Annotated in this window: 93 protein-coding genes (2 of these 93 running past the window's edge); 50 read left to right on the top strand and 43 right to left on the bottom strand. The window is 70.9% G+C overall.

Features of this window, described 5'->3' with window-relative positions:
- The 4 genes in view from ACR3IO_RS02095 to ACR3IO_RS02080 are tightly spaced (at most 38 nt apart) and all read right to left on the bottom strand, a layout consistent with a single transcriptional unit that may run on beyond the window.
- Positions 1–167, bottom strand: the 5' portion of a protein-coding gene (locus ACR3IO_RS02095; RefSeq protein WP_434069501.1) for a DUF1905 domain-containing protein. 127 nt of this gene lie to the left of the window's left edge; the window shows 167 of its 294 coding nt (coding positions 1–167); its start codon is at positions 165–167; its stop codon lies off the left edge, out of view.
- A 9-nt stretch (positions 168–176) separates the two neighbouring features.
- Positions 177–749 (bottom strand): DUF2510 domain-containing protein, encoded by a 573-nt coding sequence (locus ACR3IO_RS02090; RefSeq protein WP_434069500.1) that lies wholly within the window; start codon positions 747–749, stop codon positions 177–179.
- Positions 746–1,576 (bottom strand): sulfite exporter TauE/SafE family protein, encoded by an 831-nt coding sequence (locus ACR3IO_RS02085; RefSeq protein ID WP_434069499.1) that lies wholly within the window; start codon positions 1,574–1,576, stop codon positions 746–748. The genes ACR3IO_RS02090 and ACR3IO_RS02085 overlap by 4 nt, the downstream gene beginning before the upstream one ends.
- A gap of 38 nt (positions 1,577–1,614) precedes the next feature.
- Entirely contained in the window at positions 1,615–2,154 is a 540-nt protein-coding gene (locus ACR3IO_RS02080; RefSeq protein ID WP_434069498.1) for a VanZ family protein, read from the bottom strand.
- 347 nt (positions 2,155–2,501) lie between these two features.
- On the opposite strand from ACR3IO_RS02080, the gene ACR3IO_RS02075 reads away from it, so the two are divergent.
- On the top strand, positions 2,502–2,705 hold the full coding sequence (locus tag ACR3IO_RS02075) for a cold-shock protein (protein WP_129520071.1): 204 nt from the start codon (positions 2,502–2,504) through the stop codon (positions 2,703–2,705).
- A 115-nt stretch (positions 2,706–2,820) separates the two neighbouring features.
- Here the strand turns inward: ACR3IO_RS02075 and ACR3IO_RS02070 are convergent, their stop codons facing one another.
- Positions 2,821–3,687 (bottom strand): NAD-dependent epimerase/dehydratase family protein, encoded by an 867-nt coding sequence (locus ACR3IO_RS02070; protein ID WP_434069497.1) that lies wholly within the window; start codon positions 3,685–3,687, stop codon positions 2,821–2,823.
- Positions 3,688–3,929: 242 nt separating this feature from the next.
- Between ACR3IO_RS02070 and ACR3IO_RS02065 the strand changes: the two genes are divergently transcribed.
- The 3 genes from ACR3IO_RS02065 to ACR3IO_RS02055 all read left to right on the top strand — a co-directional run bounded on the left by ACR3IO_RS02065 (position 3,930) and on the right by ACR3IO_RS02055 (position 5,909).
- Positions 3,930–4,997 (top strand): fatty acid desaturase family protein, encoded by a 1,068-nt coding sequence (locus ACR3IO_RS02065; protein WP_434069829.1) that lies wholly within the window; start codon positions 3,930–3,932, stop codon positions 4,995–4,997.
- A 100-nt stretch (positions 4,998–5,097) separates the two neighbouring features.
- A complete protein-coding gene (locus tag ACR3IO_RS02060) occupies positions 5,098–5,304 on the top strand; it encodes a cold-shock protein (RefSeq protein WP_434069496.1) in 207 nt (68 codons plus the stop codon).
- Positions 5,305–5,561: 257 nt separating this feature from the next.
- Positions 5,562–5,909: a zf-TFIIB domain-containing protein gene (locus ACR3IO_RS02055; RefSeq protein WP_434069495.1), complete on the top strand. Its 348-nt coding sequence runs from the start codon at positions 5,562–5,564 to the stop codon at positions 5,907–5,909.
- A 311-nt stretch (positions 5,910–6,220) separates the two neighbouring features.
- On the opposite strand, the gene ACR3IO_RS02050 is transcribed toward ACR3IO_RS02055, so the two are convergent.
- The 3 genes from ACR3IO_RS02050 to ACR3IO_RS02040 form a co-directional block, all read right to left on the bottom strand.
- A complete protein-coding gene (locus ACR3IO_RS02050; RefSeq protein WP_434069494.1) occupies positions 6,221–6,928 on the bottom strand; it encodes a type 1 glutamine amidotransferase domain-containing protein in 708 nt (235 codons plus the stop codon).
- A 153-nt stretch (positions 6,929–7,081) separates the two neighbouring features.
- Positions 7,082–7,912, bottom strand: coding sequence for an aldo/keto reductase (locus ACR3IO_RS02045; protein ID WP_434069493.1), 831 nt, complete (start codon positions 7,910–7,912; stop codon positions 7,082–7,084).
- Between the two features lie 56 nt (positions 7,913–7,968).
- A complete protein-coding gene (locus ACR3IO_RS02040) occupies positions 7,969–9,207 on the bottom strand; it encodes an MFS transporter (RefSeq protein ID WP_434069492.1) in 1,239 nt (412 codons plus the stop codon).
- Between the two features lie 139 nt (positions 9,208–9,346).
- Between ACR3IO_RS02040 and ACR3IO_RS02035 the strand changes: the two genes are divergently transcribed.
- Positions 9,347–9,805, top strand: a complete 459-nt coding sequence (locus tag ACR3IO_RS02035) for a MarR family winged helix-turn-helix transcriptional regulator (RefSeq protein WP_434069491.1) — start codon at positions 9,347–9,349, stop codon at positions 9,803–9,805.
- A 190-nt stretch (positions 9,806–9,995) separates the two neighbouring features.
- On the opposite strand, the gene ACR3IO_RS02030 is transcribed toward ACR3IO_RS02035, so the two are convergent.
- Positions 9,996–10,412, bottom strand: coding sequence for a VOC family protein (locus ACR3IO_RS02030; protein ID WP_434069490.1), 417 nt, complete (start codon positions 10,410–10,412; stop codon positions 9,996–9,998).
- Between the two features lie 161 nt (positions 10,413–10,573).
- Between ACR3IO_RS02030 and ACR3IO_RS02025 the strand changes: the two genes are divergently transcribed.
- From ACR3IO_RS02025 to ACR3IO_RS02000, 6 genes are all read left to right on the top strand, one after another.
- Positions 10,574–10,975, top strand: a complete 402-nt coding sequence (locus ACR3IO_RS02025) for an ArsR/SmtB family transcription factor (RefSeq protein ID WP_434069489.1) — start codon at positions 10,574–10,576, stop codon at positions 10,973–10,975.
- Entirely contained in the window at positions 10,972–11,457 is a 486-nt protein-coding gene (locus ACR3IO_RS02020) for an SRPBCC family protein (protein ID WP_434069488.1), read from the top strand. Before ACR3IO_RS02025 ends, ACR3IO_RS02020 begins: the two co-directional genes overlap by 4 nt.
- A gap of 28 nt (positions 11,458–11,485) precedes the next feature.
- On the top strand, positions 11,486–11,926 hold the full coding sequence (locus ACR3IO_RS02015; protein WP_434069487.1) for a VOC family protein: 441 nt from the start codon (positions 11,486–11,488) through the stop codon (positions 11,924–11,926).
- Between the two features lie 90 nt (positions 11,927–12,016).
- Complete coding sequence (locus tag ACR3IO_RS02010; protein WP_434069486.1) at positions 12,017–12,895, top strand: PhzF family phenazine biosynthesis protein; 879 nt, start codon at positions 12,017–12,019, stop codon at positions 12,893–12,895.
- A gap of 67 nt (positions 12,896–12,962) precedes the next feature.
- Positions 12,963–13,568: a hypothetical protein gene (locus ACR3IO_RS02005; protein ID WP_434069485.1), complete on the top strand. Its 606-nt coding sequence runs from the start codon at positions 12,963–12,965 to the stop codon at positions 13,566–13,568.
- A gap of 149 nt (positions 13,569–13,717) precedes the next feature.
- Positions 13,718–14,707, top strand: coding sequence for an aldo/keto reductase (locus tag ACR3IO_RS02000; protein ID WP_434069484.1), 990 nt, complete (start codon positions 13,718–13,720; stop codon positions 14,705–14,707).
- Between the two features lie 39 nt (positions 14,708–14,746).
- Here the strand turns inward: ACR3IO_RS02000 and ACR3IO_RS01995 are convergent, their stop codons facing one another.
- Positions 14,747–17,185 (bottom strand): phosphoketolase family protein, encoded by a 2,439-nt coding sequence (locus ACR3IO_RS01995; protein ID WP_434069483.1) that lies wholly within the window; start codon positions 17,183–17,185, stop codon positions 14,747–14,749.
- A gap of 160 nt (positions 17,186–17,345) precedes the next feature.
- Here ACR3IO_RS01995 and ACR3IO_RS01990 point away from each other — a divergent pair, with 160 nt between their 5' ends.
- A complete protein-coding gene (locus tag ACR3IO_RS01990; protein WP_434069482.1) occupies positions 17,346–18,266 on the top strand; it encodes an AEC family transporter in 921 nt (306 codons plus the stop codon).
- A 52-nt stretch (positions 18,267–18,318) separates the two neighbouring features.
- Positions 18,319–19,122, top strand: coding sequence for a DUF1353 domain-containing protein (locus ACR3IO_RS01985; RefSeq protein ID WP_434069481.1), 804 nt, complete (start codon positions 18,319–18,321; stop codon positions 19,120–19,122).
- On the opposite strand, the gene ACR3IO_RS01980 is transcribed toward ACR3IO_RS01985, so the two are convergent.
- The 3 genes from ACR3IO_RS01980 to ACR3IO_RS01970 form a co-directional block, all read right to left on the bottom strand.
- Positions 19,112–20,350 carry an MFS transporter gene (locus tag ACR3IO_RS01980; RefSeq protein ID WP_434069480.1) on the bottom strand — a complete coding sequence of 413 codons (1,239 nt, stop codon included), beginning with the start codon at positions 20,348–20,350 and terminating at the stop codon, positions 19,112–19,114. The genes ACR3IO_RS01985 and ACR3IO_RS01980 overlap by 11 nt on opposite strands.
- Before the next feature lie 77 nt (positions 20,351–20,427).
- Complete coding sequence (locus ACR3IO_RS01975) at positions 20,428–22,515, bottom strand: hypothetical protein (protein WP_434069479.1); 2,088 nt, start codon at positions 22,513–22,515, stop codon at positions 20,428–20,430.
- A gap of 142 nt (positions 22,516–22,657) precedes the next feature.
- On the bottom strand, positions 22,658–22,993 hold the full coding sequence (locus tag ACR3IO_RS01970; RefSeq protein WP_434069478.1) for a hypothetical protein: 336 nt from the start codon (positions 22,991–22,993) through the stop codon (positions 22,658–22,660).
- A 109-nt stretch (positions 22,994–23,102) separates the two neighbouring features.
- Here ACR3IO_RS01970 and ACR3IO_RS01965 point away from each other — a divergent pair, with 109 nt between their 5' ends.
- Positions 23,103–23,711, top strand: coding sequence for a TetR/AcrR family transcriptional regulator (locus ACR3IO_RS01965; protein WP_434069477.1), 609 nt, complete (start codon positions 23,103–23,105; stop codon positions 23,709–23,711).
- A 300-nt stretch (positions 23,712–24,011) separates the two neighbouring features.
- Positions 24,012–26,501 (top strand): DEAD/DEAH box helicase, encoded by a 2,490-nt coding sequence (locus ACR3IO_RS01960; RefSeq protein ID WP_434069828.1) that lies wholly within the window; start codon positions 24,012–24,014, stop codon positions 26,499–26,501.
- Between the two features lie 37 nt (positions 26,502–26,538).
- Here the strand turns inward: ACR3IO_RS01960 and ACR3IO_RS01955 are convergent, their stop codons facing one another.
- Positions 26,539–27,462 (bottom strand): EamA family transporter, encoded by a 924-nt coding sequence (locus ACR3IO_RS01955; protein ID WP_434069476.1) that lies wholly within the window; start codon positions 27,460–27,462, stop codon positions 26,539–26,541.
- Between the two features lie 372 nt (positions 27,463–27,834).
- On the opposite strand from ACR3IO_RS01955, the gene ACR3IO_RS01950 reads away from it, so the two are divergent.
- The 9 genes from ACR3IO_RS01950 to ACR3IO_RS01910 all read left to right on the top strand — a co-directional run bounded on the left by ACR3IO_RS01950 (position 27,835) and on the right by ACR3IO_RS01910 (position 41,675).
- Entirely contained in the window at positions 27,835–32,343 is a 4,509-nt protein-coding gene (locus tag ACR3IO_RS01950; protein WP_434069475.1) for an ExeM/NucH family extracellular endonuclease, read from the top strand.
- A 70-nt stretch (positions 32,344–32,413) separates the two neighbouring features.
- Positions 32,414–33,022, top strand: coding sequence for a hypothetical protein (locus tag ACR3IO_RS01945; protein WP_434069474.1), 609 nt, complete (start codon positions 32,414–32,416; stop codon positions 33,020–33,022).
- A gap of 122 nt (positions 33,023–33,144) precedes the next feature.
- On the top strand, positions 33,145–33,837 hold the full coding sequence (locus ACR3IO_RS01940) for a YcnI family copper-binding membrane protein (protein ID WP_434069473.1): 693 nt from the start codon (positions 33,145–33,147) through the stop codon (positions 33,835–33,837).
- A complete protein-coding gene (locus tag ACR3IO_RS01935; RefSeq protein ID WP_434069472.1) occupies positions 33,837–34,472 on the top strand; it encodes a copper resistance CopC family protein in 636 nt (211 codons plus the stop codon). The genes ACR3IO_RS01940 and ACR3IO_RS01935 overlap by 1 nt, the downstream gene beginning before the upstream one ends.
- A gap of 45 nt (positions 34,473–34,517) precedes the next feature.
- A complete protein-coding gene (gene recQ / locus ACR3IO_RS01930; RefSeq protein WP_434069471.1) occupies positions 34,518–36,548 on the top strand; it encodes a DNA helicase RecQ in 2,031 nt (676 codons plus the stop codon).
- A 361-nt stretch (positions 36,549–36,909) separates the two neighbouring features.
- Positions 36,910–37,929 carry an ATP-binding cassette domain-containing protein gene (locus tag ACR3IO_RS01925; RefSeq protein ID WP_434069470.1) on the top strand — a complete coding sequence of 340 codons (1,020 nt, stop codon included), beginning with the start codon at positions 36,910–36,912 and terminating at the stop codon, positions 37,927–37,929.
- Positions 37,926–38,759 (top strand): ABC transporter permease, encoded by an 834-nt coding sequence (locus tag ACR3IO_RS01920; RefSeq protein WP_434069469.1) that lies wholly within the window; start codon positions 37,926–37,928, stop codon positions 38,757–38,759. The genes ACR3IO_RS01925 and ACR3IO_RS01920 overlap by 4 nt, the downstream gene beginning before the upstream one ends.
- A gap of 142 nt (positions 38,760–38,901) precedes the next feature.
- Positions 38,902–39,303: a DUF7144 family membrane protein gene (locus ACR3IO_RS01915; RefSeq protein WP_434069468.1), complete on the top strand. Its 402-nt coding sequence runs from the start codon at positions 38,902–38,904 to the stop codon at positions 39,301–39,303.
- A 242-nt stretch (positions 39,304–39,545) separates the two neighbouring features.
- Positions 39,546–41,675, top strand: coding sequence for an acyl-CoA dehydrogenase family protein (locus ACR3IO_RS01910; protein ID WP_434069467.1), 2,130 nt, complete (start codon positions 39,546–39,548; stop codon positions 41,673–41,675).
- A 60-nt stretch (positions 41,676–41,735) separates the two neighbouring features.
- On the opposite strand, the gene ACR3IO_RS01905 is transcribed toward ACR3IO_RS01910, so the two are convergent.
- Complete coding sequence (locus ACR3IO_RS01905; protein WP_434069466.1) at positions 41,736–42,788, bottom strand: LacI family DNA-binding transcriptional regulator; 1,053 nt, start codon at positions 42,786–42,788, stop codon at positions 41,736–41,738.
- Positions 42,789–42,978: 190 nt separating this feature from the next.
- Between ACR3IO_RS01905 and ACR3IO_RS01900 the strand changes: the two genes are divergently transcribed.
- The 5 genes from ACR3IO_RS01900 to ACR3IO_RS01880 all read left to right on the top strand — a co-directional run bounded on the left by ACR3IO_RS01900 (position 42,979) and on the right by ACR3IO_RS01880 (position 50,525).
- Positions 42,979–45,084: a beta-galactosidase gene (locus ACR3IO_RS01900; protein ID WP_434069465.1), complete on the top strand. Its 2,106-nt coding sequence runs from the start codon at positions 42,979–42,981 to the stop codon at positions 45,082–45,084.
- 46 nt (positions 45,085–45,130) lie between these two features.
- Complete coding sequence (locus tag ACR3IO_RS01895) at positions 45,131–46,483, top strand: ABC transporter substrate-binding protein (RefSeq protein WP_434069464.1); 1,353 nt, start codon at positions 45,131–45,133, stop codon at positions 46,481–46,483.
- Between the two features lie 76 nt (positions 46,484–46,559).
- Positions 46,560–47,519, top strand: coding sequence for a carbohydrate ABC transporter permease (locus ACR3IO_RS01890; RefSeq protein ID WP_434069463.1), 960 nt, complete (start codon positions 46,560–46,562; stop codon positions 47,517–47,519).
- Positions 47,516–48,442, top strand: a complete 927-nt coding sequence (locus ACR3IO_RS01885) for a carbohydrate ABC transporter permease (RefSeq protein WP_434069462.1) — start codon at positions 47,516–47,518, stop codon at positions 48,440–48,442. Before ACR3IO_RS01890 ends, ACR3IO_RS01885 begins: the two co-directional genes overlap by 4 nt.
- 61 nt (positions 48,443–48,503) lie before the next feature.
- Entirely contained in the window at positions 48,504–50,525 is a 2,022-nt protein-coding gene (locus ACR3IO_RS01880; RefSeq protein WP_434069461.1) for a beta-galactosidase, read from the top strand.
- A gap of 54 nt (positions 50,526–50,579) precedes the next feature.
- Here the strand turns inward: ACR3IO_RS01880 and ACR3IO_RS01875 are convergent, their stop codons facing one another.
- Together ACR3IO_RS01875 and ACR3IO_RS01870 are read right to left on the bottom strand one after the other, a co-directional pair.
- A complete protein-coding gene (locus tag ACR3IO_RS01875; protein WP_434069460.1) occupies positions 50,580–51,413 on the bottom strand; it encodes an ABC transporter permease in 834 nt (277 codons plus the stop codon).
- Positions 51,410–52,432 (bottom strand): ATP-binding cassette domain-containing protein, encoded by a 1,023-nt coding sequence (locus tag ACR3IO_RS01870; RefSeq protein WP_434069459.1) that lies wholly within the window; start codon positions 52,430–52,432, stop codon positions 51,410–51,412. Before ACR3IO_RS01870 ends, ACR3IO_RS01875 begins: the two co-directional genes overlap by 4 nt.
- A 76-nt stretch (positions 52,433–52,508) precedes the next feature.
- Here ACR3IO_RS01870 and ACR3IO_RS01865 point away from each other — a divergent pair, with 76 nt between their 5' ends.
- On the top strand, positions 52,509–53,282 hold the full coding sequence (locus ACR3IO_RS01865; protein WP_434069458.1) for a TetR/AcrR family transcriptional regulator: 774 nt from the start codon (positions 52,509–52,511) through the stop codon (positions 53,280–53,282).
- Here ACR3IO_RS01865 and ACR3IO_RS01860 read toward each other — a convergent pair.
- A complete protein-coding gene (locus tag ACR3IO_RS01860) occupies positions 53,272–53,442 on the bottom strand; it encodes an HPP family protein (RefSeq protein ID WP_434069457.1) in 171 nt (56 codons plus the stop codon). The genes ACR3IO_RS01865 and ACR3IO_RS01860 overlap by 11 nt on opposite strands.
- Before the next feature lie 50 nt (positions 53,443–53,492).
- The gene (locus tag ACR3IO_RS01855; RefSeq protein WP_434069456.1) at positions 53,493–54,503 is read right to left on the bottom strand and encodes a malate dehydrogenase; all 1,011 of its coding nucleotides are present in this window, start codon (positions 54,501–54,503) and stop codon (positions 53,493–53,495) included.
- A gap of 105 nt (positions 54,504–54,608) precedes the next feature.
- Between ACR3IO_RS01855 and pip the strand changes: the two genes are divergently transcribed.
- Both pip and ACR3IO_RS01845 read left to right on the top strand, forming a co-directional pair.
- Complete coding sequence (gene pip, locus ACR3IO_RS01850; RefSeq protein WP_434069455.1) at positions 54,609–55,643, top strand: prolyl aminopeptidase; 1,035 nt, start codon at positions 54,609–54,611, stop codon at positions 55,641–55,643.
- 123 nt (positions 55,644–55,766) lie between these two features.
- Entirely contained in the window at positions 55,767–57,023 is a 1,257-nt protein-coding gene (locus ACR3IO_RS01845; RefSeq protein ID WP_434069454.1) for a CDP-glycerol glycerophosphotransferase family protein, read from the top strand.
- Positions 57,024–57,051: 28 nt separating this feature from the next.
- On the opposite strand, the gene ACR3IO_RS01840 is transcribed toward ACR3IO_RS01845, so the two are convergent.
- Positions 57,052–58,311 (bottom strand): O-antigen ligase family protein, encoded by a 1,260-nt coding sequence (locus ACR3IO_RS01840; RefSeq protein ID WP_434069453.1) that lies wholly within the window; start codon positions 58,309–58,311, stop codon positions 57,052–57,054.
- Positions 58,311–59,777, bottom strand: a complete 1,467-nt coding sequence (locus tag ACR3IO_RS01835) for a hypothetical protein (RefSeq protein WP_434069452.1) — start codon at positions 59,775–59,777, stop codon at positions 58,311–58,313. The genes ACR3IO_RS01840 and ACR3IO_RS01835 overlap by 1 nt, the downstream gene beginning before the upstream one ends.
- A 223-nt stretch (positions 59,778–60,000) precedes the next feature.
- Here ACR3IO_RS01835 and ACR3IO_RS01830 point away from each other — a divergent pair, with 223 nt between their 5' ends.
- Entirely contained in the window at positions 60,001–61,761 is a 1,761-nt protein-coding gene (locus ACR3IO_RS01830) for a right-handed parallel beta-helix repeat-containing protein (RefSeq protein WP_434069451.1), read from the top strand.
- Here the strand turns inward: ACR3IO_RS01830 and ACR3IO_RS01825 are convergent.
- From ACR3IO_RS01825 to ACR3IO_RS01800, 6 genes are all read right to left on the bottom strand, one after another.
- Positions 61,758–63,149 carry a hypothetical protein gene (locus ACR3IO_RS01825; RefSeq protein WP_434069450.1) on the bottom strand — a complete coding sequence of 464 codons (1,392 nt, stop codon included), beginning with the start codon at positions 63,147–63,149 and terminating at the stop codon, positions 61,758–61,760. The genes ACR3IO_RS01830 and ACR3IO_RS01825 overlap by 4 nt on opposite strands.
- A gap of 7 nt (positions 63,150–63,156) precedes the next feature.
- Positions 63,157–67,104 (bottom strand): LamG-like jellyroll fold domain-containing protein, encoded by a 3,948-nt coding sequence (locus tag ACR3IO_RS01820; protein WP_434069449.1) that lies wholly within the window; start codon positions 67,102–67,104, stop codon positions 63,157–63,159.
- A 215-nt stretch (positions 67,105–67,319) separates the two neighbouring features.
- Positions 67,320–72,419, bottom strand: coding sequence for a PKD domain-containing protein (locus tag ACR3IO_RS01815; protein WP_434069448.1), 5,100 nt, complete (start codon positions 72,417–72,419; stop codon positions 67,320–67,322).
- Positions 72,420–72,660: 241 nt separating this feature from the next.
- Positions 72,661–75,918: a LamG-like jellyroll fold domain-containing protein gene (locus ACR3IO_RS01810; protein WP_434069447.1), complete on the bottom strand. Its 3,258-nt coding sequence runs from the start codon at positions 75,916–75,918 to the stop codon at positions 72,661–72,663.
- A 117-nt stretch (positions 75,919–76,035) separates the two neighbouring features.
- Positions 76,036–76,752: a hypothetical protein gene (locus tag ACR3IO_RS01805; RefSeq protein ID WP_434069446.1), complete on the bottom strand. Its 717-nt coding sequence runs from the start codon at positions 76,750–76,752 to the stop codon at positions 76,036–76,038.
- 80 nt (positions 76,753–76,832) lie between these two features.
- Positions 76,833–77,288: an adenylyltransferase/cytidyltransferase family protein gene (locus ACR3IO_RS01800; RefSeq protein WP_434069445.1), complete on the bottom strand. Its 456-nt coding sequence runs from the start codon at positions 77,286–77,288 to the stop codon at positions 76,833–76,835.
- A 240-nt stretch (positions 77,289–77,528) separates the two neighbouring features.
- On the opposite strand from ACR3IO_RS01800, the gene ACR3IO_RS01795 reads away from it, so the two are divergent.
- From ACR3IO_RS01795 to ACR3IO_RS01780, 4 genes are read left to right on the top strand one after another with little or no spacing between them, the layout of a single operon-like run.
- Complete coding sequence (locus tag ACR3IO_RS01795) at positions 77,529–78,695, top strand: DUF1972 domain-containing protein (RefSeq protein WP_434069444.1); 1,167 nt, start codon at positions 77,529–77,531, stop codon at positions 78,693–78,695.
- Entirely contained in the window at positions 78,692–79,789 is a 1,098-nt protein-coding gene (locus ACR3IO_RS01790) for a Gfo/Idh/MocA family protein (protein ID WP_434069443.1), read from the top strand. The genes ACR3IO_RS01795 and ACR3IO_RS01790 overlap by 4 nt, the downstream gene beginning before the upstream one ends.
- Complete coding sequence (locus ACR3IO_RS01785) at positions 79,786–80,688, top strand: hypothetical protein (protein WP_434069442.1); 903 nt, start codon at positions 79,786–79,788, stop codon at positions 80,686–80,688. The genes ACR3IO_RS01790 and ACR3IO_RS01785 overlap by 4 nt, the downstream gene beginning before the upstream one ends.
- 7 nt (positions 80,689–80,695) lie before the next feature.
- Positions 80,696–81,781, top strand: coding sequence for a glycosyltransferase family 4 protein (locus ACR3IO_RS01780; RefSeq protein ID WP_434069441.1), 1,086 nt, complete (start codon positions 80,696–80,698; stop codon positions 81,779–81,781).
- A 60-nt stretch (positions 81,782–81,841) separates the two neighbouring features.
- On the opposite strand, the gene ACR3IO_RS01775 is transcribed toward ACR3IO_RS01780, so the two are convergent.
- The 3 genes from ACR3IO_RS01775 to ACR3IO_RS01765 all read right to left on the bottom strand — a co-directional run bounded on the left by ACR3IO_RS01775 (position 81,842) and on the right by ACR3IO_RS01765 (position 85,535).
- On the bottom strand, positions 81,842–83,380 hold the full coding sequence (locus ACR3IO_RS01775) for a sugar transferase (RefSeq protein ID WP_434069440.1): 1,539 nt from the start codon (positions 83,378–83,380) through the stop codon (positions 81,842–81,844).
- A gap of 521 nt (positions 83,381–83,901) precedes the next feature.
- A complete protein-coding gene (locus ACR3IO_RS01770) occupies positions 83,902–84,597 on the bottom strand; it encodes an alpha/beta fold hydrolase (RefSeq protein WP_434069439.1) in 696 nt (231 codons plus the stop codon).
- A complete protein-coding gene (locus tag ACR3IO_RS01765; protein WP_434069438.1) occupies positions 84,498–85,535 on the bottom strand; it encodes an EamA family transporter in 1,038 nt (345 codons plus the stop codon). The genes ACR3IO_RS01770 and ACR3IO_RS01765 overlap by 100 nt, the downstream gene beginning before the upstream one ends.
- A 234-nt stretch (positions 85,536–85,769) precedes the next feature.
- On the opposite strand from ACR3IO_RS01765, the gene ACR3IO_RS01760 reads away from it, so the two are divergent.
- A complete protein-coding gene (locus ACR3IO_RS01760) occupies positions 85,770–86,813 on the top strand; it encodes a zinc-dependent alcohol dehydrogenase family protein (RefSeq protein WP_434069437.1) in 1,044 nt (347 codons plus the stop codon).
- Between the two features lie 135 nt (positions 86,814–86,948).
- Here ACR3IO_RS01760 and ypfJ read toward each other — a convergent pair whose 3' ends face one another.
- Entirely contained in the window at positions 86,949–87,833 is an 885-nt protein-coding gene (gene ypfJ / locus ACR3IO_RS01755; protein WP_434069436.1) for a KPN_02809 family neutral zinc metallopeptidase, read from the bottom strand.
- Positions 87,834–87,919: 86 nt separating this feature from the next.
- On the opposite strand from ypfJ, the gene ACR3IO_RS01750 reads away from it, so the two are divergent.
- A complete protein-coding gene (locus ACR3IO_RS01750) occupies positions 87,920–88,933 on the top strand; it encodes a PHP domain-containing protein (RefSeq protein ID WP_434069435.1) in 1,014 nt (337 codons plus the stop codon).
- A 167-nt stretch (positions 88,934–89,100) separates the two neighbouring features.
- Here the strand turns inward: ACR3IO_RS01750 and ACR3IO_RS01745 are convergent, their stop codons facing one another.
- Together ACR3IO_RS01745 and ACR3IO_RS01740 are read right to left on the bottom strand one after the other, a co-directional pair.
- On the bottom strand, positions 89,101–89,361 hold the full coding sequence (locus ACR3IO_RS01745) for a hypothetical protein (protein ID WP_434069434.1): 261 nt from the start codon (positions 89,359–89,361) through the stop codon (positions 89,101–89,103).
- 104 nt (positions 89,362–89,465) lie between these two features.
- Positions 89,466–90,299 (bottom strand): alpha/beta fold hydrolase, encoded by an 834-nt coding sequence (locus ACR3IO_RS01740; RefSeq protein ID WP_434069433.1) that lies wholly within the window; start codon positions 90,297–90,299, stop codon positions 89,466–89,468.
- A 368-nt stretch (positions 90,300–90,667) separates the two neighbouring features.
- On the opposite strand from ACR3IO_RS01740, the gene ACR3IO_RS01735 reads away from it, so the two are divergent.
- From ACR3IO_RS01735 to ACR3IO_RS01700, 8 genes are all read left to right on the top strand, one after another.
- On the top strand, positions 90,668–91,675 hold the full coding sequence (locus ACR3IO_RS01735) for an LLM class flavin-dependent oxidoreductase (RefSeq protein WP_434069827.1): 1,008 nt from the start codon (positions 90,668–90,670) through the stop codon (positions 91,673–91,675).
- A gap of 304 nt (positions 91,676–91,979) precedes the next feature.
- A complete protein-coding gene (locus tag ACR3IO_RS01730; RefSeq protein ID WP_434069432.1) occupies positions 91,980–93,620 on the top strand; it encodes an ABC transporter substrate-binding protein in 1,641 nt (546 codons plus the stop codon).
- Positions 93,598–94,614, top strand: coding sequence for an ABC transporter permease (locus tag ACR3IO_RS01725; RefSeq protein ID WP_434069431.1), 1,017 nt, complete (start codon positions 93,598–93,600; stop codon positions 94,612–94,614). Before ACR3IO_RS01730 ends, ACR3IO_RS01725 begins: the two co-directional genes overlap by 23 nt.
- Positions 94,611–95,480, top strand: coding sequence for an ABC transporter permease (locus ACR3IO_RS01720; RefSeq protein WP_434069430.1), 870 nt, complete (start codon positions 94,611–94,613; stop codon positions 95,478–95,480). Before ACR3IO_RS01725 ends, ACR3IO_RS01720 begins: the two co-directional genes overlap by 4 nt.
- Positions 95,480–97,198, top strand: coding sequence for a dipeptide ABC transporter ATP-binding protein (locus tag ACR3IO_RS01715; protein ID WP_434069429.1), 1,719 nt, complete (start codon positions 95,480–95,482; stop codon positions 97,196–97,198). The genes ACR3IO_RS01720 and ACR3IO_RS01715 overlap by 1 nt, the downstream gene beginning before the upstream one ends.
- Complete coding sequence (locus tag ACR3IO_RS01710) at positions 97,195–98,625, top strand: NtaA/DmoA family FMN-dependent monooxygenase (protein ID WP_434069428.1); 1,431 nt, start codon at positions 97,195–97,197, stop codon at positions 98,623–98,625. The genes ACR3IO_RS01715 and ACR3IO_RS01710 overlap by 4 nt, the downstream gene beginning before the upstream one ends.
- Entirely contained in the window at positions 98,622–99,866 is a 1,245-nt protein-coding gene (locus tag ACR3IO_RS01705) for an acyl-CoA dehydrogenase family protein (RefSeq protein ID WP_434069427.1), read from the top strand. The genes ACR3IO_RS01710 and ACR3IO_RS01705 overlap by 4 nt, the downstream gene beginning before the upstream one ends.
- A complete protein-coding gene (locus ACR3IO_RS01700) occupies positions 99,863–101,275 on the top strand; it encodes an NtaA/DmoA family FMN-dependent monooxygenase (protein WP_434069426.1) in 1,413 nt (470 codons plus the stop codon). The genes ACR3IO_RS01705 and ACR3IO_RS01700 overlap by 4 nt, the downstream gene beginning before the upstream one ends.
- 73 nt (positions 101,276–101,348) lie before the next feature.
- On the opposite strand, the gene ACR3IO_RS01695 is transcribed toward ACR3IO_RS01700, so the two are convergent.
- Positions 101,349–101,681: a DUF3467 domain-containing protein gene (locus ACR3IO_RS01695; RefSeq protein ID WP_434069425.1), complete on the bottom strand. Its 333-nt coding sequence runs from the start codon at positions 101,679–101,681 to the stop codon at positions 101,349–101,351.
- A gap of 167 nt (positions 101,682–101,848) precedes the next feature.
- On the opposite strand from ACR3IO_RS01695, the gene ACR3IO_RS01690 reads away from it, so the two are divergent.
- Positions 101,849–102,712, top strand: a complete 864-nt coding sequence (locus ACR3IO_RS01690) for a lysostaphin resistance A-like protein (protein ID WP_434069424.1) — start codon at positions 101,849–101,851, stop codon at positions 102,710–102,712.
- Between the two features lie 35 nt (positions 102,713–102,747).
- On the opposite strand, the gene nhaA is transcribed toward ACR3IO_RS01690, so the two are convergent.
- The 6 genes from nhaA to ACR3IO_RS01660 all read right to left on the bottom strand — a co-directional run bounded on the left by nhaA (position 102,748) and on the right by ACR3IO_RS01660 (position 107,901).
- Positions 102,748–104,628, bottom strand: a complete 1,881-nt coding sequence (gene nhaA / locus ACR3IO_RS01685) for a Na+/H+ antiporter NhaA (protein WP_434069423.1) — start codon at positions 104,626–104,628, stop codon at positions 102,748–102,750.
- 73 nt (positions 104,629–104,701) lie between these two features.
- On the bottom strand, positions 104,702–105,193 hold the full coding sequence (locus ACR3IO_RS01680; protein WP_434069422.1) for an SRPBCC domain-containing protein: 492 nt from the start codon (positions 105,191–105,193) through the stop codon (positions 104,702–104,704).
- Between the two features lie 43 nt (positions 105,194–105,236).
- Positions 105,237–105,917 carry a hypothetical protein gene (locus tag ACR3IO_RS01675; protein WP_434069421.1) on the bottom strand — a complete coding sequence of 227 codons (681 nt, stop codon included), beginning with the start codon at positions 105,915–105,917 and terminating at the stop codon, positions 105,237–105,239.
- Positions 105,910–106,626 (bottom strand): hypothetical protein, encoded by a 717-nt coding sequence (locus ACR3IO_RS01670; RefSeq protein ID WP_434069420.1) that lies wholly within the window; start codon positions 106,624–106,626, stop codon positions 105,910–105,912. The genes ACR3IO_RS01675 and ACR3IO_RS01670 overlap by 8 nt, the downstream gene beginning before the upstream one ends.
- Positions 106,623–106,964, bottom strand: a complete 342-nt coding sequence (locus tag ACR3IO_RS01665; RefSeq protein ID WP_434069419.1) for a PadR family transcriptional regulator — start codon at positions 106,962–106,964, stop codon at positions 106,623–106,625. Before ACR3IO_RS01665 ends, ACR3IO_RS01670 begins: the two co-directional genes overlap by 4 nt.
- 118 nt (positions 106,965–107,082) lie before the next feature.
- Positions 107,083–107,901, bottom strand: coding sequence for a mechanosensitive ion channel family protein (locus ACR3IO_RS01660; RefSeq protein ID WP_434069418.1), 819 nt, complete (start codon positions 107,899–107,901; stop codon positions 107,083–107,085).
- Between the two features lie 205 nt (positions 107,902–108,106).
- On the opposite strand from ACR3IO_RS01660, the gene ACR3IO_RS01655 reads away from it, so the two are divergent.
- Positions 108,107–108,586 (top strand): hypothetical protein, encoded by a 480-nt coding sequence (locus tag ACR3IO_RS01655; RefSeq protein WP_434069417.1) that lies wholly within the window; start codon positions 108,107–108,109, stop codon positions 108,584–108,586.
- 313 nt (positions 108,587–108,899) lie between these two features.
- On the opposite strand, the gene ACR3IO_RS01650 is transcribed toward ACR3IO_RS01655, so the two are convergent.
- On the bottom strand, positions 108,900–109,412 hold the full coding sequence (locus tag ACR3IO_RS01650) for a hypothetical protein (RefSeq protein ID WP_434069416.1): 513 nt from the start codon (positions 109,410–109,412) through the stop codon (positions 108,900–108,902).
- A 116-nt stretch (positions 109,413–109,528) separates the two neighbouring features.
- Between ACR3IO_RS01650 and ACR3IO_RS01645 the strand changes: the two genes are divergently transcribed.
- The gene (locus ACR3IO_RS01645; protein ID WP_434069415.1) at positions 109,529–110,053 is read left to right on the top strand and encodes a hypothetical protein; all 525 of its coding nucleotides are present in this window, start codon (positions 109,529–109,531) and stop codon (positions 110,051–110,053) included.
- A gap of 865 nt (positions 110,054–110,918) precedes the next feature.
- Here ACR3IO_RS01645 and ACR3IO_RS01640 read toward each other — a convergent pair.
- The gene (locus ACR3IO_RS01640; RefSeq protein ID WP_434069414.1) at positions 110,919–111,443 is read right to left on the bottom strand and encodes a hypothetical protein; all 525 of its coding nucleotides are present in this window, start codon (positions 111,441–111,443) and stop codon (positions 110,919–110,921) included.
- A gap of 140 nt (positions 111,444–111,583) precedes the next feature.
- On the bottom strand, positions 111,584–113,971 hold the 3' portion of the coding sequence (mobF, locus tag ACR3IO_RS01635) for a MobF family relaxase (protein WP_434069413.1). The gene runs 249 nt beyond the window's last position; only the last 2,388 of its 2,637 coding nucleotides appear in the window; its start codon lies off the right edge, out of view — the gene reads right to left on this strand; the stop codon is at positions 111,584–111,586.

The following is a 113,971-nucleotide window of genomic DNA, read 5'->3' as shown; positions in this document are numbered from 1 at the left end:
GACCACGTCGAGCCGCCCACGGCCACGCGGACGCGCACCGACCCGAACCCGCGTGGCGGGCGCGGGATCTCGCGGATGTCGGCCGAGATCTCCTCGGGAACCGTCACGAAGAACCAATTGGCCTGTGAGGCCCACTCCCAGAGCGGGGCCGCGAACTCGAAGCGCATGCGGGCAGGCTAGCGGAGGCCGCCGACGGCGAAGAGACTCGCGGCGAGGTTCGCGATGGCGATGCCGGCGGCGACGACGACCAGCAGGCCGAATCCGATCAGCACGCCGGCGATGGTCCACAGCACGCGACGGCGGTGCGATCGTTCGACATCCGCGGCCGGCGGCCCTCCGGCAGGGGCGGATGCCGCGGTGCCGGCGTCGTTCGGCGGAAGCGGCACCGTGGTGTGCTCCGACGGCGTGACGACGTGGGCGGCCGGGGCGGTCGCGGCGGGGGGCATCCGGAGCGTCGCGGAGACGAACTCGGCGGGCTGCGTCGCGGACCCGAACGCCGGCGGCGTCGGGCTCGACGGCATCGAGGTGAACGACGGGGCGGAGGCGAACCCCGGCACCGAGGCCGAGGTGATGGTCGGAGCGGAGCCGGTGTCGGCGACGGCGTCGACCACGGCGACGGCGACCGGACCCGAGGGCTCGTCGACGGAGCGCGGGGTCGTGTGCGGCGTCCAGGACGCACCGTTCCAGTACCTCAGCACGGCGGCATCCGCCTCGTCGTCGTACCAGCCGGCGGCGCGTCGCTCGGTCATCGTTCACCTTCCGGGGCTCGGGCGGGTCGTTGGAGTCGGATCGCGCGCACCGCGAGCTGCACGGCGGCGATGACGATAAAGGCGGCGAACAGGCGCGCCGACCACTCGGGGGAGAGGAGGAAGGCGATGCCCACGCCGCCGAACGAGGCGATGGTCGCGGCGACCCCGACGATGAGCGCCTCGCGGAGGTCGACGAGCTTCGCGCGCGAGTTGGCGACGGTGCCGCTGATCGCGGTCGGGATCATCACGGCGAGCGACGTGCCCTTGGCCATGAGGTCGCCCATGCCGAAGAAGGCCATGAACGCGGGCACCATGATCGCGCCGCCGCCGATGCCGAAGAGCCCCGACGCGATGCCCACGCCGATGCCGAGCGCGAAGAGCGCGAGGTCGGGCAGGAGGTCCAGCCCGACATGCCCGCCGCCGCGGGCGGGCACCAGGAGCAGCATCCGTGCGGCGATGCCGATGAGCAGCGCGATGAACAGCCATCGCAGCCAGACGAGCGGGAGCCGACGCAGCAGCCAGGTGCCGATCCATGATCCGAGCACGCCACCGATCGCGACGAAGAGGGCGGCGACGAGATCGACTTCGCCGTTGACGAGGTACGTGATCGAGCCCGCGATCGAGGCCGGCACGATCGCGGCGAGCGAGGTCGCGGTCGCGCGCCGCTGGTCCATGCCGGCGAAGACGATGAGCAGCGGGACCATGAGGATGCCGCCGCCGACGCCGAACGCACCCGAGAGCAGGCCGCCCGCCGCACCGACGAGCGCGAGGCCGACCCAGGGCCCACGCCGCGCCGTGCTGGCGTCGGGCGGGGTCGCGGAAGGCACCAGCCAACTGTAGTCGGCGTCGGCGCGGCGGCCGAGGCTCAGGCGGCGCGATCGCCCGCCGAGACGAGCTCGTCGAACGTCGCCCGAGGTGCGGCCGGAGCGGACTCCAGTGCCGCCGCGGCCGCGGCCGCGTCGGCTTCGAGCGGCATCGCCGCAGCGGAGGCGACCGCGCCCGAGCGTCGCACGCCGCGGGCCGCCATCACGAGTCCGACGCCGATGGTCGAGCCGAGCGTGTTGAGGAGGAGGTCGCGAGGGTCGGAGACCCGGTCGGGGAGCACGAGCTGCACGATCTCGATGAACGCCGTGAAGGCGAAGCCGGCCAGGAGCGCGACGGGCCAGCGTCGACGATGGATGAGCAGCGCCGCCACGACCCCGACGGGGACGAACAGCAGCACGTTGAACGCGATCTCGCTGATGTAGCCGGTGGACCAGGTGTTGGTGGAGGTCCACGCCGCGATGTTCAGGATGCCGCCGTCGACCTCGTGCCCGTCGGTGCTCCAGGGTGCCGGGCCGATGGTCAGCCAGAGCACGCCGGCGGCGTACACGGCGGCGGCGAATCGCAGGGGGCGGCGGTTCATGCGACGATTCTCCACCGATTCGGGCCGTTCCGTCTGCGATCCGGAGCATGTTCCCAGACCTCGTTCAGGGATTCGCTTATCACGAACTCATCACGTAGTCTGTACAGCCGCGAGGAAACCGATAGGCTAGCCGGACGATTCCTCCATCAAGCGGGCGCTCGCCCGTAGCTCAAACTGATTGCCCGGAGGCGGACTGTTCCGCGTGGCATGACCCGATACGAGACGGCGGATGCCGAGTGCACCCCGCCCCTCGCCCCCTCTCTGACGGCACCGTGTCGTCGGGGTCGCGATCGACACCGATCGCATCGGGTCCGCAAGTGCGGCCCGCAAGACAGAAGGACAGCAGTATGGCAACCGGAACCGTCAAGTGGTTCAACGCCGAAAAGGGCTTCGGCTTCATCGCTCCCGACGACGGCTCGGCCGACGTCTTCGCGCACTTCAGCGCCATCACGGGCAACGGCTACCGTTCGCTCGAAGAAGGCCAGAAGGTCGAGTTCGAGGTCGCCCAGGGCCCCAAGGGTCTGCAGGCGGAGAACATCCGCGGTCTCTGATCCGCGACGTTCGCATCAACGAACGCCGCCGCTCCACTTCGGTGGGCGGCGGCGTTCGTCATTCCACCGGGTATTCCAGCGGGCGCCCGGATGCCGCATCCGGACGCCCCGGGTGTCACGGAATGGACGCGGCATCCGCCTCGACATGATCGCGCCAGGAGTGCGCGGGCTCGAAGCCGAGCAGCCGGCGCGCCTTGTCGATCGAGAGCAGCGTCGTGTTGACGCCGAGGTCGCCGCGAACCTCGACGCCCGGGAACACCTCCGCCACGAGTTCGGCGTTCGGTCGCGACATGACCGTGTCGGCCGCGGCGATGATGAAGCGGTCGAAACCGGGCTGCGCCACCGCCAGCGCACGGCTCACGGCCTGGGCGCCGTCGCGGCCGTCGATGTAGCCCCACAGGTTCCACTTGCGCAGCATCGCATCGGCGTCGAAGGCGGGGAACGCGGCGTAGTCCTCGGGGTCCATGACGTTCGAGAAGCGCAGCGCCGTGATGGAGAGCTCGGGATTCCAGCGCACGAGCTCGATCGCCATCGTCTCCTCGAGGTGCTTCACGAGCGAGTAGGTCGACTCGGGCCGCGCCGGGTACGCCTCGTCGACCGGGATGTAGGGCGGCGGCACGTCGAAGGGCAGGCCGAGCACGGTCTCGCTCGAGGCGGTCACGATGCGGGTGATGCCGAGTCGCTTCGCGGCCTGCAGCACGTTGAACGTGCCGAGCATGTTGTTCCGGAACGTGGCGGCGTCGCTCGCGAGCCCGGGGGCGGGGATCGCCGCGAGGTGCACGATGGCGTCGGCCCCGTCGTGCCGGTCGTCGACCCCGGCGATCGCGTCGATCACCTGTCCGTAGTCGGTCAGGTCGACGCGCACGACGCTGCCGCGCTCGCCGGCCTGGTCGAGGTTCACGACGTCATGGCCCTCCTCGCCGAGGGTCTTGACGACGGTGCGGCCGAGCTTGCCGGATCCTCCGGTGACGATGATGCGCATGCGATCAGTCTCGCAGTCGAGGTGCGGCGCCGCACCCGGATCCGACACCGGCTCCTTCCGGAGGCGAAACGCAGACGAAGGATGCCGAAAGCGGCATATATTACGCTGTTTTTCCCAGCCCGTTCCCATGCTGAGGCCATAACGTTCGAGGCATCTTCAACGGGTGTTCGCCCGTGACCCGCGGCTGGGAAGTCGATGACCAGCTGGGAACGATCATCACTCACACCGAAACCCTCGGTGCGATTCGGGCTACGAAGCCCCGCACCGGTTCTGCGGATGTCACGCGCAGCTTCACCGCCCTTTCCCGAGTCGTCCGCGAGTCCGGCCTCCTGGCCCGCACCCGTTGGTTCTACGCCGCGCTGGTGACCGTGCTTGCGCTCGCCCTGGGTGGCGTGATCACCGGGTTCATCCTGCTCGGCGACTCGTGGTTCCAACTGCTCATGGCCGGCGCGCTCGGCCTGATCCTCACGCAGTTCGCGTTCCTCGCCCATGAGGCGTCCCACCGCCAGGTGCTCGAGTCGGGCCCGGCGAACGACCGGGTCGGCCGCATCCTCGCCGCGGGCGTCGTCGGCATCAGCTACTCGTGGTGGATGACGAAGCACACGCGTCACCACGCGAACCCGAACAAGATCGGCAAGGACCCCGACATCGAGTGGGACACCATCTCGTTCACCGAGACGGATGCCGCGAAGCAGAAGGGCCTGCTCGCCGCGATCACGCGCAAGCAGGGTTACCTGTTCTTCCCGCTGCTCACCCTCGAGGGCCTGAACCTGCACGGGCGCTCGGTCGCCACCCTCATGGAGCGCCGCCCGGTCAAGGGTCGCTGGATCGAGCTCAGCCTCATCGCCGTGCACTTCATCGTCTACTTCGGTGCGCTCTTCTGGGTGCTGCCGCTCGGCATGGCGTTCGCCTTCATCGGCGTGCAGATGGCCGTGTTCGGCGTCTACATGGGCGCGTCCTTCGCGCCGAACCACAAGGGCATGGCCCTGATCCCCGCCGACTCGAAGCTCGACTTCTTCTCGAAGCAGGTGCTCACCTCGCGCAACATCTCGGGCGGACTGTGGGCGAGCACGCTCCTCGGCGGCCTCAACTACCAGGTCGAGCACCACCTCTTCCCGAACATGCCGCGCCCGCACCTCGCGAAGGCGCGCGAGATCGTGCGCGAGCACTGCGCGACGATGGGCGTGCCCTACACCGAGACGACGCTCGCGCAGTCGTACGGCATCGTCATCCGATACCTGAACCAGGTCGGCCTCGCGGCACGCGACCCGTTCGACTGCCCGATGGTGAACCAGTTCCGTCGGGTGTGACCAAGACTTCCGGTCGCGGACATCGCAACCGGAACCCGCACGGCCAGGCCGTGCACACCGCACTCACCTCGGTGGGGCGGAATGAATGAAGGAATACAACATGGCTACCGGAACCGTCAAGTGGTTCAACGCCGACAAGGGCTTCGGCTTCATCGCTCCCGACGACGGCACCTCTGACGTCTTCGCGCACTTCAGCGCGATCGCATCAGACGGCTACCGCTCGCTCGACGAGAACCAGAAGGTCGAATTCGACACCGCCGCCGGACCCAAGGGTCCGCAGGCCGAGAACATCCGCGTCATCGCGTAGTTCTCGCACACAGTGATCGGCGCCTCGCGCCGGTCGACGAGCGGATGCCACGGTCGCCCGCCTCCTCGTGAGGTGTGCGCCGAGGCATCCGCTCGTTCTCGTTTCCGGGCGAACCGCCCGCCGCATGGCACGGTGGCGTTCGCGCGAACGCCGCCTGGAGCGCCGATGGCGGGTGCGCGCCGAGTGGTCTGGGCGTCTTCGGAGCTTGGCTGCCTAGGCTCGCGTCGACCCCTTGCAACCCTGAACGAGGAGCCCCCATGCAGTGCCCCAATGACGGAGCCGTGCTCGTGATGAGCGAGCGCAGCGGCATCGAGATCGACTACTGCCCGACGTGCCGTGGTGTGTGGCTCGACCGCGGTGAGCTCGACAAGATCATCGAACGAGCCGCAGGCGATTTCGGTGCGGCCCCCGCCGCAGCCCCGGCCGCACCCGCAGCGCCGGCGCAGCCCGCGTACCAGCCGCCGCCGCAGCAGCCGGCGTACCAGCAGCCAGCGTACGGCCAGCAGTCCTACGACAACCGCGGGTACGACAACCGCGGGTACGGCGACCAGGGCGGCTATCGCAAGAAGAAGAAGGACAACTGGTTGTCCGAGCTCTTCGACTGAGTCGACCCCGGCTTTTGCACACGACCGGATGCCGCGGCGCGGCGCTCATGACGAGCGCGGCGCCGCGGCATCCGTCGTCTGCGAGGCCGGCGACGGCCGCCCGACGGCCGCACGACGGCCGCACGACGGCCGCACCACGGCCGCGGCTCAGGCAGTCGACGCCGGGTCAGGAGGTTTCCGCGGGATTCGGCCTGAGCCGCGCGCGTTCGCCTGAGCCGGGTGCGCGCCCTGCCGACCGAGGTGCCCGGTCAAACGACGCGTACGACCAGGGTCAGCCGCGCCGGGCGGGCGCGCCGCCGACGCGGAGCCGGTCAGGCGCGCTGGGCGAGCGCCTCGACCACGCGGCGGGCGACCGAGGCGCTCGACTGCGGGTTCTGGCCGGTGATGAGGTTGCCGTCGACGACCACGTGGTCGCTCCATGGCGCGGCCGACTCGATGACGGCGCCGCGCTCGCGCAGGCGGGACTCGACGAACCACGGCGTGTTCTCGCCGGTTCCGCCGGTGCGCTCCTCCTCGTCGGTGAAGACCGTGAGGCGGCGGCCCGCGAACGCGAAGGAGCCGTCGGCGAGGTTCGCCGAGAGCAGCGCGGCCGGGCCGTGGCAGAACGGCGCGATGACGGCGCCGGCGTCGTTCGCGGCGACCAGCACGCGGCCGGTCGCGGCGTCGGACGCGAGGTCGGCCATCGGGCCGTGGCCGCCGGGCAGCACGACCGCGGCGTAGCGGGACGCCTCGACGTCGGCGATCGCGACGGGGGAGGAGAGCTCGCCCGCGATCGACGCGAGGTGGTCGGCGAACTCGCGAGCCCGCTCCTCGCCGCCGGTCTGCGACGGGTCGAGGCTGCCGGGGTCGACGGTCGGGGCGACGCCGCCGGGCGTCGCGAACGTCACGGCGTGGCCGGCCGCGACGAGGTCGCGGTGGGCGGTGACGAGCTCCTCGGCCCAGAAGCCGGTCGGGTGCTCGGTGCCGTCCTTCATGGTGAGGCTCGTGGCGGCGGTGACGATCATCAGGATGTCGCTCATTGCGGTGTTCCGTTCGGTTCTCGTGGAGTGAAGTGAAGTGAAGTGAGGTGAAGTGAGGTGAAGTGAGGTGAAGTGAGGTGAAGTGAGTTGAAGTGAGTTGAAGTGGGGTGAGGTTGGGGGTGAGGTGGGGTGCGTCGCGCGAGGATGCGCGGCTCAGGCGGCGTGGAACTCGGCCGGGTGCGGTCCGGTGCGCCCGTCGCGGTCGAGCGCGTCGATCGCGGCGAGCTCGTCGGCGCCGAGCTCGAAGCCGAAGACGTCGAAGTTCTCGGCGATGCGGTGCGGCGTGACGGACTTCGGGATCACGATGCGCCCCTGCTGCAGGTGCCAGCGCAGCACGACCTGTGCGGGCGTGCGTCCGTGGCGCTCGGCGATCGAGGTGACGGATGCCTCGCCGAGCACGGCGCCCTGCGCGAGCGGGCTCCACGCCTCGGTCGCGATGCCGTGGCGGGCGTCGGCCGCGATGACGGCCCGGTTCGCCATGGCGGGGTGCAGCTCGACCTGGTTGACGGCGGGCACGACGCCGCTCGCGGCGATGAGTCGCTCGAGGTGCTCGGGCTCGAAGTTCGAGATGCCGATCGCGCGGGTGCGCCCCTCGGCGAGCAGCCGCTCGAGTGCGCGCCACGTGTCGAGGTAGCGACCCCGGTCGGGCGTCGGCCAGTGGATCAGGTAGAGGTCGAGTTGCTCGAGCCCGAGCTTCGCGGCACTCGCGTCGAAGGCACGAAGGGTCTGGTCGTAGCCCTGGTCGGAGTTCCAGACCTTGGTCGTCACGAACAGCTCGTCACGAGCGAGGCCCGACTCGGCGATCGCGCGCCCGACGCCCGCCTCGTTGCCGTAGACGGCGGCGGTGTCGATGCTGCGGTAGCCGACCTCGAGCGCGGTGGCGACGGCCGCGACGGTCTCGTCGTCGGGCACCTGGAAGACGCCGAAGCCGAGCTGCGGCATCCGGACGCCGTTGTTCAGGGTGATGGTGGGAACGGTGGTCATGCGGGTCCTTCCGGGACGGGGTTTTCGGGGTTCGGGTGGTGGTTCGAAGGGGCGTGTCAGTGAGCGGATGTCGCGAGCGACCCGGTGGCGGTCGTCGGTCGGGGCGCGGCATCCGCTCGGTCGGCCACGGGTGCGCCGGCCCGCGCCGTGGCCCATGCGACCACCATGACGACGAGTGCGGCGGCCGTGATGATCGCGCCGACCCAGATGGGCGAGGTGTAGCCGAGGCCGGCGGAGATCGCGATGCCGCCGGCGAAGGCGCCGAGCGCGTTGCCGAGGTTGAAGGCCGCGATGTTCGCACCCGATGCGAGCGTGGGCGCCTGGTCGGCGTAGCGCATGACCCGGCTCTGCAGTGCGGGCACGGTGCCGAAGCCGAATCCGCCCATGAGCACCAGCAGCACGACGACGGCCACCGGGGATGCCGCGAGCCAGGCGAACAGCGCGAGCACCACGACGAGCGCCGCGATGAAGCCGAGCAGGGTGCCGTCGATCGAGCGATCGGCGAGGCGGCCGCCGATCCAGTTGCCGACCACGAGGCCCGCGCCGAAGAGCACGAGCAGCCACGGCACATCGGTCGCGGCGAATCCGCTGACCTCGGTGAGCGTGTACGCGATGTAGGTGAAGGCGCCGAACATGCCGCCGAAGCCGAGCACGGTGACGGTCAGCGAGAGCCAGACCTGCCCGGAGCGGAACGCCCCCAGTTCGCGGCGCAGGCTCGGTGCGGCGGCGCCGGCGGGGCGGGCGTCGGATCGGAGGCTCGGCACGAGCACGGCGATGCCGATGAGGGCGATGACGCCGATGACCGAGATGGCCCAGAACGTCGAGCGCCAGCCGAACTGCTGCCCGAGGAACGTGCCGAACGGCACGCCGAGCACGTTGGCCGCGGTGAGCCCGGTGAACATGATCGCGATGGCGCCCGCGCGCTTCTCGGGGGCGACGAGGTCGGCGGCGACGACCGCGCCGATGCCGAAGAACGCGCCGTGGCAGAGGGCGGCCACGATGCGGCCGGCCATCATGGCCTCGTACGTCGGTGCGAGCGCCGAGATGGCGTTGCCGGCGATGAAGAGCCCGAGCAGGCCCATGAGCACGGGCTTGCGGGGGAGCCGGGTGGCGGCGGCGGTGAGCACGAGGGCTCCGACGACGACGGCGAGGGCGTAGCCCGAGATGAACCAGCCGGCGGCGGCCTCCGAGACGCCGAAGTCGGCGGCGAGGTCGGGCAGCAGGCCCATGATGACGAACTCGGTCAGGCCGATGCCGAAGGCTCCGATCGCGAGGGCGAGCAGTCCGATTGGCATGCGAGGTTCTCCTGTACACTTGGGGAAGTAGTTGCAAGCGCCGACTATTGCGAACGCAGGGTCAATAGTTGCACACGCAATTACCTAGCGCAAGCAACTACTTTCGCATCGACACGCAGACCGACCTCCGGGAGACGACATGGGCATCGCCGACGACGCGGTCGAGGTGCGCGCGCACGGATGGCGCACGCTCGCCGCACTGCATGGCCTCATCGAGAGCGAACTCGAGCGGGCGCTCGCGGCATCCGTCGATCTCTCGGTCGTGGAGTACACGGTGCTCGACGCCCTGAGCCGTCAAGACGGCTGGCACATGCGCATGCAGCAGCTCGCGCGGGCGACCGCGCTCAGCCCCAGCGCGACCACCCGGCTCGTGAACCGCCTCGAAGACCGATCACTGCTCACGCGCGTGCTCTGCGCCGACGATCGGCGCGGCATCTACACCGAGCTCACGCATGCCGGCCGGGCGCTCTACGAGCGGGCGAGGCCCATCCACGACGAGACGCTCGAGCGCGTGCTCGGCGAGGCGCAGGCGCAGCCCGAACTCGCCCCCGTGGTCGAGGCGCTGCACGGCGCCGGGCTGCCGGTGGCTGCGAGCTGAGCTCGAAAACGCGCGCGGCGCGGTGCGGCGCGGCATCCGGGATTCAGGCGAACGTCGCCGGCTCAGGACGTTCTCGCGCGATTCGGCCTGAGTCGCGCGCGTCTGCCTGAATCGCGGTCGCCGTCGCGCGCACGATGACGGCGCGCCGATTCCGTCGCGCGGCACTGGCGGCGCCCGATGGCGGCGGCTCCTACGCCGCGGCGCCCGAGATGTTCACGAGCCAGCTCGCGCCGAACCGGTCGACGAGCATGCCGAACGCGTCGCCCCACGGTGCGACCTCGAGCGGCTGCTGCACGTTCGCGCCCTCGGAGAGCTGTTGCCAGTAGCCGCGGATCTTCGCGTCGTCGTCGCCCGAGATCGACACCGAGACGCCGGAGATGCCCTGGTACTCCATGTGCTGCGGCACGTCGGCGGCCATGATCGTGATGCCGTCGGCGCCGTCGACCTGGCCGTGCATGACGAGGTCGGCCTCCGAGGGGTTCTGGGAGGCCTGGAAGTCCGCGAACGTGCTGATGTTGAGCGTGCCGCCGAAGATCGCGTGGTAGAACTCGAGCGCCTCGCGGGCGCTGCCCCGGAAGTTGAGGTAGGGGTTCAGCGTGACGGGCATGGCATCCTCCGGATCGTCGTCGGTCGAGGTGGTCCATCGTCGATTCTGCTCCGGATGCCGCGAAGATGCGAGGGATTCTCGCGAAGGCTTGACGGCGGCCGTGCGTCGTCGTACTCTTTAGTCAATCAATCAGTTGATCAAACAGAAGGTTGCATACGCGAATGATCCTCGATCCGAGTGCCGACGACCGGCTCGACCGGGCCTTCATGGCCCTGGCCGACCCGGTGCGACGCGGCATCATCGCGAGGCTCAGCCGTGGTCCGGCGACCGTCAACGACCTCGCCGAACCCTTCCAGATCACCAAGCAGGCCGTGTCCAAGCACATCCAGGTGCTCGAGCACGCGGGGCTCGTCACGCGAACGCGCGACGCGCAACGTCGTCCCGTGCACCTCGCGCCGGCACAGCTCGAAGCCCTCACCGCGTGGATCGACCGCTACCGGCTGATCCACGAGCAGCAGTTCCGTTCACTCGATGCGCTGCTCGCCACCACCAGCGGCACGGATGCCGCACCATCCGGGGCCGACGCCACCGTCGACCCCGCACGCAAGGCAGAGAGATCATGACCACCACCACGAACAACCCCGTCACCATCACGGCCCCCGAGGGCCTGCCCTTCATCGACATCGAGCGCGAGTTCGACGCCCCGGTCGCCGCCGTGTTCAACGCGCACCGCGACCCCGAGCTCGTCAAGCAGTGGCTCGGGCCGAACGGCTACGACATGCAGATCGAGCGCTGGGACTTCGTGCCCCAGGGCGGATACCGCTACGTGCACGTCGACCCCCAGGGCGAGGCGTACGCGTTCAACGGCACCTTCCACTCGGTGCGCGAGAACGAGTTCGCCATCCAGACCTTCGAGTTCGAGGGCTACCCCGACGTCGTCGCGATCGAGTCGATCGCCTTCGAGGACCTCGGCGACGGGCGCTCGCGCGTCCGCATCCACTCGGCGTACCCCACCCTCGAGGCCCGCGACGGCATGATCGCCTCGAACATGGAGATGGGCGTGCGCGAGGGCTTCGAGCGCCTCGAGGCCCTGCTCACCGACTGACGCACGCCGCCCGAGACAGGAGCACGCCATGGACTGGACCCTCGAAGTCGTCATCGTGCCGGTCAGCGACCTCGACCGCTCGATCGCCTTCTACCGCGACCAGGTCGGGTTCGAACTCGACCACGAGACCACCAATGAGCACATGCACGTCGCGCAGCTCACACCCCGCGGCTCGGGCTGCTCGATCGTCATCGGCAACCTGCCGTCGCAGAACGACATGGCGCCGGGAGCGCTGCACGGCGTGCAGCTCGTCGTTGCCGACGCCGAGGCCGCGCGCGCCGAGCTCGTCGAGCGCGGCGTCGACGCGGGCCCGATCATGGTGTTCGACGAACGCGACGGCGGCACCTTCTTCGGCTTCGCCGACCCCGACGGCAACACCTGGGCCGTGCAACAGATCACGGCCCGCGCCGAGCGTCCGCTGATCCCGGTCGACGCCCGGCAGCGGTTCGGCGCCGAGCAGGAGGCCTGAGACGACGGATGCCGTGACGCGGGCGCTCTCCTGACGCCCGCGTCGCGGCATCCGCTCGTCCTCGCCCGGCCGACGTGCGAGCATCGAGGGATGACGACCGAGATCCTCCGCTACGCCGCCTTCACCGATCGGCCCGACGGCGGCAACCCGGCCGGCGTGGTGCTCGACGCGAGCGCGTTGACCGACGCCGAGATGCAGGCCATCGCCGCCGAGGTCGACTTCGCCGAGACCGCGTTCGTCACGGGCCGCGACGGCGACGCCTACCGACTGCGCTACTTCTCGCCGATCGCCGAGGTGCCCTTCTGCGGCCACGCGACGGTGGCGACGGCCGTGGCGCTCGCCGAGCGGGGTGTCGGCGGCGGCATCCGCTTCGCGACGCCCGTCGGCGACATCCTGATCGAGACGACGACCGGAGCGGCGGGTCCGCGCGCCGCGTTCACGAGCGTCGACACCGACCTCGCCGACCTGCCAGAGGCCACCGTCGACCGGCTGCTCGACCTGCTCGGGCTCGACGCGTCGGCGCTCTCGACGACACTGCCGCCGAGGCTCGCCTTCGCCGGCAACTGGCACCCCGTGCTCGTGCTCGACGATGCCGCGGCCTTCGACGGCTTCGCGTTCGACGCGGCCGACGTGCGCGCGTACATGGACGAGCAGGGCTGGCCCGCGACGATCACCGTGCTGCATCGGCTGGGCGAGGCACGGTTCGAGGCCCGCAACCTCTTCCCGGTCGGCCGCATCACCGAGGACCCGGCGACCGGGTCGGCCGCGGCATCCGTCGGCGGCTACCTGCGCGCCCTCGGCGCGGTCGACGTGCCGGGCCGCGTCGTGATCGAGCAGGGCCGGCACGTGGGGCGACCGGGAGAGCTGACCGTCGACATCCCGGCGGCCGGCGGCATCACCGTGAGCGGCGGGGCCGTGTCGATCGACCACGCACGGCCGGAGTCGGGTCGCATCGACCCGACTCGGTGATGACATCCGCTCGGGGGCATTGCGCCGGATGGCTCCGGAGACGATCATGAACCGGGGGGATTTCTGCATGGGACGACAAGCCAGAGCGACCTGGATCAGCGACGAGGGGTTGGCCGCGGTGACGCTCCACCTCGAGTCGGGCGGGTTGCACGTCTCGGGTGAGCGCCGCGCGCGGCTCCCGAGGTCCGCACTCTCGCACGTCCAGGCGTCCGACGGGGTCGTCTCGTTCGTCGCCGACGGCGACACGTACCGGTTCCGGCTCGGTGCCGCCGCGTCGGCGTGGGCCGACGCGCTCACGACCGCGCCGCCGAGCCTGGCCGAGAAGCTCGGCATCGCGGCGGGGCGCACCGTCGCGGTTCGCGGAGACCTCCCCGTCGTCGAACTCGAGGTCGCACTGTCGGACGCCACGCGCGTGCCGCCGTTCGAGGCCGAGCTCGTCGTCGTCGTCGTGCGCGACCACGACGAGCTGCAGTCCCTGCCCGTCTGGTTCCGCGAGTGCGGCGTGGCCTCACCGGTGTGGGTCGTGCACGGCAAGGGGCGGCAGAGCACGGCGCCCCGCGACACGGCCGTGCGCAGCGCGCTCCGCGAGAGCGGCTGGCACGACACGAAGGTCAGTGCCGTGGCCGACGCCTGGTCGGCCACGCGGTTCCATCCGGCCAAGGCGGTCGGCTGACGCCATCCGCTCGAGCGGTCCGCGCACGACGCGACGAGCCGGCCCGCACGGCCGAGCGGATGTCGCGGGCCGGCGTTAGGCTCGACGAGCGGTCGGGGCGCTCGAGGAGCGCGCGGCCGCGGCATCCGACATCGCACCTGGAGGACTTCATGCAGCGTCGCACCCTCGGCCGCACCGGCCGTACGGTCTCCGTCATCGGTCTCGGCACCTGGCAGCTCGGCGCCGACTGGGGCGACGTCGACGAGGCCGACGCGCTGGCCGTGCTCGACGCCGCGCACGAGGCCGGCGTCACGTTCTTCGACACCGCCGACGTCTACGGCGACGGCCGCAGCGAGTCGCTCATCGGCACGTGGCTGCGCGCCAACCCCGATTCGGGCGTCACGGTCGCCACGAAGATGGGCCGGCGCCTGCCCCAGGAGCACGAGAACTACTCGGCCGAGCACTTCCGCGCGTGGATCGACCGCTCGCGCGCGAACCTCGGCGTCGACACGGTCGACCTCGTGCAGCTGCACTGCCCGCCCACCTCGGTGTACGGCGACGACCGCGTGTTCGACGCGCTCGACGCGCTCGTGGCCGACGGCTCGATCGGCGCCTACGGCGTGAGCGTCGAGAAGGTCGAGGAGGCCCTCACCGCGATCGCCCGGCCGAACGTCGCGAGCGTGCAGATCATCCTCAACGCGTTCCGCCTGAAGCCGCTCGACGAGGTGCTGCCCGCCGCGCGCGAGGCCGGCGTCGGCATCATCGCGCGCGTGCCCCTCGCGAGCGGACTGCTCACGGGTCGGTACACGAAGGACACCGTGTTCGCCGCGAACGACCACCGCAGCTTCAACCGCCACGGCGAGGCCTTCGACGTGGGCGAGACCTTCTCGGGCGTCGACTACGAGACCGGTGTCGCCGCGGCGGCCGAGTTCAGCGAGCTCGCGCGGGCCGCGGCTCCCGATGCCACGCCGGCCCAGGTGGCCCTCGCGTGGGTCGCCGCGCAAGACGGCGTCAGCTCGGTCATCCCCGGTGCGCGCAACCCCGACCAGGCGCGGGCGAACGCGGCGGCGGGCTCGCTCGAACTCCCGCCCGGCTTCGACGCGTCGGTGCGCGACCTCTACGAGCGCGACATCCGGGCGCAGGTGCACGGCCGCTGGTGAGCGCGGCCTGCTCGAGCACCATCGCGGCGACCGTCGGCATCAGGGGGCGCGGAACGCCCACCCGGTGATCCACTCGGGGTCCTCGCCGTGCTCGTACGCGTGCTCGCGCGCCGCCGCGCGCAGGGCGTGCCACTCGTCGGCGATGTCGGCGACGCCGGGCCGGCCGGCGAGCCCGGGAACCCGTTCGACGACGTCGAGGGCGAGCCGGTACCGGTCGAGGTCGTTCAGGTGCAGCATGTCGAACGGCGTCGTCGTCGTGCCCCGCTCGATGAAGCCGCGCACGTGCAGGTTGCGGTGGTTCGTGCGCCGGTAGGCGAGCTGGTGCACGAGCGTCGGGTAGCCGTGGAACGCGAAGACCACGGGCGCCTCACGCGTGAAGATCGCGTCGAAGGCCGCGTCGTCGAGCCCGTGCGGGTGGTGCGACGGGTCCTGCAGGCGCATCAGGTCGACCACGTTGACGACGCGCACGGCGAGGTCGGGCAGGCGTTCGCGCAGCAGTTGGGCGGCCGCGATCGCCTCGATGGTCGGCACGTCGCCCGCGCAGCCGAGCACGACATCGGGTGCGGATGCCGCGGGGTCGGCGGCGTCGAAGCCGGGTTCGTTGCCCGCCCACGCCCACACGCCGAGGCCCGCCTCGACGTGCGCGTCGGCCTCGGCGGCGCCGAGCCACTGCGGCTGCGGCTGCTTGCCCGCGACGACGACGTTGACCCGGTTGGTCGTGTCGAAGACGTGCCGCATCACGGCGAGCAGCGTGTTCGCGTCGGGCGGCAGGTACACGCGCACGACCTCGGCCTGCTTGTTGACCACGACGTTCAGGAAGCCGGGGTCCTGGTGCGAGAAGCCGTTGTGGTCCTGGCGCCACACGTGCGACGAGAGCAGGTAGTTGAGCGACGCGAGGTCGCCCCGCCACGGCACGTGGCCGGCCGACTCCAGCCACTTCGCATGCTGGTTGAACATCGAGTCGACGATGTGGATGAACGCCTCGTAGCTCGTGAGGAGCCCGTGGCGCCCGGTGAGCAGGTAGCCCTCGAGCAGGCCCTGCATGAGGTGCTCGCTGAGCGCCTCGATGACCTGCCCCGAGCGCGCGAGGTGCTCGTCGAGCGGATCCAGCGCCCCCGCCCAGGCCCGGGACGTGACGTCGAACACCGCCCCGAGCCGGTTGGAGAGCACCTCGTCGGGCCCGAACAGGCGGGCGTCGTCGGGGTTGGTGCGAAGCAGCTCGGCGAGCCATCGGCCGAAGACGGCGGTCGCGGCATCCGTCGCCCCGCGGGCCTCGGGTGACACGTCGACCGCGAACGGGGCCGTGTCCGGCAGGGCGAGCGGATGCCGCACGCCGGCGTTCGCGAGCGGCGTCGCGCTCATGCGCAGCTCGCCGCGCGGCCGCAGGGCATCGAGCGCGGCGGCCGGCCGGCCGTCGGCGTCGAAGAGCTCCTCCGGCCGGTACGACCGCAGCCACGCCTCGAGCATCGCGAGGTGCTCGGGGTTCTCGCGCACGCCCGAGAGCGGCACCTGGTGGGCGCGGAAGGTGCCCTCGACCTGCACGCCGTCGACGACCTTCGGGCCGGTCCAGCCCTTCGGGGTGCGCAGCACGATCGCCGGCCAGTGCGGGGCGTTCCGGTCGAACGCGCCGGTCGCGACATCCGCCCGGATCGCGTCGATGCGCTCGAGCGCGACGTCGACGGCATCGGCGAGGCGCGCGTGCACGAGCGCCGGGTCCTCGTCGTCGAATCCGCCGGTGACGAGCAGCGGTTCGTAGCCGTTGCCGCGGAAGAAGTCGACGAGCTCGGACTCGGGGATGCGCGCGAGCAGCGTCGGGTTCGCGATCTTGTAGCCGTTCAGGTGCAGGATCGGGAGCACCGCGCCGTCGGTGACGGGGTTGAGGAACGCGTGCCCGCGCCAGCTCGTGGCGAGCGGCCCGGTCTCGGCCTCGCCGTCGCCGATGACGCAGGCGACCACGAGTCCGGGGTTGTCGAGCGCGGCGCCGTACGCGTGCATGAGCGAGTAGCCCAGCTCGCCGCCCTCGTTGATGGAGCCAGGGGTCTCGGGTGCCGCATGCGACGGGATGCCGCCGGGGAACGAGAACTGCCGGAAGAGTCGCTGCATGCCGTCGCGATCGGCGGTGATGTCGGGGAACAGCTCGGAGTAGGTGCCCTCGAGCCAGGTGTTCGCCACCATCGCGGGGCCCCCGTGACCGGGCCCGCACACGTAGAGCATCGGGGTTCCGCGCTCGACGATCGCCCGGTTGAGGTGCGCGTACACGAGGTTGAGGCCCGGGGAGGTGCCCCAATGGCCGAGCAGTCGCGGCTTGATGTCGTCGCGGTCGAGTGGCCGGTCGAGCAGGGGGTTCCGCATCAGGTAGATCTGCCCGACGCTGAGGTAGTTCGCCGCCCGCCACCACCGGTCGACGAGCTCCAACGGCACGGATGCCGCGTGCCGCCGGTCGTCTCGGTCGTTGGTCTGCTCGCCTGCTCCGGACATCGTCTCCCCGCCCCGTTCGACTCCGCGTGCGGTTCGAGCCTAGGTCGGACGGTCGCCGCGGACCAGCCCCGCACGGGGGCGGTTCCCCGGCGGCATCCGTCGCGGGTAGGGTCGATGCGATGACCCACGCGCGGAGCACCCCGGCCACCTGGCGTCGCGCGTGATCGAGATCTTCACCGGGTTCGCCGTCATCGCGCTCGCCGTGTTCGTCGGCTGGCTCGCCGCCCGGCTCGGCGTGCTCGGCCCGGGTGCGCGTCCCGTGCTCGCGAAGTTGAACTTCAACGTGCTCGCGCCGTTCCTGCTGTTCTCCGTGCTCGCGACGAGCGATGTCGGAGCGCTCTTCTCGGTGTTGCTGCCGGTCTCGGCGATCGCAGCCGTCGCGATGATGCTCGTCTTCGCGGCGATCTCGCTCGCGATCTGGCGGCGGGGTGTCCCACGCACGGTGATCGGCTCGCTCGCGGCCGGATACGTGAACGGCAACAACTTCGGCATCCCGATCGCCGTCTACATGCTCGGCGACGCCGCCTACTCCGCGCCCGTCGTGCTGCTCCAGCTGCTGCTGTTCGCACCCGTCGCGCTCGCCGTGCTCGGCGCGACGGTCGAGGGGCGCACGTCCGCGTGGACCATCGTGCGCTCGACGCTGACGAACCCCATCATCGTCGGCTCGCTGCTCGGCGTGCTCGTCTCGGTCACGGGCGTCGAGCTGCCGCCGATCGTCCTCGAACCCATCGAACTCATCGGGCATGCCGCCGTGCCGCTCATGCTCATCGCCTACGGCCTGTCGCTGCACGGGCAGCGCCTGCTCGAACCCGGCACCGGTCGCCGCGACGTGCTCCTCGCGTCGGCCTTGAAGCTCGCCCTGATGCCGGTCGTCGCGTGGGCCGTCGGGCGCTTCGTGTTCGGCCTCGACGGCATCGACCTCTACGCGGTCACCGTGCTCGCCGCCCTGCCGACGGCGCAGAACGTGTTCGTCTTCGCGCAGCGGTACGAGACCGCCGAGGTCGTCGCCCGCGACACCGTCTTCATCACGACGATCTCATCGGTGCCGGTGCTGCTCGTCGTGGCGCTCCTGCTCGGCTGACGCACCAGGTCGCCGGCAGCGGGCAGGATGGCAGGCAGACGAAGGAGACTGCATGCCGTTCCTCACCGAAGACGGACGACCCCTCGACGAACTCCTGCTCGCGCAGCGCCCCGCCGACGGCTACCGCTTCCACGTGCGCGCACCGTTCGCCTACCTGGACCCGGTGACCGGGCGACGCTACGTCGTCTCGGCGCGGCCCGCCGGGTCGGCCGATCCCGCCCCGGGGGAGCGGGAACCCGACGTGCCCGGCATCACCGACCTCGCGTCCGTGCCGATGTGGATGTGGAGCTTCATCGCGAGCTACGGCCGCCAGTCCGCGCCCGCCGTGCTGCACGACGAGCGCTCGGTGGCCGCCGCGCGGCTGGGCGACCGCCGGGCCGCCCTCGCGCAGCGGCGCGTCGACGATCGCGTCTTCCGAACGGCACTGCGCGAGCAGGGCGTGCCCGTGCTGCGCTCGTGGCTCATGTGGGCGTGGGTCGCGGCCGATCGGGAACGCCAGTTCGGCGGGGCCGCCGGAGCGCTGCTCGTCGGGCAGGCGGTGCTCGGCGCGCTCGTGGTGCTCGCGGCATCCGTCGCGGCGTTCTGGCAGCCGTGGTGGCTCGTCGCGCTGCCCGTCGTGGTGCTCGCAGGCCTGCCGTGGCGCTCGCTCGCCCCGCTCGTGCTGGTGCTCACGGGCTCGCTCGCGGTGATCGGGCCGCTGCTGGTGGTGCACGTCGCGGCGCTCGTGCCGTTGCGGCTCATCGAGGCGGTCGTCGAGATGTTCGCCGGCGGCGACCCCGGCGATGTCCTGCGTCCGACGGTCGCGCCGGGCGCCGGGCCCGGCGGGGTGCCGCCGGAGCCGCCGCTCAGCCGCTGACCAGCACGGGCGCGGGCCGCCGCCGAGCCTGCGAGGCGACCGAGAAGCTCACCACGGCGACCGCGGCGATGACCAGCATCGCGTTGCGCGCGCCGACCTCGGCGGCGAGGAGGCCGAGCAGCGGCGGCGCCACGAGCGAGGAGATCGTCGAGAAGGAGGTCACCACGGCCACTCGCGGGCCGGCATCCGCCGGATCGTCGGATGCCGCCGAGATGGCGATCGGATTGCCGAGCGCGGCGCCGCATCCCCAGAGCAGCACGCCGATCCAGGCGGTCGCGAGGCTCGGGCTGAAGACGAAGACGAGCACGCCGGTGAAGGTCGCCACGCCCGAGACGCGAAGCACCGCGACCCGGCCGAAGAGGTCGATGAGCGGTGTGCCGAGGAAGCGGAACACGGTCATCGCGATCACGAACGAGCCGTAGGCGAGGGCACCGGCCGCCTCGGGCGTCTCGAAGCCGTCGACCACGGCGAGGGAGAGCCAGGTCGTCGCGGTGCCCTCGGCGAGCGAGGCCGCGAGCAGCACCACGCCGAGCAGCAGGGTGCGTGGTTCGAGCCAGGCGCCGAGTGCCTGCCGAACGGCGCCGCGGCGCCGGTCCTTCGTCTCGGCCGTCGCGATCGACCCCGTCTCGGTCGTGATCGGCGCGTGGAAGGTGAGCGCGGTGGCGGGCCGGAGCAGCACGAGCCGGAGGGTCGTCACGACCATCAGCACGACGAGGATCTGCGCGGTGATCGAGATGTGCGCGGCCGCGAACCCGGCCGCGACCAGTGCGCCGAGGGCGGCCCCGATCGAGAAGCAGGCGTGGAAGTGGGGCAGGACCGAGGTGCCGAGCCGTCGTTCGACCTCGGCCGCGTTCGTGTTGATGGGCACGTTGACGAGGGCGCCGCAGAAGCCGTTGATGAAGGCGCCCGCGATGAAGAGGCGCACGTCGCCGCTCTCGGTGGCCAGGGCGATCAGGCCGAAGCCCACCACGTTTCCCGCGGTGCCGCCGAGCAGGGCCGTGCGGCTGCCGAAGCGCGCGACGAGCACGCCGATCGTCAGGGCGCCCGTCAGCGAACCCGCCCCACCGACCACCAGGAGGGCGCCGAGCTGCGCCGCGTCCACGCCGAGCGCCTCGCGGATGGAGGGCATGCGGCTGACCCACGACGCCATGACGAGTCCGAACAGCGCGAACTGCACGAGCAGGGCCCAGCGGGCGGCGCGAACCTCGTTCGTGGCGGTGAGCGGCATGGTAAAGAATCCTGCCACTGAATCATCGTGCCTGCAGCCCCGCCGGATCGCTCGGGCGTTGCGTCGCCTCCGTCAGCTCATGCGTTCGTGGCGGCGCCGACACCGGCCGCCGCCGGGTTCGCCGGCCGCCAGTCGTGGAAGAGGTACGCCCACGACTTGGCCCACGGGCCCTTCGGATCGAGTGTGCCGCGACGGGCGGCGAGGTGCCGCTCGTACGCTTTGCTCCGCCGGGTCGAGTGCAGGGTCAGCGGCGTCAGCGCCTTCGCCCGGACGCCCTGCACGTCGGCGGCGTCGGTGCGCGCGTCGACCACGACCGGGACCGGCGCGAACCTGGGCTCGAAGAAGAGGAACACGGCGGCCGCGAGCACGACGACCCCCGCCCAGACGAGACCTGCGGCGTCGAGCGGCACGACCTGCACGAAGGCCGCCCAGACGACGACGGCCGCGCCGGCCACGTAGAGGAATCGCGGGATGCTCGAGACCGCCAGCCACGCGCCGACCGGCAGCGGGCACCGATCCCAGATCAGGGTGCGCTCGGTGTACCCGGCGAGCGTCTGGTTCAGCCAGATGAGCAGTGCCGCGATGAGTGCCGAGGCGATGAGCCAGCCCCATCCGGTGAGGGTCGGATCGCCGGCGGCGTCGACGGTGTGCAGGAACCCGACGGATGCCGCGACGTCGGGCGCGGCATCCGCACCGTTGAACAGGTCGCCGATCCAGGCGAACCATCCGGTGATCGTCGTGACCACCGTCGCGAAGAACGCCGAGGCCGCGGCGATGCCGGGCAGCAGGGCGGCGATGGCGACCGCGGCGATCATGTTCACGCCGAGCGACTTCTTGTTGATCACGTTGAGGCGGTTCTCGAGGTAGGCGACCTCGGGCGGCGGAGCGGGCAGGTCGGGGCCGAGCAGGTTGCGGATCGTCGGCTCGACGACCTGCAGCGTGTTCTGGAAGTACATCGAGTGGTCGAGGAAGGGCTGGCTGGTGTTGTGCACCGCGTGCTCCTCGGGCCCGCAGGCGTCTGTCGCCAGGCGCGGGAAGTACGAGGCGCGCCAGCGTGCGCGCGCGCTGCGCGGGTCGTCGGCGATCGGGCCCGCCGAGAAGGGATCCCAGATCGCCCAGTGGTTCGACCACGCGACGGCGTGATCGGGGTGGGCCGCGCGCTTGGCGATCCAGTTCTGCACCGGGGTGTACGGGTCGGTGCGCCCGCGCCACTGGTCGCGGCCGAGCAGGGTCACGGCCGCGCCGACCGTGGTGAGCTGCCGGACGTTGTAGTCGTTCGGCTCCATCTCCTCGAAGAGGGCGAACGTCGAGACCGCCGCACCCTGCGAGTGGGCGAACACCTGCACGTCGCCGTCGCCGACGAGGGACTTCGCCCGGGAGACGGCATCGCGCACGATCAGGCGCATCGCGCTCGCGCGGACCGGCGTCTCCTTCCAGGCGGTGACGTCGCCGATGGACTCGGCGAGCGAGTCGATGATGCCGGCGGCGAGGTCCTTGAACCACGGGATGAGCAGCAGCGGGCTAATGAGCGGCAGGATCGGCGTCAGCACCACGGCCAGCAGGAGGATGAAGACGGCGATCGGCACGTAGATGACGAACCCGAGCACGACGCGCACGAGGTCGAGCACGAACGTCACGGGGTGCGGGAACACGAGGTACTCGCGCTTCGTGCGGGTGTGCTCGACGAGCGTGTACCAGGGAACGAGGAACATCGTCGCCCAGAACAGGCGGAGCATGCGCAGGAAGGCGCGCCACATGAAGGGCGCGGCCCACCGGAAGATCTGCGCGCGGCCGAGCGGCACGAACGCCTCCGACCAGCGGGCCTCGAGGATCGCGATCTTGCGCTCGACCGTCTCGACCTCGCCGATCGGGGCGCCGGATGCGTCGACCGCGCGTCGTTTCGCGAAGCGGACGGTCGCCGTGATGACCGGTTCGTCGCCGGCGAGGTCGGACTGGTCGAGCTGCACCCCCGGTCGTTCGCCGTCGCCGTAGATGCGGTCGCGGACCATCCAGTCCATGCGCGAGAGGATCGGCTCGGCCCACTCGAGCAGGATCTGGCTGCGATACGCGTCGCCCATGCCGTGAACGAGCACGAGTGCGACGTCGTACGACCCTTCGGCGTGGGTCTCGGCGACGCCGGGTTCTGACTGCGGTGAGATCCGCATGGCGGCCCTCCAGTGGGTTCGCGGGGACGAGCAGGTGCAGGATGCTCCGAACGCTAGCGCCGCGCGATCCGCGCCGACAAGGGGAATCCGCGCAATTCCGGGCCTGCACTGAGCATGAGGCGCCGAACGGATGCCCCGGCGGTCAGCCCCGCCGAGCCGCGCGCCGGCCGTGGAGCCCGCCGCGCACCTTGAGCAGGAACGGCATGACGAGGTAGACGGCGGTCGGCACGACCACGAGCGTGAGCACGAGCGCGCGGACCACGGGGGGCCAGGCCTCGGCGAAGGGCGCGATCAGGGTGAGGCCGATCGTGACGAGCGGGAAGATCGCGAGCCAGGTGAGCAGGGCGCGCACGTGGATCGACGGTGGTGCGACGGATGCCGCGGGCGCGACGGGTGCGGCGGGCCTGACGGATGCGGCGGGCGTGGTGGCCGTCGCCGCGGTCGGGGCGACGACGTCGGGGTTCTGCGTGCTGGTCATGGCGACTCCTAGTTTCCAACCGAATGGTTGTTTCCAACTGAATGGTTGCTATTGAAGCACCTCAGCTCGTATTTCACAACCATCCGGTTGGAATTGCTACACTCGGGGCATGGCCTGGGACACCGAGCGCACGAAGCGGTTGCTGCTCGACGCGGCGACGGACGAGTTCACCGAGCACGGACTCGCCGGCGGCCGGGTCGACCGCATCGCCACCGCGGCCGGCGTCAACAAGGAGCGCATCTACCAGTACTTCGGCAAGAAGGACGACCTCTTCGCCGCCGTCCTCGCCTCGCGCCTGCGCGACTCGATGGACGCCGTCACCATGGAGGGGCGGGGGCCCGCCGCGGCCGGCGACTACGCCGGTCGTCTCTTCGACCACCACCTCGTCGACGGCGTCATCCCACGGCTCGTGTTCTGGGAGGGCCTGGAGCGGGCCGAGCTCGCCGCGGCCGACGAGGCGCGCGCCGAGTACCACCACACCAAGGTCGAACGGTTCCGCGCCATGCTGCCGGGCGTCGACCACGAGGCCGCCGCCGAGCTGTTCCTCACGGTGGTCTCGCTCGTCAACGCGTGGCCGGTGCTCTCGCACCTCGACCGGCTCATCGTCGCGAGTCCCGACGAGGGGGCGGCGCGCATCGCCGCGCGACGCCGCGTGCTCGTCCGCACGGTCGAGGTGCTCGCCAACGACGTGTGCGGGCCCGCGGCATCCGCCGACTGAGCACCCGATCCGGTCGCCCGACCGCCCGATCTCAGGGCTGACCCTGAGGTGCGGCATCCGCGCTCGCCGTAGCGTTGCATCCGATCGCACGGCGCGGACCGCAGGGGGGAACTGTCACCGCGACGGCGATCGTGAGCCGGCCGGCGGCGTGACCCGAAATCACCCCGCAGGCCGGCTCCCCCTTTTCTCGCCCGGAGCGAATCGGCATCGGCGGCGGCGCCGACCGCCGCGTAGGGCAGACTCGTACGGGTGACCCAGCCCCTGCTCGAGCGCGCTCCGCGACCGTACGATGCCGATGCCATGTACGACGCGTTCGTCGACTGGGCCGAAGACCGCGGGCTCTCCCTCTACCCCGCGCAGGACGAGGCGGTCATCGAGATCGTGTCGGGCGCCAACGTGATCCTCTCGACGCCGACCGGAACGGGCAAGTCGCTCGTCGCGGTCGCCGCGCACGCGGCATCCGTCGCCGCCGGGGGCCGCTCCTACTACACGGCGCCGATCAAGGCGCTCGTGAGCGAGAAGTTCTTCCAGCTCGCCGACATCTTCGGGGCGTCGAACGTCGGCATGGTCACGGGCGACAGCTCGGTGAACCCCGACGCGCCCATCATCTGCTGTACGGCCGAGATCCTCGCGAACCTCGCGCTCCGGCACGGCGCCGATGCCGAGGTCGACCAGGTCGTCATGGACGAGTTCCACTACTACGGCGACCCCGACCGCGGGTGGGCGTGGCAGGTGCCCCTGCTCCTCCTGCCGCGCGCGCAGTTCGTGCTCATGTCCGCGACGCTCGGCGACGTCACCGCGATCGCCGAAGACCTCGAGCGCCGCACCGGCCGGCCGACGGCCCGGGTCACCGGCGTGGAGCGCCCTGTTCCGCTGCACTACTCGTACGCGAAGACGCCCGTGCAGGAGACCGTCGAGGAACTGCTTGACACGCGGCAGGCCCCCGTCTACATCGTGCACTTCTCGCAGGCCGCGGCCATGGAACGGGCGCAGGCGCTGTCCTCGATCAGGGTCGTCACGCGCGAGCAGCGCGACGAGATCGCCGAGGCGATCGGCGGGTTCCGGTTCACGACCGCGTTCGGCAAGACGCTCTCGCGGCTCGTGCGCGCGGGCATCGGCGTGCACCACGCCGGCATGCTGCCGCGCTACCGTCGCCTCGTCGAGACGCTCGCCCAACGCGGCCTGCTCCGGGTGATCTGCGGCACCGACACCCTCGGCGTCGGCATCAACGTGCCGATCCGCTCGGTGCTGATCACCGCGCTCACGAAGTTCGACGGGCAGAAGATGCGGCAGCTGAGCGCGCGCGAGTTCCACCAGATCGCCGGTCGCGCCGGTCGCGCCGGCTACGACACAGCCGGCACGGTCGTGGTGCTCGCCCCCGAACACGAGATCGAGAACGAGGTCGCCGTGCGCAAGGCGGGCGATGACGCGAAGAAGCTCAAGCGCATCGTGCGCAAGAAGGCGCCCGCCGGGCAGGTCACATGGGGCGAGGCCTCGTACGACCGGCTCGTCATCGCCGAGCCCGAGCCGCTCGCGCCGCAGCTGAAGCTCACCGCGGCGATGCTCATCAACGTCATCGGCCGAGGGGGCGACGTCGTGGGCGGCATCCGCTCGCTCGCCTTCGACAACCACGAGCCCCGCAAGCGCCGCTTCGAGCTCGCGCGACGCGCCCTCGAGATCCTCCGAACGCTCGCCGACGCCGGCGTCGTGGAGCTCACCGCCGATCCCCGCGCCGGCGGCCTCGGCGTGCGCGTCGCGCTCACCGTCGACCTGCAGCCGAACTTCGCCCTCAACCAGCCGCTCTCGCCGTTCGCGCTCGCCGCGATCGACCTGCTCGATCCCGAGGCCGAGGCCGGAACGGGCATCGGCACGGGGCACTACGCGCTCGACGTCGTGAGCATCATCGAGTCGACGCTCGACGACCCGCGCCCGATCCTCTCGCAGCAGCAGTTCAAGGCGCGCGGCGAGGCCGTCGCGGCGATGAAGCAGGAGGGCATCGAGTACGACCAGCGCATGGAACTGCTCGAGGAGGTCACCTGGCCGAAGCCGCTCGACGAGCTGCTCGCCCAGGCGTTCGAGACCTTCGCGTCGAGCCAGCCGTGGGTCCGCGACTTCGAGCTGTCTCCCAAGTCGGTCGTGCGCGACATGTTCGAGCGCAGCATGTCCTTCGGCGAGTTCGTCTCGTTCTACCAGCTCGCCCGCAGCGAGGGCCTCGTGCTGCGCTACCTGTCCGACGCGTTCCGAGCGATGCGCCAGACCGTGCCGAACGACGCGAAGACCGAGGACCTGCTCGACCTCATCGAGTGGCTCGGCGAGCTCGTGCGCCAGGTCGACTCGAGCCTCGTCGACGAGTGGAACGAGATGGTCGATCCCAGCGCCCACCTGCCTGAAGACGAGGCGGCAGTCGTGCCGCCCGCGCCGCCCTCGGTCGTGACGAACCGTCGGGCGTTCACGGTGCTCGTGCGCAACGAGCTGTTCCGGCGCGTGCAGCTGGCCGCCCTCGAGCGCGACGATGAGCTCGCCGAGCTCGACCCCGACGCCGGCTGGCCCGACGCGCTCGACCGCTACTACGCCGAGCACGACGACCTCGGCACGGGCGCCGCGGCGCGCTCGCCGCAGCTCGTCGTCATCGACGAGTCGGATGCCGCGTCGGGGCTCTGGCGCGTCGAGCAGATCCTCGACGACCCGGCCGGCGACCACGACTGGCGCATCCGGGCCGAGGTCGACCTCGAGGCATCCGCCGAAGAGGGAACGGCGGTCGTGCACGTGACCGAGGTCGTGCGGCTGTAGCGCAGGACGCCGGCGAGCGGCTCTGCCCCGCCGCCGCTCAGGCCACCGCGAGCATCGCCGCCGCGCCGAGCGCGAGCACCAGGCCGACCCACTGCACGGGCGCGATGCGCTCGCGCAGCACGATCGCGGCGAGCAGGATCGTGCCGGCCGGGTACATGGCGCCGAGCACGGCGGCGATCGAGAGGTCGCCGGCGCGGATGCCGAACAGCAGCAGCGCGTTCGCGACCGCGTCGACCACGCCGCAGGCCACGGCCAGCCGGATGCCGGTGGCGAGCGCCGAGCGATCGGCCCGCGGCATCCGCGGTTCGTCGGGGCCGCCCGTCGCGAGGACGTTCGCGCGCGCCCGGACGCGCGCCCGCTGGGCCGCGACGATCGCGACTGCGCCGACCGCCGCGAACATGATGACCGCGTTGACGCCGCGATTCAGGATGAGGGGCACGATGCCGCTCTCGTCGGAGGTCTGGTCGACGGCGATGTAGAACCCGCCGATGGCGGCACCCGAGCCGACGGCCATGAGGATGCCGCGGAGCGACGGGCGCACGGCGCCGCGTTCGGGCACGAAGCCGACGAGCAGCACCGCGACGAGCGCGAGCGCGAGCCCCCAGTATCCGATCGCGTCGAACCGCTCGCCCGCGAACACGAGTCCGTAGAGCACGGGCACGATCGCGGAGACCACGGCGGTCGTCGGCGAGAGGATGCTCATCGGCCCGATGGCGAGGCACGCGTAGAGCAGCCCGATGCCGACGCATCCGATCGCTCCCGAGATCGCGCCCCACAGCACGTCGTGCGCGTTCCACTCGCCGCCGAGCAGCGGCAGCAGCGCGAACAGCAGCACGAACCCCGAGACGGCGGCGACCGCGGTCGCGAGCAGCGCGCTCACCCGCTTGGCGGCGAGCCCGCCGAGGAAGTCGGCGGCTCCGAACACGAGTGCGCCGGAGAGCGAGAGGACGGCGGTCAGCACGAGGCCTCATCGTACCGAGCGGATGCCGCGGCCGCCGTCGCGGGCCCCGCATCACGATCGGCCGCCGAACACCAGCCCCCGCCGTGAATTCGCTCATCTGAGCACGCCGGAAACGCGATCATGCTCGCGTGCGCGGCATCCGTGAACAGGATGTGAAATCAGCCGGATGATTCGCGGGAATCCCTTGGCAGGAGCCCAGTCGAATCATAGGCTGACGCGCAAAGTGGCCCCCGATCCGGGGGGAGTTCGCCTCGCGCAACCCGAGCGCGGACGTCACAGCGAATGACACAGGGGAGCGTCATGCAGGGTGGTCGTACCGTCCAACGCCTTTCCGCCATAGCGGCCACGGCCGCCGGGGCATTGATCGTCGGAATGCTGGGAGCGCCACCCGCGTTCGCCGCGACCGACGGCTCGGGCGTGGTGATCAACGAGGTGTACGCGCGGGGTGGCAGTGCCGGCCAGCCGTACCTGAACAAGTTCGTCGAGCTCTACAACCCGACGAACTCGGCCGTCTCGCTCGCGGGCTGGTCGCTGCAGTACCGATCGGCGACTGGTACCGGCGCCGCGAATGGTGTCGCCGAACTGAGCAAGTCGATCCCCGCAAAGGGCTACTTCCTCATCGCGATGAACAGCAACGCGGCGAACGGTGCCGCATTGCCGTCGCCGGACCTGTCGACGTCCCTCGCTCCGAGCGGCACGACGGGTGCGCTCTTCCTGGCGGATGTCGCGACGGCCGTCACCCCCGGCACCGGCTCCATCGTCGACGCGCCGAACGTCGTCGACTTCGTAGGTTACGGCAGCTCCAACAGCTTCGAGGGCTCGGTCGCCGCGTATCCGGGCGGCAACACGACCCCCGGCAGCATCTCCCGCACGGGCGGCGCCGACACCGACGTCAACTCCGCGGACTTCACCTTCAGCTCCACGCCGACCCCACAGAACTCCGGCGTGGTCATCGATCCCGACCCCGAGCCCGACCCCGAGACGGCGACCATCGCCGAGGTGCAGGGCGCGGGCGACGCCAGCCCGCTCGTCGGCCAGAAGGTCACGGTCGAGGGCGTCATCACGGCCGACTACCGCTCCGGCGGCTACAACGGCGTGACCATCCAGACCGCCGGTCCCGACACGACGCCCGGCGTCTCCGACGGCGTCTTCGTCTTCGGCATGCCCGCCGTCGGAGCCGTCGGCGACCTCGTGAAGGTCACCGGCGCGGTCAGCGAGTACTTCGGCCTCACCGAGATCACCGCGGATGCCGCGGGCGTCGAGGTCGTCACTGCCGGCGCCGGCCTGCCCGAGGCGCAGCCGCTGCCCGACACCCTCGTCGGCACGGCGCGCGAGGCCCTCGAGAGCATGCTCGTCGCCCCCACCGGCACGTACCTGCTCTCGAGCACGCACGAGGTCTACAACTACGGTTCGCTCTGGATTGCCGCAGGCGACACCCTGCCCGTGAAGGGCACCGAGACGCTCGACGCCGGCGCCGAGTCGAACGCCGTCGCGGCCGCCAACCGGGGCCGGCTGCTCGTGCTCGACGACGGCTGGAACAGCACCGTCACCTCCGCCGGCCACCCGGCCGACCAGCCGTACCTCACCAAGGACCAGATCGTCCGCAACGGCGACCGCGTGATCCTTCCCTCGGCGCCGTACGTGCTGAGCTACGGCTTCGACGCCTGGCGGCTGCAGCCGACCGCGCCGATCGACAGCACGAGCCCGGCCGAGGTCAGGCCCACGTTCGAGACGCTGAACCCGCGCCCCGAGGCGGCTCCCGCCGTCGGCGGCGACATCCAGGTCGGCGTGTTCAACGTGCTGAACTACTTCACGACGCTCTTGAGCGAGAATGCCAACGCCCGCGGCGCCGCCACGGCCGAGGAGTTCGCGCTGCAGCAGAAGAAGATCGTCGCCGCGATCACGGCGCTCGACGCCGAGGTCGTCGCACTTCAGGAGATCGAGAACTCGTTCAAGCTCGGCGAAGCGCGCGACGAGGCCACCGCCTCGCTCGTGGCGGAGCTGAACGCGGCCGAGGGCTCCGACGTGTGGGCCTACATCCCGACGCCGGCGAGCCTCACGGCCGCGACGACCGACTTCATCCAGAGCGCGATCATCTACCGCACCGACGCCGTCACCCCGAAGGGCGACGCGCAGACCGTGATCGACGAGAGCGTCTGGGGCAACGCCCGGGAGCCCATCGCGCAGGCCTTCACGCTGCCGAACGGCAACGACTTCTCGGTCATCGCGAACCACTTCAAGTCGAAGAGCGGTTCCGGAACCCAGCCGGCCGACGGCCAGGGCTTCTTCAACGCCGACCGCGTCGCGCAGGCGACCTCGCTCCTGACGCTGGCCGACACGATGGCCGACCAGGCCGGTGAGGTGTTCCTGCTCGGCGACTTCAACTCGTACGCCGAGGAGGACCCGATCCAGGTGCTCACGGGTGCCGGATACACCGACCTGCTGCCCGACCTGACCGACGACCAGTACACGTACACGTTCGACGGCGAGCTCGGCTCGCTCGACCACGCGCTCGGCAACGCCGCGGCCGTGCAGGGCGTCACGGGCATCGGCCGCTGGGCGATCAACTCGCCCGAGTGGAGCGACCGCCAGTACGAGAACGGTTCGCCCGACGACGGGTCGGTCTTCCGCTCGAGCGACCACGACCCTCAGGTCATCGGCCTCGACAGCTCGAAGCTCACGGACGTCGTCGACATCAGCGTGATGACGATCAACGACTTCCACGGGCGCATCGAGCAGGCGGCTCCGGCCGCCGGCGCCGCGGTGCTCGCGGGTGCCGCCGACGCCGTTCGCGCCGAGAACCCGAACACGGTCTTCGCCGCGGCGGGCGACCTGATCGGCGCCTCGACGTTCACGTCGTTCATCCAGAAGGACTCGCCGACGATCGCCGCGCTCAACGCGGCCGGACTCGACGTGAGCGCCGCGGGCAACCACGAGTTCGACCAGGGATGGGAGGACCTCCGCGACCGCGTGCAGGATGAGGCGGACTTCGAGTACATCAGCTCGAACGTGTTCCTGAAGGACTCTGACGAGACGGCGCTCGCGCCGTACTACACGCAGACCTTCGAGGGTGTCACGGTCGGCTTCATCGGCGCCGTCACCGAGGAGCTGACGTCGCTGGTGAGTCCCGCCGGCATCGCCGAGCTCGACGTGCGGCCCATCGTCGAATCGGTGAACGCGCAGGCCGCGAACCTCACCGACGGCGAGGCCGCCAACGGCGAGGCCGACGTGCTCATCCTGCTGGTGCACGAGGGGGCGACGACGAGCGCGCTCTCGAGCGTCACCGACGGCTCGGTGTTCGGCAAGATCGTCGCCGGCGTCGACCCCGAGGTCGACGCGATCGTCTCGGCGCACACGCACCTCCCGTACAACCACGTCGTCGACGGCCGCCCGGTCGTGTCGGCCGGCCAGTACGGCGAGCAGTTCGGCCTCATGAAGCTCGAGGTCGACGGCAAGACGAAGGAACTCGTCTCGATCACGAATGAGCTGAAGCCGCTCATGACGGTCGCGACGACGAACCCGCCGGTGCCGGCCAAGGCGCTCTACCCGGCCGACCCCGAGGTCGCGGCGATCGTCGCCGAGGCCAAGGCGAAGGCCGACGTGCTCGGCGCCGTCAAGGTCGGCGACATCACGGCCGACTTCAACCGCGGCCAGATGCCCGGCACGGATGCGAACGGCAACCCCGTGATCGTCGAGGCGCGCGGCGCCGAGTCGACCATCGGCAACTTCGTCGCGGATGTGCAGCTCTGGGCCGCCCAGCAGGACGGCACGGCCGACATCGCGTTCATGAACCCGGGCGGCATGCGCACCGACCTGAAGTTCAAGAGCAGCGGCGCCGCCGACCCCGACGGCAACGTCACCTACCGCGAGGCGGCCAACGTGCAGCCGTTCGCGAACACCCTCTTCACCCAGACGCTCACGGGCGCCCAGGTCAAGCAGGTGCTCGAGGAGCAGTGGCAGCCCGCGGGCGCCTCGCGTCCGTTCCTGAAGCTCGGCGTCAACGCCGGACTGAAGGTCGTCTACGACCCGACGGCTGCGGCGGGGTCGCGCGTGACCCACGTCTCGCTCGACGGCGTCGAGCTCGACCCGGCGGCGAACTACCGCGTCGTGGCGAACTCGTTCCTGGCGGCCGGCGGTGACAACTTCTTCACCCTCGGCAAGGGAACCGGTCGCGCCGACACCGGCAAGGTCGACCTGCAGGCGATGGTCGACTGGTTCACCGCGAACAAGACGGCGACGCCCGACACCGCGCAGCGCTCGGTGGGCCTCGTGTTGCCGGCTCCCGCCGATGGCGTGGCCTACGTGCCCGGCGAGACGCTGCAGCTCGCGCTCAGCTCGCTCGACTTCAGCACCAACGAGGTCGCCGCGGGCGAGGTCACGGTCTCGATCGGCGACACGGTGCTCGGCACCGCGCCCGTCGACCGCACGTCGGTGCCCGCCACCGACGAGGGCGGCCGCGCCACCCTCGCGGTGACGATCCCCGAGGGAGTGGAAGGCGCGACCGCGCTGACCATTTCGGTCGCCTCGACCGGCACCACCGTCGACGTGCCGATCACGATCGCCGTGACGGAGCCGCCGGCTCCGGTCGCGACGGTCACCATCGGCGCACCGAGCAAGCTGCTCGTGCGTGCCGGTACCTCCATCACCTACAACGCGCAGGTGTTCGCCCTCGACGGCTCGAAGCCCCTCGGCACCGTCTCGGTGTACGACGGGTCGAAGCTCGTCGCCTCGGTCGAGCTGACCGCGGAGACGAAGAACGGACGCGTGGCCATCACGGTTCCGAAGCTGTCGCGAGGCGTGCACCAGCTGCGCGCCGAGTTCACGGGCACCGCGCCCTACACGAACTCGCGCATGTTCCAGATTCCCGTCCTGGCCTGGTGAGACGACGAAGGGCGGTGGGCCTCGCGCCCGCCGCCCTTCGGCGCGCCCGGCCTCGTCTAGGCTGGTGCGCATGACCTCGAGGTGGGCCCGCGTCGCGCGCGGCGGCGTGATCGCCGCCTTCGCGACGTTCGTCGCCGCCCTCTCGCACACGCTCGGCGGCGGCGCCGCTCCCGGCGCGCTGGCCGTCGGGCTCTCGTTCGCGTTCTCGGTGCTGCTCTGCATCGCGGTCGTGGGCGCGCGACTCTCCGCCGTGCGCACGGTGATCGCGGTCGCGGTCGCCCAGTTCGCGTTGCATGCGCTGTACTCGGTGCAGGGCAGCGCCGCGGTCGCGTCGCCGGCCCACGCCGGCGGCCACCACCACATGACCGTCGAACTGCCGCTCGGCGCGGCATCCGCGTCGCCCTTCGCCTACGACGCGTCGATGCTCATCACCCACCTCGCTGCGGTCGTCGTCACGGTGCTCGCGATCCGCCACGGCGATGCCGCGCTGCGCTCGGCGCTCGGCGCGGCCCTGCTGGCCGTGGCCTCGGTCATCCGCTCGGCGCCCGTGCTCGAGGTCGCGCCGTCGGCGCCGGTGCGGGCCACGTCGGGCTTCGCAGCGCCCAGGGCGCTCGCCGGCCTGCTCCACCTCTCCGTGATGCGGCACCGGGGGCCGCCGCAGGTGCTCGCCGTCGTCTGACGTCCTCGCGACGCCGCCCCGCAGCACGCTCCGCGACCTGCCGGGCAGACGGCTCCGAATCACCTGCATCGCGCACGCCGACCGGTCGGTCGTCGGCGCACCCCACGAAGAGGAAACCTGTCATGACCTGTCCCGCCCGTACCGCCGCCATCGCCACGTCCGCCCTCGTCGGCGGCGCCCTGCTCGCACTGGCCGCACCGCTCGCCGCGAGTGCCCACATCACGGTCACTCCGAGCGACACCGCCGCCGGCAGCTACAGCGTGCTGACCTTCGGATTCAGCCACGGCTGCGAGGCCTCGCCGACCACGAAGCTCACGTTCGACATCCCCGACGAGATCGAGTCGGTCAAGCCGACCCTCAACTCGAACTGGACGATCGAGAAGGTCGCCGACGGCGAGCGCACCAGCCAGATCGTCTACACGGCCATCACCCCCGTCGAGGACGGCTACCGCGACACCATCGAGCTCCAGGTCGCCCTGCCCGAGGATGCCGCGGGCACGACGTTCGAGTTCCCGGTGCTCCAGACGTGCGAGACCGGTGAGACCGCGTGGAACGAGCCGATGGTCGAGGGCGAGGCCGAGCCCGAGCACCCGGCGCCGTCGATCACCGTGACCGAGGCCGCCGAGGGCGAGGGCGAGGGCCACGGTCACGGCGCCTCGGCCGATGCCGCGGAGAGCGACGAGCACGAGGCATCGGATGCCGCGGCCGACTCGAGCGACACCGTCGCACGCGTCCTCGGCATCGGCGGCCTCGCGGTCGGCGTCGTGGGCATCGTGCTCGCGATCACCGCGCGTCGTCCCCGCAAGGACGCGTGATGCGCCCCGAGCGGCAGGTGCGCCGCATCGGGCATCGGGTCCGCGGCCTCGTGGGGGCCGCGGCGCTGGTCGCGGCATCCGCCCTGCTCGTGACGGTGCCGGCCGTGTCGGCGTCGGCGCACAACTCCGTCGTGTCGACGACGCCCGCCGAGGGGTCGGTCGTGACCGAGCAACCGGGGCAGGTCTCGCTCACGACGAACGACGAGCTGCTCGACCTCGGCACGGGCGCCGCGATGCTCGTGCAGGGACCCGACGGCCTCTACTACGGCGACGGATGCGCCGTGATCGACGGCGCCTCGGCGGCGGCCGACGTCGATCTCGGCGAGGCCGGCACGTACACCGTGATCTGGCAGGTCGTCTCGACCGACGGCCACCCGATCTCGGGGGAGTGGACCTTCGACTGGCAGCCCGCCGACGGCGTGGTGCTCGGCACCGGCACGGATGCGCCCGCCTGCGGCGGCGACGTGTCGGCGAGCGCGGTTCCGAGCACCGACGGCGGCTCCGACGACGCCGACGGTTCCGATGCGGATGCCGCGGCCTCCGTTCCGACCGACCTGCTGTGGCTCGGCGGCGGCGTGCTCGTCGCCGTCATCGCCGGTGCCGTCACGTGGTTGGTCGTGCGGCGCCGGCCCTGAGGATGATCCGGCTCGCCTGTCGGGTGCGCTCGTTACACTCGACGGGTGAGCCGGAACCCCGAACCCTTCGACGCCTACGACGACGTCCCCTGGGATCCCGACGAGTTCGCCCCGCCGCCCGACGATGCGTGGGCGCCGCCGGTCGATGACGCGTGGCAGCCGCCCGCGGCACCGGCCGCGCCGTCCGCGCGGAGCGCAGGCCCCGGCGGTTCCACGGCGGGCCCGATCGGGGCGGCCCCGGTCAGGTTCGCCTCGGCGGCCGAAGCGCTGCACACCGTCTTCGGGTACGACAGCTTCCGTGGCGAGCAGGCCGAGATCATCGCGCAGGTCGCCGGTGGCGGCGACGCGGTCGTGCTCATGCCCACCGGTGGCGGCAAGAGCCTCTGCTACCAGATCCCGTCGCTGCTCCGCGAGGGCACCGGCGTCGTGGTCTCCCCGCTCATCGCCCTCATGCACGACCAGGTCGACGCCCTCGTCCGCAACGGCGTGCGGGCGGCCTACCTCAACTCGAGCCAGCAGGCCTTCGAGCGCGCCGAGGTCGAGCGCGCCTACCTCGCGGGCGAGCTCGACCTGCTCTACATCGCGCCCGAGCGCCTGAACTCCGACGCGTCCAAGCGCTTCCTCGCCAAGGGCCGCATCGCGCTGTTCGCGATCGACGAGGCCCACTGCGTGGCGCAGTGGGGGCACGACTTCCGGCCCGACTACCTCGCCCTCTCCGAGCTCGCCGAGCTGTGGCCCGACGTGCCGCGCATCGCCCTCACGGCGACCGCGACCGAGGCCACGCACCGCGAGATCACGAGCCGGCTCTCGCTCGACGGTGCGCGCCACTTCGTCTCGAGCTTCGACCGGCCCAACATCCAGTACCGCATCGCCCCGAAGGTCGAGGTGCGCAAGCAGCTCCTCGACTTCGTGCGCACCGAGGGCGTCGACGCCGACGGCACCCCCGTGGCCGGCATCGTCTACGCGCTGTCGCGGGCGAGCACCGAGAAGCTCGCGGCGTTCCTCTCGCAGAACGGCGTCAACGCGCTGCCCTACCACGCGGGCCTCGATGCCGGGGTGCGCCGCCGCACGCAGGAGCGGTTCCTCCGCGAAGACGGCGTCGTCGTGGTCGCGACCATCGCGTTCGGCATGGGCATCGACAAGCCCGACGTGCGGTTCGTGGCGCACGTCGACCTGCCCAAGTCGGTCGAGGGCTACTACCAGGAGACCGGCCGCGCCGGCCGCGATGGCCTGCCGGCCACCGCCTGGCTGGCCTACGGGCTCCAAGACGTGGTGCAGCAGCGCCGCATGATCGACGAGAGCCCCGGCGACCTCGCGCACCGGCGCCGCCTGGCGTCCCACCTCGACGCGATGCTCGCGCTCTGCGAGACGGTCGAGTGCCGTCGCCAGAACCTGCTCGGCTACTTCGGCCAGCCGAGCGAGCCCTGCGGCAACTGCGACACCTGCCTCGAGCCGCCGACCGCGCTCGACGGCACGGTGCCCGCGCAGAAGCTCATGTCGACGATCGTCCGACTCGAACGCGAGCGTCGCCAGCGGTTCGGCGCCGGGCACCTCATCGACATCCTGCGCGGCAAGCAGACCCCCAGGGTCACGCAGTACGGCCACGACACGCTCGCGACCTGGGGCATCGGCGCCGATGTCTCCGAGCAGCAGTGGCGCGGCGTCGCCCGGCAGCTGCTCGCACAGGGCCTGCTCGCCACGCACGGCGAGTACGGCACCATCTCCGTGACCGACTCCGCCGCCGACGTCCTCGCGGGCCGGCGCAAGGTCATGCTCCGGGCCGAGCCCGAACGTGCCGCCACCCGTCGATCGGCCAAGGCCGCCTCGGCGACGGCCGACCTCGGCCCCGCCGACGCCGAGCTGTTCGAGGCGCTGCGCGCCTGGCGCAGTGCCGAGGCTCGTGAGCAGGGCGTTCCGGCGTACATCGTGTTCGGCGATGCGACGCTTCGCGCGGTCGCCACCGAGCGCCCGCAGTCGGTCGCCTCGCTCGACGGCATCTCGGGCATCGGCGCCAAGAAGCGCGAGGCCTACGGCGAGGCGATCGTCGCCGTCGTCGACGCGTTCGTCGCCCGATAGGCGAAGGGGCCGCACCTCGCAGCCGTCGCGCGTCGCGCGTCGCGCGGCGGCGTGCGACGCACGGCGCTGCGCCGCTGACGCCCCACGTCAGCTGACGTGGGGCGTCGCAGCACGCGCTGAAGCGCCACGATTCCTTCACATATGGTAATTGATCTGATACAGTACTGATCGAGATGAACAACACGGCCGCGCCGTGACCGACGAAGACGGCGACCCGGGTGCTGCAACACCCGAGCCGCCACACGCAATCGAGTCGTTCAGCCGAAGCCGAACCGTGAGACCGACGCGCGCCGCCAGACTACCGGCCCATCGCTGAACCGACTCCGACCACCGACATCCGCTCGAGATCGGAGCATTCACCGTGCCCACCGCAACACCGGGGCTGGCCATCGAGGCCAGGGGCCTCGTCAAGTCCTATCCGCAAGGCCGCCGCAAGTCGCCGCTCACCGCCCTCGACGGGCTGGGCTTCCAGGTCGAGGAGGGAACCGTCTTCGGCCTGCTCGGCCCGAACGGCGCCGGCAAGTCCACCACCGTCAAGATCCTGGCGACGCTGAGCGCCGCAGACTCGGGTGACGCCTTCGTCGCCGGCTTCGACGTGCGTCGAAGCCCCGCCGAGGTGCGCCGATCCATCGGGTTCGTCGCGCAGAAGCAGGTCTCCGACCCGATGGACACCGGCGTCGAGAATCTCGTGCTGGCCGGGCAGCTGCACGGCATGACCACGCGCGACGCCCGATCCAGGGCCGGCGAGCTCCTCGACCGGTTCGGCCTCGCGTCGGCGGCGACCCGGCAGGTCAAGACCTACTCGGGCGGCATGGCACGCAAGCTCGACGTGGCGATCGGCCTCATGCACCGCCCGCAGGTGCTGTTCCTCGACGAGCCGACGACGGGCCTCGATCCCGAGGCGCGCACCGAGATGTGGGCCGAGATCGAGCGCATGGCCGCGGCCGAGCGCACCACGGTGCTGCTCACCACCCACTACCTGGAGGAGGCCGACCGCCTCGCGAACCGCCTCGCGATCGTCGCCGACGGCCGGGTCGTCACCGAGGGCACGCCCGACGAGCTGAAGGCCGGCCTCCGCGGCGACGCGGTCGTGATCGAGCTCCACGACACCGCCGACCTCGGGCTCGCGCTCGCGACCATCGAGCGGGCGGGGACCTTCCGCGAGACGGTCCTCGAGGGCCGCACCGTTCGCGCGCGCACCGACGCGGGCGGACAGGCCCTCCCCGTGGCCCTCGCCCTCCTCGACGCCGAACGACTGCGCGTCGTCTCGGCCACGGTCGCGAGGCCCAGCCTCGACGACGTCTACCTCGCCCACACCGGGCACTCGTTCGCCTCGGCGCACCTCGCGCGCGCCACGTCCTCGGAGGAGCGTGCCGCATGAGCACCATCACCGCCCCGCCCCGGGCTTCGGTCCGTCCGTCATCCGGTGCGCCGACCTTCCTCCGGCACACCCTCGTGCTGACCCTGCGCCAGCTCCGCGCCGCGATGCGCGTGCCGGCGTTCGTCGTCATGAACCTCGTGCAGCCGCTCATCTGGCTGCTGCTGTTCGGGCAGCTCTTCGAGTCCGTCGTCGAGATCCCGGGATTCTCGGGCGGCGAAGACTACCTCGAGTTCCTCACACCGGGCATCGTCGTGATGATGGCGCTGTTCGGCAGCGCCTGGGCCGGCACCTCGTTCATCGAGGACATGAACCGGGGCGTCATGGACCGCCTCCTCACGTCGCCGACGAACCGGGGCGCGCTCATGGTCTCGTCGCTCGTCTACCAGTCGGTGCTCACGTTCGTGCAGACGCTCATCGTGCTGGGCGTCGCCTGGCTGCTCGGCGCGCGCTTCGACGGCGGCCTCGTCGGCGTGCTCGTGCTGCTCGCGGCGGCGATGCTGCTCACCGCGTCGTTCTCGGCGCTCTCGAACGCGGCCGCGCTGCTCGCCCGCGACCAGAACATCCTGATCGGGCTCTCCCAGCTCATCACCATTCCGCTCATGTTCCTGAGCTCGGCGCTCATGGACACGTCGCTGTCGGCCGGATGGGTGGCGGATGTCGCGCGCTTCAACCCGTTCGAATGGGCGGTCGTCGCCGGACGCGAGGCGCTCCTCTCGGCGAACCCCGACTGGGCCGACGTCTGGATGCACCTCGGTTTCCTCGCGGCGTTCGCGCTCGTGCTCGGCTGGCTCGCCACGCGCGCGTTCCGCGTGTACCAGCGGAGCGCGTAGGCGCAGTTCCGGCCCACCGGGTCGGGCGAGGGCGGATGCCGCGGACGAATCCTCCGCGGCATCCGTCGTCGCGAACGCGGCCCTCGCTACGATCGACGTGCGGGGGCCGATCGCCGCTCTCGTCGGGAGCTCGGAGGTCGTCATGGCAGAACACACCGCTCGTCCGGCCGGCGTCACCGTCGTCGCCGTCATCGCGTGGCTCTCGGGCGCGATCGACATCGTCGTCGGCACCATCATGTTCCTCCAGGCGAGCGCCATCGCGGTCGCCCCCGAGTGGGCGGGTGCGGGTGCCGTCTACACGTCGGCGATCCTCTCGATCATCCTCGGCATCATCACCGTGGTCGTCGCAGTCGGCCTGCTCTCGGGCAACGCGGCGGCCCGCCTCATCGTCACGGTCGTGCAGGTGCTCTCGATCATCTCGTCGCTGTTCGTCATCGTGGCGAGCTGGGGCGACCCGATCGGCGAGTGGCTCAGCATCCTGATCGCGCTCATCGTGGTGCTGCTGCTGTGGAGCCGCCGGGCGAGCCGGTTCTTCCGCGCCTGACCGGGGCTGTCGTCCGGGTCGACGTGGCGAGGCACTCCTGCCCCGACGCGCGGCTCGCTCGCGACCGCGCCCTGATGTTGCGAAATCACAACGCCCCGGCATCCGTTTTGTAGCTTCATCACAGCGCGGCCGGAGCCGTGGCGCCGCGCCTTTGTAGGCGCCGGATGCAGCGCTTCCCGCGTTCGAGGGGCCGACGTACGTTGGAATGAGCTGATCCCTGCACACGAAGGACGAGACCGACGATGGTTGACACGGCATCCCGCACCACGAAGACGGCCGACGAGACGGCCCCCGCGACCGTCCCCGCCAAGCCCGCGCGCGACGCGGTCGCGGCGCCGATCCCCGCGCCGCCCGCGAGCACGCCCGAAGGTCCGCGGATCGACGTCGAGTCGCTCGGCCGGCAGTTGCTCGGCACCTGGGCCGACATCCGCGCCGAGGCGCGCGTGCGCGTGGCCGACCCCGCCCTGCAGCGCATCGAGGGGCAGTCCAAGGAGGAGCACCGCGAGCGCGTGCTCGGCCAGCTGAAGATCCTCGTCGAGCACGGGGCCGTTCACCGGGCGTTCCCGAAGTCCGTCGGGGGCCACGACGATCACGGCGGCAACATCGCCGCGTTCGAGGAGCTCGTGCTCGCCGACCCGAGCCTGCAGATCAAGTCGGGCGTGCAGTGGGGGCTCTTCGGCGCCGCCGTGCTGCACCTCGGCACCGAGTTCCACCACGAGACCTTCCTGCCCGACATCATGTCGCTGAAGGTCCCCGGCGCGTTCGCGATGACCGAGACCGGCCACGGGTCGGATGTCGCGGCGATCGGCACGACCGCGACGTACGACGAGAAGAAGCGGCAGTTCGTGATCGACACGCCGTTCCGCGGCGCGTGGAAGGACTACCTCGGCAACGCCGCCGTGCACGGCACGGCCGCGGTCGTCTTCGCCCAGCTCGTCACCAAGGGCGTCAACCACGGCGTGCACGCGTTCTACGTGCCGCTGCGCAACGCCAAGGGCGGGTTCCTCAAGGGCATCGGCGGCGAGGACGACGGTCTGAAGGGCGGCCTCAACGGCATCGACAACGGTCGCCTGCACTTCACGAACGTGCGCGTCCCGCGCGAGAACCTCCTGAACCGCTACGGGTCGGTCGCCGAGGACGGCACCTACTCGAGCCCCATCTCGAGCCCCGGGCGCCGATTCTTCACGATGCTCGGCACGCTCGTGCAGGGCCGGGTCTCGCTCGACGGCGCCGCGACCGCGGCATCCGCTGCGGCACTCGCGATCGCGGTGACCTACGGCAACCAGCGTCGCCAGTTCAATGCGGCCAGCGAGACCGACGAAGAAGTGCTGCTCGACTACCAGCGTCACCAGCGCCGGCTCCTGCCGAAGCTCGCGACGACCTACGCGCAGATCTTCGCGCACGACGAGTTCCTGGTGAAGTTCGACGCCGTGTTCTCCGGCAAGGCCGACACCGACGACGACCGCCAGGACCTCGAGACCATCGCGGCGTCGCTGAAGCCGCTGTCGACGTGGCACGCGCTCGAGACCCTGCAGGAGGCGCGCGAGGCTTGCGGCGGCTCCGGCTTCCTCGCGGAGAACCGACTCGTCGGCCTCCGCCAGGACCTCGACGTCTACGTCACGTTCGAGGGCGACAACAACGTGCTGCTGCAGTTGGTCGCCAAGCGCCTCCTCACCGACTACTCGAAGCAGTTCGCCGGGGCGGATGTCGGGGCCATGGCCCGCTACGTCGTCACGCAGACGGCGGAGCGCGCCTACCACGGCACCGGGCTCCGCCGCCTCGGACAGAACATCGCCGACCTCGGCTCGACCGCCCGTTCGGTCTCGGAGCTGCGCGACCCCGACACGCAACGCTCGATGCTCACCGACCGCGTCGAGACGATGGTCGCCGAGATCGCCGGCCGTCTGCGCGAGGCCCGCAAGCTCTCCAAGGCCGAAGGTGCCGCCCTCTTCAACCGCAACCAGAACGAGCTCATCGAGGCGGCGCGCGCCCACGCCGAGCTGCTGCAGTGGGAGGCGTTCACGCGCGGGCTCGCGAAGGTCGCCGATCCCGACACGAAGCAGGTGCTCACGTGGGTGCGCGACCTCTTCGGCCTCGGCCTCATCGAGCAGCACGCGGCCTGGTACCTGATGAACGGCCGCCTCTCGCCGAAGCGCGCGCAGTCGGTGACGGCGTACATCGACCGCCTCATCGAGCGCCTGCGCCCGCACGCGCAGGACCTCGTCGACGCCTTCGGCTACGGCCCAGAGCACCTTCGCGCGAAGATCGCGTCGGGCGCCGAGCAGGAGCGCCAGGACGAGGCCCGCGCCTACTACGCGGCGAAGCGCGCCGACGGCACGCTCCCGACCGTCGAGAAGAGCAAGAAGCGGTAGCGAGGGCGCGCACGCGACCGAAGGCCGGGTTCCGTTCGGAGCCCGGCCTTCCCGCGTCGGTCAGCGCGTCGGAGCGGGGCCCGACGATCGACGGACGATGAGCTGCGGCAGCGGCGTCACCAGCCTGCGCGGCTCGGTGCGCTCGATGCGGGAGAGCAGTTCGGCGACGGCCGCGCGGCCCTGCGACTCGAAGTCGTTCCGCAGCGTCGTGAGCGGCGGGTCGAAGAACTCGGCCTCGGGGATGTCGTCGATGCCGACGACGCTGACGTCGTCGGGAGTGCGGCGTCCGCGCTCCTTCAGGGCGAGCATCGCGCCGAGCGCCATCTGGTCGTTCGCGGCGATGAACGCCGTGGCATCCGGCAGCTCGGCGAGGTCGGCGATGGCGTGGTATCCCGAACGAGCCGACCAGTCGCCGTGGAGCACCGCGACGGACTGCAGTCCGTGCTCCGTCACCGTGGCCTCGTACGCCCGCAACCTGTTGCGGGACGCCGACCAGTTGGCGGGTCCGGCGATGTGCACGAATCGGCGGTGCCCGAGGCCGGCGAGGTGATCGACGAGCGCCGGGAGGCCGATGCGCGACAGCCGCGACCGCGGGTCGTCGACGGCGTCGTCGGCCTCGACGGCGACGTAGGCGGGCACGCGGAACTCCGCCGTCTCGAAGGCCGCGGTCATCTCGTCGGTCGATGCGAGCGCGAGCACACCGGCGAGGTCGTGCTGGGTGATGATCCCGAGCGACTCCTCGATGGCGCGCGGATTGCGCGCGTCGAGCGACACGATGTCGAGCACGTAGCCCGCCTCGCGCGCCGCGGCGCTCGCGCCCTCGACGATGCGACTGGGGCCCACGTGGGAGATCTCGTGGGTGAGCGCGCCGATGCGATGCGATCGGCCGGACTTCAGGCTGCGGGCAGTGAGGTTGGGCCGGTACCCGAGTTCGTCGAGGGCCTGCACGACCCGCTCGCGCGTCTCGGGCCGGATGCCCTGGAAGCCCTTGAGGAACCGGCTGACGGTCTGGTGGGAGACGCCCGCGGCCTGCGCGACGTCGTAGATCGTCGCCGGCTTGGCCGGCATCGTCGGTCCGTCCATCCGCTCGGGTGATTCCGTGCGCTCGCTCATCCACCGATCCTCTCCGAATCGAATGGCACCTCGACCCCGCTCGGTGACGACTTCGTCACGAGAGCGAATTGGTGCTTGACAAGACGATGTTATCGGCAACATCCTTGATTCGAGAACATGTTGTCGAAAACATCCAGACAACGCACCCTCGAAGCACACCCGGCACTGACGACAACGGAGTACGTACCAGATGAGCGCCTCGCGACCCGTCCAGCCCCCGAGCGGGGTCCTCTTCGGAGCGGCCTACTACGCCGAGTACCACCGTGAGGAGCGCACCGAAGCCGACCTCGACCTGATGCAGGAGGCCGGCTTCACCGTCATCCGCGTCGGCGAGTCGGTGTGGTCGACCTGGGAGCCGCGCGACGGCGAATTCGACCTCGACTGGCTGCAGCCGGTGCTCGACGGAGCGCATGAGCGCGGCATCGCGGTGATCCTCGGCACGCCCACGTACGCCGTGCCGCCGTGGCTGCAGACCGCATACCCCGAGATCGCCGCCGAGCGCCGCACGGGGGAGCGGGTGCCGTGGGGCGCTCGCCAGGAGGTCGATTACTCGCATCCGGCGTTCCTGTTCCACGCCGAGCGGGTCATCCGCGCGGTGGTCGCCCGCTACGCGGACCACCCCGCCGTGATCGGGTACCAGGTCGACAACGAGCCCGGCATGGAGCTCTTCCACAACCGCGGCTCGTTCCAGCGGTTCGTGCGCCGCCTCGAGGCGCAGTACGGCGACGTCGAGACGATCAACCGCGAGTGGGGCCTCACCTACTGGTCGCACCGGCTGTCCGCGTGGTCCGACCTGTGGACGCCCGACGGCAACACGCTGCCCCAGTACGACCTGGCGTGGCGGCGGTACCAGGCCGACCTCACGACCGAGTTCATCGCCTGGCAGGCGGGCATCGTGCGCGAGTACGCCTCGCCCGAGCAGTTCGTCACGACGTGCATCGCCTATCCGCGTCCGGCGCTCGCCGACGAGCAGCTCGTCGAGGTGCTCGACCTCACGGCCGGCAACCCGTACTACGCGATGCAGGACCACCTCGACGCCACCGTCGACCTCGAGCCGCTGACGCACTGGACCACCTCGGGCGTCGCCGCCATGCTCCGCCAGGCCGACCGCATGTACTCGTCGAAGCAGTCGCGCTTCCTCGTCACCGAGACCGATGCGCAGTCCATCGGCGGCTCCGAGCTCAACCTCCCGCCCTACCCCGGCCAGCTCCGGCAGGCCGCCTTCGCCTTCGTCTCACGGGGCGCCGCGATGATCGAGTACTGGCACTGGCACACCCTGCCCTACGGCACCGAGACCTACTGGGGCGGCGTGCTCCCGCACAGCCTCGAGCCCGGCCGGGTCTACCACGAGCTCGCCGGGGTCGGCGCCGACCTGCGCTCGATCGGGTCGACGCTCGACGGGTACGAGCCCGACGGGGACGTCGCGATCCTCTGGTCGAACGACAGCCGCTTCGCCCTCGAGTTCTTCCCGCCGCTCGCGACGGCCGACGGGCTCCCCGATCGCGCGTCGTACCAGCACATCGTCGACGCCTTCCACCGCGGCGTGATCGACGCCGGCGCGCAATCGCGCATCCTGCACGTGTCGCAGGCGCTCGAGCTCGGTGCCACCGAGCTCGCCGCGCGGTACCCCGTGCTCGTCGCACCGGGCCTCTACGTCGCGACGGACGCCGACCTCGACCTGCTCCGCGACTACGCGGAGGCCGGCGGCCACCTCATCGTCGGCATCCGCACCGGCTACGGCGACGAGGAGGCGCGGGCGCGCGTCGAGGTCGCCCCCGCCCGACTCCACGAGGCCGCCGGCGTGCGGTACGAGGAGTTCTCCAACCTCGGCAGCGACGTCGCGGTGACCGCGAGCGGGCCGCTCGAGGCATCCGCCGGCGCCGCCGCACGCCGCTGGGCCGACGGGCTGATCAGCACCGGCGCCGACACGCTCGCCGCCTACGACCACCCGCGGTTCTCGGACTTCCCCGCCGTCACGACCAACGCGCACGGCGCCGGCCGCATCACCGTCGTCGGCACGGTCCCGTCGCCCACGCTGGCCGCCGACCTCGTGCGCTGGGCCGTTCCCGCGCCGATCGGCGACGGGCTGGCCCCGGGCCGGGCACTGCCCGTGACCGTGGCATCCGGTTCGCTGCCCGATGGGCGACGGGCCTGGTTCGTCTTCAACTGGGGATGGGAGCCGCAGGCGGTCACGCTCGCGGCATCCGTCACCGACCCCGTCTCGGGAGAGCACCTCCCGACGGGCACCGATGTCTCACTGCCGGCATGGTCGACGCGGACCTTCGTCAGCGAGTGAGCGCCAAGGGATCGTGTGATCCGACCCAACCACGGAAAGAGTCATCATGAAGAAGGCACGGAGAACCACAGCACTGGCGCTGGTGAGCGGCGCCGTCTCAGTCGGACTGCTGATGGCGGGATGCACGCCCGGCAGCGACGGCGGATCCGATCAGGGGCCTGTCAGCCAGGAGGACATCGACAAGGCGATGACCACCCCCACGAAGCTCACGTTCTGGACGTGGGTGCCCGACATCGAGAACGAGGTCGCCCTCTTCGAGGAGAAGTACCCCGACATCGACGTCACGGTCGAGAACGTCGGCCAGGGGCTCCCGCACTATCAGAAGCTCCGCAGCGCGATCGAGGCGGGCGAGGGTGCGCCGGATGTCGCGCAGATCGAGTACCAGTACATCCCGTCGTTCGTGCTCCCCGAGTCGCTGCTCGACCTGACGCCGTACGGCGCCGACGACCTCGCCGACGACTACGTGGAGTGGGCGTGGAACCAGGTCTCTCCCGCCGACGAGGTCTGGGCCATCCCGCAGGACGTCGGCCCGATGGGCAACCTCTACCGCGAGGACATCCTGGCCGAGGCCGGCATCACCGAGCCGCCGGCCACCTACGACGACTACGCGGTGGCCGCGAAGGCCGTGAAGGAGACGACCGGCTCGTACATCTCGAACCTCGGCGCGACCCAGGCCGGTCAGATGATCGGCTTCTTCTGGCAGGCGGGCATCAAGCCCTTCGGCTACGACGGCCAGGAGACGGTGAAGATCGACGTCAACAGCGACGAGGCCAAGCAGATCGCGACGTACTGGACCGACCTGATCCAGGCCGACCTGATCTCGACCGACGTCGACTTCAACGACACCTGGTACCAGGGCCTCGCGAACGGCAAGTACGCGGGCTGGCTCACCGCCGCGTGGGCACCCGTGTTCCTGCAGGGCACCGCCGAGAGCACGTCGGGCCTCTGGCGCGCCGCGCCGCTGCCGCAGTGGACCGAGGGCGAAGAGGTCTCGGGCAACTGGGGCGGCTCGTCCGACGCGGTCCTCGCGTCGAGCAAGAACCCCATCGCCGCCTACGAGCTCGCGAAGTTCATCAACAACGACGAGGAGTCGGCGATGATGCTCGCGACCGAGCAGTTCCTCTACCCGCCGCAGGTCTCGGTGCTCGAGGACCCCGCGTTCGTCGACCAGCAGTCGGAGTTCTACGGCGGCCAGGAGGTCAACAAGCTGTTCGCCGAGATCTCCACGACCGTCGACACCGACTTCGAGTGGGTGCCGTTCATGGACTACGTCTACTCGACCTACGAGGAGACGATGGGCACCGTGATCGCGGACAAGGGCGACATCGCCGCGGCGCTGGACACCTGGCAGGACCAGCTCGTGAAGTACGCGGAGGAGCAGGGCTTCACCGTCGAGTGAGCCAGCGGGGCGTCCGTCGTGTCGTACCGACGGGCGCCCCGCCCCCAACCCACCGACAGCAAGAGAAGGAGCCGCCATGTCGACCACCCCGGCGCTCAGCGCCGAGCGCCCCGTAGCCCCCCCACCGCCGAAGCGCCGCACGAGCACGACGAAGCGCCGCCAGTACCGAGCCGCCTACCTGTTCCTCCTCCCGTTCTTCATCGTGTTCATCACGATGCTGGTGGTCCCGCTGGCCTATTCGGGATACCTGAGCCTCTTCGAGAGCAAGCTCATCGGCGGCGAGGCCTTCAACGGCCTCGGCAACTACGTGCGCGCGCTCACCGACCCCCTGTTCCTGGAGGGCCTCGGCCGCGTTGCCCTGTTCTTCGTCGTGCAGGTGCCGATCATGCTCGGGCTCGCGCTCTTCTTCGCCCTCGCGCTCGACACGTTCCGCGCCAGGGGATCCAAGGCGATCCGGCTGCTCATCTACATGCCCTACGCCGTGCCCGCCGTCGTCGCGACGCTCATGTGGGGCTACCTGTACGGCCCCGACTTCGGGCCGCTCGCGCAGATCTCCCGTGCCGTCGGACTCGGGACGCCGGAGTTCCTCTCGGCCGAGAACATGCTCGGCGCGATGATGAACATCGTCACGTGGGAGTTCGTCGGCTACAACATGATCATCATGTACGCGGCCCTGCGGTCGATCCCGTCGGAGCTGTACGAGGCCGCCGAGATCGACGGCGCCGGCCAGTTCCGCCTCGCCTGGAGCATCAAGATCCCGGCCATCCGCCCGGCGATCCTGCTGACGATCATCTTCTCGGTCATCGGGTCGTTCCAGCTCTTCGCCGAACCGAGCCTGCTGGCGATCATCGCGCCCAACGTCGTGATCAACTCCTACACGCCGAACTTCTACGCCTACAACCTGGCGTTCGTGAACCAGGAGCTGAACTATGCGGCATCCATCGCGTTCCTGCTCGGCATCGTGATCGCCGTGGTGTCCTACATCGTCCAGCTCGGCTCGCAACGACGCGAGCGCCGTGAACGGAGCCAGTCATGACGAACACCGAGACCCGCGCCGCGGTCATGATCGAGGATCCCAAGCGGCCCCGCCGCACCGCGCGCCACTTCGCCCCCGAGCGGCGCAGGAGCCTGCTGCTCACGGTGCTGCTCTGGCTGTGCGTGCTGTACTTCGTGCTGCCGCTCTGGTGGCTGCTCGTCTCCTCGACCAAGGACAACGCCGCGCTCTTCACGACGTTCGGCCTGTGGTTCGGCGGCGACTTCTCGCTCTGGGAGAACCTGCAGACGCTCTTCTCGGTGCGCGACGGCATCTTCGCGCGCTGGCTCGTGAACACGTTCGTGTACTCGCTCAGCGCGGCCGTCGGGGCCACCCTGCTCTCCACGATGGCGGGGTACGCGTTCGCGAAGTACGAGTTCCCGGGCAAGAAGGCCCTCTTCAGCGCGACGCTCGGGGCGATCATGATCCCGCTCACCGCGCTGGCGCTGCCGACCTACCTGCTGTTCTCGGCGGCGGGCCTCACGGACACGCCGTGGGCCGTCATCATCCCGTCGCTCGTCAGCCCGTTCGGCGTGTACCTGATGCGCGTGTACGCGGCCGATGCCATCCCCGACGGCCTCATCGAGGCGGCAAGGGTCGACGGGGCGGGCGAGTTCCGCATCTTCGGGCAGGTGGGGCTGCGCCTGCTCGGGCCCGGACTCGTCACGGTGTTCCTCTTCTCGCTCGTCGCGACGTGGAACAACTACTTCCTGCCCCTGATCATGCTGAACAGCTCCGACCTGTACCCGATCACCGTCGGCCTCGCGCAGCTCCAGTCGGCGGCGAGCCAGGGCGGCGGCTCGCAGGCGCTGTTCTCCACGGTCATCACCGGCTCGCTCGTGTCGATCGTGCCGCTCGTGCTCGCGTTCCTCTTCCTCCAGCGGTACTGGCAGTCGGGGCTCGCGGCCGGGAGCGTGAAGGAATGACCACGTCGCGAGCGCGCGGCGTGGAAGATGGACGGACGACTCCGACGGAGAGGGCAGGATCGTGACGATCTGGTACGGCGGCGACTACAACCCCGAGCAGTGGCCCCGCGAGGTGTGGGACGAGGACGTGACGCTCATGCAGCGGGGCGGCATCAGCCTCGCCACCGTCGGCGTGTTCTCGTGGGCGAGGCTCGAGCCGCGCCCCGGCGAGTACGACTTCGCCTGGCTCGACGACGTGCTCGACACGCTGCACGCCGGCGGCATCCGAGTCGACCTGGCCACGGCCACCGCGTCGCCGCCGCCATGGCTCGCGAAGCGGCATCCCGAGACCCTGCCCGTCACCGAGGAGGGCGTGCGGCTCGCGGTCGGCAGCCGGCAGCAGTACTGCCCGAGCTCGCCCGTGTACCGCGATCGGGCGCGGCAGCTCGTGACCCGACTGGTCGAGCGCTACGCGCAGCATCCGGCACTCGAGCTCTGGCACGTGAACAACGAGTACGGATGCCACGTCAGCCACTGCTACTGCGAGGTGTCGGCCGCGGCGTTCCGCACCTGGCTCGAGGCGAAGTACGCGACGATCGAGGAGCTCAATCGCGCGTGGGGCACGGCCTTCTGGTCGCAGCACTACGACGCGTTCGACGAGGTCGAGCCGCCGCGCGCCGCGCCCTCGTTCCGCAACCCGACGCAGCTGCTCGACTTCGACCGCTTCTCGAGCGACGAACTGCTGGCCTGCTACCGGTCGGAGGTCGAGGTGATCCGCGCGACATCCGAGGTGCCGATCACGACCAACTTCATGGGGTTCTTCAAGCCCGTCGACTACTGGACGTGGGCGCGCGAGGTCGACATCGTCTCCGACGACACCTATCCGGACCCGGCCGACCCGCTCTCGGCGCCGTACGCCGCGATGGTGCGCGACCTCATGCGCTCGCTCGGCGACGGTGCGCCGTGGCTGCTCATGGAGCAGTCGCCGAGCGCCGTGAACTGGCGGCCGCAGAACGCGGCGAAGGCGCCGGGCCAGATGCGCGCGTGGTCGTACCAGTCGGTCGCGCGCGGCGCCGACGGCATCCTCTTCTTCCAGTGGCGGCAGTCGGCCGCGGGCTCGGAGAAGTTCCATTCCGGGATGGTGCCGCACGGCGGGACCGACACGAGGGTGTGGCGCGAGATCGAGCAGCTCGGTGGGGAGCTCCGGCGCCTGTCGGGCGACCAGGTCGGGCTCGAGGGCAGCCGCGTGCCCGCCCAGGTCGCGATCGCGCTCGACTGGGACAGCTGGTGGGCGCTCGAGCAGCCGGCGTCGCCGACGAACGTCTCGTACCTCGAGACGCTGTTCGCCTGGCACCACGCGCTCACCTCGCAGGGGGTGACCGTCGACTTCGTGCGCGCCGACGGCGACCTGTCGGGCTACCGGCTCGTCGTCGCACCCGCCCACTTCGTCGCGACCGACGCGCAGCTCGAGAACCTCGCCTCGTTCGCGGACTCCGGCGGCACGCTCGTGGTGGGCTTCGGCACGGCGATCACCGATGAGCACCTGCACGTGCGGCTCGGCGGGTACCTCGGCGAGCCGCTGCGGCGCACGCTCGGGGTCTGGATCGAGGAGTTCGCCCCGCCGGCCGCGCCCGACCTCCGGGCCGTCGGCGGGGGAGCGGCGCCCTCGGTCGCACTCGACGGCGAGGTGCTCGGCGGCAGTGCCGCGGGCAGCATCTGGGCCGAGTACGTGCGCGTCGAGGACGCGGCCACGGTGGCGACGTTCGCCGATGGCGCGCTCGCCGGATGGCCCGCGGTCACGCGGCGCGGGGGCGACGCGAGCGCGGCCTGGTACGTCGCGACCCTGCCCGAGCCCGATGCGCTGCGGCACCTCGCGGCCCGCGTGCTGGCGGACGCCGGTGTCGAGCTGCCGCCGGCGGCGGCGACCGGCGCGAACCTCGAGGTGGTACGCCGCGGTGAGCTCGTCTTCGTCATCAACCACGGTGCGGAGGACGCGGAGCTCCTCCTCGAGGGCACCGACCTGCTCACGGGTCATCCGTCGCAGGGCGCGAAGCTGCACCCGCAGGGAGTGGCCGTCATCGACGGCATGCAGCGGCTCGGCTGATCCGGGTGCGTGCCCGCGTCACGGGACGCGGGCACGCGCCGGCCGGAGCGACCGCTACCGCCGAAGGTGCCGGTAGGCCGTCGCCGTCAGCGGCAGGAACACGAGCGTGATCACGAGCGGCCAGACGGATGCCGCGAGCACGGCGTTCTCGGCCATCCATCCGCTCGTGACGCCGGTGGGGTTGCCGAACAGCTCCCGGGCTGCGGTCGCCGTCGCCGAGACCGGGTTCCACGTGGCGACGACCCCGAGCCAGCCGGGCATGGTCTCGGCCGAGACGAACACCGTCGACAGGAACCCGATCGGCCAGACCAGCACCTGCACGGCCGTGGTCGCCCCGGTGCCCCGGAAGCTCAGTCCGAGGAAGACGCCGAGCCAGAGCAGGGCGAACCGGAGCCAGAGCAGCAGCACGATGCCGAGTGCGATCTCCGCCGGCCCGGTCGTCGGGCGCCAGCCGATGAGGAGGCCGCCGACCATCAGCACGCCGAGGCTCAGCGCGGAGTTCGCGAGGTCGGCGATGGCCCGCCCGAGCGCGACGGAGGCGCTGGAGATCGGCAGCGAACGGAAGCGGTCGGTGATGCCCCGCTTCGCGTCCTCGGCCATCGCGGTCATCGTGCCCTCGAGGCCGAAGAGCATCGTGAGCGCGAACATGCCCGGCAGCAGGAACGCGATGTAGTCGCCGCCGCCCGGCACCTCGATCGCGCCGCCGAACAGGAATCCGAACAGCAGGATCAGCATGATGTTGAACGCGAGCCCGAACACGAGGCCCCAGGGCTCGCGGACCCAGTGCAGCAGGTCGCGTCCCGCGATGAGCCAGCCCTCGCGGAGGGCGTTGGGTCGTCGGTCGCGCAGTCCGGCGGTTGCGGTGATGGTGCCTGTGGTGGTCGTCATCGTGCCTCCTCGTCGGTGGGTGCGGGGGCGGCCGAGTCGTCAGCGGTGGTGCTGACGCCCTCCGCCGGGGGCCTGCCGGTCAGGTGCAGGAACACCTCGTCGAGGGTCGGCCTTCGCAGCGCGAGGTCGTCGACGACGAGGCCGTCGGCATCGAGGGCGCGGACGATCGGGGCGAGCGCGGCAGAGCCGTTCTCGACCTCGATGGTCACCACGGCGGCATCGTGGTCGACGGATGCCTCGGCGCCGACCGCGTTCGCGATCACGATCGCTGCGCGCTCGACGTCGGTCGCCGCGAACGTCGCCGCGATGCGGTCGCCGCCGAGCCGCCGCTTCAGCTCGGCGGGCGTGCCCTCGGCGATGACGCGGCCGTGGTCCATCACGCTGACGCGGTCGGCGAGCTGGTCGGCCTCGTCGAGCAGCTGCGTGGTGAGGAGCACGGTCGTGCCCATCGAGGCGACCTCGCGCACCGCCTGCCAGACCGTCGCGCGGCCGCGCGGATCGAGTCCGGTGGTGGGCTCGTCGAGGAACAGGATGGCCGGCGTGAGCACGAGGCTCGAGGCGATGTCGAGTCGTCGTCGCATGCCGCCCGAGAAGCCCGAGACCGCGCGGTTCGCGGCATCCGCCAGGCCGAACGCCTCGAGCAGGCGATCGGCGCGCGACCTCGCGCGCGACTTGGAGAGCCCGCTGAGACGTGCGAAGAGCACGAGGTTCTGGTGTGCGGTGAGCGCCTCGTCGACGGCGTGGAACTGGCCGACGAGCCCGATGCGCTCCCGCACCGCCGACGGGTGGCGGCGCACGTCGATGCCGTCGATCGAGGCGGAGCCCTCGTCGAGGTCGGTGAGGGTCGTGAGGCAGCGCACGGCGGTGGTCTTGCCGGCGCCGTTGGGACCGAGGAGCCCGTGCACGGTGCCGGCGGCGACGTGCAGGTCGAACCCGTCGAGTGCCACGTTCTTCGCGTAGCGCTTGCGGAGTCCGATGGCCTCGAGGGCGGGACGGGATGGAACCGGTCGGGAGGGCATCGCTTCCTTTCAACGTACTGTGTACGGAGTTGAGTGGATTAACCGTACACCATACGGAGAATGTAGGCTGGCCTGCATGTCGACCGAATCCACCGGGCGAGGTGAGCCCGATCGCACCCTCCGCCTGCTGTGGCGCGATCGGCTCGGCGAGCCGGTCGGATCACGCGGCCCGAAGCAGCGCACGAGCGTCGACGCCGTGGTCGACGCCGCCATCGAGCTCGCCGACGACGAGGGCGTCGAGGCCCTCTCGATGCGTCGCATCGCCGAACGCCTGGGCCTCAAGCCCATGTCGGTCTACACGTACGTGCCGGGCAAGGCCGAGCTCATCGACCTCATGGTCGACCGCGTCGCGGGCGAGCAGGACCTGCCCGAACTCGACGGGCCGCTGCGCGAGCGCCTCTCGCGCATCGCGCACCTGTCGTGGAACGAGTACCTGCGGCATCCGTGGCTGCTCTCGATCGACACGAGCCGGCCGCCGCTCGGACCGAACGTCTCCGATCGCTGGGAGTGGAGCCTGCGCGCCATCGACGGCCTCGGTCTCGACGACCTCGACATGGACCAGGTCGTCACGCTCATCACCGGCTACGTCAGCGGACCGGCCCGCGCCTACCTCGACGCCGAGCGCCTGCACCGCGCCGTCGCCGAGACCGACGAGGAGTGGTGGGAGCGAAACGCCCCGATCCTCGAGGAGATCATGGATTCGTCCCGCTACCCGATCTCAGGACGCGTCGGCACCGCGGCGGGCGAGGCGTACGGCTCGGCATCCGACCCCGAGCGCAGCTTCCGGTTCGGACTCGAGCGCGTGATCGACGGCATCGAGGCCTACGTCCGCGAGCGCGCTACTCCGTAGGCGGCTTCATGATGGCGCCCGTCGCGAGCCCCATGACCACGCCGGCGGCCAGCCACAGCCAGAAGCCCGTGAAGAGGCTGATGACCACGCCGACGATGATGCCCATCACGAGACCGACGATGAGCTGCTTGCGGCGTGCGGACGAGAGGGACTTGGCCATGCCGCAAGCCTACGTCCGGTGCGCCGCCCCGCCCGAATCAGGGCGTCGCGTCAGACGAGCCCGAGCTCGCGCACGGCGTCGCGCTCGTCGACGAGTTCCCCGACGGATGCCGCGATGCGGTGCTCGGCGAACGCGCTGATCTCCAGCCCCTGCACGATGCGCCAGCGACCCTCGACCGACTCCACCGGGAACGAGGAGACGAGCCCCTCGGGCACGCCGTAGGAACCGTCGGAGACGACGGCCGCGCTGGTCCACCCGTGCTGCGTGCCCTGCACCCAGTCGTGCATGTGGTCGATCGCCGCGCTCGCCGCGGACGCGACCGACGAGGAGCCGCGCACCTCGATGATCTCCGCGCCCCGCTTCGCGACACGGGGGATGAACGTGTCCACGAGCCACTCGCGGGCCACGTCGGTTCCGCCGAGGCGGGCGGCGAGCAGTGAGGGCACCGGCTCGCCGTCGATCGTGGCGTGCGAGACATCCGGGAACTGCGTCGCCGAGTGGTTGCCCCAGATCGTGACGTCGCGGAGCGTGCCGGCCGTGGTGCCGAGCGTCGCGGCGAGCTGGCCGAGGGCGCGGTTGTGGTCGAGGCGGGTGAGCGCCGTGAACCGGTCCTTCGGAACATCGGGGGCGTTCGACGCGGCGATGAGCGCGTTGGTGTTGGCCGGGTTGCCGACCACCACGACGCGGATGTCGTCGGCCGCGCCCGCGTTGATCGCCGCGCCCTGCGGCTTGAAGATGCCGCCGTTGGCGGAGAGCAGGTCGCCGCGTTCCATGCCGGCCGTGCGGGGCCGAGCCCCGACGAGCAGCGCGAGGTTCGCCCCGACGAAGGCCGGCGTCGCGTCGTCGTACACGTCGACCTGGTGCAGCAGCGGGAACGCGGCATCCTGCAGCTCGAGGGCGGCGCCCTCGGCCGCGCGCACGCCCTGCGGGATCTCGAGCAGGTTCAGGCGCACCGGGACGTCGGGTCCGAGGATCGCGCCCGATGCGATGCGGAAGAGCAGGGCGTACCCGATCTGTCCGCCCGCGCCCGTGATGGTGATGGTGACCGGCTTCGCACTCATGTGCCGAGCCTACGCCGCGGAACGCGTCGTCGAGCGGCGTGCGTTCGCGGACCGGCTGCGGCGCGGCATCCGCTCGCCTCAGGACTGCATCGTTACCGTTGGGTCATGAGAGACCTGTATCCGGAGATCGAGCCGCTCGAGACGGGCATGCTCGATGTGGGGGACGGACAGCACATCTACTGGGAGATCTCGGGCAACCGGGAGGGCAAGCCCGTGGTGTTCCTGCACGGCGGGCCCGGCGGCGGCACGAGCCCCGCGCACCGGCGCCTGTTCGACCCCGAGCGCTACCGGATCGTGCTCTTCGACCAGCGCGGCTGCGGCCTCTCCATCCCGCATGCGAGCGAGCCCGCTGCCGATCTCTCGTCGAACACCACCTGGCATCTCGTCGCCGACATCGAACGACTTCGCGTGCACCTGGGCGTCGACCGCTGGCAGGTCTTCGGCGGCTCGTGGGGGAGCGCCCTCGCCCTCGCCTACGCGGAGACCCATCCCGAGCGGGTCACCGAGCTCGTGCTTCGCGGGATCTTCACCCTGCGCCGGCAGGAGCTCGACTGGTTCTACGAGGGCGGCGCCTCGGCGATCTTCCCCGACCTCTGGGAGGACTTCCTCGCGCCCGTGCCGCTGCTCGACCGAGCGCACCTCATCGAGGCGTACGGCCGCCTGCTCGCCGACCCGAATCCCGAGGTGCACCAGTCCGCGGCGATCGCGTGGTCGCGATGGGAGGCCTCGACCATCACGCTGCTGCCGCAGATCGAGACGATCGCGAAATTCGTCTCGCCCGAGTACGCGACGGCGTTCGCCCGCATCGAGAACCACTACTTCCGTCACGGCGGATGGTGGGACGACGGGCAGCTCATCCGCGACGCGCACCGGCTCGCCGGGATCCCGACGGTCATCGTGCAGGGCCGCTACGACATGTGCACGCCCGTGATGACGGCCTGGGACCTGCACCGCGCCCTTCCCGAGGCGGAGCTGCGGATCATCGGCGACGCCGGCCACGCGTTCGACGAGCCCGGCATCCTCGACGCCCTCGTCGACGCGACCGACCGGTTCGCCGGTGCGCGCGACTGGGATGACGCCGCCGAGCCCACTGGCGCTGCGGGCGACGGCGAGGACGGATCCGACCCAGACGCCTCCTGAACGAGGGGCGCGCCTCCCGACCCGCGTGTGGAAGCATGGCAGCACGCGGCGCGTCCGGGCCGTGGGAGGAGGCCGCGACATGCCCATCGACGTCAGTTCCTCCGGGTTGCCGGGGCGGCCCGCGTGAAGGCCCGCCTCTCGCACGCGGCGCGACGCGTGCAGCGCGTGATCGTCCGGGTCATCCTGGCCATCGCGCCGAAACGCCGGCACGTCGTCGTGAACGGCTATCCCGTCGACGAGGGCAACGCCATCGAGATGCTCCGCGCCACCGCCGAGCGGTACCCGGGCGGCATCAGCTGGCTCGTGCCCGAGGTCGCCGAGGCCCGGGCCGTGCTGTCCGCGTCCGGCGCCGACCCCGACGGTCGGGTCGAGATCGTGCCGCATCGATCCTTCGCGGGCCTGTGGCGGTTCGCCACGGCGGAGGTCTCGATGTTCACGCACGGCCTGTTCGGCAACCCAGGGACGGTTCCGCGCAAGACGATGGTCAACCTCTGGCACGGTGGCGGGTTCAAGGGCCACATCATGAGCGATGAGCGCGGTCGGCCCACGATCTCGTCCGACTACCTCGTCGCGAGCACCCGCAAGTTCGGGCTCGCGCGCGCCCGCGAGTGCCGGCTTCCCGAGGGTCGACTCCTGCTCACCGGCAACCCGCGGGTCGACCAGTTCGCCCGGTCGGGGTCGGCGCCGCTCGCGCGGCTCGGCATCGACCCGTCGCGGCCGTTCATCCTGTGGATGCCCACGTTCCGCAACAACAAGGGCCGTGGGCTCACGGCCTCGTGGTCGGATGTCGCGGGCGCGGGCGCGGGCGCGGGCGCGGGCGCAGGCGTAGGCGCGGGCGCAGGCCAACCCGACGTCAATGCGGTCATGGCCGGATGCGTCGCCCTGCTCGAGCGCGAGTACGGCCTCACCGTGGTCGTGAAGCCGCATCCCCAGGATGCCGAGAGCCGTGCGATCCCGGGGGCGATCGTCGTGACGAACGAGGACCTCCGGGCGGCCGGGGTGCAGCTGTACGAGCTCATCGGCGCGGCCGCCGGGCTCCTCACGGACTACTCGAGCGTGTGGATCGACTACCTGGTGCTCGACCGTCCCATCGCGTTCGTCGTGCCCGACGAGGCGGGCTACGCCGCGGGGCGCGGCTTCGACCCACCGGACGCGCTCGACTGGCTGCCCGGTCCGAAGCTCGCCGACGAGACGGATGTCCGGGCGTTCGCCGAGGACGTCCGGGCGGGTGGCTCGGCATCGAGGCCGAGGCGTCGCGAGGTCGCCGCCGAGATCGGGCACGTCGCCGGACCGGCGGTCGCCCACCACATCCTCGACGAGCTGCAGGCCCGCGGCGTCTTCGCCCAGCCGATCGCGCCGCATGCGGTGACGGCGGCCTGAGCACGACCTGTCGCGGGGGATCGCGGCGTCAGGTGCGATGCGGTCCGACGGCCGCCTCCCGCGGTCCGGCATCCCTGAGCAGGTCGTAGGTCGTCGGGCGCGGCGGTCGCGGATACTGCGACCCCGGCTCCAGGACCAGCGAGATCGTGAGGAAGAGCGCGAAGATCGCGCTGGACTCGATGAGGCCGTTCTCGAGCGTGCTGCGGGCGATGATGAGCACCAGCAACGGGAGCGTGAGGTTGCGGAGCATCCGGTCGGAGCGCAGGCTGTCGAGCGTGGTCGCCACCACCCAGAGGCCGACGAGGGCGATGCCGATGACGCCGGCCTGCGCGAGCACCGACACCCAACTGCTGTCGAGCACCTGCGAGTCCCACCAGCGCTGGTTGACGGTGACGGTCTTGACCGCGAGCCCGACGCCGATCCACTTCGCCCAGGTCTCGAACGGCACCTCGAGGACCGCGGTCCACGCGATCGTCCGCGAACTCAGGCTCGCGAGCTCGGCCGCGCTCTGGCCGCGGATCGCGAACTGCTCGACGATGTCGGTGAAGGTGAGGACGACGTAGGCGACGGGCACGAGCACGATGATGCCGGCCGCGGTCGAGCGCGGGATCGGCATGGCCATCAGCAGGGCGAGGACGACCGCGATCCCGACGACGATCAGCGTCGTGCGAGAACCTGTTGCGAACACGATTCCGGCGAAGACCACGAAGAAGGCGGTGTTCCAGAGGCGGGCGCCGCGACGCCCGAGGTCGACGACGAGGGCGACGGCGGCCGGGGCGGCGAGGCCGGCCACCTCGTTCGGCTGCATGTCGGGGATGCCGCCGCCGAGTCGTCCGTCGGCGACGAGCTCGGGGAGGCCGGTGACGGCTGCGACGAGCGCGACGGCGCCGAGCGCGCTGAGCAGGGTCGTGAGGACGAGCATCGGGGGACCCGACGCCACGAGCACCACCACGGTCGCGGTGACGAGCACGATGCGCGCGCTCAGCACCATCGACGAGGTCGGGTCACCGGCGGCGATCGCCCCCACGCTCGAGACGGCGACGACGATGAGGAGGAGGATCAGGGACCGCGCGCCGACCCGGCCGTGACGCCGGACGGTGCGCGTCACGACCACGGCGCCGATGAAGGCGGTGAGGCCGACGGCGGCCTTCGCGATGACGACCGGGTCGATCCCGCCGGTGAACAGCACGCCCGGCCGCCACGACACCACGCTCACGACGAGGAGCACCCATACCGCGAAGAACGCGGCCTGCCGCCCGCTGACCGGTGGTCGGACGGAGGCGGACATCAGTCCCGACCCGGGGTCTTCCGGAGCGGAGCTTCGGGCTCTGCAGGGCGAGGAGCCGCCGGAGCCTGGGGAACCGGCCGCACCTGCACCGGTCCGGGCACCTCCGCCGGCCCGGGCGCCTCGGCGAAGTCCTCCGAACGCCACCCCGCGGCGAGGTCGGTGTGGTGGCGCTGGGGGACGTCGACGAAGACGACGCCGATCGGTCGCAGGCCCTCGAGCCGCAGGTCGGTCACGACGCGCGCCAGGTCGGCCTCCTTGGTCGAGCCGTAGCGGGCGATGACGACGACGACGTCGGCGAGGGACGCGACCGCGTGGAGGTCGAGGGGGCGGGTCGCGGTCGTGGCCTGCACGATCGCCACGTCGGCATGGGCGGTGATCGCTGCGGCGAGCGCCGGGAACCTGCGTTCGGTGACGAGCTCGGTCGGCAGGTCCAGACCGCGCGGGAGGGCCCAGACCTCGCCGGCATCCGACGAGACGTCGACGGGGCGGACCGAATCCGAGAGCGTCGTGGAGCCGGACACCACGAGTTCGCCGAGGCCCGGCCGCTCCGCGAGGTCGGCGATGGCCGGCACGGCGGACCCGGGCTCGGGCGTGCCCTCGACGAGCAGCACGTTGCGGCCCGTCTCGGCGTAGGCGCGGCCCAGTCCGAGCCGGACCTGCGAGGGCGCGGCCGTCGGCGACGTCGGCACCAGGACGAGGAACCTCGGGACCTCGCCGCCGTTGGCCTGTCGGATGTTGAGCGCTGCCTCGAGGTAGCCGTCGGCCTCGGGTTCGAGCACCGGGGCGCCATGACCGCCGAGGCGACGACGACGACGGAGCTGGCCGAACACGGGCAGGCCGGAGACCCGCCGGACATCGGCCGCGGTGCGGATGCGCGTGTCGAACTGCTCGAGCGTCAGCGCGAGGATGGCGCCGAGGGCGAGGCCCGTCACGAGCCCCAGACCGAGGATGACCGTGCGCTGCGGCGCGCTCGGCGACGACGGCGCCTGTGCGGGGATGCGGACGTCGAGCTCGACGGTGTAGGTCGAATCCGGTGAGTTCTCGATCTCGGAGACCTCCTCGGCGAGGCCGGCCGCCGCGGCGTTCGCGAGGCCGGCGGCATCCGCACCGGTCGGCCCCTCGGCCGTCACCTCGATGAGGACGGTGCCCGTGGGATTGGACGCGCTGACGAGGGACGCGAGCTCCCCGGTCGAGGCATCCGTGCCGAGCTCGTCGGCCGCCTGCTCGAGCACGTCGTCGCTGTACACCAGGTCGGGGTAGGACCCGACGCGAGCCAGGCTGAACTGCGAGAGTTCGGCGAGTGAGGCGACCGGCGACTGCACCGACAGGAACAGCGTCGCCTTCGCCGTGTACGTCGGCGGGATCACCGCCGTGGCCACTGCGGCGAAGCCCACGCACGCCACCACCGAGGTGAGGATCACAGCCCATCGCCGTTGGAACACCTGGAGGTAGCCGGGAGCAGTCATTCGGACCTTCCATCGCACGGCGTGGTGACTCCACTGAATGTACCAGTGCGCCCTCCTCCGACGTCGCCCCCCGTGCCGGGGATGGTGCACGCCACGCGTCAGGGGGAGAATCGACCCAACCTCCGGGGTCCCTCCGACTCCGTCCGAAGAGCCGAGGAGCTCGTGCATGGACCCGGCCGCGCCGAAACCCCCGCAGGCACCGCGGCGGCGTGCGAGGCGCTGGGTGATCGCGGGAGCCGGCCTCGTCGCCGTCGCGGGCGTCGCGATCGCGAGCGTGTGGATCCTCGGTGGGACGAGCGCCGGAGCGCCCTCGCTCCCACCGATCCCCGAGGGGCAGTCGGCGGGGGCGCCCGACGGCCTCATCGGCCTCGAGCCGGATGCCGGAGCGCTGCCGCCCGGGGCCACCGACTACGCCGTCCCCGACGACGCGCTGTTCGTCGACGCCGAGGTCCCGGGGAGGGCGCCGTCGGATGACGCCTACCGAACGATCCAGGAGGCCGTGGAGGTCGCGACCCACGGCGCCACGATCGTGGTCCGGGAAGGCGAATACCGCGAGAGCGTCGTGGTGACGGACTCGCGCGGGCTCACGATCCAGGCCTACCCCGGCGAGGCGGTCTGGCTCGACGGCAGCATCGTCGTCGACGGCTGGGTCGCCGACGGTCCGCGTTGGCGGCACGACGGATGGACCGTCGAGCTCGACTCGAGTCCGACCTTCGAGCGCGGTGCCCCCGAGAACCAGGAGCACGGCTGGACGTTCGTCGACGACGCCCATCCGATGGCGGCGCATCCCGACCAGGTGTGGATCGGAGACGAGGCCCTCAGCCAGGTCGAGGACCCGGCCGACGTCGGCACGGGCCAGTTCGCGGTGGATCACGAGTCCCAGTCGCTCGTCGTCGGGTCGGATCCGACCGATTCGGAGGTCCGTGCGAGCGTGATCCCGAGGGCGCTCCAACTCCGATCCGAAGGCGTGACGATCCGCGGGATCGGCGTCAGGCGGTACGCGACCTCGGTGCCCGACATGGGATCCGTCACGATCGAGCGGCCCGGGATCACGCTCGAGAACCTCACCGTCCAGGAGAGTGCGACGACCGGGGTCTTCGTCGGCGCCGCGAATGCGACGCTCCGCGCGCTCACGGCCGAACGCAACGGCATGATCGGGATCTCCGCGAACTTCGCCGACGAACTGGTCGTCGACCACGTCGCGTCCGTCGAGAACAACACCGAGTCGTTCAATCGTGCGCCGGTCGCCGGCGGGATGAAGCTCACGAGGTCGCGCGACGTGACCGTCGTGTCTTCCGAGTTCGCCGACAACCGTGCGACCGGGCTCTGGTTCGACCAGTCGTGCTACCTGATCGGCGTCGCCGACAATCGCCTCGAACGCAACGCGGGCCACGGCCTGTTCCTCGAGATCTCCGCCCGTGCCGTCGTCGTGCGCAACGTGATCGCCAAGAACGCCCGGTACGGCGTCAAGGTCAACGACACGAGCGACGTCGTGCTGCGACACAACCTGCTGCTCGGCAACGCATGGGGCATCGCCGTCCTGCAGGACGACCGTCGCGCGGACGTGCCGGACGCGCAAGGCCTGGATCGGCGCTTCTCCCAGCCCGATCCCACGATGACGTGGGTCGGCACGGACATCGCGATCGTCGGGAACACGCTCGTGGGCGGCGGGCCCGAGCCCCTCCTCTGGGTGGAGGACTACTCGGGGCAGTACGACGCAGAGGCGTTGAGGACCGTCGCCGAGGGCAACCTGTACGTCCGCGCGGCCGCCGATGCGCCACGCGTGATGGTGAAGTGGCAGGTCGACCCGGGATGGGAACCCGCCGGATACGACACCCTGACGGCGTTCCGCGAGGCGAGCGGGCACGAGACGACCGGCGTGGAGGTGGTCGGCACGGAGACCGGCACGGCGGCGCCGACGACTCCCGCGGCCTTCGAGTGGCCGGACTGGGCGCAGACGGCCTTCAGCGGCATCCTGCGCTAGCCGTCGCTCCCCGCCTCCGCTGCCGCCTCGGGTTCGGCTGCGGCATCCGGTTCGACCGCGGTCTCCGCTTCTCGGCGTTCGCGCCGGGCAAGCGGGACGAGGAGGAGGTTGCGCACCACGATCCCGCCGAGGATCGGCGCGATCGCGATCACGGCCGGCACGTACGCGGGATCCCCGCCGACGACGAGCAGCACGCCCGCGAGGATCACCGCGAGTCCCGTGTCGGCGGCACGGATGGCGAAGACCGCGCTCTGCCGTCCCGCCACCGAGGCCAGCGCCCCGTAGGGGGCCACCGCCGCGATCGAGGTCGAGAACGCGATCCACCCCAGGACGGCGACGACGTCGAGCGGCTCGCCGAACAGCAGCGGCCCGAGCCACGGGAGCACCAGCAGCATCGCCGCCCCGACGACGGCGATGAGGGCGACGAGTGCGAGCACCGCACGGTCGGCGCTGCGGAGCTTGCCGAACAGGGTCGAATCGTGGTCGTGTGCGAAGTGGACGAAGAGGAACGAGCCGAGCCCGCTGACCACGAGCGTCACGGGCGCCACGTACGTCCGCGCGGCCTCGATCATGCCGACGGCCGCGAGCGATGCCGTGATCGTCACGATGACGCGGATCGCCGTGAGCATCGCGGGGCGCAGGACCTGCTGGGATGCGCGCCAGAATCCGTATCGGAAGACCTCCCGGTGGCCGCCGAGGACGAACGGGACCACTCGGCGTTCACCCGCGGGCAGGAACAGGACGCCGATGACGCCCCCGACCAGTTGGCCGGCCGCGACCGCCGCGACGAAGCCGAGCAGGCTCGGCGTGGACCACCACCAGATGCCGGCCACCACCGCCAGCGCGACGGCGAAGGCGATCGCGTCGACCGCGACGACGCGCCAGAACACGATGGAGGCCATGAGCATCCGCCGCACGAGCTCCTCGAGCGAGAACAGGGTCATCGCCAGGAAGACCGCGATCGTCTCGGGCACGTCGGTGAGGCCGATCGCGAGGAACACGCCGGCGCCCGCGAGGGCGACGACGACCGGGATCGCGATGGCGAACTGCTCGAGCGCCGATCGGATGCGGCGATCATGGCGGTCGAGCACGGTGTACGCGTCGCCGACGAACCCGCCGGTGATCGCGGAGACGATCTGCATCGTCCCGTAGAGGATCGCGAAGGCGCCGAGGCCGTCGAAGCCCAGCGTCCGGGCGACGAGCACCTGGATCGTGAAGCTCGCGAGGGCCTGCATGCCCTGCGAGGCCACGGCGCCGACCGCCCCGCCCTTCGACGTGCGTCGGGCCGGTCCGAGCGCCCTGTCGACCGGCGCACCGTCGGCGAGAGCGGACGGACCGCGGCCGCGCCTCCGAGAGGATGCGCGGCCGCGGTCCGGGAATCCGGTCATCGGACCGTCACTGGGCCTCGACGCTGACGAAGTCGTCGAAGCGGACGGTGATGGGGATGTTGGTGGCCGAGGACGAGATGTAGCTCTCGACCCCGATGCTGCCGGCTGCCTGCATCGCGGCCGTGGCATCCGTCGTCGTCGCCTGCCACGCGGCCGGCTCGGTCGTGCCGGCCTTCCAGATCTTGCCGGCGATCGTGGTCGGGTTGGTCCCGGTCACGCTCACCTTGATGAGCAGCGTGTCGCCGGCGGCGAACGTGAGGCCGCCGATGGTCGTGTTGGACAGGATCACGGAGGACCCGCGCAGGAGCTGGAGGCCGACGGAGCCACCGGGCTGGAGTCGGATCCGGCCCTGGTAGAAGTCGGTGCCGACCTGCCGGCCGACCGCGCCCGCCACGACCTGCCCCACGGCCACGTCCTTGTCGACCGTCACGGCGACCTGGGTCACCGATCCGGTCTGGCTGATGCCGCCCAGCAGCGCACGACGCGTCGAGCCGGTCGCCGCGTGCAGGAACACGCCCCGGCCGCCGGACACCGTGTAGTTCGCATTGACCGTGGACTGCCACGCGCCGCCCGTCGTCGCCGTGCCCCAGCCTGCGGACACCGTGCGAGCGAAGTCGTCGGATGCCAGGGTCACCGGCCCGACCGGCGGGGCCGTCGCGGTGACGGTCGCCGTGGAGGTCGCCGTGGCGCCCGCGTCGTCGGTCACCGTGAGCGTGACGTCGTAGTCGCCCTCCTCCGCGTAGGCGTGCGTGGCCTCGACGCCGGTGCCGGTCTCGCCGTCGCCGAAGTCCCACTCGTAGAGCTCGATCGTGCCGTCCGAATCGGTCGATCCGCCGGCGTCGAACTCGGCGTCGAGCAGGTCGACCGTGCTCGTGAAGAGCGCCGTCGGCGGGCTGTTCGGCACGATGGTCGAGCCCAGCGAGTAGTGCGACTGGACGGTCGCGGCGCTGAGTGCGGTCGGGTAGACCGCGAACTCGTCGATCGTGCCGTCGAACCACGGGCTGGACGAACCCCACGTGACGTCGCCACCGGCCCGCCAGTAGCCGTCGTAGCCCTGGGCCTCCGTCTGGCCGTTGGTCCCGACCAGTGCGCCGTCGACGTACAGCCTCATGCCCGCCGACGACGACTGGGTCGCCACGACCTGGTGCCATGCACCGTCGTTGTACGGCTGATCCGTCGTGATGGTGTTCGTGAAGCCGGTCCACGTGCCGAAGACGAGCCTTCCGTCATCCTGCATGTAGACGTGGCGGTCGTAGTTGCTCGACAGCCCGTTGTTGCTGTTGCCGAAGCCGGTGATCTTGCCGCCCTGCGTCGTGGTGGTCTTGAACCAGGCCTCCGTCGAGTAGTTGTTCGAGCCGGGGACCGGCGCCGACGTGACGGCGAAGCCCCCATTGAACTGGACCGCCGTGTCACCGACGTCGACGAGCGCACCGGCTGCACCGGGCGACCTGGTGCCGACGTAGCTGCCGTCGGCGGCCTGGGCGCTCGCGTCCTTCGCGACCGCGCCGCCGGATTCGCCGAGGCGGAAGTACACCAGGGGATCGGCTGCGAAGACGGCGGCGCCGTAGGCGTCGGCCGGCGCGGTGGGGACCGCCGCAGGATCGCGGCCGGAGGCCGTGTAGTGCTCGAGCACCTGATCCGTCGTCAGCGGTGCGGGGTAGACCGCGACCTCGTCGATCGCGCCGTTGAAGTTGCGATCGCCCTCCCACGTGTTGTCGCCGCCGACTCGCCAGTAGCCCCAGTACTGCTGGCCCCAGGTGACGTCGGGGTTCAGCCCGACGCGCCGGCCGTCGACGAACAGCTGCATGCCGTTCGCGCCCATCGAGCCCACCACGTGGTGCCATTCGCCGTCGTTGTAGCTCTTCGGCGACTGGAGGGTCGCCAGGCCGTTCGGATACACGCCGAACGTGACCTTGCCCTGCGGGGTCATGTAGATGTGGCGGTCGTAGCTGTTGGAGTCGCCGGACGGGTTGGACCCGTACCCGACGATCTTCCCGCCCGATGTCGACGTCGTCTTGAACCAGGCCTCGGCCGAGAACGAGTTGTCGCGCCAGACCTGCTCCTGGGAGATCGCGCGACCCGCGTCGGTGCCGTTGAAGCCGGCCGACGTGTTCTGGTCGCCGAGGATCGCCCCGGGCTGGCCGTAGGTCACGCCGGTGCCGTTCACGGCGTTCGAGCGACCGACGCTGTCGGCGGCGCTCGGCGTGCCCGACGGGTCGCCGAAGCGCCAGTAGTACGTGGGCTTGTCGTCGATCACGGTGCGGGCGTACGAGCTCAGCGAACCCGTGCCCGATGCGGTGATCGAGAGCGTCGACCCCCACCCGCTGTTGCCGAGCGGGTCGATGGCGCGCAGGCGATACGTGTACGACTGGCCCGGGGTCAGTCCCGTGTCGACGAAGGTCATAGTCGGGCGGTCGTAGAACCGCGAGTCCTCCGTCATGACCTGGACCGGCGTCGCCGTCCTCCCGTCTCGGATCACCTGGTAGGTGAGCCGCTCGTTGTCGCGGTCGTAGTTCGCGGGCCAGCTGGCGGTGACCACGCCGGCGGCCGGCGAGGCGAGCTTCGGCACGAAGTTGTCGCCGGTCAGGCGGGGGCCGTCGAGGTTGGGCGCGGTCGAGCGTGCCGCGAACCTCACGATGCCCTGGAACGCCTTGTTGTTCACCATGGTGAACTCGCCGCCGTACACGGCGTATCGGCTGTCGGCTGCGACATCCCATGGCCCCTGGTACTGCCCGGTGAAGGTGCCCAGGTTGATCGTGGGGAACCAGTTGAGCAGGGAGGGAGCCGCGGCGCCCGCGTGGTCGGGGTACCCGTACGGGTCGGGCAGGTTGACGCCCGTCGCGGCCTTGGAGTAGGCGATGCCGCGGTAGAACGTCCACGGTTCGGTCTGCGGGTATCCGCCCATGTTGCCGCAGTAGTGCGCGTGCCCGGCCGTGTAGATCGTGTCGCCGACCGCGGCGACGGAGTACGTGTCGCCGTGGCAGTCGGCGACCCAGTCGACCTCGCCGGTGGCCCAGCTGCCGCGGAAGGTGCCCTCGAGGTTGCCGCCCCCGCCGTAGTGGTATCCGGATCCGTAGAAGCTGTCGCCATCGGATTCGAGGCTGACGACCGCGGCTTCGGTGCCCGCATTGCGCACGGAGGCGTTCGCGTTCCACGGGACGACGGTCGCGCCCGAGGTCGAGTTGACCGCGATCAGGCCGTACCCCGGGTTGTCACTGCCGTTCGCCCTGGTGAAGTCGCCGCCGATGACGACCTTCGTGGCGTCGGGCGAGACGATGAGGTCCCAGGCGCGACCGCCGGTCAGGACCGGGGCCCACGGCTGGATCGCGCCGTTCGATGCGGCCACCGCGGCCGAGAAGCCGGGCCGGGCGGTGCTGTTCACCGAGCTGAAGTGCCCGCTGAGGTACACCGTCGTGTTCGTCGCGTCGAGTGCCCACACGCGGTTGTTGGCGCTCACGTTGAAGGCCGTCGCGACGTTGCCGGTCGCCGTGTCGAAGGCGACGATGCGATTGCGGGTGGCGCCGTTCACCTGGGTGAACTCGCCGCCGGCGTAGAGCCGCTTGCCGTCGGGGGATGCCGCGATCGCGCGGACCTGCCCGTTCAGGGTCGGCGCCCACGGCAGGAGCGTGCCGGTGTTGATGTCGAACGCGAGCAGGTGGCTCCGGTTCACCTCGTTCACGCCCGCGGCCGAACCGGCCGGGCGCGCCTTGGTGAAGTTGCCGGCCACGTAGACCGTGTTTCCGACGATCTCCTGGTCCCAGACGACGCCGTTGATCTGCGGTGCCGGCAGGGGGTCGCTGGAGACGGTCGCCGGGACGACCGCCTCGGGTGGAGCGGTGTCCGCGGCGGCTGGTGCGGCGAACGCCGCAACGGTCAGCCCGGAGGCGATTACGGCGGCGATCACGGCGCTCGAAAGGAAGCGCAGTCGCGACGACGCGGGCTCGGGTGCACCCATCGTGGTCCTCATTCGGTCAGCGGGTAATGGGCGAGCAATACGCCCCTGTGCTGCGCCAACTTACGCCGATCCCCGCCCGGCGACCCGCCCCATTCCGGGGGGGAAAGTGGCGCTGGCCGGGGGATTGATCCGAGACCGGTCAGTGCCGGCGCGCGGGCCCGTCGCGGCCGCGCCTGGGTGCGCGGCCGCGATCCGGAACCCCGGTCACCGGATCGTCACTGGGCCTCGCGGCTGGCGAAGTCGTCGAAGCGGACCGTGATCGGGATGTTGGTGGCCGTGGACGAGATGTAGCTCTCGAGCCCGACGCTGCCGGCTGCCTGCATCGCGGCCGTGGCATCCGTCGTCGTCGCCTGCCAGGTGAGCGGCTCGGCGGTGCCGGCCTTCCAGATCTTGCCGGCGATCGTCGTCGGGTTCGTCCCGGTCACGCTCACCTTGATGAGCAGCGTGTCGCCCGCGGCGAACGTGAGGCCGCTGACGGTCGTGTTCGAGAGGATCACGGAGGACCCGCGCATGAGCTGGAGCGAGACCGAGCCACCGGGCTGGAGTCGGATCCGGCCCTGGTAGAAGTCGGTGCCGACCTGCCGGCCCACGATGCCCGCGACGGTCTGCCCCGCCACCACGTCCTTGTCGATCGTCACGGCGACCTGGGTCACCGATCCGGTCTGGCTGACGCTCGGGAGCAGGGCGCGACGGGTCGTACCGGCCGTGGCGTGCACGAACACGCCTCGCCCGTCCGTGACGTTGTAGCTCGTGTTCACGCTCGACTGCCACGCGCCGCCGACCGTCGCCGTGCCCCAGCCGGTCGCGACGGTGCGCGCGAAGTCGTCCGACGCGTAGAGCACGGGCTCGGGGATCGTCGTCGTCACGGTCGCGGTCTTCGTCGCCGTCGCCCCGTCGTCGTCCGTCACCGTGAGCTTGACGTCGAAGTCGCCCGGTCCGGCGTACGTGTGCGACGCCGTCGCGCCGGTGCCGGTCTGCCCGTCGCCGAAGTCCCACGCGTACGCGGTGATCGTGCCGTCGGAATCGGTCGACCCGCCCGCGTCGAACTGCGCGGCCAGGTGGTCGACCGTCTGGGTGAACGACGCCGTCGGAGCGACGTTCGGCGGCGGCACCTGGCCATCGCCGGTCGCGACCCGGTAGTGATCGAGCGACACCGTGAGCGGGACGCTCGTGACGGCGCTCGAGAGGTAGCTGACGACACCGACCTTGCCTGCGGCCTGGAGGCCGGCGACCGTCGACGTGGCCGTGAGCGACCACCCCGCGGGCTCGGGGGACCCGGCCGCCCAGACCTTGGCCTGCAGCGTGGTCGGCGAGACCCCGCTGGCGCGGACCTTGAGGCTGATCGCCTGGCCCGGCGTGTAGGTGAGTGGGAGGTTGGCGTTGGCGATGAGCGTCGAGTCGCCCTGCATGAACTGCACCGCGAGGACGCCGCCGGCCTGGAAGCGCAGCCTGGCCTGGTAGAAGTCGCTGCCGACCTGGCGGACGTTCAACCCGGTGTAGGCGCTGCCGCCGACGACCGCCTTGTCGACCGCGAAGTCGCCCGTGATCGTCAGGTCGTTGCCGGTCACGCTGTCGAGCGTGGCGCGCCGCGTCGCGTTCGCGGTGTGGACGAGCAACGCCTTCCCGCCCGAGATCGTCGTGTTCGGGGCGCTCGACACCGTCCACGGGCCGCCGACCGGTGCCGTGCCCCAGCCGCTGGTGCTCGTGCGTTCGAACTCGTCTGCGGCGAGCTCGATCGACACCGGCGAGACGATCGCCGTGATCGGGGTGGTCTTGGTCGTGATCCCACCGCGGTTGTCGGTGATCGTCAGGGTCACGTCGTACGTGCCGGCCGCGCCGTAGAGGTGCGAGGCGGTGGGCCCCGTCGCGGCCTTGCCGTCGCCGAAGTTCCAGGCGTAGTCGGTGATCACGCCATCCGGGTCGCTCGACGACGAGGCGTCGAAGCTCACCGTCTGGAAGTTCACGTTCGCCGTGAACAGGGCCGTCGGGGGGACGTTCGGGTTGACGGCGATGAGCGAATGCGTCACCGTCGCGGTGCCGCCCTCATCGTCGGTCACGGTCAGGGTGACCGCGTACGACCCTCCGACCGCGTACTCGTGCGTCGGGTTCGCACCCGTGCCGGTCTGCCCGTCGCCGAAGTCCCAGGCGTACGACGCGACGGTGCCGTCGCTGTCGGACGAGGTGCTCGCGTCGAACGTCGCGGTCAGGTCGGTGGCCGTCATCGTGAACGCGGCCGTCGGTACGACGTTCGGCAGGATGTCGAGGCCCACCTGGTAGTGCAGGCGCACCGTCTCCGCGTTCAGGGCCTGGGTGTAGACCGCGAACTCGTCGATGACCCCGTCGAGGTAGGAGCTGGTCGAACCCCACGTCCGGTCGCCGCCGGCGCGCCAGTACCCGTTGTAGGACTGGCCCGTGGCCTGCGTGTTGCTGCCCGCGAGCTCGCCGTCGACGTAGAGGCGCATGCCGCTCGACGACTGCGTCGCCACGACGTGGTGCCACTGGTCGTTGTTGAACGACTGCGTCGTCGTGATCGTCGAGGTCGAGAGCGAGTTGATCCGAACCCCGAACACGAGCCGGCCGTTGTCCTGCATGTAGACATGGCGGTCGTAGCTGCTCGACAACCCGGTGCTGCTGTTGCCGAAGCCGGTGATCTTGCCGCCGCGGGTCGTGCCGGTCTTGAACCACGCCTCGGTCGAGTAGACGCTGGTGCCGACCAGCTGGGTCGCGCCGGCGGCGAAGCCCGCCGTGAACTTCGTGGCCGTGTCGCCGACGCCGACGAGTGCGCCCGCCGATCCGCGCGTGTAGGTGCCGACGAGGGCGCCGTTCATGCCCTGGATGCCGGCATCGTTCGCAGTGGCGCCCGAGGACTCGCCGAGGCGCCAGAAGAGCAGCGGGTCGGCCGAGTACACCGCGGCGCCGTAGGCATCCGCCGGGGATGCCGGCACCGCGGCCGGCGTGCGGCCGGAGTCGGTGAAGTGCTCGAGCACCTGCGCCGAGGACAGCGGCTGCGGGTAGACGGCCACCTCGTCGATGGAGCCGGTGAAGTTCTTCCCGCCCGACCAGGTGTTGTCACCACCCATGCGCCAGTAGCCCCAGTACGCCCCGCCGGTCGTGGCGGCGGTGTCCTGCCCCACGCGCCGGCCGTCGAGGTAGAGCTGCATGCCGTTGGCGCCGAGGCTGCCGACGACGTGGTGCCACTGGTCGTCGTTGTAGGCCTTCGCCGATTGCAGGATCTGCTGGGCTCCGCCTTGCGGTCGGACGCCGAAGAGCACGCGGCCGGCCGTGTTCATGTAGATGTGGCGGTCGTAGCTCGACGAGTCACCGGTGGCGGAGGAGCCGAAGCCGACGATCTTGCCACCGGCCGTCGACGAGGTCTTGAACCAGGCCTCGACGGCGAGCGAGTTGTCCCGCCACACCTTCTCCTGCGAGATCGCGCGGCCCGAGCTGGTGCCGCTGAAACGAGCGGACGTATTGGGATCGCCGATGATCGCGCCGGACTGCGCGAAGGTCACGCCCGATTGGCGGGTCGCCGCTGCACGGCCGACCGTGTCGGCGGCGGTCGTCGCTCCGACCGCCTCGCCGAGCCGCCAGTAGTACGTCGGCTGGTCGGCCATCACGGTGCTCGCGTAGGCGCTCTGCGTGCCGGCGGCCGCGGCCGTGATCGAGAGGGTCGATCCCCAGGCGCTGTTGCCCATCGCGTCGATCGCGCGGAGCCGGTAGGTGTAGGCCTGCCCGGGCGTGAGGCCCGAGTCGACGAAGCTCATCGTCGGCTGGTCGTAGAACCGCGACTTCTGCTGGGTCGTGTACACCGGCGTGAGCGTCTTGCCATCGCGGATGACCTGGTACGTCAGCGTCTCGTTGTCACGGTCCCAGTTCGCGAGCCAGCTCGCGGTGACGACGCCGGGCGCCGGGGAGGCGAGCTTGGGGGCGAAGGCGTCGCCGGTCAGGCGGGGGCCGTCGAGGTTCGGCGCGATCGAGGGCACCGCGAAGCGGACGAGGCCCTGGAACGGCTTGTTGTTGATGTTGCGGAACTCACCGCCGTACACGACGTAGCGCGTGTCGGCGTCGACGCTCCACGGGCCCTGGCCCTGGCCGGTGTACGTGCCGGCGTCCATGCCCGGGTACCAGTTGAGCTCGGCCGGGGCGGGCGTGCCGTCCCAGTTGTCGTAGCCGTACGGGTCTGCCGTGTTCTTCCCGGCGACCGCCGTGCTGAAGGCCAGTGCGCGCTGGAAGTTCCACGGGTCGGTCTGGGGGAATCCGCCGAGGTTGCCGCAGTAGTGCGAGTGCCCGGCGACGTAGATGGCGCCGCCGATCGGTGCGGCGGAGTAGGTGTCGCCATGGCAGTCGGCGACCCAGTCGACCTGGCCGGTGTCCCAGTCGGCGCGGAAGGTGCCCTCGAGGTTGCCTCCGTCGCCGAAGACGTACCCGGTGCCGTAGAGGCTGTCGCCCTGCGAGGCGAGGCTGTAGACCGCGGCCTCGAGTCCGGCGTTGCGCACGATGCTGTTCACGTTCCAGGGGACGATCGACGCGCCGGCCGTGGCGTCCACCGCCACGAGCCCGTAGCCGGGGTTGTCCGAGCCGTTCGCCCTGGTGAAGTCGCCGCCGATGACCACCTTCGACTCGTCGGGGGAGACCTTGACCGCGTAGGCGCGGCCGTTCTCGAGCACGGGCGCCCAGGGCAGCACGGTGCCGTTCGCCGCCGTCGCCGCCGCGGCGAACCCGGGGCGGGCATTGCTGCTCACCGACGTGAAGTGGCCGCTGAAGTACACCGCCGTGTTGGTGGCGTCCAGCGCGTATACACGGTTGTTCGCCCCGACGTCGAAGGCCGTCGCGACGTTGCCGCTCGCCGTGTCGAACGCGACGATGCGGTTGCGCGTCTCGGTGTTCACGAGCGTGAAGTCGCCGCCGGCGTAGAGCCGGGTGCCGTCGGGCGAGGACGCCAGGACGCGCACCTGCGCGTTCACGGTCGGCGCCCACGGCAGGAGGTCGCCCGTGGTGATGTCGTACGCGAGCAGGTACGTGCGGTCGACCTCGTTCACGCCGAGCGCCACGCCCGCGGGCCGGGCCCTCGTGAAGTCGCCCGCGACGTAGACGGTGTTGCCCACGATCTCCTGGTCCCAGACGACGCCGTTGATCTGCGGTGCCGGCAGTGGGTCGGAGGAGACGGTCGTCGGCACGGCGCCATCGACTGGCGCGGTGTCGGCGGCGGCTGGAACAGCGAACCCCACGAAGGAGAGTCCGGAGGCGAAAACGGCGACGACCGCGGCGCTTGCGATGAGACGCAGGCGCGACGACGCGGGTTCGGGTGTACCCATCGTGTCCTCATTCGGTGAGCGGGGAGGATCGGGAACGCTCTCCCCGGGTATGCCGCCAATATACGTCCGGGACGTGATTGCCGAACCGCCCCAGTCGGGGGGCCAGAGAGGTCCCTGATCAGGGGTTCGAGGAGTCCGGGTCACGCACCAGAGGGGCCCGGGCCGCCGGGGGGACGGTCCGGGTCCCCGGCATCGGCGCGCGCTGCAGGAGCGGTCGCGCGCCGACTTCGGTGGACGCCTGTCAGGGCAGCACCGCCGCCACGAGGTCGTCGAACCGGATGGAGTTCGGGGCGTTCGTCGCCGCGCCGGACACGTACCCCTCGACGCCGACGACGCCGGCGGACTGGAGCGAGCCGGCCGACGACGTCGCGGTCAACTGCCACGAGGCCGGCTCGGTCGAACCGACCTGCCATGCCTTGACGCGGAGGGTCGTCGGCGAGGTCCCGGTCGCCTGGACGCGCAGTTGGATCTGCTGTCCGGCCGTGCAGGACAGGCCCGGGACCGGATCGAGGTTGGCCAGCACGGTGCCGGAGCCCTCGTTGAGCTGGAGCTGGCAGGCGCCGTTCGTCAGGAAGCGGATGCGGCCCTGGTAGAACGCCGAGCCCACCTGCCGGACGACCGCGCCGCCCGCCACGGCCCCGCCCGCCGCCGTCTTCTCGAGGGAGACCTTGACGGTGAGGTCGATCGAGGCCGATGGCGTGATGGGCAGCGTCGCGTGCCGGGTCAGGCCGGGCTGGTAGACGGTCGTCCCGACGCCGTTCGCGACCAGGAAGCCCGACGGGTCGTTGACCGCCCACGTGCCGCCGACCGGTGCGGTGCCCCATCCGTTCGAGAACGACCGAGAGAAGTCGTCCTGACCGACGACTCCGGCGGGCGGCGGCGGGTCGTCATCGACGGTGACCTGGCGGGTGGTCGATCCCTGCGCGTCGTCGTCGTCCGTCACGGTCAGGGTGATCGTGTAGGTGCCGGGTGCGGTGTAGGTCCGCGAGGACGTGATTCCGGAGCCGGTCGTCCCATCGCCGAAGTCCCAGGCGTAGTCCGTGATCAGCCCGTCGGAGTCGAAGGAGCCGCTCGCGTCCACGCCCACCGTCAGGTCGTCGACCGACGGCGAGAACGAGGCCGACGGGGGTTGGTTCGGAAGGGGACCGCCGCCCCCGGAACGCGCCTGCCAGTGGGCGGCCACGCGTGACGCGGGCAGGACCGTCTTGTAGATCGCCACCTCGTCGAGGTCTCCGGTGAAGTTCTGGTTGCCGGCGGGCGTGGCGTCGCCGCCGATCTTCCAGTAGCCGTAGAAGTTGCGGCCGTAGATCGTCGGGGCGAACGTGGAGACCTGCTGGCCGTCGACGTAGAGCCGCATGCCGTCGGGACCGAGGGTCGCGACCGCGTGGTGCCAGTTGCCGTCGTTGTAGCCGGTGCCGCTCTGCAGGGTGCGGTTCTGGGTGTCGAACACGGTCCACGACACCCGGCCGCCGTTGAGGTACAGCGATCGGTTGTGCGCCGAGGAGGTCCCCGTGGCCGATCCGTTGTCGCCCAGTCCGAGGATCTTGCCGCTGCTGGTCGTGGTCTTGAACCACGCCTCGACCGTCATCGAGTCGTCCGGCCACATCTCGACCGCCGTCGAGGCCCTCCCCGTGCCGGTGCCGTTGAAGCGCGCGGCGGTGTTCGGGTCGCCCGAGATCGCCCCCGGCACCCCCTCGGTGACGCCCGAGCCGGATGCCGCGTCGACCTGCGTCGTCGTCGCGAGTGTTCGCGTGACGGCGCTCGTCGGTCCTGCGGCGTTGACCAGGGTCGATCCGGCGGGGTCCCCCATCCGGAAGTACCAGGTGGGACTGTCGGCGAACACGGCGCGGGCGTAGTTGCTCACCGATCCGCCCGAGCCCGCATTCGTGGACGCGGTCTGGGACCAGGCGACGTTGCCGAACGGATCCGTCGCGCTCACGCGGTAGGAGACGGGGGCGCCCGGCGAGAGCCCGGTGTCCACGTAGGTCAGGGTCGGCCGGTCCCAGAACCGGGAGAGACCGGGGATCGTCGCGACCGTGGTGCCGTTCCGGACGACCTGGTAGGTGAGCCGCTCGTTGTCGCGGTCGTGGTTGGACGGCCAGCTCACGCGCACCGCACCCGACGCGATCGGCACGGCGTTCACCGGCCAGTCGCCGCTCAGCCGAGGGCCGTCCGCATCGGGGGCGACGGAGCTGATCGCGAACCGCGAGAGACCCTGCTGGCCGACCCCGTTCACCTGGGTGAACTCGCCTGCATAGGCGACGTACTGCGCGTTCGCCTGCACGGTCCAGGGGCCCTGGTACTGACCGGTGAAGTTGCCGAGGTTGATGTCGGGGTAGAACGCGAGCGGCCTGGTGGAGGGCTTGCCGTAGTTTATGTTCTCGCGCACGACGCTGAAGGGCGCCTTCGTGAAGGCCAGTGCGCGCTGGAAGGACCGGGGATCGCGTTCCGGGAAGTCGCCCACCCACTCGCACTGGTGCGGATGGCCGGCGACGTAGACGACGTCGCCCTGCGCGGCGGAGCCGTACTCGTCGCCGCGGCAATCCGCCATCCAGATGAGGTTCAGCGTCGCCCAGTCGATCCGGAAGGTGCCCTCGGTGTTGCCGGTGCCGCTCGAGGAGAGCAGCACGTAGCCCGATCCGTAGACGCTGTCGGCGTCGGAGCTCATCCCGTAGATCGCCGCGGAGTTGCCCGCGTTCCGGATGATGTTGTTCGCCGGTGTCGGGATCGTCGCCCCGTTCGTCGAGTTCACGCCGACGAGGCCGAAGCCCGGATTCGAGCTCCCGTTGGCGGTCAGGAAGCTGCCGCCGAGCACGACCTTCGAGCCGTCCGGCGAGACCTCCATCGCGTACGCACGTCCGTCCGCGAGCACGGGAGCCCAGGCGGTCGTGGCGCCCGTCGCCGCGGTCGCGGCGGCGGCCCTCCCCGGCCGCGAGACGCCGCCGGCCGAGCTCAGGTTCCCCGCGAAGTACGCCGTCGAGGCCGACGCGCCGACCGCGAACAGCTCGCCGTTCGCGGAGGCGTTGAAGTCGGTGATGACGTTGCCCGTCGCGGTGTCGAAGGCGACGATCCGGCTCCGAGCAGCCCCGTTCACCGTGGTGAAGGCGCCGACGACGTAGAGCCGGCTGCCATCCGGCGAGGTGTCCATCGCCCGGACCTGGCCGTTGAGGTTCGGAGCCCACGACAGCAGTTGCCCGGTGCTCAGGCGGTACGACAGCAGGTGCGTCCGGGTGACCGTGTTGGAGCCCGGGGGCGAGCCGGCCGGCCGGGCGGCGGTGAAGTTGCCGCCGACGAAGACCGTGTCGCCGACGATGGCCTGATCCCAGACGACGCCGTTGATCTGCGCGGTCGGCAGCGAGTCCGTGGAGACGGTCGTCGGCAGGCCCGGCTCGGGCGCCGTGTCCGCATGCGCGGGCGCGGCGACCAGGAGGGACGCGATGAGCAGGGCTGCCGCCGCGGATGCCGTGGTGGCAGCCGATGCCGTGAACCTGAGACGCATGGGCGAACCTCGTTCCTTGCCGACGGATGCTCCTCGTCAGCAGGGTTTGAGGATGTCTCGAATACTAGTCGCGGCCACGGGGGGTGTAAACAGCCCGGGACGCGCCTGTGCTGCGCGTCAGCGGGGGACCTCGCCGTGGAACTGGAGCGGCGCGTACTCGAGGGAGTAGTCGACGAGGATCGTCACGTCGTCGCGTTCCTCCGGCGGAACCGAGAAGACGTAGACCGCATCGGCGGTCTCGCCCGCGGCGACGGTGTCGGGGAAGGCGCGACCGCCTGGCTCGCGCAGTTCGGCCGCCGGCGTCGATGCCGACCCGTAGTACGCGGTGACGACCGCCGTGCCGAGGTCGGATGCCTCCTTCGTCGCGTTGTCGATCTCGACGGTGACGCGGATGGACGGCGCAGCGACCTCGCCCGGGCCCTGCGCCTCGCCCTCGACGGCCTCGATCCCGGTGATCTTCGCCGTCAGCGACGGCGCGATCTCGGCCGTTTTCGCGATCGGCACCGGATCGGCGGCCGGCGGCTGATCGACCGGCGTCATGTCGGGCGAGGGCTCGACCGGGGTCGCGCCCTCCGTCGCCGGGGTCTGCGTCGGTGCGGTCGTGGCCGATGCCGACTCGGTCGGGTTCGCCGTCTCGGTGTCGGCAGCAGGCAGGGCGGTCGGCGCGGATCCGCCCGAGAGCGAGATGGCGACGATGAGCGCGACGACGATCAGGACGATGATCCCGCCCACGATCGCGGCGGTCCGCCAGCTTCCGCCCGCCCGGGCGGGATCGGGCAGGTCGTCGGTCTCGTCGAGGTCGGCCGTAGGGGGCGGCTCGCGGTCGTTCGCCATGATCGGCTCCGGGATCTCTCGTCAGTAGGGTGGGTGGGAACTCCCGTCGCGGGCGGTGGTCGGGTCCGCCGCCGGCGACGTCACTCGATCCGATCGCCGATCGCGATCGAGTCCCGGGGTGTCAGGGCGTCGAGTGCCTGGCGGAGCGCCGTGCTCGACGTGTGGACGGTGTACGGGAAGTACACCACCTCGACGCCGACGGCCGTGAACTCGCGTTCGAGTCGCAGGCCGGCCTCGGTGCCGCGCCAGTCGTCGCCCTTGAAGAACTGCGTGAAGCGCAGTTCCCGCCAGGTATCGAGCTTGTCCTCGAGGACCTCGGCGTGGACCTCGTCGACGAAGTCGATGTGCCGGACGATCTCGAGCCGCTCGGCGAGGGGCACGATGGGCGCCCGCCCCTTCCGCAGCTCGAGCAACTCGTCGCTCACGACGCCGGCGATCAGGTGATCGCAGCGATCCTTGGCATGCTTCAGGATGTTGAGATGGCCGACGTGGAACAGGTCGAACGCGCCGGCGGCATAGCCGATGCGTGTAGACATTCGACGTAGCTCCTGGATTCGGGTGCGGCCCCGCCGAGACGGAGCCATCAGGGTGTTCGAGTGCCTTGACTCTAGGCCGCGGCGATCAGCGCGGGCATCCCCAAGACGGGGGTCGGGCGAGGGCCTCGGCCCCCCGCACTGGGGGAGGCCGCACGGGTGAACGCTGAGTAGCCTTTCGGGCACTACCCCATGGGCCGGTTACCCCCCGGTCGAACGCTCCGCGGTCTCGAAGGAGAATCCGTGAACCCGAACGAACGTCCTTTGCTCGGCGCGCCGATCGTGCGCATCCTGGGCACGCACGGCATCCCGGCTGCCTACGGCGGCTTCGAGACGGCGGCCGAGAACGTCGCGCTCCACCTGCGCGACCACGGCTGGCGTCCGATCGTCTACTGCCAGGCGGAGGGCACCGGCCCGATCGTCGAGGACGTCTGGAACGGCATCGAGCGGGTGACGATCCCGGTGGCCCGCGACGGATGGCTCGGCACGTCGCTGTTCGACCTGCGATCCATCCGGCATGCGACGAGGTTCCGGGACACGTGCCTGACGTTCGGCTACAACACCGCCGTGTTCAACATCTGGCAGCGTGCGAAGGGCATCCCGAACGTCATCAACATGGACGGCATCGAATGGTCCCGCGCCCGGTGGGGAAAGGCCAGGCAGGCGATCCTCTATGCGAACGAGCGCATCGCGTGCTGGGTCGGCGACCGGTTGATCGCCGACCATCCCGAGATCGAGGTCTACCTCGCCCGCAAGGCGAAGCGCTCGAAGCTCACGACCATCACCTACGGCGCGTACACGGTGGCGGATGCCCCGACGGAGCCGGTGCTCGCCCGTGGACTGGTTCCGGGCGGGTACGCCACGCTCATCTGCCGCCCGATCCCCGAGAACTCGATCCTCGAACTCGTTGAGGCGTTCTCCGCGCGGCCGCGGGACTGCCGGCTCGTCATCGTCGGCGAGTACCGGGACGAAGACCCCTACCAGCGGGCCGTGATGGCCGCCGCGAGCGAGCAGGTCGTGTTCGTGGGCGCGATCTACGATCCCGCCGAGTTGGCGGCGCTCCGCTTCCATGGCATCGCGTACCTGCACGGGCACACCGTCGGCGGCACCAATCCCTCGCTGGTCGAGGCGATGGCGGCCGGCAACCCGGTGATCGCGCACGACAACCCGTACAACCGCTGGGTCGCGGGCGACGGCGCGAGGTACTTCGACTCCGCCGCATCCGCGGCGGCGCAACTCGACCTGGTCCTCGCCTCCGAGCCCTTGCGGGCGCAGATGTCGGCCGCGGTGCGTGCTCGCCACGCGGACGAGTTCACCTGGGATCACGTCGCGGGCCAGTACGAGGCCCTGCTCTACGGCCTCCGTCCGTCGAGTCGGCACGAAGCAGTCGGACGAGAGGAATTCGCATGATCCGCATGGGCGTCGTCGGTCTGGGCAAGATGGGGCTCTCCCATCTCTCGATGGTCGGGGCCCACCCCGACGTCACGATCGCCGCGGTGGTCGACTCCACGGGCTACATCCTCGACGTGCTCGGCCGGTACACGGGCATGCCCACGTACGGCGACTACGAGGAGATGCTCGACAACGTCGACCTCGACGCCGTGCTCATCGCGACGCCGACCCGGTTCCACGCACCGATGGTGCGCAGCGCGCTCGAGCGCGGACTGCACGTGTTCTGCGAGAAGCCGCTGTGCCTCACCTCGGCCGAGTCCCGCGAGCTCGCCGAGATGGCGGCGAAGCTCGGACTGGTCACCCAGGTCGGGTACCACAACCGGTTCGTCGGCGCGTTCCGGGAGGTGCGTCGCCTGCTCGACCTCGGGGCGATCGGCAAGGTCACCCACGTGCTCGTCGAGGCCTACGGCCCGGTCGTGCTCCGCCCGAAGGGATCGACCTGGCGCAGCAAGCGCACCGAGGGCGGCGGGGCGCTCTACGACTACGCGGCGCATCCGATCGACCTCGCGGCCTGGTACGCCGGAGTGCCGTACGGCGTCGGGGGAACGGTGCTCGGCGGGGTGTTCTCCGCGGACACCGAGGACGAGGTCTTCAGCACGCTGTTCTTCGACGAGGGCACGAGCGCGCAGGTCTCGGTGAACTGGTCCGACGAGTCGTACCGCAAGATGACGACCCAGGTGACGATCACCGGCACCGCCGGCCGCATCCACGCCGATCGGCAGGAGGTGCAGGTCTACCTCCGGTCGACGGCACCGCACCTCGACGGCTACGAACCCGGCTGGAACATGAAGTACACGACCGAGCTGACCGATCCCGTCTGGTTCTACCTGCGGGGAGAGGAGTACAGCGCGCAGCTCGACCACTTCGTCCGGCGCATCAGCGACCAGGGACTTCCCGACATCAACAGCTTCGCCAGCGCCGCGGTCACCGATCGCGTGCTCGAGATGCTCACCATCGACGCCGCTGCGGGACCGACCACGCTCGACGCAGCCGCGGTCGCACCGCTCCCGGCGCCGCCGCAACGACGCAGTCTGCTGAGGAGGCGAGCATGACGCTCGAAAGCCAGGTCCCGGTCGAGAGCGGCACGAGGCAGCTCGACCGCATCCTGTTCGGCGACAACCAGTTCTTCGGCGTGAACCACATGTCCGAGGAGAAGGCGCGCGCGCAGTCGATGCGCTTCCAGCGGGTGGACGCCGTCATGGACGTGCTCGACGACGCGTACGCGGCCGGCATCTCGTCGTTCATGTGCACCACGCACGACCGCATCGCCGAGATCGTCGATCGGGTGCGTGCCGACCCGCAGCACTACGAGGGCTTCACCTTCCTCCCGTGCATGCCGTACGCGCACAAGTACGCGGACGCGGTCACCGAGAGCGGGATGCTCGGCGCATTGCGACGCTTCCTGCCCGAGGAGGGCATGCTGAACGCGATGGTGCGCGGCGGACGCTCGGTCGCCACGAAGGACATCGAGGGCCTCGTCACCCTCCTGGTCGACGCGGAGATGGCGATGTTCCGCGGAGTCTCCACGCCGGTCGTCTGGCTGCAGAACGTCGTCGTCGACCTGCTGCTCGGCCTCGGGTTCACGGACGCGTTCGACATCTTCGCGAGGCACGTCCGCACGAAGTACGGCGCCGAGCCGGGGTTCATCACGATGAACCTCCCGATGCTGCTCGGCGCGCTCGATCAGGCCGGCATCGAGAACCCGCTGGTGTGCTCGAACATCAACAAGATCGGGTTCCGGATGTCGGGCGGGATGGACGCGTACCGGGAGGCGCTCGACGCCCGGCCGTTCCGGGCCGTGGCGATGTCGGTCTTCGCGTCGGGGGCGATCCCCCCGCGGGAGGCGCTCGAGTGGATCTTCGCGCAGCCGCACATCGAGTCCATCGTGTTCGGCGCGTCCAGCCGCGCCCACATCCGCCAGACCGTCGACCTCGTACGCGAGCTCGGCTGAGGCTCTCATGCGCGTGCTGTTCGACGCGTTCTGGTGGGGACGGGGCCCGGTCTCGAACCGGCAGGTGATGCGCGAGTTCGTCTGGGCCTGGGCCGAGCAGTTCCCCGACGATGAACTCGTGGTCGCGGTGCGGTCGCGGCACGTCGCGATCGCGCGCGCCGAGCTGCCCGCCGAGGTCCGCATCGTCGGCACGCGGATGTCGCCGCAGGGCGTCTCGGCGATCATCGAACTGCCCCTCATCGCCGCGCGCGTGCGCGCCGACGTGATGCTGGTGCACAACTTCACCCCCGTGTTCGGCCGGAGCGCCGTGTTCGTGCACGACTTCATGTTCCTGCGCTCGCCGGGGTGGTTCACGCGCAAGGAGCTCGCCTACTACCGGCTGATGCCCCTCACGCTCGGGCGGGCGTCCGTCGTGTTCACCTCCTCGGAGACCGAGGCCACGGCGATCCGTCCGTACGCGCGCGGTCGTGCCGTGATCCCGGTCGGACTGGCGGTCGGTCGCACGCTCGACGGCGCCGAACCGAGACGCCCCGCGGCGCTCGACGGCGTCGACGAGTTCCTGCTCAGCGTCGGCCGCCTCAACGTGCGCAAGAACATCGCGGCGGCCCTGCAGGGCGCCCTCGACTCCGGCACGGTGTCGCCGGCGGCGCCGGTCGTGGTCGTGGGCGAGGCCCAGGGCAAGTCGTCGGACCTGCCGGCCGGCCTGGAGCGCGCGGCGTCCGACGGGACCGTGCGCTTCCTCGGTCGTACGGACGACGCCGAGCTCGCCTGGCTGTACGGGCACGCGCGCGGTCTCGTGTTCCTCAGCCTCGACGAGGGGTTCGGCATGCCGACACTGGAGGCCGTGCGGTTCGGCGCCCCCGTGGTCGCGAGCGACATCCCCGTGTTCCGCGAGATCCTCGGCGCCCGCGCGACCTATGCGGACCCGCACGACGTCGCCGCGATCGCGGCCGCGATCCGCGCGCTCCCCGCGCGTGCGGAGCTGGATCCGGTGAGCCCCGCGGAGCTCGGCTACGAGTGGCGCGCGAGCGTGCGCTCGATGCGGGACGCGCTCGCCGCGTCGCCCGCGCTCGTGGAGGACCGTCGCTCCTGAGCGCTGAGCGCTGAGCGCTGAGCGGCGGGCACCCGGCGGTCGCCGCGTGCGTGCCGAGGGTCAGTAGGCGCCGGCCGGGTGCAGCACGGTCTTGATCGTGCGCCACACGATCATCACGTCGCCCGTGAGCGACCAGTTCTCGACGTAGTAGAGGTCGAGCCGCACGCTCTCCTCCCACGTGAGGTCGGATCGCCCGCTGATCTGCCAGAGCCCGGTGAGGCCCGGCTTGATCATGAGGCGACGCTTGGCGGCCGCCTCGTAGCATTCGGCCTCCGAGACGAGCGGGGGCCGCGGGCCGACGACGCTCATGTCGCCGACGAGGATGTTCCAGAACTGCGGCAACTCGTCGAGCGAGTGCGAGCGGAGGACGCGTCCGATGCGGGTGACCCGCGGGTCGTTGCGGATCTTGAAGAGCACGCCGGCGCCCTCGTTGCGGTCGAGCAGGCCGGCGAGGTCCTCTTCGGCGGTGGCCACCATCGAGCGGAACTTCAGCATCTCGAAGGTGCGACCGTCGCGACCGCAGCGGGTCTGCCGGAAGAACACGGGTCCGGGACTGTCGAGCTTGATGAGCACGGCGATGACCAGCAGGAACGGCGCGACCAGGAAGAGCGCGGTGAAGGCGAACACGATGTCGAACGATCGCTTCACCGTGTGGCGCCAGCCGTCGAACGTGGGGATCTCCACGTGCAGCAGGGGCAGGCCCTCGACGGGGCGGAAGTGGATGCGGGGGCCGGCGACGTCGGTGAGCCGCGACGAGAGCACGAGCTCGGTGGCGGTGCCCTCGAGCGCCCAGCTGAGCCGCCGGATCTGCTCGCCGTCGTCGTCGTGGCCGTCGTCGCCGAGCCGGCCGGTCACGATCACGGAGTCCGCGTGCTGCGCGGCGGCCACCTCCGCGGTGCCGTCGACGCCCCCGAGCACGTGGATCCTTCGTCCGCCGACGACCAGGTCGGCGCGATCGTCGTCGTCGAGCACGGCGCCGACGACGACGAAGCCGGCGCCGGCGTCGTCTGCGATCTGGTGAGCGACGTATTCGACGTCGTGGCGGGTGCCGACGATGATCGCCCGCGAGAGGTACCGGCCGTTGTTCCGCTGGAGGAAGAGCCACCTTCGCCAGAGCCAGCGGGTCAGCAGGAGGGCGGCGCCGCCGATGGGCGCCGCCACCAGGTACCACCTGGCGCCCGACGTCTGGATGATGAGGAACAGGATCGCGATGAGGCCGAACGCGGTGGCGGTGGCGTTGATGATGCGCCGGTACTCGACGGCCCCGACCCCGAGGATGTGCGGGTCTCGCGTTCGGAAGGCGCTGAGCGCCAGCAGCCACGCGGCCGCGATGGCCACCGGGACCCCGATGCGTTCGATCGCCCCCTCGTTCGCGACGGGTGCGCCGACCACCACGAGTCGCACGGCGACGGAGGCGAGCGTGACGATCGCGACGATGGTCGCGTCGGTCGAGCGGAGCCGATCGCGGTAGTGCCGCGCCCAGCGCAGCCCGGTCTCGGCGACGGCGTCGTCGCGTGGAACCTCGACCGGCGTCTCGACGGCCCGCAGCCTGGGCGCGGATCGCCCGGTCGGCCTGAGTCGCGACGGAAGCCCGGTCATCGGCGCGGCCGATCCGATCGGGACACCGCGTGGGTGACCAGGGGCCGACGGCTGGGCCGGCTGGGCGCTGGCTTCATGGCTCGTTCTTCGTTCGGGTTTGGACTCGAAGAGGTGCCCGTGGGTGACCGGGACGGGCATCGAGTCGCACCGAGGAACGAACGGTGGCGAATCGGTGTCTCTCACTCCTGCGAGACGTTGCCTGAACGCTACGGCTCGCGCCCGTCGTCCGCGCGACCCAAAACGGGGGGTCCGACTCCGGCCACTCGCGTCATGATCCGGCGGATGCCGCGTCTCTTCGGTTGAGGGCACGCGGTGGGCGTGCCGTGACCGACTGGAGTCGCACATGTCTCGCTCGAGCAACCCTGCTGCCCCGCACCGCGAGTTCTTCCAGGCCGTCGGCCTGCAGGAGCGGGTCGAACTGGCCTGCACGTGCAGCCGCGGCGTCGACCACTGGTACTCGCGCCCGGGCGGTCCGATCGCCTCGGACGGCCCCGGGCGAGAGCGAGCGGACCGAGCCCAGGTCAGCGCACCGCTGCGGCGATCGCCTGCCCCAACTGCACGGGCTTGGTGAACTGCGGCCAGTGGCCGGTGGGCAGGTCGATGTAGGAGACGTCCTTCACGCGCGCGAGCTCGCGCGTGAACGGGGCATCGGCGGCGATGAACTCGATGAGCATCGAGCTCGGGAACTCCGAGGCGATGACCGTGACGGGCACGTCGTAGCGGCGCTCGTCGGCGAGTGAGAGCGGGTCGCTCGCGACGCGGGCCGGCTCGGGCACCGCACGGGCGCGGAACATGGCCCGGAGGTCGTCGTCGAGGTCGACGAGATCGACGTCGTCGAAGACCTCCCACGCGGGCAGGGGGACCTCGCCGTCGACGACGGGCAGTTCGTCGTTGATGGCGTCGCCGTCGGCGAGGGGGCCGGCGTCGACGTAGACGACCCGGGCGATGCGATCGGGCCGCGCGTCGGCCGCGCCGTGGGCGACGGCGCCGCCGCCGGAGTGGCCGACGAGCACGACCGGCTCGTCGAACCCGTCGACCAGGCGCACGACGGCGTCGATGTGGTCGCGCAGGCCGATCTCGCGTCGGTCGGCGTCGACCGACTCGAGCCCCGGAAGGGTCACCGGATGCGTGCGGTGTCCGGCTTCTTCGAGGATGGGGATGACGTCGCTCCAGGACGAGGCATCGAGCCAGAACCCGGGGATGAGGATGATGTCCATGCCTTCGAAGCTACGTTCGACCTCCGACATCCGCCAGAGGCGAGCACGAGGATGCCGACGGCGAGGATCCCGAGCCCGACCACGGAGGCGGGCGCGAGCGTCTCGCCGAGCACCACCACGCCGAGCACGCCCGCGGTGAGCGGCTCGGCGAGCGTGAGCGTGGAGACGACGGCCGGTGCGAGGCCGGAGAGCCCGACGCCGAAGAGCACGTACGCGAGCGTCGTCGCGACGAGCCCGAGCCAGAGCGCCATGGCGAGTCCGGGGCCGGTCGCCAGCCACGCGGCATCCGTCATCGCGAGGATCGGCAGGCTCGCGACCGCGGCCGTGCCGAAGAGGGCGCCCATGCTCCCCGTCGGCGTGAACCCACGGTCGAGCAGCCACTTCGCGGCGAGCGTGTAGACGGCGTACGAGGCGCCGGCGCCGACCGAGGCGGCGAGGCCCAGCGGGCTCGCGGCGGCCTGCGTCGGGTCGGATGCGAGGGCGAGCACCGCGACGCCGGCGGTGGCGATGGCGGTCGCGACGAGCCAGCGGGTGCCGGGGTAGCGGCGGCGGAGGGCCCAGTCGAGCGCGCCGGTGATGACGGGCGCCGAGCCGAGGGCGACGACGGTGCCGACGGCCACCCCGTTGGCGGCGGTGCCGGCGAAGAACGCCGGCTGGTAGGCGAGCACGCCGAGGGCGCCGAGGACGATCACGGCGACGGTGGCGAGCGGATGCCGCGGTGCCCGCGTCGCGGGAACGGGCCGGGTCGCGGCATCCGCTCGCTCGCGTCGGCGGCGCAGGAGCACGCTCGCGCCGGCGACCAGGGCGAGGGCCCCGCCGCCGATGAGGATGCGCGCCGCGCCGATGGAGAACGGGTCGGCGTCGGGGCCGAGCGCCTGGGCGGCGCCCGTGGTGCCGAAGCACACGGAGGCCAGCAGCACGGCGACGACGAAACGCATGGGGGAGATTGTTCCACAATTCCGCGGCATCCGCCCGGGTTCGCGGTTCGGCGTCCGCATCCGAGCGCGAGCATCCGTCCACATCCGCGGTGCGGGCGTCGGCGCGACCCCGCGCCCGCCGGTAGGCTCGCATGCGTCGCCCGCGAGGCCGCGTGGCGGGCCGCCGCCCAGCGCCCGCCGACCCGACGCGTCGCCCGATCCGCTGCGACATCCGTCGACCCAACGGAGGACCCCGTGCGTGCCGTGCTCTTCACCGCCTTCGGCGAGCGACCCGAACTCGCCGACGTGCCCGTCCCGCAGTGCCCGCCGCGCGGCGCCGTGATCCGGGTGCGCGCGACCGGCGTGTGCCGGAGCGACTGGCACGGCTGGATGGGGCACGACGACACCATCGCGCTCCCGCACGTGCCGGGGCACGAGTTCGCCGGCGAGATCGCCGAGCTCGGCTCCGAGGTCGACCCCGCCGCGGGCTGGGCCATCGGCGACCGGGTCACCGCTCCCTTCATCTGCGCCTGCGGGCGCTGCCCCGAATGCCTCGCGGGCAACGAGCAGGTCTGCGACGCGCAGTCCCAGCCCGGGTTCACCAGGTGGGGCTCCTTCGCCGAGCTCGTCGCGATCGACGAGGCCGAGCTCAACCTCATCCGCCTGCCCGACGCGCTCGGCTTCGTCGAGGCGGCCTCGCTCGGCTGCCGGTTCGCGACCGCCTACCGCGCCATCGTCTCGCGCAGCCGCCTCGCGCCCGGCGAGCAGATCGCGGTGCACGGATGCGGCGGCGTCGGCCTCTCGGCGATCATGATCTCGGTCGCCGCAGGCGTCACCGTCTACGGCGTCGACGTGTCCGATGCCGCGCTCGAGGCCGCCGAGAAGCTCGGCGCCATCCCCGTGCGCGGCGGCGAGGGCGCCGCCGAGCGCATCCTCGAGGCATCCGGCGGCGGCGTCGACGTCTCGGTCGACGCCTACGGCAGCAGCGAGACCTCGTTCGCCTCGGTCCGCAGCCTCAAGAAGCGCGGACGACACGTGCAGATCGGCCTCATGGTCGGCACCTCGGCGCTCGCCGCGATGCCCATGGACGCGGTCATCGCGGGCGAGCTCGAGATCCTCGGCAGCCACGGCATGGCCGCGCACGAGTACCCGTCGATGCTGGGCGCCGTGGCCGAGGAGTTCTTCCGGCCGATCGAGCTCGTCGGCCGGCGCATCACGCTCGACGAGGTGCCCGACGCGCTCGCCGCGATGGGCACCGCCGGCGCGGCCGGCTCGGGCATGACCGTCGTCGAGCTCTAGGGGCGCACGCCCCCACCCCGCGGAACACAGGTCCGAGCGCGGAGCACGGGTCGAGGCGTGTTCCGGTGAGCGACCCGTGTTCCCTCGGCACCCTCGGCACCCTCGGTTCGTGCGCACACGCGGTCGGCTGCGGCGTCAGAGCTGCGAGCCGTCGATGCCGAACGTGTCGCAGGCCGCCGGCCCCTGTTCGTACCCCGTGGTGAACCACTTCTGACGCTGCTCGCTCGACCCGTGGGTGAACGCGTGCGGGCTGACCTGCCCCTGGGTGGCCTCCTGGATGCGATCGTCGCCCACGGCGGCGGCCGCGCTCAGCGCGTCGGCCACGTCGGCGGCCGTCGGCTGCTGCAGGAACGTCACCCCGCTGTCGTCCTCGGTGTTCGCGGCCTCGCCGACCCACGCGCCCGCGAAGCAGTCGGCCTGCAGCTCGGTGCGCACGCTGTTCGAGGTCGGACCGGTCTGCCCGTCTTGCGCGGCCTGGAGCGTGCCGGCGAGGTTCTGCACGTGGTGGCCCCACTCGTGCGCCACGACGTACATCTGGGCGAGCGGTCCGCCGCTGGCCCCGAACCGGCTCTCGAGCTCGTCGAAGAACGAGACGTCGACGTAGATGATCTGGTCGGGCGGGCAGTAGAACGGCCCGGTCGCGCTCGTCGCCGAACCGCACCCGGTGCTGACCGACTGCGTGAAGAGCACGAAGTCCTGCGGCGCCGAGTACGCGATGCCGAGGTCCTGCGGCGCGGCCTGCGCCCAGTAGTCCTCGAGCGAGGCCGACGCGCCCTTCATGCGGCAGTCGATCCGCTGGTTCGCATCTTCGCCGGTGAGGCACTGCTCGATGCTGGAATCGGGTGCCGACTCCTGGGTTCCGCCCCCGCCGAGGAGGCCCGTGAGGTCGACGCCGAGCAGCTGTGCCACGATCACGATCGCGATGACGCCGAGTCCGCCGCCGCCGACGGCGATGCCGGTGTTGCGTCCGCGCTTGGAAGCCTTGCCGCCGCTGATGTCGGCGTCCGGGTTGAACGTCATGATCCGACGCTACTCCAGCGGCGCACGACATCCGGGATCGGGCCAGGGGGGTATGCCGAAGCCGCCCCGCGCGTCAGAATGGGCGGATGGATCCGATCGCAGCGCTCGAGGAGATCGCCTTCCTGCTCGAGCGCGACCGTGCATCGGCCTTCAAGTCCAAGGCGTTCCGCAAGGCCGCGGGCGTCATCGGCGACATCCCGGCCGCCGAGCTGGCCGATCGCGTCCGCGACGGGCGCCTGAAGCGCACCGCCGGCATCGGCGACACGACGTTCGCGGTCATCGCCGACGCCGTCGAGGGCCGCGTGCCCGCCTACCTCGTCGCGCTCCGCGAGAAGAGCGGCCCGGCCGCCGGGGGAGCGCCGACCGGCCTGCGGGCGAAGGTCAGGGGCGACCTGCACAGCCACACCGACTGGTCCGACGGCACCACGCCGATCTCCACCATGGCGCGTGCGGCCGAGCTCGTGGGCCTCGAGTACCTCGTGGTCAGCGACCACTCGCCGAACCTCACCATCGCCAATGGGCTCAGCGTCGAGCGCCTGCTCGACCAGCTCGACGTGCTCGACCGGCTGAACGCCGGCGGCGGCATCCGCCTGCTCTCGGGCATCGAGGTCGACATCCTGCTCGACGGGTCGCTCGACCAGACGCCCGAGATGCTCGAACGCCTCGACGTGGTCGTCGCGAGCATCCACTCCAAGCTCCGCACCGAGTCGAAGGAGCTGACCGAGCGGATGCTGCGCGCCGTGCGCAATCCCCGCACGAACGTGCTCGGGCACTGCACCGGCCGTCTCGTCGAGGGCTCGCGCGGCACGCGCCCGCAGTCGACGTTCGACGCCGAGGCCGTGTTCGCGGCGTGCGCCGAGCACGACGTCGCGGTCGAGATCAACTCGCGGCCCGAGCGCCAGGACCCGCCCGACGACCTGATCCAGCTCGCACTCGAGGCCGGATGCCGCTTCTCGATCGACAGCGACGCGCATGCGCCCGGCCACTTCGCGTTCCTCGAGCTCGGCGCCGCGCGCGCCGAGGCGAACGGCGTTCCGGCCGAGCGCATCGTGAACACCTGGCCCGCCGAGCAGTTGCTCGAGTGGGCTGCCCGCCGCTGAGTCGCGGCATCCGCTCGGGTCCTGATGCAGGAGATCAGGCCTCATCCCCGCTGACAGCGGGTATCGGGCCTGATCTCCTGCAGCCGTGCGCGGGGTGCGGCCGAGCGCGCGTGCGGAACGGGTCGGGCCGTCGCGTCGACGGCGGCCCGGCCCGCTGGTTCGCGGCGTCACGGCGTCGACTGCACCGCCGAGATCACCGCGTCGACGTCGTTCGGCGAGGCCGGCAGGCCCGCCTGCTCGAGGCGTTCGCGCACCATCTGCGGCAGGTCGTCGACCTGGCCGAACAGCACGTCGCCGCGCACCTGCTCGACGACGCCCTCGAGGCGGGCGCCGTCGTCGGCATCGGTCAGGCTGCCCTCCTGCACGGGTGCGTCCTGGGTGTCGGTGGTCGGCTCGGCCGCGAGGTCGTCGTGCTGGCGATCGTTCATACGCCGATGCTCGCAAGCGCGCACGCCGCGTCCAACCCCTTGACGAACCGGGTCGCGTCGCGTACCCCGGGGCGACGGCACTGCCGCGGCGCCGCCGCACCGGCTCAGCTGTCGCCGAGGAACTCCAGCAGCGCCGCGTTGACCTCGTCGGCGTGCGTCCAGAGCAGGCCGTGCGGCGCACCCTCGATCTCGACGACCGTCGCGCCCGGCAGCCGCTTGGCGAACTCGCGCGCCGTGGCGTCGATCGGGAGGATCCGGTCGGCCGTTCCGTGCAGGATGAGCGCGGGGACGTCGATCCGCTCGATGTCGCCGCGGAAGTCGGTCAGCCAGGTGTCGACGCACGCGGATGCCGCGTACCACGATGCCCCGGCGGCGACCTGCCAGCTGCCGCGCACGGCGTCCTCGGAGATGCGGGTGCCGAGGTTCTCGTCGAGGTTGTAGAAGTTCTCGAAGAACCCCGTGAACCAGGCGAAGCGATCGCCGGCCGCCGCGGCCTTCAGGTCGTCGAAGTCGGGCGCGGCGCCGGTGGGATTCTCGTCGGTCTTGCGGAGGTAGGGCTCGAGGCTGCCGAGGAAGGCGGCCTTCGACACCCGCTCGCTGCCGAACGAGCCCAGGTAGCGACCGACCTCGCCCGTGCCCATCGAGAACCCCACGAGGGCGACGTCCTGCAGGTCGAGGGTGTCGAGCAGCGTCTTCAGGTCGTCGGCGAACGTGTCGTAGTCGTACCCGGTGGTCGGCTTGCTCGACGAGCCGAATCCGCGGCGGTCGTAGGTGATCACGCGGTGGCCGGCGGCGAGCAGCGCCCGCGACTGCTTCTCCCATGAGGCGCCGTCGAGCGGATAGCCGTGGATCAGCACGACCGGAGAACCGGTGCCGTGATCCTCGTAGTAGAGCTCGACGGGTGCGGAGTTCTCGGTTCCGACGGACACGAACGGCATGGTTCCCCCTGATCTCGTGACGGATGTCCGATGACGGATGCCCCGGGCCGCACGCCGCGGCCGCGTGGCTGCGGCATCACCGTCAGTCCACCAGCCCCGCCGACGCCGCACAAGGGGGCGCGACGCCGAGGAGCGCCCGACGTCACGCGCGGCAACATCCCTGCTGTCCGATGCCGACGTTCACTAGGCTCCCCACGTCCCGAGCGGGACGGGAGAAGGAGCCGTCGTGACCGAGCACGCACCTGCAGACGAGACGAGCATCGAGTCGGAGCGGGGCGGGATCATCCTCGACTGGTTCATCCCGCTCACGGGTGACTCGAGGACCGACCTCAGCCAGGGCTCCGCCATGACCTACGAGGGCCAGTCCGCTGCGCCCGCACGCCGGGAGCCGGGCATCGGCTACCTGTCGCAGATCGCGCGCGGTCGAGCACCTCGGCTACCACGCCGTGCTGATCCCCACGGGCGGACGGAGCGAGGAGAGCTGGGTCGCGGCGACCGCGCTCAGCCAGCACACCCGCGACCTCGACTACCTCGTCGCGTTCCGGCCCGGACTGATGTCGCCGACGCTGCAGGCCCAGGTCGCCGCGACGTTCCAGCACCTCAGCGGCGACCGCCTGCGGGTCAACGTCGTCGTCGGCGGCGACGACGCCGAGCAGCGCAAGTACGGCGACCGCATCGGCCACGATGAGCGGTACCGCCGCGCGGCGGAGTACCTCGGCATCATCCGTCGCCTGTGGCGGGGCGAGCAGGTCGACCATGCCGGCGAGTTCTACACGATCGAGGGCGCGCGCATCCCCGAGCTGGGCGTCGAGCCCGAGATCTACCTCGGCGGTTCCTCCGAGGGCGCGATCGAGGTCGCGGCCGAGCACGCCGACGTCTACCTGACGTGGGGCGAGCCGCCGGCGCAGGCGGGCGAGAAGATCGCCCGCGTCCGCGAGCGGGCGGCGCAGCTCGGACGCGCGCTGCGCTACGGCGTGCGCCTGCACGTGATCGCCCGGCCGACGAGCGAGGAAGCCTGGCGTCTGGCCGACGAGCTCGTCGCAGGGCTCGACCCCGAGGTCGTCGAGCGCGCCCGCGCCTCGTTCCTGGCCTCGGGGTCCGTCGGCCAGCGACGTCAGGCCGAGCTCGTGACGGGAGGGCTCCGGCGAGAGGACCTCGAGATCGTGCCCGGGCTGTGGGCGGGCATCGGGCTCGTGCGGGGCGGCGCCGGAACGGCGCTCGTGGGCAGCTTCGAGGAGGTCGCGGCGCTCATCCGGGAGTACCGCGCCGTGGGCTTCACCGAGTTCGTGCTGTCGGGATACCCGCATCTCGAGGAGGCGTACTGGTTCGCCGAGGGCGTTGCGCCGCTCCTCGACCTGGCGCCCCGCCGCGCCTGACCCGGCGGCACCGAGCGGCCGGCAGGCGGCGCCGGCGGAGGTAGCGTCGCCGGCAGCGGAGGCGGGAGACGTTGCGCGGGGTGCCGCGCGCGCCGTCGGTGTCCTCGGTGCGCTCGCACCCAGCGGGCGGAACACCTGTCAAGCAGGTTGCGAAACGTGACCCCGACCGGCCCTTTGTGACCCGACGCGACGCTTGGTGACCCCGCATAAACGAGCGTGACACGGAGTCGTGGCGGGTGTGGCGGGCGGCCGGTAGCGTCGCCGCTCACACAGCCACCCCCGCATGCCCCGAAGGAGCACGCCCATGACCTCACGACCACACTCCATCGCCGCGATCGCCGCAGCCGCAGCTGCGCTGCTGACCCTCGCGGGATGCGCGGCGACCACCGCCGAATCGGCGCCGGCCGGCGAACTCGTCGAGGGCGGCACGATCACGTACGCCCACCAGCAGGAGCCGGCGTGCGTGTTCGGCGGCTGGATCGAGCAGGCGTACCTGAGCTACAACGTGCTCGACAGCCTCGTGTCCCTCGATGCGGACCACGAGGTCGTCCCGTGGCTCGCGGAGTCGTGGAGCGTCTCCGACAACGGGCTGCAGTGGACGTTCCAACTGAAGCCCGACGTGAAGTTCACCGACGGCAGCGATCTGACGGCCGAGGTCGTGGCCTACAACTTCGACTACTGGGTGAACCAGGGCGGCAACAGCACCGCGTTCGCGTGGCTCGGCGGCTACTACGAGTCGGCCGAGGCCGTCGACGACCTCACGGTGCAGGTCGACCTCTCCAAGCCCTATCCGCGTCTGGCCGACAACCTGACGCAGGGTTACTTCGGCATCCAGTCGCAGCAGGCGCTCGAGACCCGGACCGCCGAAGAGAACTGCGCGGCGCCGATCGGCTCCGGCGCGTTCGTCGTCGATCACTGGGACCGTGGGCAGGAGATCGTCCTCACGCGCAACGACGACTACACGTCGCCGCCCGCGAACGCCGAGCACACCGGCCCCGCCTACGTCGACGAGGTCGTCTGGAAGTTCGTCTCCGACGCGACGACCCGCGTGGCCGCCCTGAAGAGCGGCGAGGTCGACGCCATCTACGACGTGCCCGCCGTGCAGTGGGATGCCACCGGCGACGCCGGGTTCGAACTGCTGAAGTACGTGACCCCCGGTCGTCCGCAGCAGCTCACGTTCAACACCGCGCAGGGCGTCTTCACCGACGAGAAGGTGCGACAGGCCTTCGCCTACGCCATCGACCGCGAGGAGATCGTCGAATCCATCGGTCGCGGCGTGATCCCCTACGAGGGCAACGGCGGCGTCAGCCAGACCACCCCCGGCTACAGCCAGAAGGCAGCCGACTGGTACAGCCAGGACGTCGACAAGGCGGCCGAGCTGCTCGACGAGGCCGGCTGGACCGGTGAGGATTCCGACGGCACCCGCACCAAGGACGGCGAGCCGCTCCAGGTGACCCTGCCCTACTTCGCGGGCTCGATCATCAACGCCGACGGCGCCTCGATCCTGCAGGGCGTGCAGGAGCAGGCGGCGAAGTCCGGATTCAAGGTCGACCTGATCCCGGTGCCCCAGGCCGAGGCCTTCGCGGGCGCCTACAGCCAGCCCGACGAACGCGACATCTACCCCGGCTACTGGACGGCCGTCACGAGCGGCATCCTGCACATCAACTGGGGTGCAGGAACCGGGGGCGAGCCGAACCACTGGAACGCCTCGTTCACCGAGTACCCCGAGCTTCAGGCCATCATCCTCGAGGCGAACTCGGAGCCCGACGTCGACGCGCAGAACGCGCTCTACGAGCAGGCGCAGGAGTACATCGCCGAGCATGCGCTCGCCATCGGCGTCTACGACCGACTCTCCACGCTGGCCGTCTCGCCCGGACTCCAGGGCGTGTGGCAGGAGAACGCACAGGGAGGACCGACCTTCTATGACGCTCACTTCGTTCAGTGAGACGGATGCCGCGGTGCCCGGCCGTGAGGCTGGCGCACCGCGGCGGGGCCCGGCGACGCTGAGGCTCGTCGTCGGGAAGGCGGTCGGCGCCGCGCTCGTGCTGCTCGGCGCCGCCACCGCGGCCTTCTTCGCCCAGGCGTCCCTGCCGGGCGACCGGGCCACCGTCATCCTCAACATCCGCGCCGGGCAGGCGATCGAACGCACGCCCGAGGAGCTCGCGCCCATCAACGCCGAGTACCACCTGCACGATCCGCTCATCCTGCAGTACTTCTCCTACCTCAAGGGGCTCGTGCTCGGAGACCTCGGCATCTCCTACCAGCAGCACCGGCCGGTGATCGCGATCATCGCCGACCAGCTGGGGGCCACCATCGTGCTCACGCTCACGGCACTCGTCTTCGCGTGGATCATCATGGTGGTCTGGGTCACCCTCACCGCCGGCCGGGGTCCGGCCGTGAACGCGCTCGGAGGCTTCTTCGACACGACGGCCGCGGGCCTGCCGCACTACTGGCTCGGCATCATCCTGCTGCTCGTGTTCGCCCTCACGCTCGGCTGGTTCCCCGTCATCGGCGGCACCGGTCCCGTGGGCATCATCCTGCCCGCCCTGACGCTCGCGATCCCGCTCGCCGGGTTCCTCGGGCAGGCGACGCGCACGGAGTTCGAGCGTTCGCTCGACTCGCCGTTCGTGCTGAGCGCGCGGATGCGGGGCATGAGCGACGTGGGCATCCGCCTGCGGCACGTGCTGCGGCACGCGGTGCTGCCGGCCGTGACGCTCTCGGGTTGGGCGCTCGGCGCCACCATCTCGGGCGCCGTCGTGGTCGAGGCCGTGTTCGCACGCCCCGGAATCGGCCAGGTGCTCGTGACGGCCGTGAGCAGCCAGGACATGCCGGTCGTGATCGGCATCGTCATGCTCGTCGCCGCCTTCTACGTGCTGGCCAACCTGCTCGTCGACATCGCCTATGCACTCATCGACCCGCGCCTGAGGAGGGCATCATGACCGCGACCACCGCGACCACCGCGACGTCCGCTGCACGGCCCACGGCATCCGCCCGGCTGCGCAGGCAACCGTGGGACCTCTACGTCGCGATCGCGGCGACCGCGGTGTTCGCGCTCGCCGCCCTCTGGCCCGACCTGCTGGCGACCCAGGGCGCGTTCACCATGGACCTGGCGAACACGCTGCAGCCGCCGTCGGCGGCGCACTGGTTCGGCACCGACGAGGCGGGACGCGACCTCTACTCCCGCGTGATCCACGGAACGGCCGCCTCGCTCGGCATCGGCATCGGCGCCGCGGCGGTGAGCCTCATGCTCGCGGTGGTGCTGGGCTCCCTCGCGGCGCTCGGCAACCGCGCCACCTCGGCCGGCGTCGGCTGGCTGCTCGAAGTGGCGTTCGCCTTCCCGGCGCTGCTGCTCTCGCTCCTGCTGATCGCGGTGCTGGGCCCCTCGATCCTCACGCTCATCCTCGCGGTCGGCATCGGCACGGCGCCGGGCTACGCACGCATGGTGCGCGGCCAGATCCTCGGCGCCAAGGACTCGCCGTACGTCGAGGCCGCGATCGCGCTGGGCCACTCGCGCGGCCGCATCCTCCGCCAGCACATCCTCCCGAACTCGCTGCGCCCGCTCGTGGCCGTGTTCGCGCTCTCGATCGGGCAGTCGATCGTGTGGGCGTCCAGCCTCTCCTTCCTCGGCCTCGGCATCGCGCCGCCCGCGCCCGAGTGGGGCGCGCTGCTCGACGCGGGACGCCCCTACATCACCGTGGCCGGATGGCTCACCGTGATCCCCGGGGTCGTGATCGTGCTGCTCGCGCTCACCACGACCACCCTCGGCCGCCACCTGCAGTCGATCCTCGAGAAGGGGGAGAAGTGATGAGCACCATCGAGACGGAGGTCGCCGGCCGGGACCTCGCATCCGCGATCGATGGGCTGCCGGGCTTCCTGCCGCGCCTGAGCGTGGCGGGCCTGTCGGTCGGATTCGCCACCGGCGACGGCCACCGGCCGATCGTGCACGACGTGTCGTTCGACCTGCATCCCGGTCAGTGCGTTGCGATCGTCGGCGAGTCGGGTTCGGGCAAGTCCGTGACCGCACGCAGCCTCGTCGGGCTCGCCGGTCGCGGCGCGCGCGTCGACGCCGAGGCCATCACGCTGCACGGCCGCGACGTGCGCGCGCTCTCGAATCGGCGGTGGCGCGACATCCGCGGCAAGGAGGTCGGCTTCATCCTGCAGGACGCCCTCGTCAGCCTCGATCCGCTGCGCCCGGTGGGCGCCGAGATCGCCGAGGGCCTGCGCCTGCACGGCTGGGGCGATCGACGCCCTCGCGCGAGGAAGGTCGTCGAACTGCTGGCCTCCGTCGGCGTGCCGAACCCCGAACTGCGCGCCCGGCAGCGGCCCGACCAGCTCTCGGGCGGGTTGCGCCAGCGCGCCCTGATCGCCTCGGCCCTCGCGCTCGACCCCGACGTGATCATCGCGGACGAGCCCACGACGGCGCTCGACGTCACGGTGCAGGCGCAGGTGCTCGAACTGCTGGAGGCGTCCAAGCGTCGCGGCGCCTCGATCATCCTCATCAGCCACGACCTCTCGGTGGTCGCGCAGTTGGCCGACCACATCCTCGTGATGCAGAACGGCCGCGTCGTCGAGCAGGGCGCCGCCGCGCAACTGCTCGGCTCGCCCCGAGAGGAGTACACGAAGGCGCTCATCGCCGCGGTGCCGAGCGAGGACACGCGCGGCTCCGCCCTCAGCCCCGGCGGCGAACGCCTCCTGGCGGAGGCCCCGCCCGCGCCGGAGGTGCTCGACGAGGTGGTGATCGAGGCCCGCGACCTGGTCCGGCGCTTCCGGGCGCCCGACGGTACGGCGACCACCGCGGTCGGCGGCGTCTCCTTCGACCTGCACCGCGGCGAGACCCTCGGCATCGTCGGCGAGTCCGGCTCCGGCAAGAGCACGACCGGGCGCATCGCGCTGGCCCTCGAGCGGGCGGATGCCGGTACGGTCACCCTGCTCGGCCGGCCGTGGTCGGGCGTGCCCGAGTCGGAGCGGCGTGCGCTGCGCTCGCGGATCTCGGTGGTGTCGCAGGACCCCCTGTCGAGCTTCGACCCCCGCTGGAACGTCGAGCGCATCCTGCTCGACGCCCTGCCCCGGCAGGCCTTCCCGACGGCATCCGCCCGGGCCGAGCGCATCCGGGCGCTCCTCGACCAGGTCGGCCTCGCGCATGCCGTGCTGCGGCGCTTCCCGCTCCGGCTCTCGGGCGGCCAGCGCCAGAGGGTCGCCATCGCCCGGGCGCTCGCCGAGGCCCCCGACATCATCGTGCTCGACGAGGCCGTCTCGGCGCTCGACGTCACGATCCAGGCCCAGATCCTCGACCTGCTCGTCGCCCTCCAGCGCCGCCTCGGCCTGAGCTACCTGTTCATCTCGCACGACCTCGGCGTGATCGCGCACCTCTGCCATCGCGTGCTCGTGATGAAGGACGGCGTCGTCGTCGAGTCCGGCACGCCCGACGACATCTTCCACCGCCCGCAGCAGCCGTACACCCGGCAGCTCATCGAATCCATCCCCGCCTTCGAACCGAACCGCATCCAGGAGAAGACCGCATGACCATCCCGCTGCACTTCAACGCCTTCGTCATGAACACGAACTCGCACATCCATCACGGCCAGTGGCGTCGACCCGACGCCGGCCAGGTCGACTTCGACGACGTGCAGGTCTGGATCGACCTCGCCAAGAAGCTCGAGGAGGCGAAGTTCGACGCGCTGTTCTTCGCCGACGTCACGGGCGTCTACGGCGATGCCGACGCCGACTTCGACGTCTACATCCGCGAGGGCCTCCAGATCCCCTCGAACGACCCGATCCCGCTCGTCGCGGCGCTCGCCGTGCACACCGAGCGCATCGGGCTGGCGCTCACCTCGAACGTGGCGCAGAGCCACCCGTACCAGTTCGCCCGCCAGGTCTCCACGCTCGACCACATCTCGAAGGGCCGTATCGCCTGGAACATCGTCACGGGCCTGCAGGACAACGGCGCCCGGAACTTCGGGTACCCGCGCCTGACCGACCACACCGAGCGCTACGCGTGGGCCGACGAGTACGTCGACGTGGCCTACAAGCTCTGGGAGGGCTCGTGGGACGAGGGCGCGCTCCTGAAGGATCGCGAGCGCGGCCTCTACTCCGACCCGTCGAAGATCCACAAGATCAACCACGTCTCGGAGCGGTACTCGGTGCAGGGGCCGCACCTGCCGTCGCCGTCGCCGCAGCGCACGCCCGTGCTCTACCAGGCGGGTTCGTCCTCGTCGGGTCGCGCGTTCGCCGCGAAGCACGCCGAGGCGACCTTCATCATCGCGCCGAACCCGGCGCTCGCGAAGGAGCTCATCGACGACACGCGCCGCCAGGCCGTCGAGGCCGGACGGCGCCCCGAGGACATCAAGTTCTTCCAGGGCCTGTCGTTCGTGATCGGCGACACCGAGGAGGAGGCGTGGGCCAAGGCCGCCGAGTACGAGAAGTACGTCTCGATCGACGGATACCTCGCCCACTCGGCTCTCGTCGACAAGACCGGTCGCGCCTACCACCCCGACACCCCCCTCAAGGATGTCGACACGAACACCGCGAAGGGCTTCGGCGAGTGGGTCTCCAAGGCGATCACCGACCGGGAGCCGCTCGTGCGCGACGTCGCCCTGCTCATCTCGCGCTCCACGCGCGTCGTCGGCACCCCCGAGCAGATCGCGGACGCCCTCGTGGAGTGGCAGGAGGCCGGGGTCGACGGCATCAACGTCATCAACTGGGTGATCCCCGGCTCGTTCGTCGAGTTCGCCGACAAGGTCCTCCCCGTGCTCCGCGATCGCGGCCTCACGCAGCGCGACTACGGCACCGGCACGACGCTCCGCGAGCAGCTGTTCGGCGCACCGCGCCTGAACGAGCGGCATCCCGCCGCGAAGTACCGCGGTGCGTTCGCCGAGCCGGCGGCCGCGTTCGCCGATGACGCAGCAGACGGGAGTGTCGAAGCCGCCGTCGCCCCCGAGGCCGTGCGATGAGCGGCGCGGCGACGGCCACGGGCCTGCAGTCCGTCCGCGAGCGACTCGCGCCGCTCCTCGAGCGCATCGCTGCGAGCGCACCGTTGCACGAGCGCGCGGACTCGAGGCCCCACGCCGAGACGCGCGAGCTGGCCGCGGCGGGCTTCGGAGCCCTGCGGCTCCCGGTCGCCGCGGGCGGCGCGGGCCTCACCGTCGCCGAGTTCTTCGAGGTGCTCGTCGACCTCGCGGCGGCCGACCCGAACCAGCCGCAGCTCTGGCGCAACCACATCGCATTCGTCGAGGACCGCCTCGCCGGCGGCACCGAGCGCGACCGCCTCTGGTTGCAGCGCATCGCCGACGGCGCGGTCATCGGCGGCGCCTGGTCCGAGACCGGCACCACCTCGATCCTCGGCGAGACGCGCCTGGATCGCGTCGACGGCCGGTCGGTGCTGAACGGCACGAAGTACTACAGCACCGGGTCGATCTACGCGGACTGGGTGGGCGTGCTCGCGCTCGCCGACGACGGCGAGCTCAGGATCGCCCTGGTCGACGCCCGCAGCGAGGGGATCGAGCTCGTCGACGACTGGAACGGGTTCGGGCAGCGTTCGACGGGCAGCGGAACCACGAGGTTGCACGATGTCGCCGTCGACGACGAGGCGGTGCTCGACTTCACGGATCGGTTCGTCTCGCAGGAGGCCGTCTACCAGCTCGTCCTCGTCGCGGCGCTGGCGGGCATCGCCCGCGCGGTGCGCGACGACGCCGTCGAGGCCGTGATCGCGCGCCGGCGCTCCTATCCGCATGGCCTCGCCGAGCGGCCGCGGGATGACGCGCAGGTCCAGCAGGTGATCGGCCGGCTGGCCGCGCACGCGGCGGTGGCCGAGGCATCCGTCGCCCGAGGTGCCGCCGCGATCGATGCGGTCCTTCGGGCGATCGCGGCGGGGGAGGACCAGCAGGCGTCCGCACGACTGGCCGCGGTCGCGGTCTACGAGGCGCAGGTCGCCGTGACGGATGCCGCGCTCCAGGGGTCGACACTGCTCTTCGACGCCCTCGGGTCCTCGGGCGTCGATCGCTCGAATGCCCTCGACCGGCACCCTCGCAACGCCCGCACGCTCACGTCGCACAATCCGCGCATCTACAAGGAGCGCGTGCTTGGCGACTTCTACCTGAACGACGGAGACCCGCTGAGCATCTACACGCCCGCGAAGGCACCCGCAGGCGCATCCGCACCCGCCGAGGTCGCAGCGCAGGAGGGGCAGGCATGACCGAGAAGAAGCAGTTGATCCTGAACCTGTTCGAGATGGCGTGCATCAGCCACATCTCGCACGGGCTGTGGCCGTTGCCCGGCAACAACCGGCACCGGTTCGACGAGCTCGAGTACTGGACCGAGCTGGCGGAGATCCTGGAGGACGGCGGGTTCGACGGGGTGTTCCTCGCGGATGTCATCGGGGCGTACGACGTGTTCCGCGACGGCCCCGAGACCGCCTTGCGGGAGGGGCTGCAGAGCCCCAACCTCGACCCGCTCCTCCTGGTGCCGGCGATGGCGGCTGTCACCAAGCGGCTCGGGTTCGGCGTCACGTTCTCGACCACGTACGAGCCGCCCTTCGCGTTCGCACGGCGGGCGTCGACGCTGGATCACCTCACGAGGGGCCGGTTCGGGTGGAACATCGTGACGAGCTACCTCCCGAACGCGGCACGCAACTTCGGTTTGGAGGGTGAGATCCCGCACGACCGCCGGTACGAGTTGGCCGAGGAGTACCTCGACGTGCTGTACAAGCTGTGGGAGGGGTCGTGGGACGATGACGCGGTCGTGTACGACCGTGAGCGGCGGATCGCGACCGATCCGTCGAAGGTGCGGTACATCGATCACGTGGGGCCGACGCATCGCGTCGCGGGGCCGCATATCGTGCACCCGTCGCGGCAGCGCACGCCGGTGCTGTTCCAGGCGACCGGGTCGCCCGCGGGCACCGAGTTCGCGGGGCGGCATGCCGAACTCGTGTTCACCGGCGGGCGCACGACCGAGGAGTTCCGCGCCAACAAGCGCGCGATGCAGGATGCCGCGGTCCGCAACGGGCGCCGACCCGACGACGTGAAGTTCATCGCGAGCGCCGTCGTGGTCGTCGGGCGCACCGAGGAGGAGGCGGCCGACAAGTGGCGCCTCTACGAGCAGTACGCGAGTGTCGACGGCTATCTCGCGCATGCGAGCCTGCCGATCGACCTGACGAAGCTGCCGCGGGATCTCACGGTTCGACAGGCCTTGACGCAGGCGGGCAAGGACCTCGATCGCGTTCCGATGCTGCCGCTCGACGTGCCCGTCGGAACCCTGCTCGACGGGCTCCGAGGCGGGCGCCGCGAGCGCTTCCACGTCGTCGGAACGCCGAAAGTGGTCGCCGACGAGATCGAGCGCTGGCTCGACGAGGACGGCGTCGACGGCATCAACCTGCGGCAGTTCCACTCGTTCGGCACGGCGCAGGACTTCGCCGAGCTCGTCGTGCCCGAACTCCGTCGGCGCGGGCGACTGCGCGACGAGCCGGCCACGTCGTTGCGCGACCGGCTGTTCGGGCGCGGCGACCGACTGCCCGACACGCATTACGGCGCACGGTACCGCGGTGGCGCGAACCTCGGCTCCGGCGCGGCCGATCTCGCACCCGCGACCCGGACGGATGCCGCCTAGCTGGTGAACATCCCGGGGGTCGCCGGTTCGCAGGGCGGATGCCGCGGCATCCGCCCTGCGAACCGAACGCGGATCAGGGCGTGGAGTGGCCGCCGAAGAGCGGCTTCTCGGGCGGCTTGCGCCCGGTCTCCTGCTCCCACGCCTCGAGCTGCTGCGTGAGCGCCTTCGCGAGCTCGAACACCTGCTCGGGTGGGATGCGGATGCGGCTCACGATCTGGCCGGGCACGGCGACGGCACGCGTGCCGTCCGCGTCCTCGACCTGCGTCGGCGGCTGCGTCAGCGCGACGTAGTCCATCACGAAGACGTTCGGCGTGTGCCAGACCCTGGCGAAGTCGGCGAACACGCCCTGCGCGCGGTCGGCGGGCAGGTCGATCTGGAAGCGACGCGGAAGGTGGTCGTCGGTCATGGTGCCCCCTCGGTGGTCCGGATGCCGGTGCCGGATGCCGGTGCCACGAATGAACCTACACGCGGCCGCGGTCATCCATTCCGAACGCCGGGCCACCGGTTAGGGTCGGGGGAGGGCGCATCGTCGCGACCGGGCAGGCGACAACACAGACGAAGGGTCGGAGAACCGTGGGCGATACCGTGGCGAAGTCGGGATGGAAGCGATTCTGGGACCGAGGCGGATGGTGGAAGGCGCTGCTCTTCGTCGCCGTCTACTACGGCGTCTACCTCGCGCTCGGCAACCTCATCGTCGCGCCGCTGTTCAGCGACTTCTTCGGTGAGGAGGGCACCGCCTCGTACATCCTGCTCACGACCGCGCTGCCGATCGTCCTCGCCTGCGTCGTGCTCGTGGTCTTCGCCGTCTCGATCGGATGGCTGAAGGAACTCTTCGGCCCGCAGCCGATCCGCGGGTCGTGGTGGATGTGGATCGCCGTCGCCGTGGTCGTGGTGTTCAACGTCATCCACCTGTTCACGATCGACTACGCCGAGGCCGGCATCGACGTCGTCGGCTCCTGGCTGCTCGCCGGGTTGTTCATCGGCTTCGCGGAGGAGGTGGTGACCCGCGGATTCGTCGTGAACCTCATGCGTCGGGCCGGCCACCGCGAGATCCTCGTGGCGCTGGCCTCGGCCGGCCTCTTCGCGGCGATGCACCTCGGCAACGTGTTCACGACGACGCAGGGGCTGCCGGCCACCCTCTTCCAGGTGGGCTACACGTTCTTCTTCGGCATCTGCATGTACCTGGCGCTGCGCGTCACGGGCAACCTGGTCTGGCCGATCCTGCTGCACGCCTCGACCGACCCGACGATCTTCCTCTCGACCGAGTACTCGACCGGCGGTTCGCTCGCGGCGTTCGGCGGGTTCGGCAACATCGCCGTCATCATCACCGGCCTCGTGCTCGTGTTCTTCATCCGCGGTCGCGTGTCGCAGGGCGCCTACGGCGTGCGGGCAGACGCGTTCGGCGTCGGCGAGGTGCCGGCGGGCACCGAGAAGTGACGTTCGGTCTGCGCGATCGTTGATCGCGCAGACCGCTATCCGGCCGGGGCGTCGACCTGATCGGTGGCGGCCAGCGCCCGGATGAGCGACTGGGCGTCGTACGGACCCGTGTGGCGCCGCCCGTTGATGAAGAGCGTGGGCACCGACGTGATGGCCATCGCCTCGGCGTCGAGCATGTCGTCGCGCACGCGGCCCGTGACCTTCGGCGAGGTCAGGTCCCGCTCGAACTTCTCGACGTCGAGCCCGAGGTCGCGCGCGAGGTGCACGATGTCGCTCGGACGCTGGTTCTCCTGGTCGGCGAAGAGGCCGCGCTCGAACTCGAAGAACTTCCCCTGCAGGGACGCCGCCTCCGAGGCCTCCGCGCCCGCCAGCGCGTTGGGGTGATATTGCGTGAGCGGCGCGTGCCGCCAGACGTAGCGCAGCCGGTCGCCGAGCTCGGCCTTCACCTCCTGGATCGAACCCGAGGCCTTCAGGCAGAAGCCGCACTGGAAGTCGCCGTACTCGACGATCGTGTACGGCGCATCCGCCGACCCGAAGACGTGGTCGCGGGCCTGGTCGACGGGGCGGGCGAGCGTCTGTCCGGTGTCGAGGTCGGGCCTCGCGGCATCCGAGATGCGGAACGTCACCGTCGCGAGGAGGAACGCGATGACGGATGCCGCGAGCACGCCCACCCGCGCCTCGTTCTGCGCGTCGGGGTCGACGATCGCGAGGTCGACGATGAAGAGCGAGATCGTGAAGCCGATGCCGCAGAGCGCCGCGCCTCCCGCGATGCGGTCGAGGGTGAGACCCGGGCCGAACTCGCCGACACGGAACAGGCGCATCAGCGCGGTGGATCCGAGCACGCCGATGAACTTGCCGACCACGAGGCCGATCACGATGCCCCAGGTCAGGGGCGAGGCGACCGCTGCGGCGAGGATCTCGGGACTGAGTTCGACGCCGGCGTTGGCGAGCGCGAAGAGGGGGAGGATGACGTACGCGACGTAGGGTGCGTAGGCCGATTGCAGTCGCTCGTTGATGGAGATCGACTCGCGCAGGCTGTTGGCCGCGGCCCTCGCGTACTCGGTGTTCGGCGACTGCCGGAACGTGCGCGCGAGGTCGAGCGCGTGCTCCACGTCGCGCCGGTTCGGTCGGTAGACCGGCACGAGCAGCGCGATCGCGACGCCCGCGAGCGTCGGGTGCACGCCCGATGCGAGGAAGGCCATCCACACGATGATCGCGAGGGTCGCGTACACCGGTCCGCGACCTCCGCGGAGGTATCGGGTGAAGTAGACGCCGACCAGTCCGATGGCCGCGACGACGAGCGGCAGCGGCGTGAAGTTCTCCGTGTAGACCAGCGCGATGATGCTGAGCGCGCCGATGTCGTCGACGACCGCGAGCGCGAGCAGGAACACGCGCAGTCGACCGGGCACGCGCGGCCCGATGAGGGCGAGCGCGCCGACGAGGAAGGCGGTGTCGGTCGAGATCACGACGCCCCAGGCGTGCTCCTCACCCGACCCGGAGGCGATGAGCACGAACAGCAGGGCGGGGATGGCGAGTCCTGCGACCGCCGCGACCACCGGCACCATCGCGCGCGACCAGCTCGTGAGCTCGCCGATCGCGAACTCCCGCCGCACCTCGAGGCCGACGGTGAAGAAGAAGATCGCCATCAGCGCGTCGTTGACGAGCGCGTGCAGGGTGAAGTCCAGCTGCAGGTCGCCGACGCCCACCGAGAGGTGGGTCGCCCAGAAGCTCTCGTAGGAGCTCGCCGACACGTTGGCCCAGATGATCGCCGCCAGGGTCGCGAGCAGGAGCAGCAGCGCGCCGACCCGGTTCTGGCCCATGGCGCGGATGTGATCGGCGATCGAGCGACGCGTGCGCGAGCGTGCCACCACCTGCTCGGGGTCGGGGGACCGCTCGATGAGGGTGAGGTTGGTCATGCGCGGTATTCTCGCGGACCGCCGCGGGGTCGACAAGCGAGGTCGCCACGAACGCGGCCGCCGTCGCGGCGGCTCAGGATGCCGCGACGCCCTCGACGAGGGTCGCGAGTGCCGCGGTGACGGCGCCCCACCCGTCGAAGAAGCCCAGCTCCTCATGGCGCGCGCGATCGGCCGGATCGCCATGGCGCACGATCACCCGGTAGTCGGTGCCGTCGAGGTGGTCGTCGAGCATGATCTCGGCGGTGATCGCCACAGGTTGCGGCGCGGCCGGCCGCCACGACGAGGTGACGGCGTTCGTGAACACGAGGCGGCGTTGCTCCTCGACGAGCAGGAAGACCGAGTCCGTGTGCGGCACGAACTCCTGGCCGTCCTCGCTCATCGAGGTGACGAACCCGCCGCCGGGGGAGACGTCGAGCACCTCGACTCGCGCGAGCGTCGGCGCGGGGACCCACCATCGTTCCAGGAGGGAGGGATCGGTCCACGCCTTCCAGATCTCACCTCGAGATGCGCGGATCAGTCGGTGCAGCGTCAGGTCGAGCTCGGGATCGATCGTTCGTTCCGCCATGAGATTCCCTCCGATCGCGAGACGAGTGTATCCGCGGGCTCGGTCAGTTGGCGTCGTCCATTCCGGTGACGTGCACGGCGTAGCCGTGGCATCCGGCCTGCTGCCAGTCGTAGTCCTCGCCCAGCGGCTGGTCGTCCGGACCCCAGAGGGCGACCCACTCCGCCGATCCGGGGCCGCCGTCACCCGAGGAACCGCTCGGGAGATCGTCGGCCGTGAGTAGCCAGAACGGCGTGTACTCGTACGTGAACCCCTGCTCGAGCATGCAGTCGGCGACGATGTCCTGCTGCTGCAACCAGATCCGGGCATTGAGGACTTCGCTCTCGGGCCAGTCGGCGGGCGGCGCCGGGATGGTCGAGACGTCCGTGCTCGCGTCGAAGACCGGTGCCCCGTCGGAATCGTCGGCCACCGGTTCCTCCGTCGTGGCATCCGCGGCGGCATCCGAGCCGGACTCGGCCGGTGCGGTCGGCTCGGCCGCGGCCGGCACCGCGACGATGTCGGCGACGGTGCCGCTGGCGGGCTCGCTCCCCGCCTCGGGTGAGGGAGCCGAATTCTGCGCCTCGAAGGCCGTGATGCCGGCCGTCGCCGACACCGTGAGGACGGTGGCGCCCGAGATCGCAGCGACGGCGGCGATGCCGGCGACGATCAGGAGTGCCAGGCGGCCCCGTGGGCGGCGCGACGACTCCTCGGCGCGGACCTCGTTCAGCACGTCGTCCATCTCAGACATGAACCGTCTCCTTCACAGCCCGCGAGGGGCGATCGAGGTCCCACCAGTACGCGGCACCGGCCAGGCAGAGCATGCCGAGGCCGACTCCGAGGAGCCAGGCGGGAAGGCCCCACCACGGGACCACGTGGAACACGAGCGTGGTGCTCGCGCTGACGTACCACAGCACGTTGCCGGCGAGCGGGAACACGAGCACCGCCGGCAGGGCGAGCAGCGCGGCGCCGATGACCCGGGTGCGCCGGCGGAGCAGCAGGACGGCCGAGACCAGGCTCGCGACGCAGATCACGGCGAGCCAGAGGGTCCGGCTCGGTACGTAGCCGATGTCGCCGATGGCCAGGGCGCGGATGACGCGGACGAGCACGAACCCGCTCGCACCCGCAACGACGACCGCGGCGGCGAGCATCGTGCTGAGGAGCGCGGCGTTCGAGCGGAGCGCGAAGCGCAGCTGCCGATCGGCGGACCGGGCCTGCTCGGTGCGCCAGGCCAGGTCGGCGGCGGCGCCGCGCACGGCTCTCAGGCGGACCGAGCGGGCGAGCTGCGGAACCGACACTCCGGTGCTGCCGGCCCACACGGCGTGCTCGTGCAGGTCGGACGCGATCTCGTCGAGTCGTCCGGCCGCGACGGACGGCTCCAGGCCCCGCGTGTAGAGCGCGCACCAGCGCAGCACGGCCTTGGCCGCCCGGCGGAACTCGTCGCTCCGCTCGGCGCTCATGCCAGCCCCATGCGGGTCACGGCGACGGCGGTGCGCTGCTGGGACTCATGCGTCGAGAGGGCGCGGACGCCCTCGGCGGTGAGCCGGTAGAGGCGGCGCCGCGGCCGGCCCTCCGTCTCGCTGATGGAGGGGTCCTCCCACTCGGCCTCGAGCAGGCCGGCCGTGGTCATGCGGCTCAGCGCCTTGTAGAGCGTGCCGTGCGCGATCAGCCCCTCGTTGTCGTCCTGGGCCAGCTCGTGGGCGATGCCGAAGCCGTAGAACGACCCCTCCATCGCCGCACCGGTCTGGAGGATCCGTACCTCGAGGGGGAAGAGCGTCCCCGGTCGTCTGCGCGCCATGCGCCATTATAGGAATATAGGTGCCCATGAGCGCAAGAGGCACGTTCGGCGGCATCGAGTTCCCGGCATCCGGAGCACGCGGCAATCGGGCTCGTGGCATCCGGAGCACGCGTCGTGCTCAGAAGGCGGTGGGCCCCGCGAGCGCCGGTGGCGGCGGGTCGCTCGTCACGACGCCGACGTGCCCGTGCACCGCGAGGGCGTCGCCGAGTGCGTCGACCACCGCGGCGGTGACGGTCGCGCCGCGCAGGGGATGGTGCCAGAACTGCACGCGGTACACGGAGCGACCGGGTCCGATCGTGACGGGCAGCACGGTGATCGGCTCGCGGTGATGCACCCCCTCGGCCCCGGTCGCGGCCGAGGCGAGCGTGGCGCGCACCTCCGCGCGATCGGCGCTCGCGGTATCCGTCAGACGCACCTCCACCTCGCTGCGCCTCGCCCCGCGCACGGAGTTGTTGAAGAGCGGCTCCCGCAGCACGGTGGAGTTCGGCACGTGCACGATGCGCCCGTCGGTCGTGCGGAGCACCACGGCTCGCGCGTTCGACTCGACGACCACGCCCACCACGTCACCGCTCGCGATCTCGTCGCCGAGGGCGAACGGATGCCGCGTCTGGATCACCACGCCCGAGGCGAAGTTGTCGGCGACGCCGCGGAGCACGAGCACGAGGACGACGCCGACGATCACCGCGATCGCGAGCACCGGCTGGATCGAGGCGCCGAGGAAGGTCAGGGCGATGCCGATGCCCAGCAGCCAGATCGCGTATCCGGTGAGGCGCACGGCGAGCACCTTCACGCCCTCGGTGAGGGCGGGCACGCGCTCGACCACGCGGCGTACGCCCTTGCGGGCGAGCCAGGCCAGCAGCCAGGTCGCGAGCATCGTCACGACGATCGCCGTGATGCTCCACGCGTCGAGGTCCAGCGACGCCCACCAGTCGGCCATGCGTCCTCCTCCATGCGCGTCGCACCGTCGTCAGGCGACTCTAACCGGGGCGTCGTCGCATCCGATCCAGCCGCGCGGGGTCGCCGCTCGACCGCGGCGGTCGTCCCGGGATGCGCCCGGCTCGCGGGGCTGGGGATGGTTCGCACGCGCGACCTCGGTTGCACGATAGGTTTCCCGAACGTCCGACCGAATCCCCGAGGTGCCGATGAACCCGTCCCGAATCACGCCGCCGATCGTCGCGATGGTTGCCGCGCTCGCGCTCACCCTGACCGGCTGCGCGGCGAGCCCCGCGGCGAGCTCGCCGACCGAGGCCCCGGCGGTCGAGACGACGCCGCCCGCCGATGCCGCGCCGATGTTCGATGCCGACGCGCCCCACCTCTGCGGCCAGGTCAGCGCCCTCGAGGGCATCAGGGACCGTTCCGGGTGGGAGCACGAGCAGGGGCTGATCGACGACGCCGCGTACGCGTCGAGGGTCGCCGCGCTCGAAGACGGCTGGCGGCTCATGATCGTGAGCACCAGGGTCGAGGTGTCGCCGGCCATCGAGTACGCGCAGCGCGCGATCGCCGAGGGAGGTCTCAGCTACGAGAACGAGGAGCTCGCCATCGCGCTGGGCAAGGTGGCGGAGGCGTGCAACGCCGCCGGATCGCTCATCACGGTCAGCGCGCTGCCCGGCCAGGGCGGCTGAGCGGGCGGGCCGAGGCGCGCTCGCCGTCGAGCGACGCGCGAGGTTCGATCCGAGCTGAGAAAACGCGAAAGCCCCCGGCGAACCGGGGGCTTTCAGACTGTGGCTCCGACCGGCATCGATCCGGTGACCTTTCGATTTTCAGTGAGCCGGGGCGGTTTTCGCTCATTCTTATGGCATGATATCGCGCTGATCAGGGATTCTTCGAAACGGTAACAGTTGGTTTCAGTTCGTTTTCGCGCATTTAATGGCACATTAATGGCACAGATTCGGTCGCGAGCAAGCGCAGTTTGCCACGCTCGATTCGGCTGATGCGTCACGGCTGTGGCTCGGCGGGCGAGGGCAGGACACCGTCCCAACAGGCGCCGCCGCCGAACTCGTAGAGGTTCCGAACGGCGCAATCGCCATCGCCAGTGTTGGATTCGAGGTATACCGCGAGATCTGTGACCGCGGGGTTGTAGCCGACGTACACGCCAGGAGCAAGAGCGACGGCCTGCGGTGTCTTGATCCAGTTCACGAGTCGGCTGTCGAGCTGAGCCGTGTCCACGACGAGGGGATAACCCTCGACGACCGGATCACCAGAGGCGTAGCGCAGTTGCTTCGACCTAGCCGGATCTTGTGGAAAATCATCGAGCAGATCGATCACGCCGTCCGCGTCGGAATCCGCCGGTGGGGTGCGCGTCGGAGTGGGTGTAGGCGTCTCGGTTTTCGACTGTGTCGGCGTGGGCGATGAGATGGCGGATTCCGATTGGTTGGTCGCGCAGCCGGACACCACTAACGCCACGAGCAACACCAGTGACGGAATGAGAGTGCGCTTCACGCGATTCATAACATCCAACGTACCCACGGGAAGGGGCGCGCCTGAGGGTTCCGCTGCCCCACTTCGAGGGTGCGACTGACGGTGGCTTTGAACGCCTGCTGGCAGGCGGGTGCGAGGATCGTGCCATGAACGGTACCCAGTACGACGATCGCCGCGTGCGGATCGCGACCGAGGCGTTCGATCTCATCCAGACGGAAGTGTATCCGCAACTTGCCGCGGGCGGCCGACTGTGGTCGAAGGGTTCGGGCGGATACCCGAGTCGGCTGCGCCGGATACTTCAGGGGCTGGACAAGGCTCATAGGGTGTCCTTCGCGACCAGTGACGCGATGCAATTGCCGCGGCGTGAACGAGTCGTGGAGCATGTGATTCCGATCAAGCGGATCGTCATTGAGCTTGTCGATCCGAGCCAGGCGGATCCCCGATCTAACGCACACAAGGCGCCGATCGCTGGTGGGCCTGCTACGTCTCCGAGGCACCTCATCGAGATCTACGATCGGCTCTTGCAGCTGTGCTGGGTTACACCTGAGGAGCACGAGCGGCTGAACCATGCTGAGCGTAGTATCCAGTGGGATGCACCTGATGGTGACGGCTGGTCGCGCTACCGACTCGCGGAGGTGGTCGCGCATCCGTTGCCACCGATCGACGACTGAGTCGCAATTCGTGGCTTCGAGTAATGGCCTCCAAGCCCTTAAGCGGGTTCATTAGAACCCCGAATCCGGGTCGCGTCGCCGTTGTCGACCCTGTATCGCCCAGAATTCAACCGTCGCCGAAACCTGAGCGAAGTCCTCGCGGGCAAATCCTGCATGGATCGTCGAACGTAGGCGCGGCGCGGCAACGCCTGCGGCGAGTTCCTGAGCTGGCGGTCGATTGGGCGGGATGACATCGTGCGGTAGCACGCGAGTCCTTCGACGGCGTAGTCGCCCGCGCACCGTCCGCGGGGTCTCGCTAGCATTCAATGCAGTCACCTTGACGGGTTGCTGTGTTCCCCCGGAAGTGGACGGACCGGCGGCACGCCCTCGTGGCTGGAAAAGGATGGACTCGAGTGGTTGAATCGATCGTCGGTGGTGCCATTGCTGGCCTCATTGTCATAGTCGTGGCCGGCCTTTGGGCTCGCCGCAAAGTGCCGTCTCGCTGGTTCCGGGCTCAGACTCAAATGGCCAATGACGCGGAACTAGCGGATGCAGGCGAGCACTTGCTGGTCCTTCGCGAGCAGGTGCTCGAGGTCGCACGAACACGGGGCATCGTCGTACCCGCATCATCGACTGGAAGCAACCCCGCGGTCGTGACGTTTTCGGATGGGGGCACGAGTTACTTCTTCGCTGACTACTCGCGGTACCAGCGCGCGATGCAAGAACGGCGTGTACCGCCAACTCGCTCTTTCCGAGCGTCCGCGCCCGTTCCGTTGACCAGGTGGCCTCAGCGCGACTTGGAGAACTGGCTTGCGGTGAACGCTGACTGAACGTTCGTCCGCTCACGTCGAAAGGACAAGCTCGTCGGGCTGCGCGAGATACCTGCTCAAACCTCGTCTTTCTCGGTCTCGAGTTCGCCGTTCTTGACCGCGAGTTGACGCGCCGTCGCCATACCATCAGCGGTCTCGGCGGGGGAGGCGCCCAACCGCCAGTCTGTGATTGCGGCGGCCAAGTACCCGCACGAGTCGGTGCGTTTTTCGAGCTCCGCAGACGATGCAGCCTTCCACGTCTTGCTGATCTCGTCGGCGACCTTGCGGTGCTTACCCTTCGTTTTCATCCGCAGGAGCTCGACGGCGATTGTCACGCTGGCCGGGTGCGGAGCGGTCCGCTGCGGCCGTTGCCCGGCGCCCCAGTTCACGAGCGCAATGTGCTTCTGATATGCATCGATATCGGCGACGTACTCGCCGATTCGACGCAACAGGTCCTCGACCGCCCGGTCGACGCTGTCTTCGTTGGACGCTCGCCGCTGCCACGTGAACGCGAGCCACGCCGCCAGCACACCAATCAGGGCACCGGCGAGCGTGGCGAAAAGCTGAGGGAGGAAGGCAACGAGAAAAGGATCTTGATTCACACGGGAAACTTTGGCACGTGTGAGTCACACGTAGCCAAGGCCAACCTCGGAGCCGACCGACGGAGACGGCTCGGCGCAGGTTCGGCATAACCCCGACGATCCTGATGATCCCGATCAATCTGCGCGAGCTGGATGAGCCCTCATCGGCTCAGACCTAGCGCCACCCTGGGTGCCCGGCCGGCCGCGAGCCCATGTACTGCCTCACTCGCAGCCGCAGTAGCCCTCGTTAGCCCGTGATCAGCGCGATCCCGGTTCATCGCGATGACGAATTGCTCGCGAGCCTGATCGGCGTTTGCCGCCACGAGATGCACATGGTTCACGCTCCGCCCCCGCGTCATCCCCACATAGACGCTCGCTGCACCCATCGCATCGCCGACCACTGTGTGCGACCTGCCCACCGTCATTCCCTGCACCCCGTGCGCCGTCGCGGCGTATGCGAGATGCGTGTGCTCGGCGACATACTCGGTCGGCAGCCGCACTGATCGCGGCCGCTGGCCGGCGGTGCGCTCTGTCGCCCACACTGTGCCATCCTCGCTCACGCTCCGAACGACCCACACCTGCCGATTCGCCACTCGCACGCCTGCGTCGTTGCGCCGCGTCTGAATCACATCGCCGCGTCCAATGCCCAGCCCATCGTTCCCGATCACCGTGCGGCTGTCATCGACGTCGCCGGCGCGCACCCGCTCCGCGCGAATCCGCGCGTTCAGCTCACGCGCCTCGTCATTCGTCGCAACGGTCATCGCACAACCCTCGCGCCACTCGCGCGCAAGCGTCTCGAGCTGCGCAGCCGGGCTCTCATGAATAGCAACGAGGCCGAGCGTGCACAGCCGATCGAAGACCGTTCCCGGATGACCCCCACGCCGCATCTGCACGGTGAGCGCGGCGTACTCCGGGTCGACGAATCGGTGTACGGCTGTCATACGGTGCACGCGGGGGAGGAGCTGCGCGGCCATCTCGAGCACGCCACCGCGGCCGACTGCCGAGAGCTGGGCAGGGTCGCCGACCAGTGCGACCGTGGCGCACGCCTCTTCGGCAATGGTCAGCAGCGCGAGCCCGGAGTCCTGGTCGAGCATGCCCGCCTCGTCGACGACGATTCTCTCGCCGCGGCGCAGTCGAGCGGATGCCGCGGGGCCGGCGTATGCGGCATCCGGATCTGGGTCGTGGTCGCCGATGGCGAGCCGCGTCCACACGCCGTCGCGATTCCACCGCCACCCGTGCTCGTGCACGAGCTTGGCGACGCTGTCGGCCGCAACCCCGAGCTCCTGGTGCGCGACGTCGGCCGCCTTTTTGGTTGGCGTGACCACACGAGTCTTGCGACCTTGCATCGCCGACGCCTTGATAGCAGCGGCGAGCATCGTCGTCTTGCCCGCGCCGGCCGCACCTTCCACGACGACGAGCGATTGGGCGGATGCCACGGCCGCGGCCGCGCGGGCCTGTGCAGGGTCGAGTCGGAGTCGCTGTGCAATGCGCGACAGATCCGGCGTGCGCATCTGCGGCCGCTCGCCCCGGGCCGTGAGCAGATCGCGCAGCCGGGTCTCGACGGCGATGACGTGCACGCTCGTCAGGTGCGCGATGTGCTCAGGACGCGGCCCATCGGGCGGCAGCACTGACAGGCAGTTCTCCTCGGCGCGCTTTGTGGCGAGCGTGACGAACTCGCGAAGCAACGTCGGGTCGGCCCGCACGCCGGCCTCGGTGACGAGGTGCGACACGTGCCCCTGGATGTCGTGCACCGTCCACGTCGACACGGCGGCCGCGCAGCGATCGAGTGCGCGGGACGCGATATCCTGCACGCTCAGCTCATCGAGCGCGACGGCCCGTTGCGCCCGCACGCGTTCGAGATCAGGTCGATAGCCGGATGCCTCGAGCTCGCGTCGCCGCGCATCCTCGCTGCCGAGTTGGGTCGGCTTCTTGTGCGGGCGCTCGTGATCCCACGCCATCGCGGTCAGCCGCGACATCGCGGCGGACCCGGGCTCCTGATTCGGGTGCGCGGCGCGCCATTCCTTCTCGAACTGCACAAGGTTGCGCGCGACCTGCTCGGCGCGCTTGCTCATCGCGGCGTTGAACGGCTGCAGTTCGGTGGCCTCGGCCGTCACCGGGTCGAGGGTGAGGCCGTGCGCGTCGAGGGTGGCCGCGAGCTGCGGGTGTGCCGCGATCACGGCCGTGCCGAGCGCGCGGATCGCGCCTTGCTGCCGGAACAGTGCAGCCGTGTCGAGGCCTCGCCACGCGGAATCCGCCCACACTCGCGTGCCGATCTGGAAGTGGATGTGCCGGTGCGGATCGCCTGCCCGCGAGGTCTTATGCGAGACCGCGACCGTCTCGAGCTGCTCGACCGGCACCACCCGCTGGGCGCCCCGCGGACCGACTCTCGTGACCGAGTGTTGGCCGAGCCAGACCCGGATCTCGGCGACCGCGTCGCGCTGCGCCGCATCGAGCGCATCGGATACCTCGGGGTGCAGCGCCGCGGCGATCGACAGCGACTTCGGCGCGTTGACGACCATCTCGGCGAACCTCGGCGATCCGTGGCGCGC

It is taken from the genome of Agromyces sp. Marseille-Q5079, from assembly GCF_051016555.1.
Classification (GTDB): Bacteria; Actinomycetota; Actinomycetes; order Actinomycetales; family Microbacteriaceae; genus Agromyces.
This window is presented reverse-complemented; position numbering and strand designations above follow the sequence as displayed.

What these genes read in the sequence shown, in the direction of transcription:
- ACR3IO_RS01700 (WP_434069426.1), top strand. Translation starts at nt 99,863, where the DNA reads ATGACCGAGAAGAAGCAGTTGATCCTGAACCTGTTCGAGATGGCGTGC.
- ACR3IO_RS01660 (WP_434069418.1), bottom strand. Translation starts at nt 107,901, where the DNA reads ATGGCCGACTGGTGGGCGTCGCTGGACCTCGACGCGTGGAGCATCACG.
- ACR3IO_RS02055 (WP_434069495.1), top strand. Translation starts at nt 5,562, where the DNA reads ATGCAGTGCCCCAATGACGGAGCCGTGCTCGTGATGAGCGAGCGCAGC.
- ACR3IO_RS01870 (WP_434069459.1), bottom strand. Translation starts at nt 52,432, where the DNA reads ATGCCCTCCCGACCGGTTCCATCCCGTCCCGCCCTCGAGGCCATCGGA.
- ACR3IO_RS01675 (WP_434069421.1), bottom strand. Translation starts at nt 105,917, where the DNA reads ATGTCTGAGATGGACGACGTGCTGAACGAGGTCCGCGCCGAGGAGTCG.
- ACR3IO_RS01840 (WP_434069453.1), bottom strand. Translation starts at nt 58,311, where the DNA reads ATGTCCGCCTCCGTCCGACCACCGGTCAGCGGGCGGCAGGCCGCGTTC.
- ACR3IO_RS01805 (WP_434069446.1), bottom strand. Translation starts at nt 76,752, where the DNA reads ATGGCGAACGACCGCGAGCCGCCCCCTACGGCCGACCTCGACGAGACC.
- ACR3IO_RS02060 (WP_434069496.1), top strand. Translation starts at nt 5,098, where the DNA reads ATGGCTACCGGAACCGTCAAGTGGTTCAACGCCGACAAGGGCTTCGGC.
- ACR3IO_RS02045 (WP_434069493.1), bottom strand. Translation starts at nt 7,912, where the DNA reads ATGACCACCGTTCCCACCATCACCCTGAACAACGGCGTCCGGATGCCG.
- ACR3IO_RS01655 (WP_434069417.1), top strand. Translation starts at nt 108,107, where the DNA reads ATGAACCCGTCCCGAATCACGCCGCCGATCGTCGCGATGGTTGCCGCG.
- ACR3IO_RS01940 (WP_434069473.1), top strand. Translation starts at nt 33,145, where the DNA reads ATGACCTGTCCCGCCCGTACCGCCGCCATCGCCACGTCCGCCCTCGTC.
- ACR3IO_RS01765 (WP_434069438.1), bottom strand. Translation starts at nt 85,535, where the DNA reads ATGCGTTTCGTCGTCGCCGTGCTGCTGGCCTCCGTGTGCTTCGGCACC.
- ACR3IO_RS01810 (WP_434069447.1), bottom strand. Translation starts at nt 75,918, where the DNA reads ATGCGTCTCAGGTTCACGGCATCGGCTGCCACCACGGCATCCGCGGCG.
- ACR3IO_RS01800 (WP_434069445.1), bottom strand. Translation starts at nt 77,288, where the DNA reads ATGTCTACACGCATCGGCTATGCCGCCGGCGCGTTCGACCTGTTCCAC.
- ACR3IO_RS01995 (WP_434069483.1), bottom strand. Translation starts at nt 17,185, where the DNA reads ATGTCCGGAGCAGGCGAGCAGACCAACGACCGAGACGACCGGCGGCAC.
- ACR3IO_RS02080 (WP_434069498.1), bottom strand. Translation starts at nt 2,154, where the DNA reads ATGAACCGCCGCCCCCTGCGATTCGCCGCCGCCGTGTACGCCGCCGGC.
- ACR3IO_RS01745 (WP_434069434.1), bottom strand. Translation starts at nt 89,361, where the DNA reads ATGAACGATCGCCAGCACGACGACCTCGCGGCCGAGCCGACCACCGAC.
- ACR3IO_RS02020 (WP_434069488.1), top strand. Translation starts at nt 10,972, where the DNA reads ATGACCACCACCACGAACAACCCCGTCACCATCACGGCCCCCGAGGGC.
- ACR3IO_RS02035 (WP_434069491.1), top strand. Translation starts at nt 9,347, where the DNA reads ATGGGCATCGCCGACGACGCGGTCGAGGTGCGCGCGCACGGATGGCGC.
- ypfJ (WP_434069436.1), bottom strand. Translation starts at nt 87,833, where the DNA reads ATGACGTTCAACCCGGACGCCGACATCAGCGGCGGCAAGGCTTCCAAG.
- pip (WP_434069455.1), top strand. Translation starts at nt 54,609, where the DNA reads ATGAGAGACCTGTATCCGGAGATCGAGCCGCTCGAGACGGGCATGCTC.
- ACR3IO_RS01915 (WP_434069468.1), top strand. Translation starts at nt 38,902, where the DNA reads ATGGCAGAACACACCGCTCGTCCGGCCGGCGTCACCGTCGTCGCCGTC.
- ACR3IO_RS01900 (WP_434069465.1), top strand. Translation starts at nt 42,979, where the DNA reads ATGAGCGCCTCGCGACCCGTCCAGCCCCCGAGCGGGGTCCTCTTCGGA.
- ACR3IO_RS02005 (WP_434069485.1), top strand. Translation starts at nt 12,963, where the DNA reads ATGGGACGACAAGCCAGAGCGACCTGGATCAGCGACGAGGGGTTGGCC.
- ACR3IO_RS01705 (WP_434069427.1), top strand. Translation starts at nt 98,622, where the DNA reads ATGAGCGGCGCGGCGACGGCCACGGGCCTGCAGTCCGTCCGCGAGCGA.
- ACR3IO_RS01960 (WP_434069828.1), top strand. Translation starts at nt 24,012, where the DNA reads ATGTACGACGCGTTCGTCGACTGGGCCGAAGACCGCGGGCTCTCCCTC.
- ACR3IO_RS01965 (WP_434069477.1), top strand. Translation starts at nt 23,103, where the DNA reads ATGGCCTGGGACACCGAGCGCACGAAGCGGTTGCTGCTCGACGCGGCG.
- ACR3IO_RS01920 (WP_434069469.1), top strand. Translation starts at nt 37,926, where the DNA reads ATGAGCACCATCACCGCCCCGCCCCGGGCTTCGGTCCGTCCGTCATCC.
- ACR3IO_RS01645 (WP_434069415.1), top strand. Translation starts at nt 109,529, where the DNA reads ATGAACGGTACCCAGTACGACGATCGCCGCGTGCGGATCGCGACCGAG.
- ACR3IO_RS02015 (WP_434069487.1), top strand. Translation starts at nt 11,486, where the DNA reads ATGGACTGGACCCTCGAAGTCGTCATCGTGCCGGTCAGCGACCTCGAC.
- ACR3IO_RS02040 (WP_434069492.1), bottom strand. Translation starts at nt 9,207, where the DNA reads ATGCCAATCGGACTGCTCGCCCTCGCGATCGGAGCCTTCGGCATCGGC.
- ACR3IO_RS01875 (WP_434069460.1), bottom strand. Translation starts at nt 51,413, where the DNA reads ATGACGACCACCACAGGCACCATCACCGCAACCGCCGGACTGCGCGAC.
- ACR3IO_RS01950 (WP_434069475.1), top strand. Translation starts at nt 27,835, where the DNA reads ATGCTGGGAGCGCCACCCGCGTTCGCCGCGACCGACGGCTCGGGCGTG.
- ACR3IO_RS01885 (WP_434069462.1), top strand. Translation starts at nt 47,516, where the DNA reads ATGACGAACACCGAGACCCGCGCCGCGGTCATGATCGAGGATCCCAAG.
- ACR3IO_RS01890 (WP_434069463.1), top strand. Translation starts at nt 46,560, where the DNA reads ATGTCGACCACCCCGGCGCTCAGCGCCGAGCGCCCCGTAGCCCCCCCA.
- ACR3IO_RS02010 (WP_434069486.1), top strand. Translation starts at nt 12,017, where the DNA reads ATGACGACCGAGATCCTCCGCTACGCCGCCTTCACCGATCGGCCCGAC.
- ACR3IO_RS02075 (WP_129520071.1), top strand. Translation starts at nt 2,502, where the DNA reads ATGGCAACCGGAACCGTCAAGTGGTTCAACGCCGAAAAGGGCTTCGGC.
- ACR3IO_RS02000 (WP_434069484.1), top strand. Translation starts at nt 13,718, where the DNA reads ATGCAGCGTCGCACCCTCGGCCGCACCGGCCGTACGGTCTCCGTCATC.
- ACR3IO_RS02030 (WP_434069490.1), bottom strand. Translation starts at nt 10,412, where the DNA reads ATGCCCGTCACGCTGAACCCCTACCTCAACTTCCGGGGCAGCGCCCGC.
- ACR3IO_RS01650 (WP_434069416.1), bottom strand. Translation starts at nt 109,412, where the DNA reads ATGAATCGCGTGAAGCGCACTCTCATTCCGTCACTGGTGTTGCTCGTG.
- ACR3IO_RS01710 (WP_434069428.1), top strand. Translation starts at nt 97,195, where the DNA reads ATGACCATCCCGCTGCACTTCAACGCCTTCGTCATGAACACGAACTCG.
- ACR3IO_RS02070 (WP_434069497.1), bottom strand. Translation starts at nt 3,687, where the DNA reads ATGCGCATCATCGTCACCGGAGGATCCGGCAAGCTCGGCCGCACCGTC.
- ACR3IO_RS01905 (WP_434069466.1), bottom strand. Translation starts at nt 42,788, where the DNA reads ATGAGCGAGCGCACGGAATCACCCGAGCGGATGGACGGACCGACGATG.
- ACR3IO_RS01730 (WP_434069432.1), top strand. Translation starts at nt 91,980, where the DNA reads ATGACCTCACGACCACACTCCATCGCCGCGATCGCCGCAGCCGCAGCT.
- ACR3IO_RS01935 (WP_434069472.1), top strand. Translation starts at nt 33,837, where the DNA reads ATGCGCCCCGAGCGGCAGGTGCGCCGCATCGGGCATCGGGTCCGCGGC.
- ACR3IO_RS01895 (WP_434069464.1), top strand. Translation starts at nt 45,131, where the DNA reads ATGAAGAAGGCACGGAGAACCACAGCACTGGCGCTGGTGAGCGGCGCC.
- ACR3IO_RS01780 (WP_434069441.1), top strand. Translation starts at nt 80,696, where the DNA reads ATGCGCGTGCTGTTCGACGCGTTCTGGTGGGGACGGGGCCCGGTCTCG.
- ACR3IO_RS01815 (WP_434069448.1), bottom strand. Translation starts at nt 72,419, where the DNA reads ATGGGTACACCCGAACCCGCGTCGTCGCGCCTGCGTCTCATCGCAAGC.
- ACR3IO_RS01785 (WP_434069442.1), top strand. Translation starts at nt 79,786, where the DNA reads ATGACGCTCGAAAGCCAGGTCCCGGTCGAGAGCGGCACGAGGCAGCTC.
- ACR3IO_RS01770 (WP_434069439.1), bottom strand. Translation starts at nt 84,597, where the DNA reads ATGGACATCATCCTCATCCCCGGGTTCTGGCTCGATGCCTCGTCCTGG.
- ACR3IO_RS01790 (WP_434069443.1), top strand. Translation starts at nt 78,692, where the DNA reads ATGATCCGCATGGGCGTCGTCGGTCTGGGCAAGATGGGGCTCTCCCAT.
- ACR3IO_RS02050 (WP_434069494.1), bottom strand. Translation starts at nt 6,928, where the DNA reads ATGAGCGACATCCTGATGATCGTCACCGCCGCCACGAGCCTCACCATG.
- ACR3IO_RS01740 (WP_434069433.1), bottom strand. Translation starts at nt 90,299, where the DNA reads ATGCCGTTCGTGTCCGTCGGAACCGAGAACTCCGCACCCGTCGAGCTC.
- ACR3IO_RS02090 (WP_434069500.1), bottom strand. Translation starts at nt 749, where the DNA reads ATGACCGAGCGACGCGCCGCCGGCTGGTACGACGACGAGGCGGATGCC.
- ACR3IO_RS01980 (WP_434069480.1), bottom strand. Translation starts at nt 20,350, where the DNA reads ATGCCGCTCACCGCCACGAACGAGGTTCGCGCCGCCCGCTGGGCCCTG.
- ACR3IO_RS01725 (WP_434069431.1), top strand. Translation starts at nt 93,598, where the DNA reads ATGACGCTCACTTCGTTCAGTGAGACGGATGCCGCGGTGCCCGGCCGT.
- ACR3IO_RS01970 (WP_434069478.1), bottom strand. Translation starts at nt 22,993, where the DNA reads ATGACCAGCACGCAGAACCCCGACGTCGTCGCCCCGACCGCGGCGACG.
- ACR3IO_RS02025 (WP_434069489.1), top strand. Translation starts at nt 10,574, where the DNA reads ATGATCCTCGATCCGAGTGCCGACGACCGGCTCGACCGGGCCTTCATG.
- ACR3IO_RS01665 (WP_434069419.1), bottom strand. Translation starts at nt 106,964, where the DNA reads ATGGCGCGCAGACGACCGGGGACGCTCTTCCCCCTCGAGGTACGGATC.
- ACR3IO_RS01775 (WP_434069440.1), bottom strand. Translation starts at nt 83,380, where the DNA reads ATGACCGGGCTTCCGTCGCGACTCAGGCCGACCGGGCGATCCGCGCCC.
- ACR3IO_RS01855 (WP_434069456.1), bottom strand. Translation starts at nt 54,503, where the DNA reads ATGAGTGCGAAGCCGGTCACCATCACCATCACGGGCGCGGGCGGACAG.
- ACR3IO_RS01670 (WP_434069420.1), bottom strand. Translation starts at nt 106,626, where the DNA reads ATGAGCGCCGAGCGGAGCGACGAGTTCCGCCGGGCGGCCAAGGCCGTG.
- ACR3IO_RS01865 (WP_434069458.1), top strand. Translation starts at nt 52,509, where the DNA reads ATGTCGACCGAATCCACCGGGCGAGGTGAGCCCGATCGCACCCTCCGC.
- ACR3IO_RS01975 (WP_434069479.1), bottom strand. Translation starts at nt 22,515, where the DNA reads ATGCGGATCTCACCGCAGTCAGAACCCGGCGTCGCCGAGACCCACGCC.
- ACR3IO_RS01750 (WP_434069435.1), top strand. Translation starts at nt 87,920, where the DNA reads ATGGATCCGATCGCAGCGCTCGAGGAGATCGCCTTCCTGCTCGAGCGC.
- ACR3IO_RS01835 (WP_434069452.1), bottom strand. Translation starts at nt 59,777, where the DNA reads ATGACTGCTCCCGGCTACCTCCAGGTGTTCCAACGGCGATGGGCTGTG.
- ACR3IO_RS01825 (WP_434069450.1), bottom strand. Translation starts at nt 63,149, where the DNA reads ATGACCGGATTCCCGGACCGCGGCCGCGCATCCTCTCGGAGGCGCGGC.
- ACR3IO_RS01910 (WP_434069467.1), top strand. Translation starts at nt 39,546, where the DNA reads ATGGTTGACACGGCATCCCGCACCACGAAGACGGCCGACGAGACGGCC.
- ACR3IO_RS01860 (WP_434069457.1), bottom strand. Translation starts at nt 53,442, where the DNA reads ATGGCCAAGTCCCTCTCGTCCGCACGCCGCAAGCAGCTCATCGTCGGT.
- ACR3IO_RS01715 (WP_434069429.1), top strand. Translation starts at nt 95,480, where the DNA reads ATGAGCACCATCGAGACGGAGGTCGCCGGCCGGGACCTCGCATCCGCG.
- ACR3IO_RS01695 (WP_434069425.1), bottom strand. Translation starts at nt 101,681, where the DNA reads ATGACCGACGACCACCTTCCGCGTCGCTTCCAGATCGACCTGCCCGCC.
- ACR3IO_RS01945 (WP_434069474.1), top strand. Translation starts at nt 32,414, where the DNA reads ATGACCTCGAGGTGGGCCCGCGTCGCGCGCGGCGGCGTGATCGCCGCC.
- ACR3IO_RS01680 (WP_434069422.1), bottom strand. Translation starts at nt 105,193, where the DNA reads ATGGCGGAACGAACGATCGATCCCGAGCTCGACCTGACGCTGCACCGA.
- ACR3IO_RS01985 (WP_434069481.1), top strand. Translation starts at nt 18,319, where the DNA reads ATGCCGTTCCTCACCGAAGACGGACGACCCCTCGACGAACTCCTGCTC.
- nhaA (WP_434069423.1), bottom strand. Translation starts at nt 104,628, where the DNA reads ATGACCAACCTCACCCTCATCGAGCGGTCCCCCGACCCCGAGCAGGTG.
- ACR3IO_RS01820 (WP_434069449.1), bottom strand. Translation starts at nt 67,104, where the DNA reads ATGGGTGCACCCGAGCCCGCGTCGTCGCGACTGCGCTTCCTTTCGAGC.
- ACR3IO_RS01720 (WP_434069430.1), top strand. Translation starts at nt 94,611, where the DNA reads ATGACCGCGACCACCGCGACCACCGCGACGTCCGCTGCACGGCCCACG.